Origin of the sequence: Peribacillus muralis, assembly GCF_001645685.2 — a bacterium.
Lineage (GTDB): Bacteria > Bacillota > Bacilli > Bacillales > DSM-1321 > Peribacillus > Peribacillus muralis_A.
Window position 1 is genome coordinate 1568772 of sequence record NZ_CP017080.1, and the last position, 115343, is coordinate 1684114.

113 protein-coding genes and 1 pseudogene (2 of these 114 cut by a window edge) are annotated in these 115343 nt (G+C 43.2%); 112 read left to right on the forward strand and 2 right to left on the reverse strand.

The window, feature by feature from the left end:
- The 17 genes from ABE28_RS07570 to pyrE all read left to right on the forward strand — a co-directional run.
- A protein-coding gene (locus ABE28_RS07570) for a cell division protein SepF (RefSeq protein WP_064461781.1) crosses the window boundary here: on the forward strand, positions 1–30 show its final stretch. It extends 432 nt beyond the left edge of the window; only the last 30 of its 462 coding nucleotides appear in the window; its start codon lies off the left edge, out of view; its stop codon occupies positions 28–30.
- A 6-nt stretch (positions 31–36) separates the two neighbouring features.
- Positions 37–303, forward strand: coding sequence for a YggT family protein (locus ABE28_RS07575; RefSeq protein ID WP_064461783.1), 267 nt, complete (start codon positions 37–39; stop codon positions 301–303).
- Positions 304–403: 100 nt separating this feature from the next.
- Positions 404–1177 carry a YlmH family RNA-binding protein gene (locus tag ABE28_RS07580; RefSeq protein WP_064461785.1) on the forward strand — a complete coding sequence of 258 codons (774 nt, stop codon included), beginning with the start codon at positions 404–406 and terminating at the stop codon, positions 1175–1177.
- An 85-nt stretch (positions 1178–1262) separates the two neighbouring features.
- The gene (locus ABE28_RS07585; RefSeq protein ID WP_061144556.1) at positions 1263–1778 is read left to right on the forward strand and encodes a DivIVA domain-containing protein; all 516 of its coding nucleotides are present in this window, start codon (positions 1263–1265) and stop codon (positions 1776–1778) included.
- A gap of 393 nt (positions 1779–2171) precedes the next feature.
- The gene (gene ileS, locus ABE28_RS07590) at positions 2172–4940 is read left to right on the forward strand and encodes an isoleucine--tRNA ligase (protein ID WP_064461787.1); all 2769 of its coding nucleotides are present in this window, start codon (positions 2172–2174) and stop codon (positions 4938–4940) included.
- Positions 4941–5482: 542 nt separating this feature from the next.
- A complete protein-coding gene (lspA, locus tag ABE28_RS07595) occupies positions 5483–5953 on the forward strand; it encodes a signal peptidase II (protein ID WP_064461788.1) in 471 nt (156 codons plus the stop codon).
- Complete coding sequence (locus ABE28_RS07600) at positions 5946–6863, forward strand: RluA family pseudouridine synthase (protein ID WP_064461790.1); 918 nt, start codon at positions 5946–5948, stop codon at positions 6861–6863. The genes lspA and ABE28_RS07600 overlap by 8 nt, the downstream gene beginning before the upstream one ends.
- A 191-nt stretch (positions 6864–7054) precedes the next feature.
- The gene (pyrR, locus tag ABE28_RS07605) at positions 7055–7600 is read left to right on the forward strand and encodes a bifunctional pyr operon transcriptional regulator/uracil phosphoribosyltransferase PyrR (protein WP_064461792.1); all 546 of its coding nucleotides are present in this window, start codon (positions 7055–7057) and stop codon (positions 7598–7600) included.
- A 170-nt stretch (positions 7601–7770) separates the two neighbouring features.
- Positions 7771–9060, forward strand: a complete 1290-nt coding sequence (locus ABE28_RS07610; protein ID WP_064461794.1) for a solute carrier family 23 protein — start codon at positions 7771–7773, stop codon at positions 9058–9060.
- 198 nt (positions 9061–9258) lie between these two features.
- Positions 9259–10194, forward strand: a complete 936-nt coding sequence (locus ABE28_RS07615) for an aspartate carbamoyltransferase catalytic subunit (protein WP_064461945.1) — start codon at positions 9259–9261, stop codon at positions 10192–10194.
- On the forward strand, positions 10157–11440 hold the full coding sequence (locus ABE28_RS07620) for a dihydroorotase (RefSeq protein ID WP_064461802.1): 1284 nt from the start codon (positions 10157–10159) through the stop codon (positions 11438–11440). The genes ABE28_RS07615 and ABE28_RS07620 overlap by 38 nt, the downstream gene beginning before the upstream one ends.
- Complete coding sequence (locus tag ABE28_RS07625; protein ID WP_064461803.1) at positions 11440–12546, forward strand: carbamoyl phosphate synthase small subunit; 1107 nt, start codon at positions 11440–11442, stop codon at positions 12544–12546. Before ABE28_RS07620 ends, ABE28_RS07625 begins: the two co-directional genes overlap by 1 nt.
- Positions 12525–15731 (forward strand): carbamoyl-phosphate synthase large subunit, encoded by a 3207-nt coding sequence (carB, locus tag ABE28_RS07630; RefSeq protein WP_064461804.1) that lies wholly within the window; start codon positions 12525–12527, stop codon positions 15729–15731. Before ABE28_RS07625 ends, carB begins: the two co-directional genes overlap by 22 nt.
- Positions 15728–16507 (forward strand): dihydroorotate dehydrogenase electron transfer subunit, encoded by a 780-nt coding sequence (locus tag ABE28_RS07635; protein ID WP_064461805.1) that lies wholly within the window; start codon positions 15728–15730, stop codon positions 16505–16507. Before carB ends, ABE28_RS07635 begins: the two co-directional genes overlap by 4 nt.
- On the forward strand, positions 16504–17445 hold the full coding sequence (locus tag ABE28_RS07640) for a dihydroorotate dehydrogenase (protein ID WP_064461806.1): 942 nt from the start codon (positions 16504–16506) through the stop codon (positions 17443–17445). The genes ABE28_RS07635 and ABE28_RS07640 overlap by 4 nt, the downstream gene beginning before the upstream one ends.
- A complete protein-coding gene (gene pyrF, locus ABE28_RS07645) occupies positions 17417–18133 on the forward strand; it encodes an orotidine-5'-phosphate decarboxylase (RefSeq protein WP_064461807.1) in 717 nt (238 codons plus the stop codon). The genes ABE28_RS07640 and pyrF overlap by 29 nt, the downstream gene beginning before the upstream one ends.
- Positions 18127–18762: an orotate phosphoribosyltransferase gene (pyrE, locus tag ABE28_RS07650; RefSeq protein ID WP_064461808.1), complete on the forward strand. Its 636-nt coding sequence runs from the start codon at positions 18127–18129 to the stop codon at positions 18760–18762. The genes pyrF and pyrE overlap by 7 nt, the downstream gene beginning before the upstream one ends.
- A 47-nt stretch (positions 18763–18809) precedes the next feature.
- On the opposite strand, the gene ABE28_RS07655 is transcribed toward pyrE, so the two are convergent.
- Entirely contained in the window at positions 18810–20531 is a 1722-nt protein-coding gene (locus ABE28_RS07655) for an Rqc2 family fibronectin-binding protein (protein WP_064461809.1), read from the reverse strand.
- 383 nt (positions 20532–20914) lie between these two features.
- On the opposite strand from ABE28_RS07655, the gene ABE28_RS07660 reads away from it, so the two are divergent.
- The 17 genes from ABE28_RS07660 to spoVM all read left to right on the forward strand — a co-directional run bounded on the left by ABE28_RS07660 (position 20915) and on the right by spoVM (position 38896).
- On the forward strand, positions 20915–23593 hold the full coding sequence (locus ABE28_RS07660; protein WP_064461810.1) for a calcium-translocating P-type ATPase, SERCA-type: 2679 nt from the start codon (positions 20915–20917) through the stop codon (positions 23591–23593).
- A gap of 154 nt (positions 23594–23747) precedes the next feature.
- On the forward strand, positions 23748–24623 hold the full coding sequence (locus tag ABE28_RS07665; RefSeq protein WP_064461811.1) for a YicC/YloC family endoribonuclease: 876 nt from the start codon (positions 23748–23750) through the stop codon (positions 24621–24623).
- Positions 24624–24676: 53 nt separating this feature from the next.
- A complete protein-coding gene (remA, locus tag ABE28_RS07670; RefSeq protein ID WP_057913464.1) occupies positions 24677–24940 on the forward strand; it encodes an extracellular matrix/biofilm regulator RemA in 264 nt (87 codons plus the stop codon).
- 10 nt (positions 24941–24950) lie between these two features.
- Positions 24951–25565: a guanylate kinase gene (gmk, locus tag ABE28_RS07675; protein WP_064461812.1), complete on the forward strand. Its 615-nt coding sequence runs from the start codon at positions 24951–24953 to the stop codon at positions 25563–25565.
- Positions 25566–25568: 3 nt separating this feature from the next.
- Positions 25569–25775 carry a DNA-directed RNA polymerase subunit omega gene (gene rpoZ, locus ABE28_RS07680; protein WP_064461813.1) on the forward strand — a complete coding sequence of 69 codons (207 nt, stop codon included), beginning with the start codon at positions 25569–25571 and terminating at the stop codon, positions 25773–25775.
- A 236-nt stretch (positions 25776–26011) separates the two neighbouring features.
- Entirely contained in the window at positions 26012–27214 is a 1203-nt protein-coding gene (gene coaBC, locus ABE28_RS07685; RefSeq protein WP_064461814.1) for a bifunctional phosphopantothenoylcysteine decarboxylase/phosphopantothenate--cysteine ligase CoaBC, read from the forward strand.
- Positions 27215–27220: 6 nt separating this feature from the next.
- Positions 27221–29632: a primosomal protein N' gene (gene priA, locus ABE28_RS07690; RefSeq protein ID WP_064461815.1), complete on the forward strand. Its 2412-nt coding sequence runs from the start codon at positions 27221–27223 to the stop codon at positions 29630–29632.
- A 97-nt stretch (positions 29633–29729) separates the two neighbouring features.
- Positions 29730–30215 (forward strand): peptide deformylase, encoded by a 486-nt coding sequence (gene def, locus ABE28_RS07695; protein ID WP_064461816.1) that lies wholly within the window; start codon positions 29730–29732, stop codon positions 30213–30215.
- The gene (gene fmt, locus ABE28_RS07700; RefSeq protein WP_064461817.1) at positions 30212–31171 is read left to right on the forward strand and encodes a methionyl-tRNA formyltransferase; all 960 of its coding nucleotides are present in this window, start codon (positions 30212–30214) and stop codon (positions 31169–31171) included. The genes def and fmt overlap by 4 nt, the downstream gene beginning before the upstream one ends.
- A complete protein-coding gene (gene rsmB / locus ABE28_RS07705) occupies positions 31158–32510 on the forward strand; it encodes a 16S rRNA (cytosine(967)-C(5))-methyltransferase RsmB (protein ID WP_064461818.1) in 1353 nt (450 codons plus the stop codon). The genes fmt and rsmB overlap by 14 nt, the downstream gene beginning before the upstream one ends.
- On the forward strand, positions 32510–33604 hold the full coding sequence (gene rlmN, locus ABE28_RS07710) for a dual-specificity RNA methyltransferase RlmN (RefSeq protein ID WP_064461819.1): 1095 nt from the start codon (positions 32510–32512) through the stop codon (positions 33602–33604). The genes rsmB and rlmN overlap by 1 nt, the downstream gene beginning before the upstream one ends.
- A 4-nt stretch (positions 33605–33608) precedes the next feature.
- A complete protein-coding gene (locus ABE28_RS07715; RefSeq protein ID WP_064461820.1) occupies positions 33609–34358 on the forward strand; it encodes a Stp1/IreP family PP2C-type Ser/Thr phosphatase in 750 nt (249 codons plus the stop codon).
- A 5-nt stretch (positions 34359–34363) separates the two neighbouring features.
- The gene (gene pknB / locus ABE28_RS07720) at positions 34364–36388 is read left to right on the forward strand and encodes a Stk1 family PASTA domain-containing Ser/Thr kinase (protein WP_064461821.1); all 2025 of its coding nucleotides are present in this window, start codon (positions 34364–34366) and stop codon (positions 36386–36388) included.
- A gap of 23 nt (positions 36389–36411) precedes the next feature.
- The gene (gene rsgA, locus ABE28_RS07725) at positions 36412–37293 is read left to right on the forward strand and encodes a ribosome small subunit-dependent GTPase A (RefSeq protein ID WP_064461822.1); all 882 of its coding nucleotides are present in this window, start codon (positions 36412–36414) and stop codon (positions 37291–37293) included.
- 1 nt (position 37294) lies between these two features.
- Entirely contained in the window at positions 37295–37942 is a 648-nt protein-coding gene (rpe, locus tag ABE28_RS07730; RefSeq protein WP_064461823.1) for a ribulose-phosphate 3-epimerase, read from the forward strand.
- A gap of 100 nt (positions 37943–38042) precedes the next feature.
- Complete coding sequence (locus tag ABE28_RS07735) at positions 38043–38696, forward strand: thiamine diphosphokinase (RefSeq protein WP_064461824.1); 654 nt, start codon at positions 38043–38045, stop codon at positions 38694–38696.
- Positions 38697–38815: 119 nt separating this feature from the next.
- Positions 38816–38896 (forward strand): stage V sporulation protein SpoVM, encoded by an 81-nt coding sequence (spoVM, locus tag ABE28_RS07740; protein WP_034313769.1) that lies wholly within the window; start codon positions 38816–38818, stop codon positions 38894–38896.
- Positions 38897–39086: 190 nt separating this feature from the next.
- On the opposite strand, the gene rpmB is transcribed toward spoVM, so the two are convergent.
- On the reverse strand, positions 39087–39275 hold the full coding sequence (rpmB, locus tag ABE28_RS07745; RefSeq protein ID WP_034313767.1) for a 50S ribosomal protein L28: 189 nt from the start codon (positions 39273–39275) through the stop codon (positions 39087–39089).
- A gap of 253 nt (positions 39276–39528) precedes the next feature.
- On the opposite strand from rpmB, the gene ABE28_RS07750 reads away from it, so the two are divergent.
- From ABE28_RS07750 to ABE28_RS08135, 78 genes and pseudogenes are all read left to right on the forward strand, one after another.
- Positions 39529–39891 (forward strand): Asp23/Gls24 family envelope stress response protein, encoded by a 363-nt coding sequence (locus tag ABE28_RS07750; RefSeq protein ID WP_061144584.1) that lies wholly within the window; start codon positions 39529–39531, stop codon positions 39889–39891.
- An 18-nt stretch (positions 39892–39909) separates the two neighbouring features.
- Positions 39910–41580 (forward strand): DAK2 domain-containing protein, encoded by a 1671-nt coding sequence (locus ABE28_RS07755; protein WP_064461825.1) that lies wholly within the window; start codon positions 39910–39912, stop codon positions 41578–41580.
- Positions 41581–41927: 347 nt separating this feature from the next.
- Positions 41928–42590: an L-serine ammonia-lyase, iron-sulfur-dependent subunit beta gene (gene sdaAB / locus ABE28_RS07760; protein ID WP_064461826.1), complete on the forward strand. Its 663-nt coding sequence runs from the start codon at positions 41928–41930 to the stop codon at positions 42588–42590.
- 40 nt (positions 42591–42630) lie between these two features.
- Positions 42631–43515: an L-serine ammonia-lyase, iron-sulfur-dependent, subunit alpha gene (gene sdaAA, locus ABE28_RS07765; RefSeq protein WP_064461827.1), complete on the forward strand. Its 885-nt coding sequence runs from the start codon at positions 42631–42633 to the stop codon at positions 43513–43515.
- Positions 43512–45563, forward strand: coding sequence for an ATP-dependent DNA helicase RecG (gene recG / locus ABE28_RS07770; protein WP_064461828.1), 2052 nt, complete (start codon positions 43512–43514; stop codon positions 45561–45563). The genes sdaAA and recG overlap by 4 nt, the downstream gene beginning before the upstream one ends.
- Before the next feature lie 117 nt (positions 45564–45680).
- Positions 45681–46238 carry a transcription factor FapR gene (gene fapR / locus ABE28_RS07775; protein ID WP_064461829.1) on the forward strand — a complete coding sequence of 186 codons (558 nt, stop codon included), beginning with the start codon at positions 45681–45683 and terminating at the stop codon, positions 46236–46238.
- Positions 46239–46262: 24 nt separating this feature from the next.
- A complete protein-coding gene (gene plsX / locus ABE28_RS07780) occupies positions 46263–47252 on the forward strand; it encodes a phosphate acyltransferase PlsX (protein WP_064461830.1) in 990 nt (329 codons plus the stop codon).
- 24 nt (positions 47253–47276) lie between these two features.
- Positions 47277–48224 carry an ACP S-malonyltransferase gene (gene fabD, locus ABE28_RS07785; RefSeq protein ID WP_064461831.1) on the forward strand — a complete coding sequence of 316 codons (948 nt, stop codon included), beginning with the start codon at positions 47277–47279 and terminating at the stop codon, positions 48222–48224.
- Complete coding sequence (fabG, locus tag ABE28_RS07790) at positions 48221–48964, forward strand: 3-oxoacyl-[acyl-carrier-protein] reductase (protein ID WP_064461832.1); 744 nt, start codon at positions 48221–48223, stop codon at positions 48962–48964. Before fabD ends, fabG begins: the two co-directional genes overlap by 4 nt.
- Before the next feature lie 57 nt (positions 48965–49021).
- Positions 49022–49255 carry an acyl carrier protein gene (locus ABE28_RS07795; protein WP_034313729.1) on the forward strand — a complete coding sequence of 78 codons (234 nt, stop codon included), beginning with the start codon at positions 49022–49024 and terminating at the stop codon, positions 49253–49255.
- A gap of 266 nt (positions 49256–49521) precedes the next feature.
- On the forward strand, positions 49522–50262 hold the full coding sequence (gene rnc / locus ABE28_RS07800) for a ribonuclease III (protein WP_064461946.1): 741 nt from the start codon (positions 49522–49524) through the stop codon (positions 50260–50262).
- 24 nt (positions 50263–50286) lie between these two features.
- Positions 50287–53850, forward strand: a complete 3564-nt coding sequence (smc, locus tag ABE28_RS07805; RefSeq protein WP_064461833.1) for a chromosome segregation protein SMC — start codon at positions 50287–50289, stop codon at positions 53848–53850.
- Between the two features lie 26 nt (positions 53851–53876).
- Positions 53877–54902: a signal recognition particle-docking protein FtsY gene (ftsY, locus tag ABE28_RS07810; protein ID WP_064461834.1), complete on the forward strand. Its 1026-nt coding sequence runs from the start codon at positions 53877–53879 to the stop codon at positions 54900–54902.
- A gap of 202 nt (positions 54903–55104) precedes the next feature.
- Positions 55105–55528: pseudogene (locus tag ABE28_RS07815) on the forward strand (GNAT family N-acetyltransferase).
- A gap of 398 nt (positions 55529–55926) precedes the next feature.
- A complete protein-coding gene (locus tag ABE28_RS07820) occupies positions 55927–56259 on the forward strand; it encodes a putative DNA-binding protein (protein WP_064461835.1) in 333 nt (110 codons plus the stop codon).
- 11 nt (positions 56260–56270) lie between these two features.
- Entirely contained in the window at positions 56271–57611 is a 1341-nt protein-coding gene (ffh, locus tag ABE28_RS07825; protein WP_064461836.1) for a signal recognition particle protein, read from the forward strand.
- Between the two features lie 154 nt (positions 57612–57765).
- Entirely contained in the window at positions 57766–58038 is a 273-nt protein-coding gene (gene rpsP / locus ABE28_RS07830) for a 30S ribosomal protein S16 (protein WP_053345299.1), read from the forward strand.
- Between the two features lie 13 nt (positions 58039–58051).
- Positions 58052–58282 carry a KH domain-containing protein gene (locus tag ABE28_RS07835; RefSeq protein WP_064461947.1) on the forward strand — a complete coding sequence of 77 codons (231 nt, stop codon included), beginning with the start codon at positions 58052–58054 and terminating at the stop codon, positions 58280–58282.
- A 223-nt stretch (positions 58283–58505) separates the two neighbouring features.
- The gene (locus ABE28_RS07840; RefSeq protein ID WP_061144599.1) at positions 58506–58892 is read left to right on the forward strand and encodes a YlqD family protein; all 387 of its coding nucleotides are present in this window, start codon (positions 58506–58508) and stop codon (positions 58890–58892) included.
- A gap of 10 nt (positions 58893–58902) precedes the next feature.
- On the forward strand, positions 58903–59421 hold the full coding sequence (rimM, locus tag ABE28_RS07845; RefSeq protein WP_064461837.1) for a ribosome maturation factor RimM: 519 nt from the start codon (positions 58903–58905) through the stop codon (positions 59419–59421).
- Positions 59421–60155: a tRNA (guanosine(37)-N1)-methyltransferase TrmD gene (gene trmD, locus ABE28_RS07850; RefSeq protein ID WP_064461838.1), complete on the forward strand. Its 735-nt coding sequence runs from the start codon at positions 59421–59423 to the stop codon at positions 60153–60155. The genes rimM and trmD overlap by 1 nt, the downstream gene beginning before the upstream one ends.
- Positions 60156–60284: 129 nt before the next feature.
- Entirely contained in the window at positions 60285–60632 is a 348-nt protein-coding gene (gene rplS / locus ABE28_RS07855) for a 50S ribosomal protein L19 (RefSeq protein ID WP_064461839.1), read from the forward strand.
- A gap of 221 nt (positions 60633–60853) precedes the next feature.
- Positions 60854–61414 (forward strand): signal peptidase I, encoded by a 561-nt coding sequence (lepB, locus tag ABE28_RS07860; protein WP_064461840.1) that lies wholly within the window; start codon positions 60854–60856, stop codon positions 61412–61414.
- Positions 61415–61431: 17 nt separating this feature from the next.
- A complete protein-coding gene (gene ylqF, locus ABE28_RS07865; protein ID WP_064461841.1) occupies positions 61432–62304 on the forward strand; it encodes a ribosome biogenesis GTPase YlqF in 873 nt (290 codons plus the stop codon).
- A 181-nt stretch (positions 62305–62485) separates the two neighbouring features.
- The gene (locus ABE28_RS07870) at positions 62486–63271 is read left to right on the forward strand and encodes a ribonuclease HII (protein ID WP_064461842.1); all 786 of its coding nucleotides are present in this window, start codon (positions 62486–62488) and stop codon (positions 63269–63271) included.
- Between the two features lie 13 nt (positions 63272–63284).
- Positions 63285–65207 (forward strand): hypothetical protein, encoded by a 1923-nt coding sequence (locus ABE28_RS07875; protein ID WP_064461843.1) that lies wholly within the window; start codon positions 63285–63287, stop codon positions 65205–65207.
- Entirely contained in the window at positions 65204–65485 is a 282-nt protein-coding gene (locus ABE28_RS07880; protein WP_064461844.1) for an EscU/YscU/HrcU family type III secretion system export apparatus switch protein, read from the forward strand. The genes ABE28_RS07875 and ABE28_RS07880 overlap by 4 nt, the downstream gene beginning before the upstream one ends.
- A gap of 500 nt (positions 65486–65985) precedes the next feature.
- Entirely contained in the window at positions 65986–67146 is a 1161-nt protein-coding gene (gene sucC / locus ABE28_RS07885) for an ADP-forming succinate--CoA ligase subunit beta (RefSeq protein ID WP_064461845.1), read from the forward strand.
- An 18-nt stretch (positions 67147–67164) separates the two neighbouring features.
- Complete coding sequence (sucD, locus tag ABE28_RS07890) at positions 67165–68067, forward strand: succinate--CoA ligase subunit alpha (RefSeq protein ID WP_064461846.1); 903 nt, start codon at positions 67165–67167, stop codon at positions 68065–68067.
- A 113-nt stretch (positions 68068–68180) separates the two neighbouring features.
- A complete protein-coding gene (dprA, locus tag ABE28_RS07895; protein ID WP_064461847.1) occupies positions 68181–69062 on the forward strand; it encodes a DNA-processing protein DprA in 882 nt (293 codons plus the stop codon).
- A 251-nt stretch (positions 69063–69313) separates the two neighbouring features.
- Complete coding sequence (topA, locus tag ABE28_RS07900; protein WP_064461848.1) at positions 69314–71389, forward strand: type I DNA topoisomerase; 2076 nt, start codon at positions 69314–69316, stop codon at positions 71387–71389.
- A 424-nt stretch (positions 71390–71813) separates the two neighbouring features.
- On the forward strand, positions 71814–73121 hold the full coding sequence (trmFO, locus tag ABE28_RS07905) for an FADH(2)-oxidizing methylenetetrahydrofolate--tRNA-(uracil(54)-C(5))-methyltransferase TrmFO (protein WP_064461849.1): 1308 nt from the start codon (positions 71814–71816) through the stop codon (positions 73119–73121).
- A 59-nt stretch (positions 73122–73180) separates the two neighbouring features.
- On the forward strand, positions 73181–74083 hold the full coding sequence (gene xerC / locus ABE28_RS07910; protein ID WP_064461850.1) for a tyrosine recombinase XerC: 903 nt from the start codon (positions 73181–73183) through the stop codon (positions 74081–74083).
- Positions 74084–74103: 20 nt separating this feature from the next.
- A complete protein-coding gene (gene hslV, locus ABE28_RS07915; RefSeq protein WP_064461851.1) occupies positions 74104–74631 on the forward strand; it encodes an HslVU peptidase proteolytic subunit in 528 nt (175 codons plus the stop codon).
- Between the two features lie 12 nt (positions 74632–74643).
- Positions 74644–76053 carry an ATP-dependent protease ATPase subunit HslU gene (gene hslU / locus ABE28_RS07920; protein WP_064461852.1) on the forward strand — a complete coding sequence of 470 codons (1410 nt, stop codon included), beginning with the start codon at positions 74644–74646 and terminating at the stop codon, positions 76051–76053.
- Positions 76054–76157: 104 nt separating this feature from the next.
- Positions 76158–76937: a GTP-sensing pleiotropic transcriptional regulator CodY gene (codY, locus tag ABE28_RS07925; protein WP_057913419.1), complete on the forward strand. Its 780-nt coding sequence runs from the start codon at positions 76158–76160 to the stop codon at positions 76935–76937.
- Between the two features lie 808 nt (positions 76938–77745).
- Entirely contained in the window at positions 77746–78141 is a 396-nt protein-coding gene (gene flgB / locus ABE28_RS07930) for a flagellar basal body rod protein FlgB (protein WP_064461853.1), read from the forward strand.
- A complete protein-coding gene (gene flgC, locus ABE28_RS07935) occupies positions 78141–78599 on the forward strand; it encodes a flagellar basal body rod protein FlgC (protein ID WP_064461854.1) in 459 nt (152 codons plus the stop codon). The genes flgB and flgC overlap by 1 nt, the downstream gene beginning before the upstream one ends.
- 22 nt (positions 78600–78621) lie before the next feature.
- Positions 78622–78930 carry a flagellar hook-basal body complex protein FliE gene (fliE, locus tag ABE28_RS07940; protein ID WP_064461855.1) on the forward strand — a complete coding sequence of 103 codons (309 nt, stop codon included), beginning with the start codon at positions 78622–78624 and terminating at the stop codon, positions 78928–78930.
- A 95-nt stretch (positions 78931–79025) separates the two neighbouring features.
- Entirely contained in the window at positions 79026–80624 is a 1599-nt protein-coding gene (gene fliF / locus ABE28_RS07945; RefSeq protein WP_064461856.1) for a flagellar basal-body MS-ring/collar protein FliF, read from the forward strand.
- Between the two features lie 38 nt (positions 80625–80662).
- Positions 80663–81655, forward strand: a complete 993-nt coding sequence (gene fliG / locus ABE28_RS07950) for a flagellar motor switch protein FliG (protein ID WP_167353389.1) — start codon at positions 80663–80665, stop codon at positions 81653–81655.
- Positions 81648–82412, forward strand: coding sequence for a flagellar assembly protein FliH (gene fliH, locus ABE28_RS07955; RefSeq protein WP_064461858.1), 765 nt, complete (start codon positions 81648–81650; stop codon positions 82410–82412). The genes fliG and fliH overlap by 8 nt, the downstream gene beginning before the upstream one ends.
- A gap of 2 nt (positions 82413–82414) precedes the next feature.
- On the forward strand, positions 82415–83740 hold the full coding sequence (gene fliI / locus ABE28_RS07960; RefSeq protein WP_064461859.1) for a flagellar protein export ATPase FliI: 1326 nt from the start codon (positions 82415–82417) through the stop codon (positions 83738–83740).
- Entirely contained in the window at positions 83737–84180 is a 444-nt protein-coding gene (gene fliJ / locus ABE28_RS07965; RefSeq protein WP_064461860.1) for a flagellar export protein FliJ, read from the forward strand. The genes fliI and fliJ overlap by 4 nt, the downstream gene beginning before the upstream one ends.
- Before the next feature lie 8 nt (positions 84181–84188).
- On the forward strand, positions 84189–84818 hold the full coding sequence (locus tag ABE28_RS07970; protein ID WP_083231992.1) for a MotE family protein: 630 nt from the start codon (positions 84189–84191) through the stop codon (positions 84816–84818).
- Positions 84819–84834: 16 nt separating this feature from the next.
- On the forward strand, positions 84835–86145 hold the full coding sequence (locus ABE28_RS07975; RefSeq protein WP_064461861.1) for a flagellar hook-length control protein FliK: 1311 nt from the start codon (positions 84835–84837) through the stop codon (positions 86143–86145).
- An 8-nt stretch (positions 86146–86153) separates the two neighbouring features.
- Complete coding sequence (gene flgD / locus ABE28_RS07980) at positions 86154–86789, forward strand: flagellar hook assembly protein FlgD (protein WP_064461862.1); 636 nt, start codon at positions 86154–86156, stop codon at positions 86787–86789.
- A 12-nt stretch (positions 86790–86801) separates the two neighbouring features.
- Positions 86802–87185, forward strand: coding sequence for a TIGR02530 family flagellar biosynthesis protein (locus ABE28_RS07985; protein ID WP_064461863.1), 384 nt, complete (start codon positions 86802–86804; stop codon positions 87183–87185).
- 84 nt (positions 87186–87269) lie between these two features.
- The gene (locus ABE28_RS07990) at positions 87270–88535 is read left to right on the forward strand and encodes a flagellar hook protein FlgE (protein WP_064461864.1); all 1266 of its coding nucleotides are present in this window, start codon (positions 87270–87272) and stop codon (positions 88533–88535) included.
- 28 nt (positions 88536–88563) lie between these two features.
- On the forward strand, positions 88564–88800 hold the full coding sequence (locus tag ABE28_RS07995) for a flagellar FlbD family protein (protein WP_373921321.1): 237 nt from the start codon (positions 88564–88566) through the stop codon (positions 88798–88800).
- Positions 88797–89225 (forward strand): flagellar basal body-associated protein FliL, encoded by a 429-nt coding sequence (gene fliL, locus ABE28_RS08000; RefSeq protein WP_064461865.1) that lies wholly within the window; start codon positions 88797–88799, stop codon positions 89223–89225. The genes ABE28_RS07995 and fliL overlap by 4 nt, the downstream gene beginning before the upstream one ends.
- Positions 89226–89277: 52 nt before the next feature.
- Positions 89278–90276: a flagellar motor switch protein FliM gene (gene fliM, locus ABE28_RS08005; protein WP_064461866.1), complete on the forward strand. Its 999-nt coding sequence runs from the start codon at positions 89278–89280 to the stop codon at positions 90274–90276.
- Complete coding sequence (gene fliY, locus ABE28_RS08010) at positions 90266–91480, forward strand: flagellar motor switch phosphatase FliY (RefSeq protein WP_064461867.1); 1215 nt, start codon at positions 90266–90268, stop codon at positions 91478–91480. The genes fliM and fliY overlap by 11 nt, the downstream gene beginning before the upstream one ends.
- 18 nt (positions 91481–91498) lie before the next feature.
- On the forward strand, positions 91499–91861 hold the full coding sequence (locus tag ABE28_RS08015; RefSeq protein ID WP_064461868.1) for a chemotaxis protein CheY: 363 nt from the start codon (positions 91499–91501) through the stop codon (positions 91859–91861).
- Positions 91862–91876: 15 nt separating this feature from the next.
- The gene (locus tag ABE28_RS08020; protein WP_257390739.1) at positions 91877–92533 is read left to right on the forward strand and encodes a flagellar biosynthetic protein FliO; all 657 of its coding nucleotides are present in this window, start codon (positions 91877–91879) and stop codon (positions 92531–92533) included.
- Positions 92530–93195, forward strand: a complete 666-nt coding sequence (gene fliP / locus ABE28_RS08025; RefSeq protein WP_064461870.1) for a flagellar type III secretion system pore protein FliP — start codon at positions 92530–92532, stop codon at positions 93193–93195. Before ABE28_RS08020 ends, fliP begins: the two co-directional genes overlap by 4 nt.
- A 12-nt stretch (positions 93196–93207) precedes the next feature.
- Entirely contained in the window at positions 93208–93477 is a 270-nt protein-coding gene (gene fliQ / locus ABE28_RS08030) for a flagellar biosynthesis protein FliQ (protein ID WP_064461871.1), read from the forward strand.
- 3 nt (positions 93478–93480) lie between these two features.
- A complete protein-coding gene (gene fliR / locus ABE28_RS08035) occupies positions 93481–94257 on the forward strand; it encodes a flagellar biosynthetic protein FliR (protein WP_064461872.1) in 777 nt (258 codons plus the stop codon).
- Position 94258: 1 nt separating this feature from the next.
- Positions 94259–95341 (forward strand): flagellar biosynthesis protein FlhB, encoded by a 1083-nt coding sequence (gene flhB, locus ABE28_RS08040; RefSeq protein WP_064461873.1) that lies wholly within the window; start codon positions 94259–94261, stop codon positions 95339–95341.
- A gap of 38 nt (positions 95342–95379) precedes the next feature.
- Positions 95380–97416 (forward strand): flagellar biosynthesis protein FlhA, encoded by a 2037-nt coding sequence (flhA, locus tag ABE28_RS08045; RefSeq protein WP_064461874.1) that lies wholly within the window; start codon positions 95380–95382, stop codon positions 97414–97416.
- Positions 97417–97418: 2 nt separating this feature from the next.
- Entirely contained in the window at positions 97419–98567 is a 1149-nt protein-coding gene (gene flhF, locus ABE28_RS08050; protein ID WP_306807337.1) for a flagellar biosynthesis GTPase FlhF, read from the forward strand.
- Complete coding sequence (locus ABE28_RS08055; protein WP_064461876.1) at positions 98551–99417, forward strand: MinD/ParA family protein; 867 nt, start codon at positions 98551–98553, stop codon at positions 99415–99417. Before flhF ends, ABE28_RS08055 begins: the two co-directional genes overlap by 17 nt.
- 10 nt (positions 99418–99427) lie before the next feature.
- Positions 99428–100525 carry a protein-glutamate methylesterase/protein-glutamine glutaminase gene (locus ABE28_RS08060; protein WP_064461950.1) on the forward strand — a complete coding sequence of 366 codons (1098 nt, stop codon included), beginning with the start codon at positions 99428–99430 and terminating at the stop codon, positions 100523–100525.
- 20 nt (positions 100526–100545) lie between these two features.
- Positions 100546–102597, forward strand: a complete 2052-nt coding sequence (locus ABE28_RS08065) for a chemotaxis protein CheA (protein WP_064461877.1) — start codon at positions 100546–100548, stop codon at positions 102595–102597.
- Positions 102598–102707: 110 nt separating this feature from the next.
- A complete protein-coding gene (locus ABE28_RS08070) occupies positions 102708–103163 on the forward strand; it encodes a chemotaxis protein CheW (protein WP_064461878.1) in 456 nt (151 codons plus the stop codon).
- A 4-nt stretch (positions 103164–103167) separates the two neighbouring features.
- Positions 103168–103806, forward strand: a complete 639-nt coding sequence (locus tag ABE28_RS08075) for a chemotaxis protein CheC (protein WP_064461879.1) — start codon at positions 103168–103170, stop codon at positions 103804–103806.
- Positions 103799–104302 (forward strand): chemotaxis protein CheD, encoded by a 504-nt coding sequence (locus tag ABE28_RS08080; RefSeq protein WP_064461880.1) that lies wholly within the window; start codon positions 103799–103801, stop codon positions 104300–104302. Before ABE28_RS08075 ends, ABE28_RS08080 begins: the two co-directional genes overlap by 8 nt.
- A 115-nt stretch (positions 104303–104417) precedes the next feature.
- Positions 104418–105173 carry a FliA/WhiG family RNA polymerase sigma factor gene (locus ABE28_RS08085; protein ID WP_064461881.1) on the forward strand — a complete coding sequence of 252 codons (756 nt, stop codon included), beginning with the start codon at positions 104418–104420 and terminating at the stop codon, positions 105171–105173.
- 242 nt (positions 105174–105415) lie between these two features.
- Positions 105416–106051 carry a hypothetical protein gene (locus tag ABE28_RS08090; RefSeq protein WP_064461882.1) on the forward strand — a complete coding sequence of 212 codons (636 nt, stop codon included), beginning with the start codon at positions 105416–105418 and terminating at the stop codon, positions 106049–106051.
- A gap of 152 nt (positions 106052–106203) precedes the next feature.
- Positions 106204–106917, forward strand: coding sequence for a 30S ribosomal protein S2 (gene rpsB, locus ABE28_RS08095; protein WP_057913389.1), 714 nt, complete (start codon positions 106204–106206; stop codon positions 106915–106917).
- A gap of 236 nt (positions 106918–107153) precedes the next feature.
- Positions 107154–108038, forward strand: coding sequence for a translation elongation factor Ts (gene tsf / locus ABE28_RS08100; RefSeq protein ID WP_064461883.1), 885 nt, complete (start codon positions 107154–107156; stop codon positions 108036–108038).
- A gap of 116 nt (positions 108039–108154) precedes the next feature.
- Positions 108155–108877, forward strand: coding sequence for a UMP kinase (pyrH, locus tag ABE28_RS08105; protein ID WP_061144645.1), 723 nt, complete (start codon positions 108155–108157; stop codon positions 108875–108877).
- Between the two features lie 3 nt (positions 108878–108880).
- Positions 108881–109438 carry a ribosome recycling factor gene (gene frr / locus ABE28_RS08110; protein WP_061144646.1) on the forward strand — a complete coding sequence of 186 codons (558 nt, stop codon included), beginning with the start codon at positions 108881–108883 and terminating at the stop codon, positions 109436–109438.
- Positions 109439–109832: 394 nt separating this feature from the next.
- On the forward strand, positions 109833–110606 hold the full coding sequence (locus ABE28_RS08115) for an undecaprenyl pyrophosphate synthase (protein WP_064461884.1): 774 nt from the start codon (positions 109833–109835) through the stop codon (positions 110604–110606).
- A 25-nt stretch (positions 110607–110631) separates the two neighbouring features.
- Positions 110632–111423, forward strand: coding sequence for a phosphatidate cytidylyltransferase (locus tag ABE28_RS08120; protein ID WP_064461951.1), 792 nt, complete (start codon positions 110632–110634; stop codon positions 111421–111423).
- 41 nt (positions 111424–111464) lie between these two features.
- Positions 111465–112625, forward strand: a complete 1161-nt coding sequence (dxr, locus tag ABE28_RS08125; protein ID WP_064461885.1) for a 1-deoxy-D-xylulose-5-phosphate reductoisomerase — start codon at positions 111465–111467, stop codon at positions 112623–112625.
- 7 nt (positions 112626–112632) lie between these two features.
- The gene (rseP, locus tag ABE28_RS08130) at positions 112633–113901 is read left to right on the forward strand and encodes an RIP metalloprotease RseP (protein WP_064461886.1); all 1269 of its coding nucleotides are present in this window, start codon (positions 112633–112635) and stop codon (positions 113899–113901) included.
- 247 nt (positions 113902–114148) lie between these two features.
- On the forward strand, positions 114149–115343 hold the 5' portion of the coding sequence (locus ABE28_RS08135) for a proline--tRNA ligase (protein WP_064461887.1). 506 nt of this gene lie beyond the right edge of the window; only the first 1195 of its 1701 coding nucleotides appear in the window; its start codon is at positions 114149–114151; its stop codon lies beyond the right edge, outside the window.

Below are 115343 nucleotides of genomic sequence, written 5' to 3' on the forward strand. Positions count from 1 at the left end.
GATGAGGAGTATGAAGAAGCGAGGTGGTAATGATTAATGGGTTTAGTGCTTCAAGTTTTATATTATTTAATTGAAATTTATTCGATGGCATTAATCGGATACATATTGATGTCATGGTTTCCGAATGCAAGGGAAACATCCATCGGTCAATTCCTGGAGAAGATTTGTGAACCATATTTGGAGCCGTTCAGAAGGTTCATACCACCACTTGGCATGATTGATCTTTCACCGCTTGTGGCCCTTCTGGTGCTTAACTTCGCCAGTGGTTATGGCATTAATTACCTTCAGATGCTGGTACGTTAACAAAAAACGGCAAAGACCAAACTGCACAGCTGAAAGCCCTTCACTGTGTAGTGGGTACGAAGGAATAAAGATTTGATAACTAAGGAGCATTTATACAATCATGAGTATTTATCAGCATTTCAGGCCGGAGGAGAAAGAGTTCATCGACCAGGCAATCAATTGGATCGATCAGGTAAAGGATTCTTACGCTCCGAAATTAACTGATTTTCTTGACCCGCGACAGCAGGAAATCCTAACTTCCTTATTAGGGAATGATTCGGAGGCCAAACTGCAATTCAACGGCGGAAGCGATTTCGTTGAGCGAAAACGTGTGCTCATTTACCCTGATTATTACTCTCCTGAACCATCGGATTTCAATATCTCCTTATACGATATTTCCTATCCAAAAAAATTTGTAACGCTTGAACATAGGCAAATACTTGGAACCTTGATGTCACTTGGGGTAAAACGTGAAAAATTCGGCGATATAATCGTGACTGAGGAGTGTATTCAATTTGTTGCTGCCGAGGAGATGGAAGCATACCTAACAGGGAATCTAGAAAAGATAGGTAAAGCTTCCGTTTCCATCAAACGGCTACCGATCGGGAATATCATCCAAGTTCAAGAAAAATGGGAAGAACAAATAACCACCGTCAGTTCCCTAAGGCTAGATAGTGTGCTTTCTGCCGTACTGAACATGTCACGTCAAAAAACGCAAGCCTTGATAACATCAGGTAAGGTGAAGGTCAATTTCAAGCAAACTGAAAATGTTTCTGATGAATGCCGCGAGGGCGATACGTTATCGATAAGAGGCTTTGGCAGATGCAAAATAATGTCGATAGATGGAAAAACCAAGAAGAATAAGTGGAGAATCACGTTAGGCCGACAAAAATAATTCAAAATTAAGCAGGATTTATACATTTATTGTCGAATATAGAGTTTTAATATGTTAGAGTAGAAACCGTTCTGGAGGTGCCGTAATGCCCTTAACCCCGATAGATATACATAACAAGGAATTTAATAAAGTATTTCGAGGGTATGATGAAGATGAAGTAAATGAGTTTCTCGACCAGGTCATTAAAGACTATGAACTGATTTTGAGGGAGAAAAAAGAACTTGAAGATAAATTGAACGAGACTTATGATCGTTTAGGCCATTTTACGACAATCGAGGGTACACTGAATAAGTCGATTATTGTCGCACAAGAAGCAGCTGAGGAATTAAGGCGCAATGCCCAAAAAGAAGCAAAGCTGATCATAAAGGAAGCAGAGAAAAATGCAGATCGGATCGTCAATGAGTCACTTGTGAAGGCAAGGAAAATAGCAATGGATATCGAGGATTTGAAAAAACAATCCAAAGTATTCCGCACCCGTTTTAAAATGCTTGTCGGTGCACAGTTGGATTTGTTGGACAATGATGATTGGGACCATCTTCTTGATTACGAAGTGGATGCGACTGAAATAGAATTAAATGAGAGAGTGGAAGAGGAAATTTAAACGATTCCTTGACTTTCAACACTTTTTTCGCATATAATTTTTTAACAATACAATTCATGATGACAATAGACGATGACAGGGAAAGTAAATTCTTCACATACTTATTAATAGCGACCGGGGGTGGTGAAAGCCCGGAATAAGCGAAGATATCGAAGATCACCCTCGAGTTCTGAATTGAACCTGCTTTTGCAGTAGTAGATGATGCGTTTCATTCACGTTACGAATGCTCGAGAGGTTGGATCCACTTTGTGAATCCTTCTAGCTAGGGTGGTACCGCGGGAAGCAAAGCTTTCTCGTCCCTTTATTTAGGGATGAGAGGGCTTTTTATTTTGCCCCTATACCTGTTTCTTTAGTTCCCATGAATTTGTGTATAGACGGATGGAGGATGTTATTATGGAATACAAAGATACCTTATTGATGCCAAAAACAGAATTTCCAATGCGCGGCAATTTACCAAAACGTGAGCCGGAGATCCAAGAGAAATGGAAAGAAATGAATATCTATAAAAAAGTGCAGGAACAAACGGCTGGACGCCCTTTATTCATTTTACACGATGGCCCGCCATACGCTAACGGTGATATCCACATGGGGCATGCGATGAATAAGGTTTTAAAAGATTTCATTGTTCGCTTTAAATCGATGAGCGGTTTTCAAGCACCATATGTACCAGGCTGGGATACGCACGGTCTTCCAATCGAAACGGCATTGACAAAAAAAGGCGTAAAGCGGAAAGAAATGAGCGTAGCTGAATTCAGGAAGCTTTGTGAAGAATATGCTTATGTCCAGATTGATAATCAACGCGAGCAGTTCAAAAGGATTGGGGTACGCGGGGATTGGGATAACCCTTACATCACATTAAAGCCTGAATATGAAGCCCAGCAAATCAAGGTCTTCGGTGATATGGCGAAAAAAGGCTATATTTATAAAGGGAAAAAACCTGTATACTGGTCTCCTTCCAGTGAATCAGCTCTTGCGGAAGCTGAAATTGAATATCAAGACAAACGTTCTGCGTCTATCTATGTTGCTTTTGAGGTAACGGATGGTAAAGGTGTAATCGACGAAGGCGTCAAAATCATCATTTGGACCACAACTCCTTGGACGATTCCCGCTAACCTAGGTATCTCTCTGCATCCGCAATTAAATTACGTCGTAGTGGCTGTCGAAAATGAAAAATTCTTAATTGCTGAAGCGCTTCTTGAGTCAGTTAAGGAAACACTAGGCTGGGATAACCCGTCCATCGTCAAAACGGTAAAAGGGAGCGAGTTGGACCGTGCGGTTGCCAAACACCCTCTTTATGATCGCGAATCTTTAGTGATGCTTGGTGAGCACGTTACGACCGAAGCTGGAACGGGCTGTGTTCATACTGCTCCAGGACATGGTGAAGATGACTTTATCGTCGGACAAAAATACGGCTTGGATGTACTTTGCCCTGTCGATGAAAAAGGAGTCATGACTGAGGAGGCAGGTGAATTTGCCGGATTATTCTATGATCAAGCGAATAAACCAATTACGGAGAAATTAGCCGAGGCTGGCGCGTTATTAAACTTGACGTTCATCACTCATTCTTATCCACATGACTGGCGTACGAAGAAACCGACGATTTTCCGTGCAACGGCACAATGGTTCGCGTCCATCAAAGACTTCCGCAGTGAACTTCTGGAGGCCATCGAAGAAACGAAGTGGGTTCCTGCTTGGGGCGAAACACGGCTATTCAATATGGTCCGTGACCGCGGAGATTGGTGTATCTCCCGTCAACGTGCATGGGGCGTACCGATTCCAGTCCTTTATGCTGAAAATGGCGAGCCGATCATCACGGATGAAACGATCAACCATATTTCAAACTTATTCCGTGAACACGGATCGAATATCTGGTTTGAACGGGAAGCGAAAGATTTACTTCCGGATGGATATACTCATGAAGGCAGCCCAAATGGCACCTTCACGAAAGAAACGGATATCATGGATGTATGGTTCGACTCGGGCTCATCTCATCAAGCTGTACTTGAAGAAAGAGAAGACCTGCAGCGTCCTGCAGATCTTTATTTAGAAGGTTCCGATCAATATCGTGGCTGGTTTAACTCTTCACTTTCAACGAGTGTTGCCGTAACCGGGAAAGCACCATATAAAGGCGTATTGAGCCACGGGTTCGCTTTGGATGGCGAAGGCCGCAAAATGAGTAAGTCGATCGGGAACGTCGTGTTGCCATCAAAGGTGATGAATCAGCTTGGTGCAGATATATTACGCCTTTGGGTCGCATCGGTCGATTACCAATCAGATGTCAGGGTTTCAGATCCTATCTTAAAACAAGTCTCTGAAGTGTATCGCAAAATCCGTAATACATTCCGCTTCCTATTAGGAAACTTGGATGGGTTCAATCCGGAAACCGACAAAGTGGCAATCCAAGAATTACCAGAAGTCGACCGATATATGTTGGTTAAATTGAATAAGCTGATCACCCAGTCCAAATTAAGTTATGAAAATTATGAGTTTGCGACAATTTATAATATGGTCAATAACTTCTGCACACAGGATTTAAGTTCGTTTTATCTTGATTATGCGAAAGACATTTTATATTGTGAAGCACCAAACGGGAAAGAACGTAAGGCCATTCAAACGGTCCTATACGAATCATTGGTAAGCTTGACTAAATTGGTTTCGCCAATCCTTTCGCATACGGCTGATGAAGTATGGGCATTCATTCCTGGTGTAACGGAAGAAAGTGTTCAATTGACATTGATGCCTGAAGAAATTTCCGTTGATGATGCACAAGCCATCGAAGAGAAATGGACGTCATTCATGAACGTCCGTGACAACGTACTAAAAGCATTGGAAGAAGCGCGTAACCAGAAGATCATCGGAAAATCGCTGAACGCAAAAGTGAAGGTATACGTGAATGAAGAAACTAAAAACCTGCTTGATAGCATCAAGGAGAGTTTTGAACAATTATTCATCGTATCTGAATTTGAACTTGCTGGGGATGTGTCAAATGCGCCAGCGGAAGCGGTTAAACTTGAGGACATCGCAATCGCCGTTACGAAAGCCGAAGGTGAAACATGTGAGCGTTGCTGGAATGTTTCAAAACAAGTGGGTCAAGTGGAGGAACATCCAACATTATGCCCGCGCTGTGCAACAGTAGTGAAAGAACATTATGTAAATCAATGATTGAAGAAGTGATGTCCCTCCTTTTATAAAGGAGGGGGCAGCTTATCTACAAAAAGGTTTCGAAATGATCACATTTCGAAACCTTTTTGATTTTCATCGAATGTTAAAACAGGCAACTCTCATTCCAGGTTTATGGTATATATAGTCTTGTTGGAGAAAGAAATGAGCCTTATTTTCTTTTCGAGAACGTGTATAGGGTAAAGTCGGTACAAACTCATTTTTAAGGCTGTTTTCGTATACCGTACAGGCTCATGAAAATGCTGGCAATAAGATTCGTTTACGTTTGAAAGCTGAGTGAAAAGGAACGGAAGACAAAACTCTTACAGGGGATTGGAACGGTCTAAGTATAAACCTCCAACTGTGGAAGAACTCCATTATTATCGACTTTGTCTGCATTTTGATCGCTCTTTATATGCATGGTCTTTTTTTATCTGATCTTTTAACGAGATATTGCCAGGCAATTATACTTTTCGCATTAGTCATTATTTCTAGTTTATGCTACAATTCAAAAGTGAAGATTTGATTAGTTTGGGGGAAAAAATGTGTTTTATTATTTAATTGCCCTTTTGGTCATTGCTCTCGATCAGCTGACAAAATGGATGATTGTGAAAAAAATGGAGTACGGAGAAAGCATTGAAATTATTGAAAACCTTCTATATATTACCTCGCATCGTAATCGTGGGGCAGCATGGGGAATTCTACAAGGACAAATGTGGTTTTTCTACATCATCACCATCGCTGTCATTATTGGACTTGTCTATTATATTCAGAAAATGGCAAAGCAAAGCCGTTTGCTTGGAGTGGCCCTTGGCCTCATGCTAGGTGGTGCAATCGGAAACTTCATCGATCGGATCGCTCGCCAGGAAGTAGTGGATTTCGTTCATACCTATATTTTCAGCTACAGTTTTCCGGTATTCAATGTTGCCGATGCTTCGCTTTCAATTGGAGTCGGACTGCTCGTGATTCATATGTTATTAGAAGAAAAAAACGCTAAGGAGAAAGATAATGGATAAAAGGTTATACAGCATTGATGAAACACTAAAAGGTGTCAGGATTGATAAGGCACTGTCGACTTTGAATGAGGAATGGTCGCGTACCCAAGTCCAGCAATGGATCAAAGATGATCATGTATTAGTGAATGGCTTGGCTATAAAAACGAATTATAAGTCAATTCCTGGCGATACGATCGAAGTGACGATTCCCGAACTTGAGGAATTGGATGCAGTGGCAGAGGAAATGGATTTGGATATCTATTATGAAGATGCAGATGTGCTTGTGGTTAATAAACCGAGCGGAATGGTTGTCCACCCAGCACCTGGCCATATATCAGGCACGCTTGTGAATGGTTTGATGGCTCACTGTAAAGACCTATCCGGAATTAACGGCGTGATGCGTCCCGGAATCGTCCATCGAATCGACAAAGATACATCTGGTCTATTGATGGTTGCCAAAAACGACATGGCACACGAAAAACTTGTCCAGCAGCTTGTCGACAAGACGGTTACCCGTAAGTATCAAGCAATAGTCCATGGTGTGATCCCTCATGATTTTGGAACGATCGATGCACCGATCGGCAGGGATAAAAAGGATCGTCAAAGCATGACCGTGACGGATTCGAATTCCAAAAGTGCCGTTACACATTTCCGGGTAATCGAACGTTTCAATGCTTTCACTTTGGTGGAATGCCAACTTGAAACAGGAAGGACCCATCAAATCCGCGTTCACATGAAATACATTGGCTTCCCGCTCGCAGGGGATCCTAAATATGGACCGAAGAAGACCTTGAAGCTGGATGGACAAGCGTTGCACGCCGGCCTTCTAGGTTTCATCCACCCCCGTACCAATGAGTATATCGAATTCGAAGCCCCGATTCCGGAAGAGTTCGAACAGCTAATTGAACAGTTACGCAGAAGTAAGGATTGACAAACCCTTATTTATGATATATTATAATAACAACTTAACGAGAACCTTTAACACAGTTCAGAGAGACTGAGAAGGAAACGGATACACGAGTGGGATGACTATGCCTACGTCGTTAAAAATCCTCATGCCTTCTTGGCATGAGGATTTTTTGTTGAAGGAACCTATCAGGAAAAAGGACCGAGGTGGCCGAGATGTTGAATGAGAAAGCGATAGTACTTGATGAACAGGCCATTGGCAGAGCACTGACGAGAATTGCCCATGAGATTATTGAGAAAAACAAGGGGATTGAAGATTGCGTATTAATCGGGATTCGCACACGCGGGATTTTCCTTGCCGATCGACTGGCCAGACGCATCAATCAAATAGAAGGTAAGACAATCCAACTCGGTGAACTTGATATTACACTATATCGCGATGACCTTTCCAAAAAAACGAATGACGGCGATCCAGTTGTAAATGGATCCGACATTCCAGTCAATATCAGCGACAAGAAAGTGATTTTGGTAGATGATGTCCTTTTCACGGGCAGGACGGTCAGAGCGGCAATGGATGCTTTGGTGGATCTGGGAAGGCCTTCGCAAGTCCAGCTCGCAGTATTGGTTGACCGAGGGCATAGGGAACTTCCGATACGGGCCGATTTCGTCGGGAAAAACGTTCCTACATCACAGTCCGAGAAAATAACCGTAACACTGACAGAAGTGGATGAAGTAGATCAAGTCACTATATTAGAAAAATAAACAAGCTGAAAATTTCATAGAACCCTTTTAAAGACAGTCCAGAGAGGCTGGCAAAGGGGAGTCAATCGGGAAGTGTGTGCCTATCTATGGGCTGGCACGCCCGTGAAACCCTCTTTGTCTAGACAAAGAGGGTTTTTGCCGTTTTGATGCATCATGAGGAGGACACTTAAATGGAAGAAGTTAAAAGGGACATCGTACTTGATGTCGAGGATGTGCCAAAGGTTGGTCAATGGATTACATTAAGCATCCAGCATTTGTTCGCCATGTTCGGCGCAACGGTGCTCGTGCCATTCCTAGTGGGCTTAAGCCCTGCGGTGGCGCTGGTTTCAAGCGGATTGGGAACACTATCCTACCTATTGATAACCAAGGGGAAAATTCCTGCTTATCTTGGCTCATCCTTCGCCTTCATTACGCCCATCATTGCGGCAAAGGCGTTAGGCGGACCTGAAGCAGCCATGATTGGCTGTTTTGCAGCAGGATTGATATACGGGATGGTAGCCTTGATCATCCAAAAAGTCGGCTTGCGCTGGTTAATGAATTTACTTCCTCCTGTTGTGGTAGGTCCGGTCATTATCGTAATTGGGCTAAGCCTCGCCGGAACGGCCGTGAACATGGCCATGTATGATCCGCAAAAAAAATATAGCGTCACATATATAATCATAGCGCTAATCACTTTAGCGGTAACCATCATCTGTAACATATTCTTTAAGGGCTTCCTTAATTTGATCCCAATATTAATGGGAATTATAGTGGGCTACGGGTGCTCGGCTATTGCGGGAATAATAGATTACTCACCAATACAGAAAGCCAAATGGTTTCAAATGCCTGATTTCATGGTCCCATATGTCACCTATACTCCGACCTTCTCATGGGAAGTCATTGCAATCATGGTGCCGGTTGCCATCGTCACTTTATCGGAGCATATCGGACATCAGATGGTTTTAAGTAAGGTAGTCGGGAGAAACTTTTTGGAAAAGCCAGGCTTGCATCGCTCGATCCTAGGGGATGGAGCCGGTATCATGATAGGCTCCTTCATTGGAGGACCGCCGCTGACATCTTATGGTGAAAATATCGGGGTCCTGACAATGACGAAGGCATACAGCGTGTATATCATCGGCGGGGCAGCTGTGGCTGCGATCATCTTTGGCTTCAACGGCAAGATTTCAGCGGTCATAAGCTCGATACCTACAGCGGTGATGGGCGGCATTTCAATCTTGCTCTTTGGGATCATCGCTTCTAGCGGGCTGAGGATGCTGGTTGATAATAAGGTTGATTTTGACAAAAAAAGAAACCTGATGATCGCATCTGTCATTCTCGTGTTGGGGATCGGGGGAGCGTTCGTGCAACTATCGGAAACGGTATCGCTTTCCGGAATGGCACTTTCGGCAATTGTAGGAATCCTTCTTAACCAGATCTTACCTGACCGGGAAAAAATATCAGAGGATATCTTTGGAAAATAAGAAAAACTGAATTTAAATAAATCACCTTTTAAAAGAAGTCCAGAGAGGCTTAAAAGGGTGTTGTGTAAAGATGAAGAGAACGGGATTAAGCTTGTAACCAGTCCTTTTGCTCACGCGTCTTTATGACCTACACCCTGTCCTTAAAAGGCGGGGTGTTTTTTCATGCCTCGCATCACGATTGTGAAAGGAGCAGGATTGATGAAAAAATTATTCACGATGAATGAATTGACTGTAACAGAAATCGAAGGGATTCTGGATGAAGCAGAGGGATTTGCCAATGGATCATGCTGGAACCCTAAACTGCAGACCATGGTTGCCAATCTTTTCTTTGAGCCGAGTACGCGTACCAAATCAAGCTTCGAAATGGCTGAAAGGAAACTGGGCTTGGATGTCATTCCTTTTGATGCTGGCACTTCATCCGTTTTAAAAGGAGAGACCTTGTATGACACAGTCAAAACGCTTGAGGCAATAGGCGTCAAGGCTTTGATCATCCGCCATGAGCAGGACAATTATTTTGAAGAATTGAAAGGGAAAGTCAAAATTCCGATAATCAATGCCGGCGATGGATGCGGTAATCATCCGACACAGTCATTACTGGACTTATTGACGATAAAACAAGAGTTTAATAGTTTCAAAGGTCTGAAGATTGCAATAATCGGCGACGTGAGGCATAGCCGGGTCGCCAAATCGAATGCTGAAGCATTAACGCGTTTAGGGGCGGAGGTCGTATTCTCAGGTCCGCCTGAATGGTTTGACAGAGACAACGGTTTGGGACGTTATCAGGATATTGATGAAGCGATGGTGACTTCGGATGTCGTGATGCTGCTCAGGATCCAGCATGAAAGGCATAGTGAAAATTACGACCACGCAAATGGGGACTATCTGGAACGTTTCGGCCTGACGAAGAAACGTGAAAAAAATATGAAACAGGGCGCTATAATCATGCACCCTGCACCAATAAACCGCGGTGTTGAAATTGACAGCGACTTAGTCGAATGCAGCCGTTCAAGAATTTTTAAGCAAATGGAAAATGGCGTATTCATTAGAATGGCCGTATTGAAAAATGTGCTCGAACAATCCGAAGGGGGAATGAACCATGAAAACTGTCATAAAAAATGGAGTATTGCTAGATAATCAAAATTCATTCAAAAAAACGGACATCGAAATGGAAGGAAAGGTCATCACGAAAATAGGCGAGGACTTGGCAACGGAAAATTGTAACGTAGTGGATGCAAAAGGATTGCTTATTACAGCTGGCTTCATTGACCTGCATGTCCATTTACGTGAGCCGGGCGGTGAACATAAGGAAACGATCGAAAGCGGTACGCTTGCAGCGGCAAGGGGCGGTTTCACAACGGTAGCTGCGATGCCCAATACAAGGCCGGTTCCGGATACAGTGGAACACTTAGAAGAGCTTAATCGGAAAATCGACGAAACGGCACATGTACGGGTCCTTCCTTATGCATCCATCACGATAAGGGAAGCGGGCAAAGAACTGACTGATTTTTCTTCATTGAAGCAAACGGGTGCTTTCGCCTTTACGGACGATGGTGTAGGGATTCAAGAAGCGGGAATGATGCTTGAAGCAATGAAGCGGGCTGCCGCCCAAGATATGGCGATTGTCGCTCATTGTGAAGATAATAGCTTGATCAATAAAGGATCCGTCCATGAAGGGAGATTCTCTAAAGAGCAGGGAATCAATGGAATACCGTCTGTATGCGAGGCTGTACATATCGCCAGGGATATTCTCCTTGCGGAAGCGGCGGACTGTCATTACCATGTTTGCCACATATCGACGAAGGAATCGGTCAGAACCGTACGCGATGCCAAACGCGCTGGCATTCGGGTGACAGCCGAGGTTACGCCGCATCACTTATTATTGTGTGAAGATGATATACCAGGGCTTGATGCTAACTATAAAATGAACCCGCCATTAAGAGGGCGTGAAGATCGGGACGCGTTGATTGAAGGGCTGCTTGATGGCACCATCGATTTCATTGCAACGGATCATGCCCCACATGGAGCTGAGGAAAAAGCACAAGGAATGCAGCTGGCTCCTTTTGGAATAGTAGGGTTGGAAACAGCCTTTCCGCTGCTATATACCGAATTGGTCAAGAAGGAAGTCCTGACATTAAAGCAACTGGTCGATTTCCTGACAATCAAACCATCTGAAAGCTTCTCTCTTCCATATGGGGAACTGAAGGAAGGCGCCATTGCCGATATCGTGCTCATCGACTTGGAGGCCGTTCAAGAAATTAATGCAGAAGAATTTGCATCAAAAGGGAAAAATACACCTTTCAATGAAAAGAGCTGCTATGGCTGGCCGGTCATGACGATTTCGGAAGGTAAAATAGCTTGGGAAAAAGGACGTGTTCATTGATGAAAAGACAACTAATTTTAGAAGACGGAACGATTTTCCTTGGGGAAGCATTCGGCGGGGACGTAGAAAGAATAGGCGAGGTCGTTTTTAATACAGGGATGACAGGATATCAGGAAATTCTATCCGATCCATCATATTGTGGCCAAATCGTCACACTAACGTATCCATTGATCGGAAACTACGGGATTAACCGGGATGACTTCGAATCGATCGACCCGGCTATCGCTGGGTTTGTCGTTAAAGAAACGGCAGATCTTCCTTCCAACTGGCGCAGCCAATCATCTCTTGATGAATATTTGAAAATGAAGAACATACCTGGAATAAGCGGAATCGATACGAGGAAGCTGACAAGGATCATCAGGAAATCAGGTGCCCTGAAAGGCGCGATCTGCAACATCAATAAAGATGCCGAAGACATTGTTTCACAGCTGAAAGCAACGGTGAGTCCGACCAATCAGGTGAAGCAGGTTTCAACGAAAGCACCGTATTCAAGTCCAGGCAGAGGTCCCCGGGTCGTTCTAGTTGACTATGGAATGAAACATGGAATATTGCGTGAGCTGACGAAGCGCGGCTGTGATGTAGTGGTCGTTCCTTATAACGTGACGGCTGAGGAAGTGCTGCAATATCATCCGGATGGAGTGATGCTTTCTAACGGTCCTGGAGATCCGAAAAGCGTGCATGAGACGCTTGAGATGATTCGCATCATCCAAACGAAAGTGCCGTTATTCGGAATCTGTTTAGGGCATCAGCTATTCGCCCTTGCTAATGGAGCAGATACGGAAAAATTAAAATTCGGCCACAGGGGTTCCAATCATCCTGTGAAAGACCTTCGCACAGGGAAGGTATCGATCACTTCCCAAAATCACGGTTATACGGTCGAAGAGCTTTCCGTCGGGCAGACGGAACTTATCGTGACACATACAGCGTTGAATGACGGTACGATTGAAGGACTTCGCCATAAGCAGTACCCGGCCTTCACCGTACAATATCATCCTGAAGCATCACCGGGTCCGGAAGACGCCAACTACTTATTCAACGAATTTTTACAGATGATTGAAACTGCAACTACCAAGGGGGAATTAACATGCCAAAACGCACAGATATAAAAAGCATCCTAGTAATTGGTTCCGGTCCGATTGTCATCGGACAGGCTGCCGAGTTCGATTACGCTGGAACTCAAGCATGTATCGCCTTAAAAGAAGAAGGCTACCGGGTAATCCTTATCAACTCGAACCCCGCTACAATCATGACAGACAGTGAAATGGCTGATGCGGTATATATTGAACCGATCACTTTGGAATTTGTCAGCAAAATCATTCGTAAAGAGCGTCCAGATGCCCTTCTACCTACACTTGGCGGACAGACTGGGCTGAATATGGCCGTTGAATTGGCCGATTCAGGAATCCTGGAAGAATGCAATGTGCAAATCCTTGGGACGAAACTTTCCGCCATCCAGCAGGCGGAAGACCGTGACCTTTTCCGAACGCTTATGAATGACCTTGGCGAGCCTGTTCCTGACAGCGACATCATTCATAATCTGGATGAGGCTTATACATTCGTGGAACGGGTCGGTTATCCGGTCATCGTCCGCCCTGCCTTCACGCTTGGCGGAACAGGCGGCGGGATTTGTGATGACGAGGAGCAGCTGATCGAAATCGTTGAGGGCGGTCTGAAAAGCAGTCCCGTTCACCAGTGCCTGCTCGAGAAAAGCATTGCCGGTTTCAAAGAAGTGGAATATGAAGTGATGCGTGATTCCAACGATAATGCCATTGTCGTATGTAATATGGAGAACTTCGATCCGGTGGGTGTCCATACCGGGGATTCGATCGTTGCGGCACCAAGCCAAACATTAAGTGACAGAGAGTATCAAATGCTCAGAAATACATCCTTGAAAATTATCCGTGCCTTGAAAATTGAAGGAGGTTGCAATGTACAGCTAGCTTTGGATCCTGATAGCTACCAATACTACGTCATTGAAGTGAACCCGAGGGTTAGCCGTTCGTCAGCACTTGCTTCAAAGGCAACTGGATATCCGATTGCCAAGCTTGCAGCAAAAATAGCGGTTGGTTTGACGCTTGATGAGATGATGAACCCGGTCACAGGCAAAACTTATGCGAGCTTCGAACCGGCACTTGACTATGTCGTAACGAAAATCCCACGCTGGCCATTCGATAAGTTCGAAAGTGCGAATCGCAGGCTCGGTACCCAAATGAAGGCGACGGGAGAAGTCATGGCAATCGGCCGTACATTCGAAGAATCGATCATGAAAGCTGTACGCTCCCTTGAAGCAGGCATATACCATCTGGAGTTGAATGACGAGTTTGAGGACGAAAAAATAGAGAAACGGATACGCAAAGCGGGGGATGAGCGGTTATTCTATATCGGTGAAGCTCTAAGAAGGGGGAAAACGATCGAAACCATTCACGAATGGAGCCAAATCGATTTATTCTTCCTCCATAAGTTGAAAAAGATCATTGACTTTGAAACGGAGCTTAAACGGCATTCCTTTAATTGTGATGTTTTGCAAAAGGCTAAAGAACTAGGTTTTTCTGACAAAACGATTGCAGAAATATGGGAAGTTGCCGAAATGGAAGTCTATGAGTATCGGAAACAACAAGGAATCATCCCTGTTTATAAAATGGTTGATACTTGTGCGGCGGAATTTGAATCGGAAACACCATATTTTTACGGAACATACGAAGATGAAAATGAATCCATCGTCACAGACAAGAAAAGTGTCATTGTCCTGGGGTCTGGCCCGATTCGGATTGGGCAAGGGGTAGAGTTTGATTATGCCACCGTACATTCGGTCTGGGCAATCAAGGAAGCAGGATATGAAGCGATCATCATCAACAATAATCCGGAGACCGTTTCGACGGATTTCAGTATCTCCGACAAGCTTTATTTCGAACCTTTGACACTTGAAGATGTCATGCATGTCATCGACTTGGAAAAACCGGAAGGGGTCATTGTCCAGTTTGGCGGACAGACAGCGATAAACCTTGCAGATGGACTCGTGGAAAGGGGTGTCAAAATCCTTGGCACTTCATTGGAAGATTTGGATAGGGCGGAAAATCGCAATAAATTCGAAAAGGCCCTGAAGGATTTGGACATTCCGCAGCCAAAGGGCAAAACCGCTACATCTGTAGAAGAAGCGATCGTCATTGCAGATGATATTGGTTACCCGGTATTAGTAAGGCCATCGTATGTTCTTGGAGGAAGAGCGATGGAAATCGTCTATAAACAAGAAGAATTGCTGCATTACATGAAAAATGCCGTAAAAATAAATCCAGATCATCCGGTTCTGATTGACCGTTACTTGACGGGGAAGGAAGTGGAAGTTGACGGGATATCCGATGGGAAAACGGTCGTCATACCAGGGATCATGGAGCATATCGAACGCGCTGGCGTCCATTCTGGTGATTCGATCGCCGTCTATCCACCCCAAAATTTAACGGACAAACAAAAAGAAGTGATCATCGACTATACGACGAGATTGGCAAAAGGGTTGAATATAATTGGACTCTTGAATATTCAATATGTCATAAGCAATGAAGAAGTGTATGTTATTGAAGTGAATCCACGTTCAAGCAGAACGGTTCCATTCTTGAGTAAGATTACGAATGTGCCGATGGCTAACTTAGCGACGAAGGCCATTCTGGGCCATTCGCTTGAAAGCCAAGGCCATCAATCCGGATTAGTGGCAGAACAAACCGGGGTGTATGTGAAAGTTCCAGTCTTTTCCTTTGCGAAATTAAGGGGTGTGGATATTTCTCTCGGACCTGAAATGAAATCGACCGGTGAAGTGATGGGTAAAGATAGTACACTTGAAAAAGCTTTATATAAAGGGCTGGTAGCTTCCGGCTTCAAAATTAAAGGTCATGGTTCGGTCTTATTGACGATATCGGATAAGGATAAACAAGAAGCACTTCTTTTGGCAAGACGGTTCCATAATATCGGTTTCAAGTTGATCGCCACGAGCGGAACTGCGGCCCTATTGAAGCAAGCGGGAATCCCGAATTCGATCGTTGGTAAAATCGGTGAAGAAGGCAGGAATCTATTGGATGTCATCAGGAACGGGGAAGCGCAATTCGTCATAAATACTTTGACAAAAGGAAAGCAACCTGAACGTGATGGGTTTAGGATCCGTCGTGAATCGGTTGAAAATGGCGTGACATGCTTAACGTCACTCGATACGGCTGAAGCGATTTTGAGAGTGATAGAATCCATGACCTTCTCTGCCGAAGCAATGGGGAAAATGGAAAAAAGTCGTGAGGTGAGCTATATATGATCAAGAAGGAAAGAATGAAGGTGTTAACTCATAAAGAGCTTGCCCCCTCCATATTTGAACTTACTCTACAAGGCGAATTGGTTTCGGAAATGAACCAGCCTGGCCAGTTTGTCCAAGTCAAGACAACAGAAGGAGCTGAGCCTTTGCTACGACGCCCGATTTCCATTTCTTCTTATGACACCAGTGATAAACGGTTCACGATGATATACCGGGCAGAAGGGAAAGGTACGACCCTGTTATCGCAACGAAAACAGGCTGAAGCGGTCGATATCCTTGGTCCCTTAGGCAATGGGTTTCCCGTTCATGAAGCGAAAGAGGGGGAAACGGCGTTATTGGTTGGTGGCGGGATTGGTGTCCCGCCCCTATACCAGCTATCACAGATGCTGGTCGCTAATGGGGTGAAGGTCATACATGTATTGGGCTTCCAAACGAAGTCAGCCATCTTTTACGAAAAAGAGTTTAGTGAATTAGGTGATACGTATATTGCTACAGTGGATGGTTCATATGGGACAGAAGGCTTTGTGACGACTGTGATTGACAACCTGGAGCAAGATTTTGCAACGATCTTCTCATGCGGGCCGACGCCGATGTTAAAAGCGTTGGAAGCGGGCTATCGCGAGAAAAAGCTTTACCTGTCCCTTGAGGAAAGGATGGGCTGCGGCATCGGCGCCTGCTTTGCCTGTGTGTGTCATACAGGAGATGATCCGGATGGTTTCAGTTACAAAAAGGTATGCAGTGATGGACCCGTGTTCCGGGCAGGAGAGGTGGTTTTATGAGCAGACTTTCAGTTGAGTTACCCGGCTTGCATTTGAAAAATCCGGTCATGCCGGCCTCCGGCTGTTTTGGATTCGGCCGTGAATATAGCCAGTTTTTCGATTTGGATGTTCTAGGGGCCATCATGATTAAAGCGACGACACCAGAGCCTAGATTCGGGAATCCGACTCCGCGTGTTGCGGAAACCTCTTCAGGCATGCTGAACGCTATCGGCCTGCAAAATCCAGGCCTGGAGAAGGTAATCAGTGACGAGCTGGCTTGGCTAGGCACGTATGATGTACCGATCATCGCTAACGTTGCCGGTTCACAAATAACGGACTATGTTAAGGTCGCCCGTGAAATAAGTAAGTGTGGGAATGTCAAGGCACTCGAATTGAATATTTCCTGTCCGAATGTAAAAGAAGGGGGCATCGCTTTCGGGACGGTACCGGAAGTTGCCAAAGAAGTCACAAGGGCAGTCAAGGAAGTATCTTCGGTGCCTGTATACGTGAAGCTTTCACCGAATGTCAGTGATATCGTGGAAATGGCCAAGGCGGTTGAACAAGGCGGTGCCGATGGGCTGACAATGATCAATACATTGGTAGGCATGCGATTGAATTTGAAAACGGGCAAGCCGATCCTATCGAACCGGACGGGGGGACTATCAGGTCCTGCAATCAAACCGGTTGCCCTCAGGATGATCTATGAGGTGAGCCAGCAAGTGTCGATTCCGATAATCGGAATGGGCGGAATCGCAACAGCAGAAGATGTCATCGAGTTTTTCTATGCTGGTGCCAGTGCAGTTGCTGTCGGGACAGCCAACTTCGTCGATCCCTTTGTATGCCCGACGATCATTGATGAATTGCCGAAATTGCTGGATGAGCTCGGATATGACCATATTTCACAATGTATCGGAAGGAGTTGGAAGCAGAATGAAGCAGTCGTTAATTATCGCCCTTGATTTTCCTGATGTCATTCAGACGGAACGATTCCTGAGTCAGTTCCCGTCGGAAAAACTGGCACTAAAAGTAGGGATGGAACTATTTTATCAAAATGGACCATCGATCATTTCCTCCATAAAGGAACGGGGTCACGATGTGTTTCTGGATTTGAAACTACATGACATTCCAAATACGGTCAAAATGGCTATGGCAGGTTTGGCAACATTAGGTGCTGATATGGTCAATGTACATGCAGCGGGCGGTCAAAAGATGATGGAAGCAGCCATGGAGGGTCTCGATAAGGGAACGCCTGCAGGGAAAGAACGTCCGTTATGCATAGCGGTTACTCAACTGACAAGCACTTCCGAGGAACAAATGAACAAGGAACAAAACATCTCGGGATCACTTACGGATTCTGTCCTCCATTATGCAAAGCTTACTCAACAGGCAGGCTTGGATGGCGTTGTGTGTTCCACTCATGAAGTGAAGGACATCCATCATCGCATCGGCCGGAAATTTCTGACTGTCACACCAGGAATCCGCAGTGCAGGCGGCAACGTACATGACCAAACCAGAATTGCCACGCCTGAGCAGGCAAGGAGCTTTGGGGCGGATGCCATCGTCGTAGGGAGAGCGATAACGGCGTCGAAGGATCCATTAAAAGCGTATTTAGATATGAAAGCAGCTTGGGAGGGAATATCATGTTAAACGAAACGATTGCAGAACATCTATTGGAAATAAAAGCAGTATACCTGCAGCCGAATGACCCATTCACCTGGGCATCGGGAATTCAGTCACCGATTTATTGTGACAACCGCTTAACCCTTTCTTACCCAGAGGTACGCACGGAAATCGCGGAAGGCTTAAAGGAATTGATTGAAAAGCATTTCCCTGAAGCCGAGCTGATTGCCGGAACTGCTACTGCCGGCATTCCTCATGCAGCTTGGGTCAGTGACAAATTAAATGCCCCGATGTGCTATGTTCGCTCTAAAGCGAAGGAGCATGGAAAGGGCAACCAAATCGAAGGCAGAGCCGTTCCAGGACAAAAAGTGGTGGTTGTGGAAGATTTGATTTCAACCGGAGGCAGTGTTATTACGGCTGTTGATGCGCTTAAAGAGGCGGGATGTGAAGTTCTTGGAGTGGTTTCGATCTTTACTTACGAATTGGAAAAGGGAAAAGAAAAGTTCAGTGCTGAAGGCATCACAAACCATTCCTTGAGTGACTACTCGACTTTAATCAAGGTCGCTAATGAAAAAGGCTACATCACGGCAGAAGAATTGGAAAAGCTGAAAAAATGGCGCGAGAATCCGGCGGATACAGCCTGGATATCGGCATGAAAATGGAGGTGACCCAAACATATAGATTGGGCCACCTCCATTTTTTTTTACGCCTTTACCGCTTCCTTTAAACGAATGACGGTATCGGCATCCGGAGTAATGTATACCGTTTGCTGCTGGTCATAGATGACGAAGCCGGGCTTGGAGCCATTCGGCTTCTTTACATGGCGGACTTGAGTGAAGTCAACCGGAACAGAGCTCGATTGTTTGGCTTTACTGAAGAAAGCTGCCAATACGGCTGCCTCTTTTATCGTTTCTTCGCTCGGTGTTTCATTTCGGATCACAACATGAGATCCAGGGATGTCTTTCGTATGAAGCCAAATTTCATCCCGGCGTGCAAATTTATTCGTTAAATAGTCATTTTGTTTATTATTCTTTCCGACAAAAATGAGATCCCCATCGGTAGCGTGATAGGTTTCGAGCTGTGGTTTGGCATTGGCAGGTTTTTTCATGCCTTTTTTCTTTTTTTGACGGATATAGCCTTCTTCCTGAAGCTCTTCGCGAATTTCCTCTATATCCCGGGGCGAAGCTGATTGAAGCTGCTGGTGCAATGCTTCGAAATAGGATAATTCCAATTTCGTCTTTTCGATTTGTTCTAAAACCACACCGACCGCATTTTTGGACTTTTGGTATTTGGAGAAGTACTTTTGTGCATTATCGGATGGGTTTTTTAACGGGTCAAGCGGAATTGTAATCGTGCCTTGCCCCTCATCATAATAATTGACGACTTCAATCTCCTTCATGCCTTTTTTCATTTGATATAAATTAGCGGTGAGCAGCTCACCGAACAATTGATACTGTTCCCCGCGTTCCGTATCTTTTAACGTTCGCTCGAGCTTCCCGATTTTTTTTGAATTCTTTTCGATTTCGTTGGAAATGAAACGTTCTACATCCTGGCTCTTCTGCTTAACCCGATCTCGTTCGGCTTTACCGAAGTAATATCTGTCGAGCATCTCGCTTAATGAAGGGAACGTACGCTGTGTTTCACCTAGGTGTTTAAGTGGAAGCATATAAAAAACTTCTTTATTTCCGTCCCGTTTGATCGTCGCAGTATATCTATGTTCCGAGATTTCTTCGATTAACCCCGAAAATGCTGCAGGAAGTGTAGTACTGTTTGCCAAGCCGGCCCGGTAGACGGCTTCCTTGGCGGCTAAAGGGGAAATTCCTGAAAAGCTAGCAACAAGCTGTCGGTCGAGCTTTCCTGCATTGAAGTCTAAATTCTTCCTGATATCTTCTTCGGTGGCCTTGAACGGATTGACCTTCTCCTGGGCAGGCGGCACTTTATACTCCTGTCCGGGCAATATGGCCCGGTAACTGTTCACGGCATAGGATACATGCTTAATGCTGTCCAATATCATGTTTCGTTCTTTATCGACCAGCACAATGTTGCTGTGGCGCCCCATGATTTCAATGATTAATTGCTTTTGTGAGACGTCCCCAAGCTCATTGCGGCCCTTCACTTCTAATATGATCATCCGATCGAGTTCATATTGGTAAATATCTTCAATGGTATAGCCTTCGAGATGCTTTCTAAGAAGCATACAGAACATGGGTGCCTCTTTTGGATTTTCATAACTTTCTTCCGTCAATTGTACCCGGGAATAACTTGGATGGGCTGATAATAGGAGTTTATGATTCTTACCCCCTGCACGAACCACCAATATCACTTCGTTTTTGTATGGTTGATGTACCTTGTTGATTCGTCCGCCTTTTAATATGGAGGCGATTTCCTCGGTCATCGCTTTTGTAAATAATCCATCGAATGACATTCTATTTTTACTTCCTTTACATAAGATTTTCTATGATGCTCCATTCTTCAAGACCAGATAAACATGGCTTGGGAGTGGTCCACGGATGCTTCATTTATAAGATTACTGGAAATGCGGTATTAGGATATTCAATGAAGGCGAGTCTAATGTGCCCTGTTATCCCAGCAAGGTTTTCCCAGCGTTTTTTAAGTTGGGCCTTTCTTCTTTTCGCAATTCTGTTTAATTATAGCATTATTTTGGACGAGTCTGAATAATCATGGAAGAAGAGCAGGTTGTTTTATGTATCGATAAGCGGGCAGGTGTTGGATGAGTAAAGCAAAGCGCCTGTTTAAGATGTATACAGGGGCCTATTTCATTCTACTCAAAGGGATGTGTGATACTTGATGGAGTTCAAGGAAATGAATAATCAAGAAATGGAAAAAGCGCTTCAAACAAACGTTACACACGGTTTGGACGATGATGAAGTAAAGGACAGGCTGCATAAGCATGGGTTCAACGAATTGAAGGAAGGTGAAAAGCAGTCAGCCATACTTTTATTCTTTGCACAATTTAAAGATTTCATGGTCATCGTTTTACTTGCCGCTACTTTAGTATCCGGGATATTGGGTGAATATATTGATGCGATTGCCATCATGGCGATTGTTTTTTTAAATGGATTACTCGGTTTTTTTCAAGAACGAAAGGCTGAAAAATCTTTAGATGCTCTAAAGGAAATGGCAGCACCACAAGTGAATGTACTTCGCGATGGCCGTTGGTTGAAAGTTCCTTCAAGAGAGGTGGTAGTGGGTGATATCCTGAAATTTTCAAGCGGAGACAGGATTGGAGCCGATCTGCGGATCGTCGATCATTCCAGCCTTGAAATCGAAGAATCGGCACTTACAGGCGAGTCACTTCCAGCCGTTAAATGCTCCGAACCATTGATGAATGAGTTCGAAGGCATTGGTGATCAGGAAAACATGGCCTTTATGGGTACGATGGTCACAAGAGGGAACGGGATAGGCATGGTCATCGCTACGGGAATGAATACGGCGATGGGTAAGATTGCCGACTTGCTTCAGACAGCAGAAACAAAAGAGACACCTCTTCAGCGTCGGCTGGAGCAGTTAGGAAAAATTTTAATCGTCACTGCCTTGATTTTGACGATCATTGTCGTGTTGACTGGTGTCATTCAAGGGCATGACCTTTATACGATGTTTTTAGCCGGAGTCTCCCTTGCCGTTGCCGCGATACCGGAAGGCTTGCCTGCAATCGTGACTGTAGCCTTGTCCTTGGGCGTTCAGCGCATGATCAAACAAAAAGCGATTGTCCGCAAGCTGCCTGCTGTTGAAACGCTTGGGTGCGCTACAGTAATTTGCTCGGATAAGACGGGAACGCTTACGCAAAACAAAATGACGGTTACGAAGGTTTGGAGTGGAGGGAAGACATGGGATATCAGCGGGACTGGATATAATCCGGTCGGCGAATTTTCCTTAAGAGGAGTTTCGGTTGCACCGAAAAATCATAATGCCCTGCTTCAGATCATTACGTTCGGGATGCTCTGTAACAAAGCCGAGTTAAATCAAAAGGGAAAACAGCATGTACTGGACGGCGATCCGACAGAAGGGGCCATGTTGGTGGCCGCGATGAAAGCAGGCTTGACGAGGGATCACCTCTTTAAGAGGTTTACCATCGTAAAGGAGTTTCCCTTCGATTCTAGCCGTAAAATGATGAGTGTGATCGTGAAGGATGATAAAGAGAATCATTTCGTCATCGTAAAAGGAGCCCCTGATGTACTGATTGCCCAGTGCGATACGATTCTGTGGGAAGACAGATCTGAAATGTTGAATCGTGAAAGCAAGGAAAGGGTACAGCAGGACATGAATGAACTTGCTTCACAGGCACTCCGGATGATTGCTGTCGGTTATAAACCTCTTCCAAAAGGAACGATTCTGCTTCATGAAACGGAAGCTGAGCGCAATTTGACCTTCATGGGACTTCAAGGCATGATCGATCCACCACGTCCGGAGGTGAAGCAGGCGGTCAAGGAATGCCGGGATGCAGGAATTAAAACCGTCATGATTACTGGCGACCATGTCATAACCGCAAAAGCAATCGCTAAAGAGCTTGGGATTTTAAAAGGAAAAGATCTTGTGCTTGAAGGTCGGCAGTTAGCTGATATGGACGTAGGGGAACTTGAAGAAATAGTTGAGAGTGTTTCGGTATTTGCCCGTGTTTCCCCTGAGCATAAGTTAAAAATCGTTAAGGCGCTCCAAAATAAAGGACATGTCGTAGCGATGACCGGAGATGGCGTCAATGATGCACCGGCAATAAAATCAGCTGATATTGGCATATCCATGGGCATAACCGGGACGGATGTTGCCAAGGAAGCTTCTTCCTTGATATTGGTGGATGATAATTTTGCAACGATCAAATCGGCGATTAATGAAGGGCGGAATATATATGAAAACATCAGGAAGTTCATCCGCTATCTGCTTGCCTCCAATGTCGGGGAGATTTTGGTCATGTTTTTTGCGATGTTGTGTGCCTTGCCGCTGCCGTTGATTCCAATTCAAATCCTATTCGTGAATCTAGTTACGGACGGACTTCCTGCCATGGCATTGGGACTTGATTCTGCGGAAGATGACGTGATGAAACGAAATCCGCGAAATGCGAAAGAAGGCGTTTTTGGCAGAGGGCTTGGCTGGAAAATCATCTCGCGTGGTTTTCTGATAGGTTTATCAACTCTGATCGCCTTTTATGTCGTGTATCGGGCAAACCCGGAAAACCTCGCCTATGCACAAACGATCGCGTTCGCTACTTTGGTTCTAGCTCAGCTCATACATGTTTTTGATTGCCGAAGCGAACGGTCGATCTTCTCAAGAAACCCGTTCGGTAATCTTTATCTCGTAGGAGCGGTCCTGTCTTCGCTGTTATTGATGCTTGCAGTCATGTATGTGCAGCCATTGCAAACGATATTCCATACCGTCCCTATTTCAGGAAGGGATTGGCTTTTGGTGATAGGAATGTCTTCCATCCCAACTTTTTTACTGGCAGGAACCTTTTTAGCAAGAAAAGCACAATGAGATATGATATAATCTTTAAGGTGGTAGAGTCTTGCTCTATTGCCTTTTTATTTTTGTAGTCTTTTATTTGTAAGCAAAACTGATGATGCAGCAGCTGATATATATTCAACGTTAGCGCCAAATTACTACAATAAGCTTGATTGGAAGTGGAACCATGGTTACCAGTATGACGGGCTATGGAAGAGATGAAGCGGGAAACGGACAGGTCAATGTCTTTGCCGAAATTAAGACGGTCAATCATCGTTTTTGTGAACATACGATTAGAATGCCGCGACAGCTTTTGGTTTTGGAAGAAAAAGTGAAGAAAAAGGCGAATCAATACATAAGAAGAGGACGGGTGGAAATCTTCATTACAGTCGAGGGTGAAAGCCTTGTTACAAAAAAGGTGAAGGTCGATTGGGACCTTGCCGATCAGTATGTAGGCTTGATGACTGAAGTCAAGGACAAATACAAGCTGGAAAGTTCCATTACTTTACAGGATATCCTCCAGCTTGAATCGATTTTCATGACGGAAGAAGTGCCGGCAGTTCCTCGCGATCTGGAAGCCTTATTATTGAAGTCTGTTTCGGGGGCATTGGAGAATCTCAAGAAAATGCGGGCCCACGAAGGTCAGGAATTGGCTCTGGACATGATCAACCAGCTTAATAGGTTTGGTGAGGTCGTAGCAGGCGTCAAAAACCATGCGCCTTCAGTCGTCGAGAAATATAAAACCCGGATGGAAATCAAACTAGCCGAGTTAACGGATGGACAGATTGAGGATAGCCGGATTGTAACGGAAGCGGCCATTTTCGCTGATAAATGTGACATAAATGAGGAACTGACAAGGCTTGATAGCCATGTCCAGCAATTTTCGGCAACGCTTAGTCAGAATGAACCGATCGGGAGGAAACTGGACTTCCTCGTCCAGGAAATGAATAGGGAAGTCAATACGATCGGCTCAAAGGCTAATGATTCTTTAATCACCAGAGAAGTGGTGGAAATGAAAAGCCTGCTTGAAAAATTAAAGGAACAGGTTCAAAATATCGAGTAGCCGGTTTATGATGAACGTAAAAAGGTGACAATGAATATGAATGGGGGACAAAAATGTCAATCAAGCTCATTAATATTGGATTTGGGAATATCGTATCCGCAAACCGGATCGTATCCATCGTGAGCCCTGAATCGGCTCCGATAAAAAGGATCATCCAAGATGCCCGAGATCGCGGATCCTTAATAGATGCTACATACGGTAGAAGAACTAGGGCCGTTATAATTACAGACAGCGACCATGTCATCTTATCAGCCGTTCAACCGGAAACGGTTGCTGCACGGCTTCAAGATAAAGATGACAGCGTAGAAGAGGGGTAACTGAAACAATATGAGAGAAAAAGGATTATTAATCGTTTTGTCCGGTCCGTCCGGTGTTGGTAAGGGTACAGTAAGGAAGGCAATTTTTTCCCAGCCTGGAACAGCTTTTGAATATTCCATTTCGATGACGACTAGGCTCCCTCGCCAAGGTGAGGTGGATGGAGTGGATTATTTCTTTAAAAAACGCGAGGAATTCGAAGCGTTGATAGAAGAAGGCAAACTCCTTGAGTATGCAGAGTTCGTCGGAAATTATTATGGAACGCCAGTGGATTATGTTCGTGAAACGATCGATTCCGGAAAAGATGTTTTTCTGGAGATTGAAGTTCAAGGAGCAAAACAGGTCCGCGAGAAGTTCCCTGAAGGACTTTTCATTTTCCTTGCCCCTCCAAGCTTGACCGAGCTCGAAAGCCGGATCGTCACACGCGGCACGGAGACGGAGGAAGCGATAAAAGGGCGGATGAAAGTGGCGAAGGAAGAGATAGAACTTATGGATCTATATGATTATGTCGTGGAAAATGATCATGTGGATGCAGCATGTGCTAGAATTAATGCAATAGTGATTGCCGAGCATTGCCGTCGGGAACGAGTTGCTATTTTATATAAAAAAATGTTGGAGGCGGAATAAACTATGTTATATCCATCAATTGATTCCCTATTATTGAAAATCGATTCTAAATACTCGCTTGTATCTGTAGCAGCTAAACGTGCACGGGAAATGCAAATAAAAGATAATTGCCTTATCGCCAAACCGGTTTCACATAAATCAGTAGGCCGTGCCCTTGAAGAAATTCATTCCGGAAAATTGACCTACGATAATTCCTACGAAGAAAACTAAGCGAGAACACATAAGCTTGACCTATCGGGCCTGACACCCAAAAGCAAACAGGATGCGTTACATTTTTGAAAGTTGCTTCCTTCCTGCGGCCAAGGTGTCAGGCCTGTTTGTTTTGATTTTTCAAAAAATAAAGCATGATGGGAAAAACCCCATATTAATAGCGCATATCAAATGATTTTTCAACTGTTTTCCTTCATAATTAAGAAATCTAGAATGTATAGTTAGGGGAAATTTGCATGCTTATCGAAAAAAAAGTACTTCTTTGCGTCACTGGCGGTATTGCTGTTTATAAGGCTGCTGCCCTGACCAGTAAATTAACACAGGAAGGTGCGCATGTAAAAGTGATCATGAGTGAATCGGCACGTCAATTCGTGACACCGCTGACATTTCAAGCGCTTTCGAGGAATGATGTGTATACAGATACATTTGATGAAAAGGATTCTTCTGTGATTGCCCACATTGACTTGGCTGATTGGGCTGATATAATCCTTGTGGCTCCGGCAACTGCGAATGTCATTGGCAAGGTGGCCAACGGAATCGCCGATGATATGATCACGACCACGCTGCTGGCCACGGAAGCCCCCGTTTGGGTTGCGCCAGCCATGAATGTGCATATGTATGCCCATCCCGCGGTTCAGAAAAACATGGAGACACTTCGTACGTTCGGCTATCAATTCATTGAACCTGGGGAAGGGTATTTGGCCTGCGGGTATGTAGGAAAAGGGCGGCTGGAGGAACCGGAAACGATCGTGGAGCATCTAAAGAGTCATTTTGCCGAAAAGAAGCCACAGCTTCTTAAAGGAAAGAAAGTCTTGATAACCGCGGGTCCTACTCGCGAAGCAATCGATCCGGTACGTTTCGTCACCAATCATTCCAGCGGAAAGATGGGCTATGCTTTAGCTGAGCAGGCTATTGAACTCGGTGCAGAAGTGACATTGATAACCGGACCCGTGAATTTGACCCCGCCTCTGAATGCACACGTCATACCTGTGGAATCGGCAGCAGATATGCATGGTGCCGTTCTCAGTCAGTTCGATTCAAGTGATGTCGTCATCATGACAGCGGCCGTGGCTGACTATAAACCGAAGTTTTACCATGTTCAGAAGATGAAAAAGCAGCCCGGTGAAAATGTCATTCAATTTGAACGGACCAAGGATATCCTTAAAGAACTCGGTGAGAATAAAACGCATCAGCTGCTGGTAGGCTTTGCTGCTGAAACGAACAATGTCGAAGAATACGCAAGAGGGAAATTAGAGAAGAAGAATGCAGATATGATCGTTGCCAATAACGTAACCGTCGCAGGAGCAGGCTTTGGGACGGACACGAATATCGTGACCATTTACAATAAAGATGGAAGTGCAATCGAGCTTCCCAAAATGAGTAAAGCGGATATAGCTAAAAGCATCCTGGCAGAAGTATCCCGCAAGCAAAAGGAATGATGTGTTATGGATATTGCTTCCGTGATCGTGGATGTACCCGCCAAACAAACCGATCGTGAATTCGATTACCGCATACCGGAAAAGTGGAAACAAGTCATCATGCCTGGGATGCGGGTCATCGTGCCATTCGGTCCAAGAATGGTTCAAGGGTTCGTCACTGGTTTAAAAGGCAATAGTGATTTTTCGAAATTGCGATATATAAAAGAGCCAATGGATTTGGAGCCGATCCTTAATGATGAATTGCTTCAGCTGGCGAACTGGCTGACCAAAGAGGCCATGTGCTTTAAAATCTCAGCACTCCAAGCGATGCTCCCGGCAGCGATGAAAGCAAAGTATGAAAAGGTGATCAATGTCATCGAAGATAAAAAGGATCGACTTCCGCCAATCATTCAAACACTTTTCGGGAGAGGGCATTCCTTATCCTGGAAAGAGGTGATTGAAGGAGAGCATGCGTCCCTTATTCAAAAAGAACTCCAACATGGCAATCTGGAGCTCGTATATAATGTGAAAAACCGCCTTAATAAGAAAACGGTTCGCGTCATTCAAGCGTTGCTTTCAAGCGACGAATTGAAAGAGATGGCGTCAAGCCTTTCCGCTCAGGCAAAAAAACAACAGGAACTCCTTCAATACTTTATGGAACATCATGAGCCGATTCCGCTAAAAGAGCTGCTTGAGGTGACAAATACATCGAGCAGTACCGTCAAATCCCTTGTGTCTAAAGGGGCTTTGACGGAACTGGATCAAGAAATATATCGCGACCCTTATGAGAATCGAGTGTTCGAACAATCCAATCCCTTTACTCTTACAGACGAACAAGCTGCTGCCTTAGCACCTATCCAAGAGAAAATACATCATGATGAACATGATGTTTTCCTTTTATATGGTGTGACTGGGAGCGGGAAAACGGAAGTGTATTTGCAGGCAATCGCCTCTGTTATCGAAAAGGGAGAAGAAGCCATCATGATGGTTCCGGAAATATCCTTGACACCGCAAACGGTGAAAAGATTTAAGGAACGCTTCGGTGAGCAGGTCGCTGTCATGCACAGTGGTTTATCCGTTGGAGAAAAATATGATGAATGGCGAAAAATTCACCGCAAAGAAGTGAAAGTGGTCGTGGGTGCGCGTTCAGCCGTATTTGCCCCTTTTGAAAACCTGGGACTGGTCATCATCGATGAAGAGCATGAAGCGAGCTATAAACAAGAAGAAACGCCAAGGTACCATGCCAGGGATGTTGCCATTGAACGGGCAAAATCATATAAATGCCCAGTTATCCTTGGCAGCGCAACCCCGACACTTGAATCGTTTGCACGTGCCAAGAAGGACGTCTATAAGCTATTGACACTTAGCCGAAGGATGAATGAAAATCCATTGCCTGCGGTGGATATTGTTGATATGAGGGAAGAACTGAGGACCGGAAATCGTTCGATGTTTTCGGAACTGCTGTTCAGCAAGTTGAAAGATCGGCTTGAAAAAGGACAGCAGACGGTTTTGATGCTGAACAAACGGGGACATTCTTCCTTTGTGATGTGCCGAAGCTGCGGATTGGTCATCAATTGTCCTAATTGTGACATTTCACTCACCTATCATCGCTTTAATGATATAATGAAATGCCATTATTGCGGATTCGAGGAGGGGATGCCTTCTGTTTGCCCGGAATGTGAAAGTGAGCATATACGATTCTTCGGTACCGGCACTCAAAAGGTTGAAGAAGAGCTGACAAAAATCCTCCCGGAGGCGCGGGTCATCCGGATGGACGTTGACACGACGAGTAAAAAGGGCTCACATGAGCGGCTGCTCAATGCCTTTGGTGAAGGAAAGGCTGATATATTACTTGGTACACAAATGATTGCCAAGGGACTTGATTTTCCCAACATCACCCTTGTTGGTGTCCTTTCTGCTGATACGATGCTTCATCTGCCTGATTTTCGCTCTTCGGAAAAGACATTTCAGCTGCTGACCCAGGTCAGCGGCAGGGCAGGACGTCATCAGCTTCCGGGAGAAGTGGTGATTCAAACCTATACACCAGAGCATTACAGCATCGAGCTTTCTGCCCTGCAGGATTATGATGCCTTTTATGAACGGGAGATGGATCTCCGCAGGAAAAGTCATTATCCACCTTATTATTATGTTGTCCTTATCACGGTTTCTCATGAAGACTTGATGAAAACAGTAAGTGTTACGGAAAAAATTACTAATTATTTAAGTTCGCGGTTGAATCGGGACTCTATCGTCCTGGGTCCAGTCGCTTCACCGATCAGCCGAATCAACAATAGATATCGATATCAATGTCTGATAAAATACAAACGAGAGCCGGACCTTAATCGACATTTACGAACGCTTTTAGAGCATTACCAAAAAGAAACGGCCCAAAATCATCTGCAGATTTCAATTGATTTGAATCCACAGATCATGATGTGATGGTTTAAGAGTAAGATGCTTACCGCGAGCTGTTACGAGCTTGCGTTTTTATATAATGGAGTGCTGTTTTTTCTAATTTAGGAGGGTACCTTGAATTTTGGCTATTTTACCGATTGTTTTGTTTCCTGAAAAAATTTTACAACAAAAATGTGATAAAGTAACAAGTTTTGATAAAAAATTGGCAAAGCTGTTAAATAACATGTATGAAACGATGGTGGAAGCGGATGGGGTTGGGCTGGCTGCACCTCAGGTTGGCGTAAAAAAGCAAGTGGCCGTCGTTGAAATAGAAGAAGGGTCAGGTCACCTTGAACTGATCAATCCAGAGGTGCTGGAAATGGAAGGCGAGCAGACTGGTGTGGAGGGATGCCTGAGCTTTCCGAGCTTATATGGTGAAGTGTCCCGTCCTTACAGCATTAAAGTGAGGGCACAAGACAGAAAAGGAAGCTTTTTCGAGATAGAGGCGGAGGATTTCCTCGCAAGAGCACTTCTGCATGAGATCGATCATTTGCAAGGGGTTTTATTTACAAGTAAAGTTTCGCGCTATATTTCAGAAGAAGAGTTAGAAGGGTATGAAGAAGAATGACAAAAATTATCTTTATGGGTACACCGGATTTCTCAGTGCCGGTATTGAAAAGGATCATTGACGAAGGGTTTGAAGTGATTGCAGTCGTTACCCAACCGGATCGTCCCGTTGGCCGTAAAAAGGTACTGACCCCCCCGCCAGTTAAAGTAGAAGCGGAAAAACAGGGGATTCCCGTTTATCAGCCTGAAAAAATCCGTGAAAAAGAAGAACTTGAAAAGATCATCGCTTTAGGTGCTGACCTTGTGGTGACCGCAGCCTTTGGACAAATCCTCCCGAATGAATTGCTGGAAGCCCCTAAATACGGATGCATTAATGTCCATGCCTCCTTGCTTCCTGAACTTCGTGGCGGTGCACCCATTCATTATTCGATATTGCAGGGAAAAGAAAAAACGGGAATCACCATCATGTATATGGCAGAAAAATTGGATGCCGGAGATATATTGACTCAAGCCGAAGTTGCCATTGCGGAAGAAGACAATGTAGGAACACTTCATGACAAGTTAAGCAAGTTAGGTTCTGATTTGCTTGCGGAAACTTTGCCGAAGCTTATCAATGGTGAGTTAAAGCCAATCAAGCAAGATGAGGACAAAGCAACATTCGCTCCTAATATAAAACGGTCGGAGGAAAAAATCGACTGGTCGAAAACAGGTGGAAATATCTATAACCAAGTACGCGGGCTGAATCCATGGCCAGTTGCCTATACAACTTTAAACGGGTCGGTCATGAAAATTTGGCAGGCCAGTAAGGTTGAACACGGCAATCAGGAAGCGCCGGGTACGATTATAGAAGTGCAAAATGACGGGTTCATCGTTTCGACAGGCAATGAAACGGCGATACTGATTACAATGCTACAGCCTTCAGGGAAGAAAAAAATGCCGGCGAAAGATTACTTGCGCGGAGCCGGTTCGTTCATTAAAGCAGGCATGAAGTTAGGAGAACAGAATGAAGCAAACTAAAAAGGGAGTACGTGACATTGCTCTTGATATATTGGAATCTGTAGAGAAAAACCAATCCTACAGTAACCTCTTACTAAACAACTTGATCAAAAAGCATCAATTATCCGCTGTGGACAGCGGTTTGCTTACGGAGATAAGCTACGGAACGATACAGCGTAAAATGACTTTGGATTACTTTTTGAGCCCTTATATTAAACAACCTAAAAAGACGCAAAGCTGGGTCATCAATTTGCTTAGGCTATCCGTTTATCAAATGGTTTATTTAGATAAGGTGCCGGATCATGCGATCATTTTCGAGGCAGTTGAAATTTCCAAAAAACGTGGTCATAAAGGTACATCTTCCATGGTCAATGGCGTGCTTCGAAACATCCAGAGAAATGGTGTTCCTTCCCTTGACGCCATCAAGGATGATCTCGAAAGGCTCTCCATCGAAGTAAGTCATCCAGTTTGGTTGATCAAACGCTGGGTGGAGCAATTTGGTTATGAAAAAACCAAGGAAATGTGTGAAGTGAATTTAACGGCCCCATTGCAGACGGGACGTGTCAATTTAAAGAAGATATCCCGCAGTGAATTAATGAGCATATTAAGGGAAGAGGGATATGACGTCGAGGCAAGTGAAGTCGTCCCCGAAGCCATCGTTAGCTATAGAGGCAATCTTGCTCATTCAGAAAGTTATAAATTAGGGTACTTATCGATTCAGGACGAAAGCTCGATGCTTGTTGCGCATGCATTGGGGGCAAATGATAATGATGCTGTACTCGATTGTTGTGCTGCTCCTGGAGGGAAAACGACACATATTGCAGAAGGTTTAACGACTGGACAAGTATATGCGCTTGATCTTCATGAACATAAAGTAAAGCTCATTAAAGAACAGGCAGAGCGTCTAAAATTGAGAAACAACATCAAGACTATGGCACTTGATAGCAGAAAAGTGCAAGAACACTTCAATAAGGAAGGGTTTGACCGGGTCTTGATCGATGCGCCATGTTCAGGCTTGGGAGTCATGCGCCGGAAGCCCGATGTAAAGTACACAAAAACAAAAGATGATATACTGAAACTCTCAAGCATACAAAAGCAATTATTGGAAGCTGCTGCACCGCTAGTAAAGCAAGGCGGACGGTTAGTATATAGTACATGCACGGTGGATATGGAAGAAAATGACAGGGTGGCATTGGCATTTTTGAATGAACACCCGGATTTCGAGAGCGACCCATCGCTGTCCGAAAGAATGCCCGAAAGCGTTCAGCCGTTCATCGAGGGCCATACGCTACAAGTTTTTCCGCAATATTTTAGCAGTGACGGATTCTTTATTGCGAGTTTTAGAAAGAAGGTGCTGTAATGGCAGAAATAACTAAATCATCCAGAGTAAGAAAAGACACAACACCAGAAAAACCATCCATCTATTCATTAGAGCTTCACCAAATCAAAGATTGGATCATTCAAAATGGCGAGAAGGCTTTCCGGGCCGAACAAGTTTACGATTGGCTTTATAAAAAGCGCGTCTCAAGTTTTGAAGATATGTCCAACCTATCGAAATCCTTACGAGATAAGCTGGAAACACATTTTACATTCACTACGTTGAAAACGCTGATTCAGCAAACATCGAATGATGGCACGATGAAGTTTTTATTTGAACTTCATGATGGCTATTCAATTGAAACGGTGCTGATGCGCCATGAATATGGAAACTCCATTTGCGTGACAACACAGGTTGGTTGTAGAATTGGTTGTACCTTCTGTGCATCGACACTGGGCGGCTTAAAGCGGAATCTTGAAGCTGGTGAAATAGTTGCCCAAGTCGTTAAAGTCCAGCAAGCACTTGACGAAGTGGAAGAACGTGTAAGCTCTGTCGTCATCATGGGAATTGGTGAGCCGTTTGATAACTACGATAATATGATGTCATTCTTGAAGAATATAAATCATGAAAAAGGCTTGAACATCGGGGCCCGTCATATTACCGTTTCAACAAGCGGAATCATTCCCAAAATCTATAAATTTGCTGAAGAAAGCATGCAAATCAACTTTGCGGTTTCGCTGCATGCACCCAACACGGAGTTAAGAAGTAAATTGATGCCGATCAACAAGGCCTACAAACTTCCGGACTTGATCGAAGCCATCAAATACTATACAGAAAAAACAGGGCGCCGTGTAAGTTTTGAATATGGTTTATTCGGCGGCGAAAATGATACAGTCGAACACGCCGAAGAATTAGCCAATTTAATAAGTGGGATAAAATGCCATGTTAATTTAATTCCGGTGAACTATGTACCGGAACGCAACTATGTACGTACACCTCGGGATCAAATTTTTGAGTTTGAAAAAACATTGAAAAAGCGCGGTATCAATGTAACGATCCGAAGGGAACAAGGCAGTGATATCGACGCAGCCTGCGGCCAGCTTCGGGCCAAGGAGCGCAAAGAAGAGACGAGGTGACCCTATGAGGGCGATATTTAAAACAGACCGTGGAAGGGTCCGCCAGCATAATGAAGATAATGGCGGAATCTTTAAAAACTCGGAAGGCGTCCGCCTTGCCATCGTTGCCGATGGCATGGGCGGCCACCGTGCCGGGGATGTAGCAAGTGCGATGACGATAGACCTTATGAAAAAGGGCTGGGAGGAATCCAGCGGAATTGAAACGGCCAATGATGCCGAGGAGTGGCTAAAACAGCAAATCTTCTTGGTCAATCATTCGCTATTCGAATATGCCGAGGCACATACGGAATGTAAGGGAATGGGAACTACCGTTGTTGCTGCTATTTGTACTGACAAGTTCGCGACCATTGCCAATATTGGGGACAGTCGATGTTATTTGTATAATGAGAGTGGCTTTAAGCAGGTTACGGAGGATCATTCACTCGTTAACGAGCTGGTCCGATCAGGGCAGATTTCGAAGGAAGATGCCGAGAACCATCCACGAAAAAATGTTTTATTACGAGCCTTGGGGACAGAAATGCAAGTTGAAATGGATATCACGACGGTCATATTCGAAGAAAGTGATTTATTGTTGCTTTGTTCGGATGGCTTAACGAACAAAGTGAGTGAAGTGGAGCTTGAAGAAACGGTTATAAATGGGCAGTCTCTTGAAGAAAAGGCAAATTCATTAATAGATAAGGCCAATCACTACGGTGGGGAAGACAACATCACCCTTGTGCTTGTTCAATTTACTGATGAAAGCGAAAGCAGGTGAATTGAATGCTGATTGGCAGAAGAATCAACGGCCGTTATAAACTGATCGAAATGGTCGGTGGCGGCGGTATGGCGAACGTCTACCTTGCAAGGGATATGATCTTGGATAGGGATGTTGCATTGAAAATCCTTCGCATGGACTTCAACAATGACGAAGAATTCATCAAGCGCTTCAACCGGGAAGCTCAATCGGCAACCAGTTTGGCCCATCCCAATATCGTAAGCATTTATGACGTTGGTGAAGAAGATGCCATCTATTATATCGTCATGGAATATGTGGACGGTTTCACCCTTAAGCAATACATACAAAAATATTATCCGATTCCAGTCGAAAAAGCCTTGGATATCATGAAGCAAATAACGGCAGCGATTTCCCATGCCCACCATAACGGGATCATCCATCGTGACATCAAGCCACAGAACATACTGATCGATAAAGAAGGAACCGTCAAGATTACGGACTTTGGAATTGCCTTGGCCTTGAGTGCAACCAACATCACTCAGACGAACGCCGTTTTGGGCTCCGTCCATTACTTATCACCGGAGCAGGCAAGGGGCGGAATGGCCAATAAGAAATCGGACATTTATTCGCTTGGCATCGTCATGTTTGAATTGCTGACGGGTAGATTGCCTTTTTCGGGTGAATCTGCCGTGTCGATAGCACTTAAACATTTACAATCGGAAACTCCTTCACCAAAACGCTGGAATCCTGAAATACCGCAGAGTGTAGAAAATATTATTTTGAGGGCGACAGCGAAAGATTCATATTACCGGTATGAGAGTGTAGATTCAATGGAAGATGACATTCGAACGTCACTCAATCCTGAGCGTTCGAATGAGCAGCCCTTCATGATACCGGAAGACCATGATGCAACGAAAGCAATACCCGTCATTACGGATGATCAGCTTTCGAGCATTGATGAAACGATCATAAGAGGACCGGAAAAAAATACGGTAGTTCATGCAGACGATGGTGGAGATGACTCAGTAGAAGTCATGAAAGTGAACAAAAAACAAAAGAAACAGAAAAAACAAAAAATGAAGTCTAAACAAAAGGATAAAAAACGAAGGAGAATGCCAGCCATTTTGGTGTCCATCTTTTTAGTCCTTGCACTGCTTGCCGTCTTATCCGTCACTATAGGACCTTCCCTTTTCGGCTCGAAGGAAGTGACGATCCCTGACCTTAAAGGGAAAGATTTGGATGATGCCATTACTGATTTACTTAACTTGGATTTGGTCGTCGGAGATACGATCGAAATTGAGGACGATGAGGTTGAAGCGGGGCTGGTGATCAAAACCAATCCGAAGGAAGGGAAAACCGTCAAGGCGGGGGCGAAAGTCGATATTTATCAAAGTGCCGGAAAAGAAACGATTTCGCTGTCCAACTATGAAGGCCGAAATTACTCGGATGTTAAATCTCTGGTGGAGAATATGGGTTTCAAAAACACGATCGTCACCTATAAGTATGATGATAGCGATCCCGGTACCATCATAGATCAGACGCCATCCAGTGCCACTGAAATCGTTCCATCCGAAACGGAACTTGAATTGACGGTCAGCAAGGGGGAAGATTTATTGAGCTTGAAAAATCTCAAGGGGTTCAATGAAGCTGGCCTAAATGATTATGCCAATGAAAGTGGGTTGAAGATCGATTCTGAAGAAGAGGTCTATGATGATTCCGTCGAGAAGGGACTGGTCATTTCCCAGTCGCCTGAACCGGGTACAAGGGTCGAAAAAGGCAGTACGGTGAAAGTTGTCGTCTCAAAAGGGAAAGAAGAGATCCCTCCCAAGACCGTAACGGAGGAGATCAAGATTGAATATGATCCAGTTGCTCCTGGCAAAGCGCAAAAGGTGCAGATTTTTATTGAAGATATCAACAATAGCATGACAGAGCCTAAAGAATCATTCTTTATCGTGGAAGATGCCAAGCGAACGATCGTATTGACGGTTTCGCCGGATAAGAAAGCAGGCTACAAGGTCATGAGGGACAACCAGGTCATCATCGACAAAGCCGTCTCTTATCCCGACTAAATATATTAATTAGGAGTGTGGCTATGCCCGAAGGAAAAATTATTAAAGCACTAAGCGGATTTTATTATGTGCTTGATGGGGAAGAAGTTTTTCAATGCCGCGGACGGGGCGTTTTCAGGAAAAATAAGGTAACTCCGCTTGTTGGCGATTATGTAGTGTTCCAAGCGGAAAACAAAACGGATGGGACCGTTACCGAAATAAAACCGCGAAAGAATGAATTGATACGTCCGCAAATCTCAAATGTAGATCAAGCCATCCTCGTCTTTTCGGCAGTTGAACCTGACTTCAGTCCAGCGCTGCTTGACCGTTTTCTCGTACTTATCGAAGATAACGAAATCGAGCCCATTATCGTCGTGACGAAACTGGACTTGGTCACTCCCGAAAACCGAACGAAATTGACCCAGTACATCAATGATTATCGAAAACTTGGGTATACCGTATTGGAAACATCTTCGGTTACCACAGGAGGCATTGAAGAACTGGTTCCTTATCTAGAAGGGAAGACGAGTGTATTTGCCGGTCAGTCAGGAGTCGGGAAATCGTCTTTACTGAATGCAATCAATCCTGAACTGGCTTTGAAGACTGATGACATTTCCTCACATCTGGGACGGGGTAAGCATACTACGCGTCATGTCGAATTGATTCATATCGGCTCTGGCCTTGTCGCGGATACACCTGGTTTCAGTTCGCTTGAATTCATGGAGATGGAACCTGAACGGTTATCCTATTGCTTCCCCGAAATGCATGAGCATGGAGAGGACTGTAAGTTCAGGGCATGTTTGCACGATAAAGAACCGAAATGTGCCGTGAAGGAAGCGGTGGGATCCGGGGAAATCCCGGAATATCGCTATGAGCATTATATGCAATTCTTGGAAGAAATAAGAGATAGAAAGCCGAGGTATTGAAATGGTTAAAATTGCACCTTCGATTTTATCAGCTAACTTTGCAAAATTGGGAGAGGAAATACTGGATGTGGAAAGAGGCGGGGCTGATTTCATCCATGTGGATGTCATGGATGGGCAGTTCGTGCCCAATATTACCATCGGACCATTAATAGTCGAAGCCATTCGACCTGTGACAAAGCTGCCGCTTGATGTCCACTTAATGATCGAACAACCTGACCGTTATATCGAGGCGTTCGCAAATGCGGGAGCCGATTATATTACGGTGCATGTTGAGGCCTGCACACATCTGCACCGCACAATCCAGTTAATTAAATCCTATGGTGTCAAGGCAGGAGTGGTGCTTAACCCAGCCACGCCAGCGTCCGTGCTCCAGCCTATAATCGAAGATATTGATATGGTGCTGTTGATGACGGTTAATCCAGGCTTTGGCGGGCAAAAGTTCATCACATCCGTCTTGCCAAAAATCGCTGAAGTGAAGGCGATGGCAGTCCGCGATAATCAGGATCTGGAAATAGAGGTTGATGGCGGAGTCAATGAAGAAACAGCTAAACTTTGTATCGAACAAGGGGCGACGGTCCTGGTGGCCGGGTCAGCAATTTATAATCAGGAAGATCGACGTGAAGCAATTCAAAAGATTCGGGGAAATTGATTCAAAGCCGACATTATCGAATATATGATAATGATCGGCTTTTTTTAACAGTCTTCATAAAGAAATCTCGTATATCATATACGTATAAAGGATGATAATCATGATCATTAGTATAATGGCTGGCGGTCCGGAATCGTTATGGCCGGATTTGGAAAGGTATAGGGAAATGACTGATCTTTGGGTCGGAGTTGATAGGGGAGTATGGGCCTTGCTTGACAATGGAATCAAACCTAAATGTGGCTTTGGGGATTTCGATTCGGTCTCGGAAGAAGAATACAAGGTAATTGTCCGAAGGCTTCAGCAAGTAAACTTATATTCATCTGAAAAGGATGAAACCGATCTGGAAATCGCTTTTAAATGGGCATTAGATCAAAAACCGTGTGAAATTCACATTCTTGGCGCCACCGGGGGCAGAATGGATCATTTTCTTGGCAATATCCAACTGCTCCAGAAGGAAAGCATCCTTCCAAATCATGCCGATATGGATATATACATAGTCGACCGACAAAACATTTTCACAGTCAAGACAGCAGGTTCTTATGAGGTTGCTGCGCTGGAAGATAAGAAGTACATATCATTCCTTCCGGTCACATCGGAAGTCACTGGCATCACGCTGAAGGGCTTCAAATATCCATTGAGCGATCGCTGCTTGGAGCTAGGTTCGACTCTCTGTATCAGCAATGAACTAATTTCCGAATCTGGGAATGTTTCATTTAAGGAGGGCATATTAATGATGATAAGAAGCAGAGATTAAAATTCATGCTTAAGGCAGATTCGGATATAATTACAAATCCTATATCCGCTAAAAAGCTTATGTGTAATAGAAAAATTCCACTTCATCTTTAACTGTGGGATGCAAAGAGGAGGGGCATGATGAAATTTTATACGATTAAATTGCCAAAAGTTCTGGGCAGTTTGGTAAGGGCTATGCTCGGAGCGTTTAAAAAGGGCTGATACTTATTCCACATGACACCTCTCGAATACAGGGAGGTGTTATTTTTCGGGTTTTCAGAGGATAATGAATGTGCCGGCCATCGGTTAATGGGTGATGATTTTCTAGATGCTGATATACTAGCGATCAACCATCCCCATTAAATTGTCAGCCAATTCAAGTAAAAAGGCATCCTTAGAGGATGCCGTAACATTATACGCGTTCTACTTTGCCCGATTTAAGAGCTCTTGCAGAAACGTATACACGTTTAGGTTTACCGTCAACTAAAATACGTACTTTTTGAAGGTTAGCGCCCCATGTACGCTTGCTAGCGTTCATTGCGTGAGAGCGGCTGTTACCAGAACGAGTTCTTCTTCCAGTGATTACACATTTACGTGCCATGTTAAATTCCCTCCTAACTACACCAAGCTTAAGTTTTCACAGTCATCTTAAGTCTTTGTAAAATACTTTAATAATTTATCATACCTACCGTGAGAATGCAATACTTCAGTTAATTACTTTCAAGAAAAAAACCTTGACATACATACTATAAAATTGAATTATATTAAGTACCGTAAGACATTTACTTTTAAAACCTTAGACATTATAGTAAAATGTCTTTAGTTGATTTGATTTTTTGGGAGGGAAAAGAGAAATGTCTATTGAACTACAAACGAAATATGGACAAATTGATATCTCTAATGATGTTATCGCTACTGTAGCAGGCGGAGCAGCAGTGGATTGCTACGGAATTATAGGAATGGCTTCCAAAAAACAATTTAAAGATGGCATTGCTGAAATTTTAAGAAAAGAAAACTTTACTAAGGGTGTAATAGTCCGTCAAGAAGAGGAAGAAGTTCATATCGATATGTATATTATCGTAAGCTATGGAACAAAAATCTCGGAAGTTGCGCATAATGTGCAATCAAAGGTAAAGTACACTCTGAACAAAACTGTAGGATTAGCAGTCGATTCCGTTAACATTTTTGTCCAGGGAGTTCGTGTGACGAACCCTTAAGTATAGGAGGAAAGTTTAGTGTCAATTACAAGTTTGAATGGAAAGCGCTTTGCAGAAATGATCATTCAAGGTGCCAATCATTTAGCGGCTAATGCTCAAATGGTTGATGCGTTGAATGTTTTCCCTGTCCCAGATGGAGATACTGGAACAAATATGAATTTATCGATGACTTCCGGAGCCAAGGAAGTGCAAAATAACGTCCAGGACCACATCGGAAAAGTGGGCACATCCCTTTCAAGAGGATTGCTTATGGGCGCTCGCGGCAATTCTGGAGTTATCCTTTCACAGTTGTTCCGCGGCTTTGCAAAAGCGATCGAACATAAATCTGAAATAAATAGTGAAGAATTCGCACAAGCTTTTGAAGCAGGCGTACAAACAGCTTACAAAGCTGTCATGAAACCTGTCGAAGGAACAATTTTGACGGTTGCCAAAGATGCAGCCAAGCAAGCGGTTACATCCGCTGCCAGGCATCGGGACCTCATTCAGGTAATGGAGGAAATCGTAACGGAGGCCAATGCCTCACTGAAACGCACACCGGATCTCCTTCCAGTCTTGAAAGAAGTGGGAGTCGTTGACAGCGGCGGACAAGGCTTGGTATTTGTATATGAAGGCTTCCTTGCTGAGTTGAAAGGTGAAGCCCTTCCAGTCCGTTCTGAACATGGCCCTAGCATGGATGACATGGTCAGTGCCGAACATCACATGAACGTTCAAGGGCATATGAGCACGGAGGATATCGTGTTTGGCTACTGCACGGAATTCATGGTCCGTCTAGAAAGCGACAAGCTGGCTAATAAATCATTTGATGAGGATAAATTCCGAAATGATTTAAGTGAATACGGAGATTCATTATTAGTCATTTCAGATGATGAAGTCGTCAAAGTACATATTCATTCTGAACAGCCTGGGGAATGTCTCAATTATGGACAGCGATACGGCAGTTTAATCAAAATGAAAATCGATAATATGCGCGAACAGCATACTGCGATTGTTGGTGAAACGCACACTCCGCTTCAAACGAAACCGGCAACAAAAGATAAATACGGAGTGGTGTCCGTTGCTATGGGTGCGGGCATCAGTGAATTGTTCAAAAGCATTGGCGCTAAGTCGGTAATCGAGGGCGGACAAACGATGAATCCTAGCACGGAAGATATCGTTAAAGCTGTCGAGGAGGCAAATGCCGAGCATGTCATCATCTTGCCTAACAATAAAAATATCATTATGGCTGCCAATCAGGCAGCAGATGTACTTGGTGATCATGTGACGGTCGTTCCTACAAAAACGGTACCACAGGGAATGGCTGCCTTGTTGGCATTCAATCCATCACTTGATGCTTCCGAGAATGAAAAAGCGATGAGTGAAGCCCTTGCACACGTGAAAACGGGCCAAATCACATATGCTGTACGTGATACCAACATTGATGGTCTTTCCATCGAGACTGGGGATTTCATGGGCATAGCTGAAGGAACCATCAAAGTGAAGGATAAAGACAAGGCGCAAGCGGCAAAAGAACTTCTTTCCGAGATGATTGACGATGATGCTGAAATCCTGACGATTTTATATGGAGAAGACGCCAATGCAGAAGAAGTTGAAAATATCGTTGCTTATTGCAAGGAGAATTTCGAAGGCGTTGAAGTGGAAGTCCATAATGGAAAACAACCTTTGTATTCCTTCATTTTTTCAATTGAATAAATAAGACGTCATGTAGATGAAGGCATAGATTTGATGTTCCTCTATTCTTATGATCATGAATGAATAAAAGGCAAGAAACTGCATATGTCATTAGGCTATGCAGTTTTATTTTTTGGCTGTTATCTCATTATTTGTCGCTGTTCACCCCTCAAATGCTCGCCTATCCACTACTCCGCTCCAATCAAGCGTAAATCGGTTTTATAAAAAACACCAATAATACGAAAAGAACCTCATTTTTTTAATGAGACATATGAACAGCCAGGTTGGAGTTACGGTGAATTTGACGTTATTATTAATCTAACACCTTTCCATTCCCTTGATTTCAATAGCTGAAGGAGGAGCAATGCATGAAATTCAGAAGTGTATTCGATATAATAGGTCCTGTTATGATTGGCCCCTCTAGTTCCCATACAGCCGGTGCTGCAAGAATCGGAAGGGTGGCCAGGAATTTATTTGACCGTGAACCTAAATGGGCACATATTTCGTTTTATGGTTCGTTCGCCAAAACCTATAAAGGGCATGGAACGGATGTAGCCATTGTCGGAGGCTTACTTGATTTTGATACATTTGACGAGAGAATTAAAGAATCGTTGGAAATAGCCCGCAAAAAGAAAATGAAAATTACTTTTCGGGAAGAAGAGGCCGTACCTGAACATCCCAATACAGCAAAAATATTAGTGGGGGATGATGATGGTGAACTTGAACTCGTCGGTATATCGATTGGCGGGGGAAAAATTGAAATTGTCGAATTAAATGGGTTTAAATTAAGGCTTTCGGGTCACAACCCTGCCATACTAGTCGTTCACGATGACAGATTTGGGGCGATTGCCAGTGTTTCCAACATTTTGGCTAAGCATCAAATCAATATAGGCCAGATGGAAGTTTCCCGTAAGGGAAAGGGGAAAATGGCGCTGATGACGATTGAAGTGGATCAAAACCTTGAGGATCGAGTCATTGATGAAATTGCAGCGCTCCCCGACATCACTCAAGTAGCTAGGATTGTTGATTGAAGGCAATCGAATCGTTTCCACTTAGGAAGGAGAAGATAGCATGTTTCGAAATGTTGCAGAGTTGATAGAATTAGCTGAAGCAAAGCAGAAAAGAATATCAACATTGATGATAGAACAGGAAATGGAAGTAACGGGCAGAAGTCGTGAACAAATCATCCACCAGATGGGAGTCAACCTGGATGTAATGGAACAGGCTGTTGAAAAGGGCCTCCAAGGTGTACAGTCCGTTTCAGGACTTACAGGCGGTGACGCAGTCCTGCTTCAGAATTACATTAAATCCGGAAATTTCCTATCCGGCGAATTGTTGTTGGATGCGGTGAGCAAAGCAGTGGCAACAAACGAAGTGAACGCGGCCATGGGAACCATTTGCGCGACACCCACTGCCGGATCTGCTGGGGTGGTGCCGGGAACCCTTTTTGCTTTGCAGAACAAATTAAAACCGAATCGTGAACAGAAAATCGCGTTCTTATTCACTGCAGGGGCGTTCGGTTTTGTTGTAGCGAACAACGCTTCAATTTCTGGAGCCGCGGGGGGCTGTCAGGCAGAGGTCGGGTCAGCTGCAGGAATGGCAGCGGCAGCAATCGTGGAAATGGCGGGGGGAACACCTGCGCAAAGTGCTGAAGCTATGGCCATCACGTTAAAGAATATGCTTGGTCTTGTGTGTGACCCTGTAGCTGGGCTTGTGGAGGTGCCTTGTGTGAAACGGAATGCGATGGGGGCGGCCAATGCAATGGTTGCAGCTGATATGGCGTTGGCGGGGATTACAAGCCGTATACCATGTGATGAAGTGATTGATGCAATGTACAAAATCGGGCAAACGATGCCATCGGCTCTTAGGGAAACTGCACAAGGAGGATTAGCGGCTACACCAACTGGACGGGAGTTGGAAGCGAAAATTTTTGGCCTGCCGCTCAATAAAAAGTGAACTCCACCATATTTGAACCGATAACGGCAGTGAAAGGGATTGGCAACGAAACGGCGGCAGCCTTGGAGGAAATGGAGATTCATACCGTCAAGAATCTCCTTGAACACCTTCCCTATCGTTATGAAGATTACCGCTTGAGGGACTTAGAGACGGTAGAACATGAAGAACGCGTTACCGTCGAAGGAAAGATTCATACCATCCCGACATTAGGTTACTTTGGAAAGAAAAAGTCGAGGCTGACCATTAAATTATTGAGCGGGAGATATTTAATAAATGTCATCTTTTTTAATCAACCCTATTTGAAGCCGAAACTTACGATAGGGGAAACCATAACGGTAACCGGAAAATGGGATCGTCATCGCCAAACCATTACTGGCTCAGAATGTCATATTGGCAATCACAGCCGCGAGAAAGAGTTTGAACCTGTTTATTCCGTCAAGGGAAGTATTACCGTAAAAGGCTTGCGCCGTTTCATCTCCAATGCATTTTCTCAGTATGGATCCATGATTGAAGAGAATTTACCTCCGCAATTACTGGCTACATACAAGCTGATGCCGCGTAAAGATGCTCTTCGTATGATGCATTTCCCTTTTTCTGCTGATGATATCAAGAAGGCGCGGCGCCGCTTTGTATATGAGGAATTTTTAATGTTTCAACTAAAAATGCAGGCATTGCGTAAAGTGCAGCGGGAGCAGTCAAAAGGAATTGGTCAGGAATTTGACGGGAAGTCAGTGGAAGCCTTCGTAGGAACGCTTCCTTTCCCTTTAACACATGCTCAAAATCGTGTTGTCGAGGAAATCTTGAATGATATGAAATCTCCTTATCGGATGAATCGCCTTCTTCAAGGTGACGTTGGATCAGGAAAAACGGTCGTGGCTGCCATCTGCCTCAAGGCAACGATTACAGCTGGTTTCCAAGGTGCACTCATGGTCCCGACTGAAATCCTGGCTGAGCAGCATACGCAATCATTGAAGGCCATGCTTGAGCCGACTGGAGTGAAGGTGGCATTATTGACTAGTTCAGTGAAGGGCAAAAAGCGTCGGGAGCTATTGGAAATGCTTGAATCCGGTGAGATTGACCTTTTGATCGGAACGCATGCTTTGATACAGGATGAAGTGAATTTTCGAAACCTCGGTCTTGTCATCACGGATGAACAACATCGTTTTGGGGTCGAGCAGCGTCGGATCCTCCGTGAAAAAGGTGCCAATCCAGATGTTCTATTCATGACGGCAACACCCATACCCCGTACGCTCGCGATTACCGTTTTTGGTGAAATGGACGTTTCGACGATAGATGAAATGCCGGCTGGACGCAAGGCGATAGAAACGTATTGGGCTAAACATCAAATGCTTGATCGTATATTGACTTTTGTTGAAAAGGAACTTAAAAAAGGACGGCAGGCTTACGTCATCTGTCCATTGATCGAGGAATCGGAAAAGCTCGATTCTTTGCAAAATGTCTTGGATGTCCATGCCATGCTGACACAGTACTTTGCCAATCGGTATAAAGTGGGGCTCATGCATGGGCGCCTTCCCGCTGATGAAAAAGACGAGGTCATGCAGGAGTTCAGTGTAAACATTGCGCAAATCCTCGTCTCTACGACCGTTGTAGAGGTTGGAGTGAATGTTCCTAATGCAACGGTAATGGTCATATATGATGCGGAGCGTTTTGGTCTGTCCCAGCTGCATCAGTTACGGGGAAGGGTAGGACGGGGAAGCGATCAGTCCTTTTGCATTCTCCTGGCAGATCCGAAAACGGAGGTCGGTAAAGAACGGATGAAAATCATGACAGAAACAAATGATGGCTTTGTCCTCTCAGAGAAAGATTTGGAACTTCGCGGCCCAGGCGATTTCTTTGGCAAAAAGCAAAGCGGCCTGCCGGAGTTCAAAGTAGCTGACATGGTCCATGACTACAGGACCTTGGAAGTGGCTCGCGAGGATGCCGCAAAATTGATTGCTTCCCAAAGCTTTTGGCATTCCGGGGAATATGCACCGTTACGCGACTATTTAGAGGGTACAGGGGTGTTTACGGGAGAAAAACTGGATTAAAATAATGAAAATCGATTAGCAGATTGCGAGAATTTCCACAATATCTTGCAATCTGTTTTTAAAATATATATACTACTATTAGTACCTAGTCATAATACTACGGATGGTGACCTTCAAATGCGAAGAAACAAGAAGGAACGCCAGCAATTATTAATCGAAACGATTAAACAGAATCCTTTTGTAACGGATGAGGAGCTGGCTGAAAAATATTCGGTGAGCGTCCAGACAATTAGGCTTGATCGGCTTGAATTATCGATACCGGAACTGCGTGAACGCATTAAGAACGTGGCCGAGAAAAAATTCAGTGACGAAATCAGGGCTTTGCCTTTGGATGAAATCATCGGGGAAGTAATTGATCTCAATTTAGATGACAATGCCATTTCGATTTTGGATATAAAAAAAGAGCATGTCTTCAAACGGAACGGAATTGCCAGGGGGCATCACCTTTTTGCCCAAGCAAATTCATTGGCGGTAGCGGTCATGAATGATGAATTGGCATTGACTGCAAAGGCATCCATTTCCTTTACTCGTTCCGTAAAGGAAAATGAAAGAGTGGTAGCTAAAGCGAAGGTTAAAAGCGTGGACCATACCAATGATCGATCAGTGGTGGAGGTCAGAAGCTACGTAGGTAATGAGCTGGTTTTTAAAGGCGAGTTCGAAATGTATCGCTCTTAACTTTCTAGTAAAGGATGAAAGAACATGAAAATAACAATAGATGCAATGGGTGGTGATCACGCCCCTAAAGCACAGGTTTTAGGAGCGATGAAAGCTGTCGAGGCTTTTTCCGATGTGGAAATCAGCTTGGTCGGGAATGAAGCCGAGATCAACCAGCACTTGACCAAACATGGCCGGATAAAGGTCGTACATACTGAAGATAAAATATTGAGTACCGATGAGCCTGTTCGCGCGGTTCGCCGCAAGAAAAGTGCCTCGATGGTATTGGCCGCACAACAGGTGGCAGATGGTGAAGCGGATGCATGCATTTCGTCAGGCAATACAGGAGCGCTTATGGCTGCTGGTTTGTTTGTGGTCGGAAGAATTGATGGCATCGAACGTCCTGCACTGGCACCGACACTGCCGACAATCGATGGAAAAGGATTTGTCCTTCTTGATGTGGGTGCTAATTCCGATGCGAAACCGGAGCATCTGCTGCAATTCGCGATAATGGGATCTGTTTATGCCCAAAAAGTGCGGGGGATTGATAGACCTCGGGTCGGGCTTTTGAATATCGGAACAGAAGAAAAAAAGGGGAATGAATTGACCAAGCATGCTTTTTCATTGCTGCAGCAGTCATCTGAAATCACCTTTATTGGGAATGTTGAGGCTCGAGACCTTCTAAATGGACCTGCTGATGTCGTCGTGACGGATGGATTCACGGGAAATATGGTGTTGAAGACGCTGGAAGGTACGGCTATGAGCGTCTTCACCATGCTGAAGACGGCTTTGACTAGCAACTTGAAGAGCAAGTTGGCTGCAGCGATGGTGAAGCCGGAATTAAAGGTCATTAAAAACCAAATGGATTATTCGGAGTATGGCGGCGCTGGATTATTCGGCCTGAGGGCTCCTGTCATCAAGGCGCACGGATCTTCAGATGCCAACGCCATCTATAATGCCATACGCCAGACTCGCGATATGGTTGGTCATGATGTCATCCCGACCATTGCCAAGACGATAGAAAAACAACAATAAATCATAGAGGCAGGGGAGTAACAGATGGGTAAAATTGCTTTTGTCTTTCCAGGACAAGGTTCACAGTCAATTGGAATGGGGCTTAGCTTGTATCAGGAAAACGAGCGTGCTCAGCAAATTTTTCGTACAGCGGATGAAAAACTGGATTTACCGCTTTCCGAACTTATCTTTAATGGTACACAGCAGGAATTGACGGTAACCTACAATGCACAGCCAGCTTTATTGACAACAAGTTATGCGCTAGTCAGCGCTTTGGAAGAAGCGGGGATCAAAGCGGATTATACAGCAGGCCATAGTTTGGGTGAATATACGGCATTGGTGGCATCAGGTGCCATCTCTTTTGAAGACGCCGTCTATACCGTCCGTAAGCGTGGGGAGTTCATGGAAGCGGCTGTTCCGAATGGTCAAGGCTCAATGGCAGCAATACTTGGCATGGACCGTGAAGCCTTGGCTGAAGTGACTTCAGAAATAACAGCAGCAGGCGACTCCGTTCAATTGGCCAATATTAATTGCCCAGGACAAATCGTCATTTCCGGCACAGCCGAGGGAGTTAAACTGGCAAGTGCAAAGGCGAAGGAGAATGGGGCGAAAAGGGCACTTCCCCTTGAAGTGAGCGGACCTTTCCATTCGGAATTGATGAAACCAGCTGCAGAGAAATTACAGGGTATCCTTGATGAAGTGGTCATCAAACAAGCAGAAATCCCCGTCATTTCAAATGTAACGTCCAAGCCGATCACTGAACCAGATGAAATTAAAGTGAAATTAATCGAACAGCTGTATTCCCCAGTCCTTTGGGAGGACAGCGTCAGAACCCTGCTAGAGCTGGGCGTGGATACATTCATAGAGGTAGGCCCGGGGAAGGTATTGGGCGGATTAATCAAGAAAATTGACCGTTCCGTGCAAATCCACTCCGTTTCCGATCTAGAAACCCTGACGAAAACAGTCGAAACTCTGAAGGAGGTACAAGCATGATCCTTAAAGGTAAAAAGGCACTCGTAACAGGAGCCTCAAGGGGCATTGGCAGGGAAGTGGCGCTAGAACTTGCCCTTCAGGGAGCGGATATAGCCATCAATTATTCCGGCAGTGAGGCGAAAGCAAATGAAGTGGTTGATGAAATCAAGGCCTTGGGCCGTGAAGCATTCGCCATCCAATGTGATGTCGCCAATGGTGAATCAGTGACAAACATGATCAAAGAGGTCGTCGAACGGTTCGGCCGCGTGGATATCTTAGTAAACAATGCGGGTATAACACGAGATAACTTATTGATGCGCATGAAAGAAGAAGAATGGGATGCAGTGATCAATACGAATCTTAAAGGCGTGTTCCTTTGTACAAAAGCGGTCACGAGGCAAATGATGAAGCAGCGCAGCGGCAGGATCATCAACATGGCTTCGATTGTCGGCGTTAGCGGTAATGCAGGGCAGGCCAATTATGTTGCGGCGAAGGCTGGTGTAATCGGCCTGACCAAAACTACTGCGAAGGAACTTGCTTCAAGAGGGATCACGGTAAATGCGATTGCTCCCGGCTTCATTTCAACCGATATGACTGGGGAATTGCCTGAAGATGTCCAAAAAGCGATGCTGGACCAAATTCCGCTGGCTCGTTTCGGTGACCCTAAAGAAGTTGCTTCTGTCGCATCTTTCCTTGCTTCAGATGCCAGCAAATATATGACTGGACAAACTCTTCATGTAGATGGCGGCATGGTTATGTAAGTTTTCTTTGATTTTTTTCGAATTTAATTTATAATGTCTTGAGGGGAGGTGAACAAATTGGCAGATGTATTAGAAAGAGTAACGAAAATCGTTGTGGATCGTTTGAACGTGGAAGAATCAGAAGTGAAACTTGAAGCTTCTTTCAAAGAAGATCTTGGAGCCGATTCCCTAGATGTAGTTGAACTAGTTATGGAATTCGAAGACGAGTTCGATATGGAAATTTCGGACGACGACGCTGAAAAAATCGCCACAGTAGGTGATGCTGTGAATTACATACAAAGCACTATGTAATGAATGGTCATTTGACTAAAAGCTCCGTTTTTAAACGGGGCTTTCTCTTGTAATGAAAGAAATTCAAACAAAGCAGTGGAGATAAGGGAATGATGACGGGTTAAAGCAAGCATCTTTCTGTCTGATAGTGGCTGACGGTTAGTTTTCTTTAAGCGGATTATCATGTATGATGATACATAGGAAAGCTTGACAGGAATTCCTGCCAGGTTTCTTTTTATATATTGGAAAAATATGCTTTTTTGAACCGTTGTGGAGGGTTTTGTGTGATACGTAGGAACGGAAATAATCGTAAGCCATCAATCAAGGATAATAAATTTAAACAGTTGCAAGAAAGTCTTGGTTTTCATTTTCAGGATGAAAACTTATTGAAACAAGCTTTTACCCATTCATCTTATGTGAATGAGCATCGCCGTAAGCCTTATGAAGATAATGAAAGGCTTGAATTCTTGGGAGACGCTGTACTGGAACTGACCATCTCTAAATATTTGTATGAAAAATACCCGATGATGAGCGAGGGAGAACTGACCAAATTAAGGGCAGCTATAGTATGTGAGCCTTCGCTTGTTGCTTTTGCCAATAGACTTTCCTACGGGGAATATGTATTACTCGGAAAAGGGGAGGAAATGACAGGCGGAAGGGAACGGCCTGCAATGCTAGCGGATGTTTTCGAAGCGTATATCGGGGCGTTATACCTTGACCAGGGATTGGAGTCGGTTGTGAAGTTTTTGAACAATGTTGTGTTTCCGAAGATAGACGAGGGTGCTTTTTCTCATGTGATGGATTATAAAAGCCAGCTTCAAGAGCTGATTCAGCGTGATGCTATCGGTGTCCTGCAATATAAAATCCTGCAGGAGAAAGGGCCGGCCCATAACCGGGAGTTTGTTTCCACCGTCTCTTTGAACGGGGAGGAACTGGGTTCTGGTATTGGAAAGTCCAAGAAAGAAGCGGAGCAGCATGCAGCCGAGCATGCATTGATCGTTTTAAAAGAAAAAAAATCAACAAGATAGTTGAACAGTAGAGGAGGAAAGGTCATGTTCCTCAAACGCTTGGACGTTGTAGGATTTAAATCTTTCGCAGAAAAGATATCGATTGATTTCGTACCTGGTGTCACGGCAGTGGTTGGACCGAACGGAAGCGGTAAAAGTAATGTGACCGATGCAGTCCGATGGGTACTTGGAGAGCAGTCTGCGAAATCGCTTCGTGGCGCAAAAATGGAAGATATCATTTTTTCGGGAAGTGACACAAGGAAAGCGTTGAATTTTGCAGAAGTATCCTTGACCCTTGATAACGAGACCAATTCCCTGCCGATAGACTTTCATGAAGTCAGTGTGACAAGGCGGGTATATCGATCGGGAGAAAGTGAATTTTTCATAAATAATCAAGGATGCCGCTTGAAAGATATCATAGATTTGTTCATGGATTCCGGCCTTGGCCGTGAAGCATTTTCGATCATCAGCCAAGGAAAAGTCGAAGAAATCCTAAGCAGCAAGGCAGAAGAAAGACGGGTCATCTTTGAAGAAGCAGCCGGTGTCCTCAAATATAAAACAAGAAAACGAAAAGCGGAATCGAAGCTGACGGAAACACAAGATAACTTGAATCGCGTCCATGATATCCTCCATGAATTGGAGGGACAGGTTGAACCGTTAAAAATCCAATCCTCCCTTGCCAAGGAATTTTTGGAGAAAAAAGACGAGCTTGAACAAATCGAAGTTGCTTTGACCGTGTTTGAAATCGAAGAACTTTATGGGAAATGGGAAAAGCTGTCTCATGATTTAGAAAAGCATAACGAAATGGAGCAGCAAATGGCAGGGCAGCTTCATGATCGGGAAGCGCATCTCAAAAAGCTTCGGGATAATCTGGCCACGCTCGAGATTTCGATCAATGAGCTGCAGGAAATTCTCCTGAATGCCAGTGAGGAACTTGAAAAGCTTGAAGGCCGTAAAGAAGTATTGAAGGAACGGAAAAAGAATGCTGCCCAAAACAAGTCACAGCTTGAAAAAGCGATCGTGGAAGGGGAGACTATTGTCGAGCGTCTCTCTGTCCAGCAGCAAAGCGAAATGGAAATCCTCCATTCGTTGAATTCTGAAGTGAAGGGCATCCAGGAAATCTTACATGAAAAACAAAAGAGCCTGGGGCTCTTCAATAGCGATATCGAAGCCATGATTGAAGCGAAAAAAAGTGATTATATTGAGTGGCTGAACAAGCAGGCAACGGCAAAAAACGAAAAACAGTATTTGCTTCAGCAGCTCACACAGCAGGAGCATAAAAACGCAAAACTGGATATGGAAAATGAAAAGTTCCTAACTGAAAGAATGGATATCACCGCAAAAAAAATGGAATATTCCGCTCGGATGGACGATGTGACCAAGCAGCTTGAAGAGCATATCTCGGTTTTCAGAAATCAGCAGAACAAATTGGATGCGGCAAAAGATATGTATCAAAAGCAAGAAACCACTCTTTATAAAGCCTATCAATTCCTTCAACAGGCAAAGTCTCGTAAGGAGCTTCTTGAAGAAATGGAAGAAGACTATGCAGGCTTTTTCCAAGGTGTTAAAGAGGTTTTAAAAGCGAAAGAAACGCTTAAAGGCATTGAGGGCGCAGTCGCAGAATTGATTAAGGTTCCAAAGGAATATGAAACCGCCATCGAGACGGCCCTGGGCGGAGCGATGCAGCATGTGGTCGTCGAACGCGAAGAGCATGCACGCGTTGCGATCTCCTTCTTGAAGAAAAATAGGTTTGGACGTGCGACGTTCTTGCCGTTATCTGTCATTAAGGCAAGGGAGATTCCATCAAGTCAATTATCGATGCTGAAAAGCCATGCAGCATTTGTCGGGACAGGCTCCTCATTGATCCAATATGAAGCTAGGCATGCAGCGATTGCAGAGAACCTGTTAGGAACGGTCATCATCACCACTGATTTAAAGGGAGCGAACGATCTGGCAAAAATGATGCAGCATCGCTTTCGCTTCGTAACGCTTGAAGGCGATATCGTCAATCCAGGCGGTTCGATGACTGGTGGGGCGTTAAAGCAAAAGACGACATCGTTGCTTTCGAGGAAAACCGAATTGGAAGAACTCCACCAAAAACTTTCCGCAATGGAAGCAAAAACGAATCAGCTGGAAAAGCAGGTCAAACAGCTTAAAGTGGATGTCGGTGTTCAAGAGCAAACGCTTGAACAAACGAGGAAAACGGGGGAGAATCTTCGATTACAGGAGCAAACCTTGAAGGGTGAGTTGCGTGAAGTAGAATTGCAGGAAAGAAACGTGAACGATCGGCTTCACCTTTATGACTTGGATAAAAACTCCTATATGGAAGAACAACAGCAAAAAACGGCAAGATTAGAAGAGTTGGAAGAGCTTTTGACGTCGTGCAAAACGGAAATCGAAGCGCTTGATCGGCTGATTTTGGACATGACAGAACAAAAGCAATCTCAGCAATCCTCTAAAGAAAGCCTTGCTGAAGAAACGAATGAATTAAAGGTAACATTGGCCTCAATGCGCGTACAGCTGCAAAACCAAAAAGAGAAGATGGAACGCATTGATTCCGACCTTGAAAAGGAAACAAGCAGGCTTGCCGAGAATAAGGATGACCTGGGGCTTCTGACAAATGAAATGACGGATAGCTCAAGCGGTGAAGAGACGCTTGAAGATATGGCTCAGCAGAAATTGCACGATAAAAATGAGGCCATTGATGGAATTGCCATCAATAAACAAGAAAAAAATGAGCTTCTGTCACAAATTGAAACGCTTGAATTGACCTTGAAAGAAGAAAATAGGGTTTATAAAGGCGTTATTGAAGTAATAAAGGATGAAGAAGTGAAATTGACCCGACTGGATATGGAACTCGAAAACCGTCTCGACCATTTAAGGGAAGAGTATACGCTATCCTATGAAGGGGCTAAAGAACAATATCCATTGATGCTGCCTGTGGAAGAAGCCCGCAAAAAAGTGAAGCTCATAAAGCTTGCGATCGAGGAATTGGGAACGGTCAATCTAGGTGCGATCGAGGAATACGCTCGTGTAGCTGAACGCTATGAATTCCTGCTCAGTCAAAAGGATGACCTTCAACAGGCGAAAGATACATTATTCCAAGTCATAGACGAGATGGATGATGAGATGAAGCGACGTTTTTCCGATACCTTCTATTCGATCCGAGAGCAGTTCGAACAAGTGTTCAAGGCTCTATTTGGAGGCGGAAGAGCAGAGCTGAAGCTGACGAATCCCGATGATCTGCTTCATACAGGGGTAGATATCATTGCACAGCCACCAGGTAAAAAGCTGCAGAACTTAAGCCTACTATCTGGGGGAGAACGAGCATTGACGGCAATAGCCTTATTATTCTCCATTTTAAAAGTGAGGCCGGTGCCATTTTGTATCCTTGATGAAGTCGAGGCTGCGCTTGATGAGGCGAATGTCGTCCGGTTCAGCCAATTCTTAAGGAAGTTCAGTAGGGAAACACAGTTTATCGTCATCACTCACCGGAAAGGTACGATGGAGGAAGCGGATGTCCTCTACGGGATTACGATGCAAGAGTCAGGTGTATCCAAGCTTGTTTCAGTACGGATGGAAGAATCGGAAAACTTTATCGAAGTGTGAATTCATGAATGAGGGGAAGTGGGACAATGAGTTTTTTTAAAAAGCTAAAAGAGAAGTTTACGGCCCAGGAAGAGAAAGAAAAAGAAGTTGAAGTACAAGTACAAGAAATCTCCATAGGGGAAAAATTTAAGCAAGGTTTGTCAAAGACGAGGAATTCCTTTACTGGAAGAGTCAATGAGCTTGTTGCCCGTTATCGGAAAGTGGATGAGGACTTTTTTGAAGAACTGGAAGAAATCCTGATTCAGGCTGACGTCGGCTTTGATACCGTGATGGAATTGATCGATCAATTAAAAACGGAGGTCAAGCTTCGCAATATTTCCGATACAAGGGAAGTGCAATCCGTCATTTCAGAAAAGCTTGTTGATATTTACCAAGGTGATGAAGGTGATTCTTCTGGCCTGAACATCCAAGAAGAAGGCTTGACGGTCATTTTGTTTGTCGGCGTGAATGGAGTAGGTAAAACGACGACAATCGGAAAACTTGCTCATAAGTTCAAGACTGAAGGTAAATCGGTAGTACTGGCAGCGGGGGATACTTTCCGTGCTGGCGCGATTGAACAGCTTGAAGTATGGGGAGAACGCGTCGGTGTCAGTGTAATCAAACAAGGTGAAGGTTCAGATCCTGCTGCGGTCATGTTCGATGCCGTTCAGGCTGCCAAGGCAAGAAAAGCGGATATCTTGATCTGTGATACTGCCGGACGCTTACAGAATAAAGTGAATTTAATGAAGGAATTGGAAAAAGTGAAACGCGTAATAGAACGCGAAGTACCTGGTGCACCTCATGAGGTGCTCCTTGCCCTTGATGCAACGACTGGACAAAATGCCTTGATTCAGGCTAAGACATTCAAAGAAGCAACGAATGTCTCGGGAATTGTTTTAACAAAGCTTGACGGTACGGCTAAAGGCGGAATTGTTTTGGCGATTCGCAATGAATTGGCCATTCCCGTTAAATTCGTCGGGCTTGGCGAAAAAATGGACGATCTTCAGGAATTTGATGCCGAAAAATATGTTTACGGCCTTTTTGCTGATATCATTGATAAAGAAGAGCTTTAATTATACGTTTTTAAACCGGAAGAAGTATTTTCTTCCGGTTTTTTGACATGGCTGTAGTTCAAGTAAGATCCATTGAAGTAAAATGTCCGGCTCCGAATTAGCCAAAACCCTTTATGACCATTAAATCAGATTGCCGGGTAAGAGGATTAAATAAAGGGACAATGAAGTCAACATGGACACAGTAAGAATGGGAGGAAATAAATTGAGGAAATATGAAATTGAAAAGAATGCACCTACATTGGAAGAATATAAATATTTGTGTGATTCTGTGGGATGGACCGATTATATGAATTTTGAAGTGGCGGAAACATCACTTAGGAACTCCATCCACTGTGTTACAGTCAAAGTCCAAAATCATATTGTCGGCATGGGTAGAATTGTTGGTGATGGGGCCATCTATTTCTATATTCAAGATATTATGGTTCATCCAGACCATCAAAAAAAACGGTATAGGAAAGGAAATCATGAATCATTTGGTTGAATATTTGGATACCCATGCGCCAGATAAGTCATTTATTGGTTTGTTTGCTTCACGAGGAAAAGAAAATTTCTATGAAAAATATCATTTTAAAAATTATTCTCCCAATATGACGGGGATGTTTACTGTAATTGAAAAAAGTGGTTAAATAATAAGCTTACAAATTGACAGTTATCCTAGAAAAGCGTTTTTACAGTCCATATGGGTGCTCCTGATTGGAATGGTTGATCACAGGACCTTATGTTGCTATATCGGAGGCTTTTTATCGTTTGTCAGTGAAAAAAGAAGAAATGGAATGTGCCCGAAAGTGAAGATCATCCAGCGCCACGTATCAATGGGTGACAGTTGCTTGTATCACAAATAATTGGCAGCATTCTTCGTTTTATAGTCCAAAGCTAGACTTGAAACGTCACCTTGAAGCAAGAAAAAGAAAAAAATAATGCCTCTAAACAAGTGGTAAGGAGTTTTGCTTGACATCAAATAAACAAGACGATACAATATAAACTTGTAAAGGGTTTTCACTTAACAGCAGGGAGGCTTGCTAAGATGCTTGAAAAGACAACGCGGATCAACTATTTGTATGACTTTTATCAATCGTTGTTAACAGAGAAGCAGCAGAGCTATATGTCCCTCTACTATCTGGATGATTACTCTCTTGGGGAGATTGCCGATGAATACGAAGTGAGTAGGCAGGCAGTCTATGATAATATAAAAAGAACAGAAGCGATGCTTGAGGAATATGAAGCAAAGCTATTGTTATTTCAAAAATTTCAAGAGCGTAACCAATGGATTGCTAATTTGAAGGCACTCATTGAAAAGGATTCCTTTTCTAAGGAGAAGCTGCTTGATGCAATCACAACGCTTGAGAAGTTGGATTAGGAGGCGGCAATATGGCATTTGAAGGATTGGCCGACCGACTGCAGAGCACGATGCAAAAGATTCGCGGAAAAGGGAAGGTCAACGAAGCAGACGTTAAAGAAATGATGCGTGAAGTTCGATTGGCCCTGCTTGAAGCGGACGTTAACTTTAAAGTCGTGAAGGAATTTGTAAAGCGTGTAAGTGAACGTTCGGTAGGTCAGGAAGTGCTGAAAAGCTTAACCCCCGGTCAACAGGTAATTAAAGTAGTTAAGGAAGAATTGACGGAGCTGATGGGCGGCGAACAGAGCAAGATTGCCGTTGCCTCGAAGCCACCGACCGTCATTATGATGGTTGGTCTTCAAGGGGCTGGTAAAACGACGACCACCGGAAAGCTTGCCAATCTTCTTAGAAAGAAATACAACCGCAAGCCATTGCTCGTTGCGGCTGATATTTACCGTCCGGCGGCGATTAAGCAGCTTGAAACACTTGGCAAACAATTAAGCATGCCCGTTTTTTCCCTTGGTGACCAAATCAGTCCTGTAGAAATAGCGAAACAGGCGATTGCAAAAGCGAAGGAAGAGCACCATGATTATGTCTTGATCGATACCGCAGGCCGTCTTCATGTTGATGAAAACTTGATGGGCGAACTGAAGGATATCAAAGAACTGACAAAACCGGATGAAATCTTCTTGGTTGTCGATGCAATGACGGGGCAGGATGCGGTCAATGTAGCCCAAAGCTTCAATGACCAGCTCGGCCTGACGGGAGTTGTATTGACGAAACTCGATGGGGATACACGAGGCGGTGCGGCACTTTCGATTCGTTCAGTCACGAACACGCCGATTAAATTCGTCGGTATGGGAGAAAAACTGGATGCGCTTGAAGCATTTCATCCAGAACGGATGGCGTCAAGGATTCTTGGCATGGGTGATGTATTGACCCTTATCGAAAAGGCACAGGCCAATGTTGATGAAGAAAAAGCGAAAGAATTAGAGAAAAAGATGCGTACAGCGACTTTTACCTTCGATGATTTCCTTGAACAGCTTGGTCAGGTGCGAAATATGGGACCGCTTGATGATATTCTGAAAATGATTCCTGGGGCGAACAAAATGAAAGGGATGGACAATCTTCAAATCGATGACAAACAGATCGGTCATGTTGAGGCCATCATCCGTTCCATGACGACCCATGAAAAGGAACATCCAGAAACCATGAATGCATCCCGCAAAAAACGGATTGCCAAAGGCAGCGGCAGATCGATTCAAGAAGTGAACCGTTTATTGAAGCAATTCGAAGAAATGAAAAAAATGATGAAACAGGTCACGAACATGCAAAAAGGAAAGAAAAAGGGATTCAAATTCCCGTTCATGTAATGGTTTATTTCAGGTTGAACTGAAGCGATGATGCAGGCTGAAGCCATGCATTTCAACACTTTTTTCACCTGTTAAGAAAAAAACCTTTACAAACATACAAGACATTTGATATCATACTATCTTGTGTGAAACTATTCGGAGGTGCTTATTTAAAATGGCAGTAAAAATTCGCTTAAAACGTATGGGAGCTAAAAAATCTCCTTTCTATCGTATTGTAGTTGCAGATTCTCGTTCACCACGTGACGGACGTTACATTGAAGTAGTAGGAACTTATAACCCGGTGACTCAACCAGCTAAAGTTGATATCAACGAAGAGCTTGCTCTTAAATGGTTACAAGATGGAGCTAAACCATCAGATACAGTTCGTAACTTATTCTCAACACAAGGCATCATGGAAAAATTCCATGTTGCAAAAAACAGCAAGTAATCGACGCTAGTTGATGAAAGCATTAATTGAAACGATTGTTTCAGCACTTGTGGATTTTCCCGAAGAGGTCAACGTGACCTCCAAGGAAGAGTCCGACCGGATTGTTTATATCCTCTCCGTTCATAAAGAGGACATGGGCAAGATCATCGGCAAGCAAGGGCGTGTTGCTAAGGCGATTCGGACTGTGGTATATGCAGCAGGATCTTCACAGCAGAAGAAAATCTATTTGGAAATTTCCGAATAAGGAGGGCTAATACCCCTCCTTTTTTTGTATCTCAAGAAATTGAAATCCAGGCTCACATCGCTTCTGAATATGGTTTCTTGTTAAACTTTACGCCTTTTTAAGACGCATCTTTTATCGATTTACGTTATACTTAAGAGAATGGCCCCCATTTTTCAAAAAGGTTACCCCATCATACATATTTTTTGAAGGAAATAAGAAATCATAGATAATAGGAGGTGCTGGAATGAAAATTCTCCAAAATGTAATCGTTAACCAAGTATTAACGGAATCCAGCAAGAGTCAGCTCCTCGAGAATTACAAATCAAAACGACTTCAGCTTCAAAAAGAGAGTGAACAACTCCGATTTGAACTGAAAAAGCTTGAAAAAACAAGAAATCTCCAGCCTGCCAGCCTGCGTGCCCATTTCGAAAAGGAAATAAATCAGAGGCAGGAAAAAATTAAACTGCTTGAATTTCAAATGGAACAGCTGGAAATCCTTCCTGCTGGAAGCGAATTGAAGGAGCGGGAAGTTCAAAGTATCATTGATGTGGAAATCGGGGCAGATTGGGACGAAATTATGGCAACGAAGACTATTGTCATTAAAGATGGGATCGTCTCGGAAATTCGTTAGAGGTGAAGTAATGGAAAACTGGTTTAATGTAGGTAAAATTGTCAACACTCATGGTTTATTAGGAGAGGTCCGAGTCATCTCTTCGACAGACTTTCCTGAAGAACGCTACAAAGTGGGAAATACCCTGTATTTATTTAGGGATACGGAGAAGAAGCCTTTGCCGCTTGTCATCAGGTCGCACCGCACCCACAAAAACTTTAATCTATTGACGTTTGAGAACTATTATAACGTGGGTCAGGTAGAGGCTTTCAAAAACGGCGTCCTTAAGGTCAAGGAAGCACAGCTCGGTCCATTGGACGAAGGCGAGTTCTACTTCCATGAAATCATCGGCTGTTCCGTATTCACGGATGGGGGCAGTGAAATTGGGGAAATCATTGAGGTGCTTACGCCGGGTGCCAATGACGTTTGGGTCATTAAGAAAGCTGGCAGTAAGGATATTTTGATTCCGTATATCGATCAAATTGTCAAAGAAGTGGACATATCCGCCAAAAAGGTCATCATTACGCCGATGGAAGGACTTCTAGACTGATGAAAATCGATGTACTCTCGCTTTTTCCAGAAATGTTCGAAGGTGTGTTCGGCTCGTCGATATTAAAAAAGGCTGCAGAAAAGCAGGCTGTCAGTTATAAGGTGACCAATTTCCGGGATTATGCAGATAATAAGCATTCGACAGTGGATGATTACCCCTACGGCGGCGGTGCCGGGATGGTATTGAAGGCACAACCGATTTTTGATGCCGTGGAAGCTCTTAAAGGTCAAGCTGAACAAAACCCCCGGGTAGTCCTGCTTTGTCCCCAGGGAGAGCGTTATTCGCAGAAAAAAGCCGAAGAGCTCGCTAAAGAAGAACACCTCATTTTCATTTGTGGTCATTATGAAGGGTATGATGAGCGAATTCGCGAGCATGTCGTAACGGATGAAATATCCATAGGCGACTTTGTGCTTACAGGCGGGGAATTGGGCGCAATGGTCATTATTGATAGCGTGGTCCGCTTGCTGCCCGGTGTTCTAGGGAATGTAGACTCCCCGATTCTTGATTCCTACTCTTCTGGTTTGTTGGAGCATCCCCATTATACTAGACCTGCAGACTTCAGGGGAATGAAAGTGCCCGATCCGCTCATATCCGGAAATCACAAAAAAATCGATGAATGGCGGATGAAGGAATCACTGCGCAGAACATGGATGAGGCGTCCCGATTTGCTCGAGATTTATGAACTTACGGAAATCGAGAAAAAATTATTGTCCGAGATTCAAAAAGAAGACTAACCCTATTGCATCGAAGCTTAGAGTATGTTAGGATAAACCTTGTGACTTGGGCGAAATGCTCAGTCTTATAACGATGTTCCGCTGCAAACATTCAGTATTTGCAAGAGCGTCCAGGAGGAGTTGGAAACGATGCAAAATATTATTAACGAAATTACAAAAGAACAACTTCGCACAGATCTTCCATCATTCAGACCTGGTGACACAGTACGTGTACACGTAAAGGTTATTGAAGGAACTCGCGAACGTATCCAGTTGTTTGAAGGCGTTGTAATCAAACGTCGTGGCGGCGGAGTTAGTGAAACTTTCACAGTGCGTAAGATCTCTTACGGCGTTGGAGTTGAACGTGCTTTCCCTGTTCACACACCAAAAATTGCAAAACTAGAAGTTATCCGTCACGGTAAAGTACGTCGTGCGAAACTTTATTACCTACGCGAACTTCGTGGTAAAAAAGCACGTATTAAAGAAATTCGTCGTTAATCCTTCGGATATCTGTATACGGGTTTACCATGATCCACATAAGGTGAATAACCAAACAGTATCATGCAAAAAGGGAGCTTGTTCATCAGGCTCCCTTTTTGCACTTGACGAAACTCATGAATGCTCATGGTGAGTGATGCTCCATAGGGAATCCTGCTCGCTATAGCGTCCGCGACATGTTAAAATGGTTGTTGATATGCATTCTAAAAGGGTGGGTAAGGATGGCGAAAAAGAAAAATGAATTGTGGGAGTGGACAAAGGCGGTCATAATCGCGGTCATAGCTGCGACACTGATTCGGTATTTCCTCCTGGCACCTATTGTCGTGGATGGTAATTCCATGATGCCGACATTGAAGGATACGGACCGCATGATCATTAACAAAATCTCCTATTCGATTGGTGAACCGAAAAGATTCGACATTATCGTGTTTCATGCTCCAGAAGGCAAGGATTACATAAAGAGGGTCATTGGATTGCCGGGAGAAAAGGTGGAATATAGAAACGATACACTTTACGTGAATGGAAAAGCTTACGCTGAGCCGTATTTGGATGAAAATAAAAAGAAATTGATTGATGGCGGAGCACTGACGGAGCCATTTACATTAAGTGAGGTCATAGGCCGGAAAACGGTTCCCAAGGACCATCTATTCGTCTTGGGCGATAACCGCCGGCTCAGTAAGGACAGTCGCTATGATAGTGTGGGCGTCGTTCCTTACGATAAAGTGTTAGGAAAAACTAAATTAGTTTATTGGCCAATCGAAGACTTTCGATTGGCTGAATAGTAGGAAGGTTGATTCCATTGACAATACAGTGGTTCCCTGGCCATATGGCCAAAGCGAGACGGGAAGTAACGGAGAAATTAAAACTGATCGACATCATTTTCGAACTAGTGGATGCTAGGATTCCGGCATCATCAAGAAATCCAATGATCGATGAAATCATACAGCATAAACCGAGGGTCATCCTTTTGAATAAAGCGGATATGGCGGATCCGGCAAAAACGAATATGTGGCTGGATTATTATAAATCACAAGGAAAAACGGCCATTGCGATTAACTCTCAGGCAGGTAATGGATTGAACCAGATTACGGCTGCCGCAAAAAAACTATTAAAAGAGAAATATGACCGGATGGAGTCGAGAGGAATAAAACCGCGGGCGATCCGTGCGATGATCGTGGGAATTCCGAACGTTGGGAAATCCACGTTAATCAATCGACTCGCTAAAAAGAACATTGCCAAAACAGGGAATACACCCGGTGTCACCAAGGCACAGCAATGGATAAAAGTGGGCAAGGAATTGGAGCTGCTGGACACGCCGGGTATCCTCTGGCCTAAATTCGAGGATCAGGAAGTGGGCTTGAAGCTTGCGTTGACAGGAGCGATCAAGGATACGATTCTAAACTTGCACGAAGTCTCCTTATACGGACTCCGTTTCTTGGAAAAGGAATATCCGGATAGGATGAAATCACGCTATAACCTTGATGTAATTCCTCAAGAAACGCTCGAACTCTTCGATGCGGTCGGGAAGTTCAGAGGCTGTCTGGCATCTGGGGGCTTCATTGATTATGATAAAACCGCGGAGTTGGTCGTGCGTGAAATCCGCTCGGAAAAGATGGGTCCGCTTACGTTTGAGGTACCTGCGGACTATGAAGAAGATATCATTACGGAATAACCTGTCGTCCAGCTTGGAAAGGCTGGCTGATTTTTAAAGACAGTCAAATGAAAATGGCGGTTGTACGGAGCTGGAGTTGGAGATCAAAAATTTTTTGATGTCTCCTTTCCGCTCCGTATTTTTGTTTTAACTGTAAACAGGAAGCAAGACTGCCGATAATGAAGATGATGGGTGATTATTGATGAAAACTGCAATGAGCATAAAAGAAATATCAACAAAGTTAAAGACAATCAAAAGTCCGGAAGATTTATTTTTGAAAGAATGCTTGGAGGACGGCCGAAAAGGAGTGGTCGACTTAGTGAGCAAATGGCAAAGGCGACATGAAAAAGAGCAACAGGAAAAGAATGCGTTCATGGAAATGACCGAGTTTGAACGGCAACTTCGAAAACAGGGTTTTTCCATACTCGCCGGTATCGATGAAGTGGGAAGAGGACCGCTGGCAGGACCGGTTGTGACGAGTGCTGTCATCTTGCCTGAATCCTTTTATTTGCCAGGCCTGAATGATTCCAAAAAGATATCGGAATCGAAACGGGAACTATTTTATGAAATGATTTATAAGGAAGCCCTGTCCATCGGGGTCGGTATTGTACATAGCGATGTAATCGATGAAATCAATATATATCAAGCTACGAAAAAGGCAATGATTGCAGCTGTAAACGATCTCTCGGACCTTCCGGATCATTTGCTGATCGATGCGATGGAACTGGATCTACCATTACCGCAGCTTTCACTCATAAAAGGGGACGCAAGAAGCATTTCCATCTCGGCCGCCTCCATTATCGCGAAAGTGACCCGTGATCGGATGATGAAGGATTATGGGGAGAAATATCCGGAATATGGTTTCGAAAAGCACATGGGCTACGGAACAAGTCAACATTTGGAGGCGTTGGACAAGAACGGGCTAACACCGTGGCACCGACGGAGTTTTGCACCAGTCAAGGCAATCGCTGCACGAATGAATGATTAAGGGAGGATGAGTGATGCAATCCATAACAAGCGGTCAGCCCGCATCTTCACCAATAGAAATGCAAGGAGCTGCTAGTTTGAAAAATGGGCAAATCCTTTTTGGAAAAGTGAATAAGGTATTTCCTAATCGGATGGCCGAGGTGCAGATTGGCGATCAAAAGATGATTGCGACGCTCGATATCCCGCTTCGCACAGGGGAAAGGTATTGGTTTCAAGTACAGCAGCAAAATGAGGGGAAGCTAGTGTTAAAAGCTTTGGAGATGCCCGATGTGAATTATTCCAATTTAAAGGGAGCAGCTGCACAATTGAGCACTCACCTTGGCATGAATTCCGACCCTTCTGCAGCCAAGCTTGCTGAATACTTCCTTAAAAACCGTCTTCCAATTACGAAGGAAACCTTTCAGTCCGCTTTGCAATGGTTAAAAGGTGCGGATTCCCTTGAAGCTGGTCTACCCATTCTAAAAACAATGTTTGTTCAGCAATTACCGATAGTGAAAGAGGTGTTTGATGCATTATTGGCACAGGTCAAGGGTGAACCTTTCCACAAAATGCTGACTTCCCTCCAGCAGCAATTACAGGCGGCGGGCTCGAAAACGGAAACATCTGTCAAGTTAATGGCGGTATTGGACTCCTTGCATGTTGCAAGAAAGAGTCTAATTCAACAGACCGGTTTGCAGCAATTTGTGGCGAAATGGCTCGATTCCGATTCTGCCCCCGAAATGAAATCAGGTGCTTTTTCCCTGCTCCAAAAGACAGGATTCATCCCAGAGAGAATGACGGAAGCTTTCTTTTTGGACGACTTAATGGATGGAGCCAAGACAAGGAGCGGATTTCCTGACAATCCAATGCTCGATAAATTGCACCAAGGCTTGCAAGTGCTGTCAACTGCCAAGAGTGGGGCGTTAAGTGAATTAGGAAAGGTTGAAATTACATTACAGCGATTAATGAACGATCTTGACCATGTTGGGACAAAAATGACAGCTGATGACCAGTTGTTCCTGAAGAAAGAGAATTCGCCTGAAAAAATATCTCCGCTTTCCCTTCGTTTACTTGAGGATGTTTTTACTGGAGCGACAGCTGGAAGAAAAGCGATAGGTGCCAATATGGCAATGGATGACCTTCTGGGCTATTTGAATGGAGATAAGAAACAAGTAGTCGAAGCGAAGGGCAAGGCAGCTGATATGATTCTGCAGTCGCTTAAACAGCATCCTGAGGCCCTGTCCATAAAGGATAACGAGAAACAGGTTTTGACTCATGTTTTAAAAGCCGAATATCAATCCGTCGATTTTACAAATGGGTCATCTGTTGCCATTCAGCTTAAAGAGTGGACCAAATTACTTGGCCTTCAGCTGGAACATGTACTTATCAATCAATCTGGAGCCGATATGGCGGAAAACTCGCGCGATTTAGAGACACTAAAGCCGCTATTGCTAAAACTGTTGAATGAGCAAGCTCCGGCACCGATCAAGGAAATGGCAGAACAGATCCTGAATCGGATCACGGCACAGCAAATCCTTTCACAGGAAAATGGGCCGGTGCAGAATTTGCTCCTTACACTTCCGCTTAATCTGGGACATGCGCAAACGGATTTAACACTGCAATGGAGCGGAAGGAAAACGAAAGATGGCAAAATAGATCCTGATTACTGTAGGGTCTTGTTTTATTTAGAGTTAGAAGGCATAAAAGAGACGGTCATCGACATGCAGGTGCAAAACAGGGTCATAAATGTGACGGTCATCAATGAGCAAGTGGCACACATGGAAGAGGCAGCCAAACAATATTTGGACCTGCTGAGAGGGAATTTGGAAAAGATGGAGTACAGATTGTCCGGTGTATCCTTTGTTAACCCGAAGCATGAAAGAAATGGCCTCAAAGGGCCGAAGTCCGTTCCTTTTTCAGAAGGCGGTTCATATAGTGGAGTGGATATTCGAATATGAAAAATGATAAACGAAAACAAGCGATTGCCTTAAAATATGATCAAAAGAAATCGAACGCCCCTGTCATCTTGGCGAAAGGAAAAGGGAAAACGGCGGAAAATATTCTAGAAAAGGCCATGAAACTGAATATTCCCGTTCAAAATGACGAGTCGCTTGCTGCGCTCTTAGGTCAATTGGATATAAATCAGACGATTCCTGAAGAATTATATGGTGCTGTAGCGGAGGTATTTGCCTTCATTTACAAAGCGGACAGGGATATGCAGCAGCAGGACATTTGACGATCCTTTTAGTGCTTTTTCGTGATTCATGTTGGTTTATGTAGAATTTTAGGGAAATTACCAAAAGAATTTCATTATACTGAAAAAATATTAATTGATTAGCAAAAGGAAAAAGACCTGACTTTTTCCTTTTGCTTTTTTAATAGGATTAAAATGGAAAAGTCTGTTTTTTTAGAAAAAACTATAATTTTTCAAAAAATAATAATAGATTAATATTCAGGAAAAGGCTTTCATGGTGCGTTTCATTGTAAAATTACTTCTATAATTTCCTTTTACTAGAATAGAAAAAAAAGCTGCCAGATAAATAAAAATTATTTGAAAAAAGTAGATTGACGCAATGATTATTACCATTTTATTGAAAAAAATAGAAGTATATTATTATAATTTTTTTCAAAAAAAACGAAAGAAAATTATGCACGAAGCAGAATTTTGTTGTACTATGTAAGAGAAAACACGCATTAAATCTCAAGGTTGTTTTTAGTAGATAAGGAGGATGGGAAATGAATATCCATGAGTATCAAGGGAAAGAGATTTTGCGACAATACGGGGTATCCGTTCCAAATGGCCGGGTTGCCTTTACTGTCGATGAAGCAGTCGAAGCAGCTAAGGAGTTAGGTACGGAAGTTGTTGTCGTCAAAGCTCAAATTCATGCGGGCGGCCGCGGAAAAGCTGGTGGAGTTAAGGTAGCGAAAAACCTTGACGAAGCACGTACATATGCACAAGAAATTCTTGGCAAAACGCTGGTGACCCATCAAACTGGTCCTGCAGGCAAGGAAGTTAAGCGTTTACTTATTGAAGAAGGCTGCGACATTTCGAAAGAATATTATATCGGTCTGGTTTTGGACCGTGCTACCAATAGTGTCGTCTTGATGGCTTCTGAAGAAGGCGGAACGGAAATAGAAGAAGTGGCTGAAAAGACACCGGAGAAAATTTTCAAAGAAGTAATTGATCCGGTTGTCGGTCTGACGGGCTTCCAAGCGCGCAGAATCGCTTTCAATATCAATATCCCGGCGAAACTTATAAATAAAGCTTCCAAGCTTATGGTGAACTTATATACAGCTTTCGTTGAAAAAGATTGTTCAATTGCTGAAATCAATCCGTTAGTCGTAACGGGTGATGGCAATGTCATGGCACTCGATGCCAAATTGAACTTCGATGATAATGCAATTTACCGCCACAAGGACATCGCCGAATTCCGTGATTTGGATGAAGAGGATCCGAAGGAGATTGAAGCATCGAAACATGGCCTTAGTTACATATCGCTTGACGGTAATATCGGATGCATGGTGAATGGTGCTGGGCTTGCGATGGCAACGATGGACATCATTAAGCATTATATGGGAGATCCGGCAAACTTCCTTGACGTGGGCGGCGGCGCCACAGAGGAAAAAGTAAAAGAGGCTTTCAAAATCATCCTGTCCGATCAAAATGTTAAGGGCATATTCGTTAACATTTTCGGCGGAATCATGAAATGTGACATCATCGCAGCTGGCGTCGTAGCTGCTGCTAAAGAGCTTGGACTTGATGTTCCTTTGGTTGTTCGTCTTGAAGGAACGAATGTGGATCTTGGTAAAAAGATCCTTAAAGAGTCAGGTTTGAACATCACGGCTGCTGAATCAATGGCAGATGGAGCACAAAAAATAGTATCACTTGTAGGATAATAGGCAGGGGGGAACATAATGAGCGTTTATATTAATAAAGATACGAAAGTGATCGTTCAGGGAATCACTGGTTCAACAGCATTATTTCATACAAAACAAATGTTGGAATACGGCACGAAAATCGTTGGCGGCGTCACTCCAGGTAAAGGTGGAACGGAAGCGGAAGGGGTACCTGTATTCAATACAGTTTCCGAAGCCGTCACTGAAACCGGAGCGAATGCATCGGTAATATACGTTCCTGCTCCATTTGCAGCAGATGCGATTATGGAAGCCGTTGACGCAGAGCTTGATCTTGTCATTTGCATAACAGAACATATTCCAGTTCTGGATATGGTCAAAGTGAAGCGATATATGGAGGGCAAAAAGACCCGCTTGATCGGGCCAAACTGTCCGGGTGTCATCACGCCTGAAGAATGCAAGATTGGTATCATGCCAGGTTACATCCATAAAAAAGGCCATGTAGGCGTAGTTTCCCGATCTGGAACCTTGACATATGAAGCCGTTCATCAATTATCGCAGGAGGGCGTAGGACAATCGACTGCTGTCGGTATCGGTGGAGATCCCGTTAACGGAACGGATTTCATTGATGTACTGAAAGCATTCAACGAGGACCCGGAAACACATGCAGTGATCATGATCGGAGAGATCGGGGGCACGGCAGAGGAAGAAGCAGCTCTTTGGGTGAAAGAAAATATGACGAAGCCAGTTGTTGGTTTCATTGGCGGGCGTACGGCTCCAGCCGGTAAACGCATGGGACACGCTGGTGCCATTATCTCCGGTGGGAAAGGTACGGCTGATGAGAAAATCCGCGTTATGAACGAATGTGGAATTAAAGTTGCCGAGACTCCATCCGTAATGGGCGAAACATTGATTTCCGTCCTGAAAGAGCAAGGCATTTACGAAACTTGTAAAACACATTAATGTATGCTGGCCGACCTTTATTTAGGGGTCGGCCTTTATCTCCCTTCTTTTTTTATAATCCGGCTTTCACCGCAATCAACCTCTTTAAAAATAAACGACAAGGGGCGCTTTCATTGAATAGAATAGAAAAGTTGATTCACCTCCATCATTGCCGTGGTGCAGGATGGAAAACGATCCAAACAATCATGTCGAATGATCCATCTCTTACTTCCCTCTTTACAACCAGCCGCAATGAATGGGTAAAATTGCTCCCTATACCTTCCAATAAGCTTAACCTCTTTCTCGAAGATTTACATTCTCTCAATACACTAGATAAGCTCAAGAAATATGAAGATAGCCATATTCATTGTATAACGATCCTTGATGAGGATTATCCTTTTTTACTGAAGCAAATATACGATCCCCCTTGGGTTCTTTATTATAAGGGCAATAAGAAGCTTTTAGGGAGGAGGAATACGCTAGGTGTCGTTGGGACGCGTAAGCCCACCTCGTACGGACTGAAGGCCTTACAAACGATTTTATTCCCCCTTGCACAGAAAAAATATGTCATCATCAGTGGTGTTGCGGCGGGAATCGATTCAAGGGCGCATGAAATCACGTTAAATGCGGACGGGGATACGGTCGGAATCTTGGGAGGTGGGCTTATGCAAATATACCCAAAGTCAAACATTCCTCTTGCTGAGAAAATTATTGATAAAGGGGTACTCATTTCTGAAACCCCACCGGAAATGAGAGCGGAACCATGGATGTTCCCGCTTAGGAATCGAATCATCAGTGGATTATCACAAGGAGTGTTCATTGTTGAGGCAAAAGAAAAAAGCGGTTCCCTTATTACGGCCCAAGCTGCTTTGGAACAGGGGCGGGAAGTATTTGCGCTTCCAGGTAATGTAACTAGTCCGGAATCCCTTGGGACTAATCAATTGATTTCCGATGGAGCCAAACTTGTTTTAAGTTCTAAACAGATCGAGGAAGAATTTTTTCGCAATATAATATAGAAGATAGGCGGTAAACCATCAGGTGAATTAGTAAAATAAGGTGATTTTAAGCTGTATGGGTTGAAATATTAGACAAAAGGGTTGAAAATATTGTAAAACTGTTATAAGTTTTGCAAATGGAATCTCTTAACAAAATGGTAAGCATTATCTAAGTCAATCCCCTTTGAAAAGTATTGGGGTGTTGACAAATGATTTTTGAATGATTAATAATAGTGAAGATTTATATTACCTCTTTGAGGAGGATTTATTGGATGTCAGAATATTTAGTGATTGTGGAATCGCCTGCTAAGGCGAAAACGATAGAACGTTACTTGGGAAAAAAATATAAAGTAAAGGCTTCCATGGGGCATGTACGAGATTTGCCGAAAAGCCAAATGGGCGTCGATGTTGAACATGAATATGAACCTAAATATATAACGATCCGTGGCAAAGGCCCGGTTTTAAAAGAATTGAAAACCGCTGCAAAAAAAGCGAAAAAAATATATCTCGCAGCTGACCCCGACAGAGAGGGTGAAGCCATTGCTTGGCATTTGGCTCACAGTCTCGATGTCGACATTAATTCCGATTGCCGCGTGGTATTCAATGAGATCACGAAAGAGGCGATCAAAGAATCATTTAAATCACCGAGACCAATCAACATGAAATTGGTTGATGCACAACAGGCTAGAAGGATTTTGGATCGCTTGGTCGGATACAATATCAGTCCGCTGTTATGGAAAAAAGTGAAAAAAGGCTTAAGTGCTGGACGGGTCCAATCGGTTGCTGTAAGGATGATCATCGACCGGGAGAAAGAAATCAAAGATTTTAACCCGGAAGAATATTGGACAATCAAGGCGGATTTCGTGAAAGGAAAAGAACAATTTGAAGGTTCCTTTTTCAGTCTTGGCGGAGAGCGGAAAGAATTGAACACCGAAGAGGACGTCAAAAAAGTCCTCGCTTCTTTAAACGGCAGCGAATTCACGATTGGGGCGGTTGCTAAAAAGGAAAGGAAACGTAATCCGGCAGCGCCTTTTACGACTTCTTCCCTTCAACAAGAGGCGGCCCGTAAGTTGAATTTCCGAGCGAAGAAAACGATGATGCTTGCCCAGCAGCTTTATGAAGGTATCGAGCTTGGAAAGGAAGGGACAGTTGGTTTAATCACTTATATGAGAACGGACTCGACCCGAATTTCCGATATCGCTAAACAGGAAGCCCATACCTTCATCCAAAATAGTTATGGGAAGGATTATGTTCAGGCCGAGCAGCGCAAAGAGAAAAAACAGACCAATGCCCAAGACGCGCATGAAGCCGTTCGCCCAACCAGCACATTACGGGAACCGAATATAGTCAAGGAGTACTTGTCCAGAGATCAATTCCGTCTATATAAACTAATCTGGGAACGGTTCGTTTCGAGCCAGATGTCTTCGGCCGTCATGGATACAATGAGCATTGACCTTCATAATGGCGATGTTATTTTCAGGGCCAATGGTTCCAAAATTAAGTTCCCGGGTTTCATGAAGGTATATGTGGAAGGTTCGGATGACTCTGTGGAAGAAAAGGAGAATGCCCTTCCAGATGTGAAAAAAGGCGATCAGCTCTTTTCAAAAGATGTCGAGCCAAAGCAGCATTTCACACAGCCGCCTCCCCGCTATACTGAAGCCCGGCTAGTCAAAACCTTAGAGGAGCTCGGTATAGGTCGGCCTTCAACATATGCACCTACCTTGGATACGATTCAAAAACGGGGCTATGTTACCTTGGATAATAAACGATTCATCCCGACGGAGCTAGGTGAAATTGTCCTTGAATTGATTCGTGAATTCTTCCCTGATATACTTGATGCCGAGTTCACGGCCAAGATGGAGCAGGAGTTCGATAGCGTAGAAGAAGGCAGTGTCGAATGGATTAAGGTAATTGATGAATTTTATAGAGAATTTGCGATCCATTTGGCAAAAGCAGAAGTCGAAATGGAGAAAATCGAGATTAAAGATGAGCCAGCTGGAGAAGATTGCACGGAATGTGGCCATGAAATGGTCTTTAAAATGGGGCGCTACGGGAAGTTCATGGCATGCAGTAATTTCCCGGATTGCCGTAACACTAAACCAATCGTTAAAGAGATCGGTGTGAAATGCCCTAAATGTAAAGAAGGAAACATCATCGAACGGAAGAGTAAAAAACGCCGCATATTTTACGGTTGTGACACCTACCCTGGATGTGACTTCATTTCTTGGGATAAGCCCCTTCCCCGTAGCTGTCCGAAATGTGAGGGCACACTTGTTGAGAAAAAACTCAAAAAAGGTGTTCAGGTCCAGTGCATGGATTGTGATTTCAAAGAAACGCCCCAAGCGTAGAGTTAATCAAGATGGTCCTTTTTACCTGCGTCAGGAAGAAAACTTAATATATAAACCGACTCGGCATATGCCGAGTTTCTTTATGTTTCTCGAAGTATGGTATCATGGTAACGGACACATATACTTCCCAAGAAGAAAATGGATGGAACATGAAACTTTTTTATTTGGGCCATGTGATGTAAAATTCAGTGGACAAGTGTATTCCTTTAAAGATATAATTCCTCTTTGCGCCAAGTTATCCGTTTAGGAAAAAAGGGTTTGCAAGTGGAATGCCTTATCAAAGGCGTATGATTTATAATATCAGTGGGAGTAGGTATTTCTAAGTATAAATACATAGATATCGTTAAAAGTGAAACGTTTTGGGAATGTAATTTTAATGATAAATAATCCTGTCTTATCATATCTATACATGGAGGTTCGGAAAATGAAAGAAACAAAAGTAAGTGTAATCGGTGCGGGGCTTGCAGGAAGCGAAGCGGCTTGGCAGTTAGCAAAAAGAGGAATTAAAGTGGATTTATACGAAATGCGTCCGGTAAAACAAACGCCAGCTCATCATACCGATAAATTCGCCGAACTTGTTTGTTCCAACTCACTTCGGGCAAATACGTTAACAAATGCAGTCGGAGTATTAAAAGAAGAAATGCGAATGCTTGATTCGGTCATCATGTCCGCAGCAGATGCCTGTGCCGTACCTGCCGGAGGTGCACTGGCTGTCGATCGCCATGAATTTGCCGGTCTGGTAACGGAACGAGTGAAGAATCACCCGAATGTAACGGTCATTAATGAAGAGATGACAAAGATTCCTGATGGCCCTACCATCATTGCGACAGGTCCGCTTACAAGTCAGTCTCTATCTGACAGTTTAAAGCAAATCATGGATGAAGAATATTTGTATTTCTATGATGCTGCCGCTCCCATTCTTGAAAAGGACAGCATCGACATGGATAAGGTATATTTAAAATCCCGCTATGATAAAGGGGAAGCCGCTTATTTGAATTGTCCGATGACGGAGGAAGAATTTGATCGTTTTTATGAGGCGTTGATTTCTGCCGAAACGGTCCCACTTAAAGAATTCGAAAAAGAAATCTTTTTTGAAGGATGTATGCCGATTGAAGTGATGGCGTCGCGTGGGAAGAAAACGATGTTATTCGGTCCATTGAAGCCAGTTGGGTTAGAAGATCCCAAAACAGGTAAACGACCTTACGCAGTTGTTCAATTGCGCCAAGATGATGCAGCGGGTACTCTTTACAATATTGTTGGTTTTCAGACACATTTAAAATGGGGCCCGCAAAAAGAAGTATTACGGCTCATACCAGGATTGGAAAATGCGGAAATTGTCCGTTACGGAGTTATGCATCGTAACACTTTCATCAATTCACCTAACGTTCTGAAGCCTACGTACCAATTTAAAAATCGGGATGATTTATTCTTTGCAGGTCAGATGACTGGTGTAGAGGGCTATGTCGAATCCGCCGCATCAGGGTTGATAGCTGGGATAAATGCAGCAAGAATCGTTCAAGGCCTGGAACCTGCCGTGTTCCCGGCTGAGACGACAATGGGAAGCATGGCAAGGTACATAACATCGACAAACGGAAAGAGCTTTCAGCCGATGAATGCCAACTTTGGACTGCTTCCAGACCTTGAAGTGAGGATCAAATCCAAAAAAGAACGGAACGAAACGCACGCTAAGCGAGCTTTGGACACAATTCAGAACTTTGTGAAAAATTTGTAAAATATTTGCCTGCCGTTTTAAAGTATGATACTATTTATTAGCCTTTGCGAGGTGTTTCCATGATGAATCAAAAAAAGGCATTATCATCCTTCATCGAATATTTACAAATTGAAAAAAACAGTTCACATTACACCATTGAAAACTACAAACGTGATATTCTCGAATTTTTCCTGTTTCTTAATGAACAGGGAATTACGGATATCACCTCTGTTGAATATTTTGATGTCCGGTTATTTTTAACGAGTTTATATGAGAAAAAACTTTCTAAGCGCACTGTAGCAAGGAAAACATCTTGCTTGCGGAGTTTTTATAAATTCTTATTACGTGAAGGCGATGTGAAGGATAATCCTTTTTCTCTTGTTTCTTTACCTAAAAAGGATCAAAAACTGCCACGATTTCTTTATGAGAAGGAAATGGAATTGTTGTTTTCTTCTTTAAAGAAAGATTCACCGATAGGAAAAAGGAACAATGCTTTACTGGAATTACTGTATGCGACTGGCATTCGGGTAAGTGAATGCTGTGAGATTAAGCTGCAGGATATCGATCTGTCCCTTGGTACAGCATTGGTGCATGGGAAAGGGAAAAAAGATCGCTACGTTCCGGTTGGTAAATATGCTCTGGAAGCGATAGAGTTATACATACGTACAGCCAGGATGGAAATGACTTCGTCTGACGCCAAGGCGCATGTTTATTTATTCGTTAATTTTCGTGGAGACCCTCTGACACCTAGGGGAGTTCGCTATATATTGAATGAATTGATTAAAAAGTCAGCCGCGGAGGGAAGTCTTCATCCCCATATGCTTAGGCATTCCTTTGCAACCCATCTTTTGAATAATGGGGCAGATATTCGTACCGTTCAGGAATTGCTTGGTCATTCCAAAATTTCATCGACGCAAGTGTATACGCATGTTACAAAAGACCAATTAAAAAAAGTCTATAATGCAACACATCCACGGGCTTAAATGTTGAAAGGGGACACTTTATGACAACGATATTTGCAGTGCATCATAAAGGTGAATGCGCCATGTCCGGTGATGGGCAGGTTACTTTAGGAAATTCAGTAGTGATGAAGCATACGGCAAGAAAGGTCAGGAAAATCTTCAATGGTAATGTCCTTGCAGGTTTCGCAGGTTCAGTTGCAGATGCATTCACCTTATTTGAGATGTTCGAAGCAAAGCTTGAAGAGTATAATGGCAATCTTCAGCGGGCAGCCGTAGAAATGGCAAAGCAATGGAGAAGTGACAATGTATTGAGAAAGCTGGAAGCCATGCTTGTCGTCATGAATAAGGACCATTTGCTGCTCGTTTCCGGTACGGGGGAAGTCATAGAACCTGATGATGGGATTCTCGCCATCGGATCAGGAGGCAATTATGCACTTGCTGCCGGCAGGGCATTGATACGATTTTCCAGTGAGGATTTATCTGCAAAGGAAATTGCCCAATCATCTTTACAAATTGCAGCGGAAATTTGTGTGTTTACGAATACGAACATAATCGTGGAAGAGTTGTAAGGAGGAGCGCAAATGTCAAATAAAGCTAATTTAACACCGAGGCAAATCGTTGAAAAACTGGATCAGTATATCGTGGGGCAACGTGATGCGAAACGGGCAGTGGCAGTGGCTCTGCGCAATCGCTACCGACGCTCCCTTCTCTCGGATCAACTTCGTGATGAAGTCGTTCCGAAAAACATATTAATGATTGGACCGACAGGCGTCGGGAAAACAGAAATAGCTCGGAGAATGGCTAAATTGGTAGGTGCTCCTTTTGTAAAAGTTGAAGCAACGAAATTTACGGAAGTCGGATATGTCGGCCGGGATGTAGAATCCATGGTCCGTGATTTGGTAGAGACTTCCGTACGCCTCGTGAAGGAAGAGAAGATGGCAAGCGTAAAAGAACGTGCTGAAGAAAATGCCAACCGCCGTTTAATTGAGTTATTGGCGCCATCTGCGAAAAAACAGAGTAATTTCAAAAACCCTCTTGAAGTCTTTTTTGGTGGCAATAACAATCAAGATGTACAGGACACGGAAGAAAATTCCGAAGATTTGAGTTTGCAGGAAAAAAGAAAAATCGTTGCTGCAAAGCTGGCTAATGGTGAGTTGGAAAGTGAAATGATCACGGTTGAAGTGGAAGAACAGTCTGCTTCAATGTTTGATATGCTCCAAGGTTCGGGAATGGAACAAATGGGGATGAATATGCAAGATGCTTTGGGCAGCTTGATGCCGAAAAAAAGTAAAAAGCGCAAATTGAAAGTAAGTGAAGCAAGAATCGTTTTAACAAATGAAGAAGCGGGCAAATTGATTGATATGGATGATGTCACTTCAGAAGCCGTTTACGGTGCTGAGCAAAATGGGATCATCTTTATCGATGAAATCGATAAAATTGCCAGCAAGCAGTCTGGCAGTTCTTCAGCGGATGTCTCAAGAGAAGGTGTGCAAAGGGATATATTGCCTATTGTAGAAGGTTCGACGGTCGTGACGAAGTATGGTTCAGTTAAGACGGATCATGTTCTTTTCATTGCGGCAGGCGCCTTCCATATTGCAAAACCATCCGATCTTATTCCTGAACTGCAGGGGAGATTTCCAATCCGTGTGGAATTGAACAAACTGACTGTTGATGACTTTGTGCGAATTCTCCATGAACCAGATAATGCTTTATTAAAACAATATGTTGCTTTGTTGGAAACTGAAGGTATAGAAATTGAATTTTCTGACGATGCTGTTCGTAAGATAGCTGAAGTGGCCTTCGAGGTAAATCAAAATACAGACAATATTGGTGCAAGAAGGCTTCATACCATTTTAGAACGGCTGCTTGAAGACTTGTCGTTTGAAGCTCCCGAAATCACGATGGAGAAGATCACGATTACACCACAATATGTCGAAGGAAAGCTAGGTACTATCGCCAGGAACAAAGATTTAAGCCAGTTTATCCTTTAAGAACGGAATAATGGCAAAAATTTGCCGATGTAATGAACAAACAATTACGGAAATACAACTTCATAGTTATGTGAACCATGGTATTTTTAGGAGGAACAAATCAAATGAATTTATTAGCAAAAACAAGAAAAATTAATGCAATGCTCCAAAAGGCAGCAGGTAAAGCCGTTAACTTTAAAGAAATGGCAGAAAGCTTAAGTGAAGTTATCGAAGCGAATGTATTCGTTGTCAGCCGCCGCGGTAAATTACTGGGAATAGCTGTAAGTCAACAAATTGAAAATGAACGCATGTACAAGATGTTGGAAGATAAACAATTCCCTGAGGTGTACACAAACAACTTGTTCAATATTCCTGAAACATCTTCCAATCTTGATATTGAGAGCGAATATACTGCTTTCCCAGTGGAAAACAAAGAGCTTTTCAAAACAGGATTAACAACAATCGTACCAATCATGGGTGGAGGAGAGCGTTTAGGAACATTGGTTCTTGCCCGTTTACAGGAAAAATTTCATGATGACGATTTAATTTTGGCTGAATATGGTGCGACTGTAGTCGGAATGGAAATCCTTCGTGAGAAATCAGAAGAGATTGAAGAGGAAGCTCGTAGCAAGGCTGTCGTTCAAATGGCCATTTCCTCGTTATCTTATAGTGAATTGGAAGCTATCGAGCACATCTTCGAAGAGCTAAAAGGAAATGAAGGTCTGCTTGTTGCATCCAAAATCGCAGACCGCGTGGGTATCACTCGTTCCGTTATCGTTAATGCACTAAGGAAATTGGAAAGTGCAGGGGTCATTGAATCACGTTCCCTTGGAATGAAGGGTACTTATATCAAAGTACTGAACGATAAATTCCTACTGGAATTAGAAAAACTAAAAAATAATTAATATCAAAAAGGCAGTCCCTGCAAATGGGCTGCCTCAGAAAGTAGGCGAACTCGATGAAGACCGAGTTCGCCTACTTTTTTTGTGTGCATGATTTACCTGTCTCGATGCAATCCATTTAAGTTTAACCCTTTAGTGAGAATACCATTTGCCTACAGTCCTTTAACAAAAGAGGTATTTCGTATTATATTGCGTTGAGGATGATGTGATAATAGGTGTGTTTTCTATATTGAACAGTTAAATTCTTCTTGAAAAGGGTAATTATATTATTATAACTATTTAACTAACGGGATAATCGATGAGTGGTTTTTTGGGAATTTCCTTCGAAGGAGAGTCGTTTTTCTGCAGCTGTCAAATTTGTCGAATGGATGTTCAACTTGGGGAAATTGATTTTTTTAAAAAACTGAATATATGTAAAACTTTAGTTTTTTTGACAAAGTCCTTACTAATAAAAGGATTGAATGAGTGAAATGGAAAAAATTACTTTAAATAAATTATAAAATTAGTTCTAAAGTATCAGGTATATGGATACGTTTTTCGATATGATAAATAAGCTAATAGAAGTAAAATATGGTTAAAATGTAGAATACCCTAACAAAATGTAATATACCGTAATATTAACCCTTTAATAATACTAATAATATCGTCAAATTTGAGCAATTTGTGACATTTTTCGACTATAATAGGTCTAAAGTCTGTGAAATGTTTATAGACATAGTTATGTTGTTTCTTTAAAATTAAAACTCTAAATGAATTGGATTAATTTAATAAAAAAGAAATTTTTTGTTATAAAAAGAAAGAGGTTAATGATATGGAACTATTTTCAAATACCTTTCGATCACTTGAGAATGCTCTTAATTATGCTAACACAAAACAAAAGGTCATTTCACAGAACATGGCAAATTCGGATACACCTAACTATAAAGCTAAAGACGTCGAAAAAACACACTCCTTTAAAGCGGAGCTCGATTCTTCATTAAAGTCATATCGCACAGATGCAAGGCATTTCGCCTTTGACTCTGAAGGCGGTCAGGCATCAACAATCGTGACAAAGAAAAATGTTCAATATAACAATAACGGCAACAGTGTCGATGTTGATAAGGAAATGACGGATCTTGCCGCCAATCAAATTTATTACAATGCCGTATCCGACAGGATATCAGGGAAGTTTCAATCATTGGAAAATGTAATTAAAGGAGGTAAGTGATGGGGATTTTCCAAAGTATGAATATGACCGGATCGAGCCTCACCAGTCAGAGGTTGAGGATGGATGTGATTTCTGCAAATATGGCTAATGCGGAAACGACCAGAGGCGAATATGATGCGGAAACGAAAACATGGAAGCCTTACACAAGAAAAGCGGTCGTGCTGCAAAGCAAGGAAGAGGGATTTTCCAGTTTCCTGAATGCTGCATTCCAAAAAACAAGCGGGGTGGGCAGTGGTGTCAAGGTGACGGAAATCGTAAAAGATAAAACCCCCTTTAAACTGGATTATAATCCGGATCACCCAGATGCCAATGAAGATGGGTACGTTGAAATGCCAAATGTGGACCCACTGAGGGAAATGGTGGATTTAATGAGCGTCACGCGCACATACGAGGCAAATGTGACCGTATTGAATGCATCAAAGGGAATGATGATGAAAGCATTGGAAATAGGTAAATAAACAATGAATGGAGAATGTTGATATGGAGGGAATTTCGCTTTCGCCTGTCGGCAATGCCGGTAATGTATTGAAAAAGGAACAAACCAAGATTAATACACCATACGAAGCACAGCAAAATTTTGCGACCGTATTAAAAGAGTCAATGAATAAAGTCAACGAGACACAAGTGGCATCAGATGACCTGACGACCAGGCTGGCGAATGGAGAAGATGTCGAGCTCCATTCGGTGATGATAGCTTCACAAAAAGCCAGCATTACGATGCAGGCTACATTAGAGGTTCGGAATAAGGTGGTTGAAGCCTACCAGGAAATGATGAGAATGAGTATTTAGCATTCATTTAGAAAACCTCATTTTTTATAGGGAAAAAATGACCGGGGGGATATGCATCCCCCATCATAAATTCAAAGACTGACCGGGGGATTTAAATGAATGATGCACTTATGAATGTGAAAAATAAAATAACTGCTTACTGGGCGAGCCGGAGCAAAAAACAAAAAATGATGATGGTTGGTTCCGTCGCTTTAATGATCATCATCATTGCGGCTGCGTCCATCTTAACCACGCGCACGACGCTGGTACCCTTGTATTCCAATTTAACTCCTTCGGAAACGGGGAGCATCAAAGAGAACTTGGACAGCCAAGGAATCAAAAACGAAATTACGGAAAATGGTACGACGATAAAAGTTCCTGAAGAAAGCGTGGATACACTAAAAGTGGAATTGGCGGCGGAAGGGATTCCGGATTCGGGAAATATCGATTATTCCTTTTTTAGCCAAAGTGCTGGTATCGGGATGACCGAAAATGAATTCAATGTCATTAAATTGGACTCGATGCAAACGGAACTGGCCAGTTTAATAAAGAAAATTGATGGGGTAGAGGATGCAAGCGTGATGATCACCCTTCCTGATAAAGGTGTGTTTGTAAGTGATGCAGCCGGAGAAGCGTCGGCATCCATTGTGCTGAATACAAAACCGGGATATAAATTTGAAGAAAACCAAATCAATTCGCTTTATCATCTTGTCTCAAAAAGTGTCCCGAACCTACCTACAGATAATATCGTCATCATGAACCAAGATTTTCAGTACTATGATCTTGAAAATGAAAATTCTTCTTTTGCGTCGGCATTTGCTTCTCAAAACGAAATAAAGAAAGAAATAGAACGAGATATTCAAAGGCAAGTGCAAAATATGCTCGGGACGATAATGGGCCAAGATAAAGTGGTCGTTTCCGTCACGACAGATATCGATTTCACTCAAGAAAACAGGGAAGAGAATTTAGTAGAACCTGTCGATAAAGAAAACATGGCAGGAATCGAGATTTCTGCGCAAAGGATTAATGAATCGTATAGCGGGGATGCAGCGGCTGCTGGCGGCGTTCCGCAAAGTGAGGATTCTTCAGATTCATTGACATCCTACTCTTCAGGCGATAGCGGATCTGGTGATTATGAAAAAGTGGATGAAAAGATAAATAGTGAAGTGAACCGGATCAAGAAGGAAATAGTGGGAAGTCCATATAAGGTGAAGGACTTGGGCATACAGGTCATGGTCGAGCCTCCGAAGGCAAATGACCCCAATTCCTTATCGCAACAGAGTGTGGATGATATTACCCAAATCCTTGGGACGATAATACGAACGACAATCGAGAAAAAAGCTGAAGGGGAAGAGCTGACTGACGAAGAACTTACGAATAAAATAGCGATTTCCGTTCAACCGTTTAATGGGAAAATGAAATTGCCGAAAGAGGAAGCAAGTTCGTCATTGCCGATTTGGGCTTACATCGTTGGCGGAGTGCTAATACTTGTCATTACCATTCTCTTAATCTTATTCTTCCGTTCGCGCAGGCAATCCGAAATGGAAGAGGAATACGTGGTTGAAGAAGAAGAAGAAGTCGTATTCGATGTTCCGGATTTAAACAAGGAAAAAGAAACGGAAGCATCTTTAAAAAGAAAACAACTAGAGAAACTGGCAAAAGAAAAGCCGGATGAATTTGCAAAATTATTAAGAAGCTGGATAGCGGAAGATTAGGAGGCTGGGCAAGTGACAGACAGAAAAAAAAGGCCGGATTGACCGGCAAACAGAAAGCCGCCATCCTTCTTATTTCTTTAGGGCCGGATGTTTCAGCATCCGTATATAAGCATCTATCTGAAGAGGAAATTGAGAGATTGACCCTTGAAATTTCGGGAGTTAGAAAAGTGGACTCCAATGAGAAAGAGGAGATCCTTGATGAATTCCACAACATTGCATTAGCTCAGGATTACATTTCCCAAGGCGGCATAGGGTATGCGAAGCAGGTGCTTGAAAAGGCATTAGGATCGGATCAGGCAGCGGCCATCATTAACCGGCTGACATCTTCCTTACAAGTTCGCCCATTCGATTTTGCAAGAAAGGCAGATCCTGGCCAAATCTTGAATTTCATCCAGAATGAACATCCGCAGACCATCGCATTGATTTTGTCGTACCTAGATCCAGCACAAGCTGGCCAGATTTTGTCTGAGCTCCCGCAAGAGGTACAGGCCGATATTGCGAGAAGGATTGCTTTAATGGATAGCACCTCTCCGGAGATCATCAATGAAGTGGAGCAAATACTCGAAAGGAAACTATCTGCGACCGTGACTCAAGATTATACGCAGACAGGCGGAGTTGAGGCGGTTGTCGATGTATTGAATGGGGTGGATCGCTCAACGGAACGAACCATCTTGGATGCACTCGAAATTCAAGATCCCGAACTTGCCGAGGAAATCAAGAAACGGATGTTTGTTTTTGAAGATATTGTGACCCTTGATGGCAGAGCGATCCAGCGTGTAGTCAGGGAATCCGAAAACGAGGACGTCAAACTTTCCCTTAAAGTGGCAAGCGATGAAGTGAAGGAAATCGTATTCCGAAATATGTCAAAACGGATGGTCGAAACGTTCCAGGAAGAAATGGAATATATGGGACCTGTACGTTTGCGTGATGTTGAAGAAGCACAATCAAGAATCGTTGCCGTCATTCGCCGTCTGGAGGAAACTGGAGAAATCGTGATTGCCCGTGGCGGAGGGGATGATATCATTGTCTAGGATCATAAAATCCCAGCAGGCACAACGAGAGGAAAGTAAGAAAATTACGATAAAGGTTCGTCCTTTTGATTTTTTTCAACAGGGAAATGAAGATACGGGGAATGACATTCACCATTTTCCATCGGATGAGTTTATTAATCATGCCAAACAGGAAGCTGAAGTGATAATTTTGGAGGCTCAGCAAGAAGCGAGAGCGATTGCTGCCGAAATCCAAAAGGAGCGCGAGAACTGGGATAATCAAGAAAAACCGATGTATATCGAGCAAGCCCAAAAAGAAGGCTATCAGCAAGGTGTAGAAGATGGCATCCAAAAGGGCTATAACGAAATTGCTGGTGAGATCGTCTTTGCAAAAGAAGTGGTGGAATCCTCCAAAAAAGACTATCGGCAGCATATCGAATCATCGGAAACCGTAATTTTGGACCTTGCCTTGAAGGTGGCGGCGACAATTATCGGGATCGAGATAGAAAAAGACGATGCGCCTTTTTTATCGATCGTCAAGAAGGCGATCAAAGAGGTGAGGGATTATCGGGAAGTGCAATTGCATATTCATCCTATTCGCTATCAATCGATTCTTACTCATAAGGAAGAGCTGCTTGCAATCTTTCCAAAGGATACGGAATTGTATATCTTTCCTGACGATGAGCTTGATGAAAACAGCTGTATTATCGAATCCGAAAATGGAAGGATCGATGCCAGCGTCGATAGTCAGCTAGAGGTAATCAAAACGAAACTAACTGAATTGCTGGAAGGGGAATAAAGATGAAAGCTAGGGATCTATTGCCCTTGGTCGACGAAGTCGATCCATTCAAGCATTATGGACGGGTCAAACGGGTCGTAGGGCTCATGATAGAATCTCAAGGTCCTGAAAGCTCTGTAGGTGATGTTTGTTATATATACACGGGTATACAAAAAAAGAAAAATCGCATTTTGGCAGAAGTTGTCGGATTTCGTGATGAGATGGTCATTTTAATGCCATTTACGGCAGTTAGTGATATATCACCAGGGTGCATCGTTGAAGGAAGCGGACGAAGCCTCGAGATAAAGGTAGGCAGCGGATTAATCGGAAAGGTGGTCGATCCATTGGGGCAGCCAATTGATGAATCCCTGCTTCCAAAAGGGCTCGCTACGGTTCCGGTTGATCAAGATCCGCCTAATCCAATGAAACGGCCTCCCATACATGAACCGATAGACGTAGGGGTCCGCGTGATTGATAGTTTATTAACAGTCGGAAAAGGACAACGTGTTGGTATCTTTGCAGGGAGCGGAGTTGGGAAAAGTACATTGCTCGGCATGGTGGCAAGGAATACGACGGCTGATTTGAACGTAATCGGCCTTGTCGGGGAACGTGGTCGTGAAGTTCGTGAATTCATCGAAAAGGATCTTGGGCCAGAAGGACTAGCCCGGTCAATCGTTGTTGTCGCGACGTCTGATCAGCCGGCATTGATGAGGATAAAAGGGGCATTAACGGCAACGGCAATTGCCGAATACTTCCGTGACAAAGGGTTGAACGTAATGCTGATGATGGACTCGGTCACAAGGGTGGCGATGGCGCAGAGGGAAATTGGACTTGCTATTGGCGAACCGCCGACGACAAAGGGGTATACGCCATCCGTTTTCGCCATCCTGCCTAGACTTTTGGAAAGAACGGGGACGAATCAATTAGGAACGATTACAGCTTTTTATACAGTACTCGTCGATGGTGATGACATGAATGAGCCGATTGCCGATGCAGTGAGGGGGATTTTGGATGGTCACTTCATACTTGACCGTAATCTAGCCAATAAAGGACAGTTCCCAGCTCTCAACATCTTGAAGAGTATTAGTCGGGTCATGAATAATATTGTTCATGAAAGGCATAAGAAATCCGCAGAAAAATTACGTGCCAACCTTTCGACTTATATGGAGTCGGAAGATTTGATCAATATAGGCGCTTATAAAAGAGGATCCTCAAAACAAATTGATGACTCGATTGCTTGCTATCCGGAAATCATATCTTTCTTAAAGCAGGGGACTCATGAAAAAGCTGCCAAGGATGATAGCATCAACGCCCTTATTGAATTGATGGAGAAAGGTGATCAGTCATGATTTATCAATATAAATTCGAGAAGATCCTGACCATTAAAGAAAAAGAAAAAAATGATGCACTTGCTAAATATAATGCTTCTTTAAAAAAATTTGAAGAAGTGGCAGAGAAATTATATCGACTCTTAAAGAAAAAAGAAGAGTTGCTTGAGTTCCAGCAGGAAAAGCTGCGAAACGGATTATCGATTCAGGAGATTCGGCATCATCAATTATTCATGGATAACCTGGAAATACTGTTGAGCCATTGCCAACAGGAAGTGATTGAATCGAGATATAAGATGAATGTTCAGCAGGATGCATTAATGGCAAGAAATATTGAGGTGAAAAAGTACGAAAAAATGAAAGAAAATGATTTTCTTAAATTCCTGGATGTCATAAAGGAAGCTGAGAATAAACAAATGGATGAAATATCAATCCGTCAATTCTTAAGCAAAGGGCGTTAGGTGATAGAATGCGTAAAAAAAGCGAAACTAATGGAATGGAAGAATTGGAAGAAAGCAAGATAAGTAAGTTTCAATGGTTTCTTGTCATTTTCATTCCTTTAATCTTTGCTGTAACTGTAGCATTGATCGTATTAACAGTTGCAGGGGTCAATGTGGCGGAAAAGGCCAAGGATATGTCCGCAAAAATTCCCTTCATTACTTCGGATAAGAAGGATGAAGATCGAGGAAATGAAGCCCGGAATGATGAGAAAGTCTCCATCAAGCTGGAAAAGCTAGAAACGGAAATTGTAAACAAGCAAAAAGAGATAGACAAGCTTGAAGGTATCATCGATACACGTGACAAGTCCATTGAAAAGGCAGAAGCGGAAAAGCAGCAGCTTCAAATGGAAATGAACCAACTCAAGGAAAGCCAAACCGGTAAAGATAAGGCGTTCAAGGATATCATCCGAACATACGAAACGATGGCGCCTAAAAAATCTGCACCGATCATTACGGAAATGAATGACCAAGACGCACTGGGAATTCTCTCAAGCATGAAGGCAGCCACATTAGCCAAGGTGTTGGAGAACATGTCAACAGCAGATGCTGCAAGGTTAACGAAGAAGCTTGCTGAACAAAGCACGCAGGAGGAAAGATGAAGGAGGTGAATGATGGATGAATTCAGCGATCAATTCTTTTCTCCCTTCTGTATCCGCAGGTTTAAACGTATCGCCAAAGCCAAACCAGCCACTTGATTCCGGTTTTGGCTCAGTGCTTCAATCTGCTGTAGGGTCTGGAGCGTCCCTAACATCCGAAAAACAGCCACTTGACGTCCCTGAGGAAAGATTGTCCGCATTAAGGGAATTGCTTGATTTTTTGAAAAGCGGCCCGTTGATGGGCGAAGAGGATGAAGCAGTTGTTGCAGGAAATACAAAAGAAGAGATAAGCAATCAACTTTTACAGGTTCTAAAAAAGGTAACCGGAAACGCTGAAAATAGCCTTTCCGAATTCCTTGCCAGCATAGAGGAGCTGGATTCAGGACAAGAGCAGGAAGACTTGGACATGAATTCACAAACCGTGATTCCGGCCGATGTCATGGAACTATATACACTTCTAAAAAAAGTCTCGGAGTTCAGTGAAGCAGAATGGCAAAATCTGCCGATGCCTGGAGGAGCGAATTTATTGAAACTGGTGAAAATCCAGGATCTCCTATCAGAGAATAAAGATATGACACAAGATGAAGCGGTCATCCAGAAGCAAATGAAAAACCTTCTTGAAGGAATAACGGGAAGGCTTGAGAAATGGCTGTCCAATCAGAAAAAAACAAATCCAGAACCTGATCAAACCAACTTTTTGGGGACAGCGCGATATAACCAAGGCGCCATCCTGAAAAGCGCATTCTTACCAATAACAGCAAGTGAGAAGATAAGTAAGGAAGCTATAACCAATAACGGCGTGGCGTTAAAAACTGTCGATGGCGGCAATTTACAAGGCTCAGCTATTCCTCTGATCATGACAAAGCTGGAACAATTTGTACTGACTGCTTCAAAAGGGGGGCAAAATGTCAGTCAAGAAGAATTCGTTAAGCAATTCGGAAATATTTTGGGCAAGGCTAATTTCAATGCTCATAACGGTGTAAATAAACTGTTGATTCGATTGAACCCCGAACATCTTGGAACACTTAGAATCGAGTTGATTCAAAAGGACGGTTTGTTGTCTGCTAGGATTTTGGCCACTACGGCACAGGCAAAGGATATGCTCGAGAAGCAGATTCATGGATTAAAGCAAGCCTTCAGCGGGCAAAACATCCAAATTGAAAAAATTGAAATATCCCAAGCCATCACTGCTTTCAATTCAGAGAAATTCTTGCAGAAGGATGCGGATGAACGGCATCAGCAACAAGAGCCTAAGGAAGAAAGCAAAGATGAGACGGAAAGCGAATTTACAGGCTCCCTTGCTGAAGCTCTGCTAAATATGGAAGTGTAGGTGAAAATATGACGACCATAGATACATCCCTTTTATTATCGAATAATCAACAAGATAAAAGAAACACGGGCGACGCATTAGGAAAAGATGATTTTTTGAAATTACTGCTCACCCAGCTGCAAAACCAAGATCCTTCAAGTCCAATGGACAATACGGAATTCATTGCCCAGATGGCGACTTTTTCATCACTCGAACAGATGATGAATTTGGGAACCAAAATGGATGAAATCATCGGAATCAATCAACAGAATAGTTTAATGAACTATAACTCGTTCGTTGGAAAAGAAGTCACATGGCATAAATTGGATGAGAGTGATGATAACCTTGCGATAGAAGAAGGAAAGGGTATCGTCAAATCGATTCAATATAAGGGTGAGAATGTATATTTCATCTTGGAGGATGGTACAAAACTTACACCAGCCAATATTTCGGCCATGGAACAATCAAGCGCCACATCGAATAGCCTAACTGCGGCCAGTGAGTTAATCGGTAAACGTGTTAGCTGGAAGGATGAAAAAAATGGCGACTCGTCAGCCATCGTTGTCTCGGTATCCATGAATAAGGGCAAACTGCAAATTGAAGTCGATGATGAAAGCAAAACCAAGCTATCCTACGAGCAGCTGCTTGAAATTGCTAAACCATAAAGGGGCGGGAGAATGAATAAACTTGGTTTTCAAGCAAATCCCGCTCACGTGTTGTCACAACCAAAGTTACCCTTACGCCAAAAGCCGATAATCCAACAAGGATTTCAGCACCATTTTCAAGCTGCCGTTTCCCCTACTGAAAAATTGACCATAAGTAAACATGCGCAAATGCGGATGAATGAAAGAAATATCCAAATAGCGCCGCAAACGTGGGGAAAAATAGAAGGCAAAGCAAATGAAGCGAAAAAAATGGGCGTGACCGAATCTCTTATCATTACAGATAATGCAGCGCTCATAATAAGTACGAAAAACAACAAAGTCATTACGGTCATGGACAGGGATGAAGCGTCATCGCAAATTTTCACGAACATTAATGGAACCATCATTTTGGATTAATAGATTGATAGGCCGGACCTACTATAGGAAGCCTGGACTGTGGATTGACGGAAGCAGTCGCAAAAAAGAAAGGGGAGCTTTTAAATGCTTCGTTCAATGTATTCTGGAATAAGCGGATTAAAAAACTTACAAACAAAATTGGATGTAATCGGCAATAACGTCGCCAATGTCAATACTTACGGTTTCAAAAAAAGCCGTGTGACATTCAGCGATGCGATGAATCAAACGATATCCGGTGCAAGCGCAGCTACACCCAATCGGGGGGGGACTAACTCCAAACAAATAGGATTGGGCTCCACGATCGCTACGATTGATACGATCCATACTCAATCAAGCCTACAAACGACCGGTCGGGATCTTGACTTGGGGATATCTGGCGATGGCTATTTCGTGGTCAAGCAAGGCGATGCACTTTCCTATACACGGGCAGGGAATTTTTATTTGGATGATAATGGTACTCTTGTAAACGCGAATGGGTTGAAAGTACAAGCTTACAAAGTTGATGAAAACGGAAAACGCTCACAAACGATTGGAGATGTCGCTGTTAACGTCAATGCAATTTTACCTGCAGTAACCACTACGAAAATTTCAGTAAGTGAAAATCTTGCTGCTGATGCCATAGACGGTTCCGTATTCAGCCAGCAAATTAAAGTGGTGGATGCAAAGGGAAAAGAACAAACGGCCACAATATATTTCCAGAAGGCGAGCAATAATAAATGGAACGTCTTTGATGCAGAGCCTGCGGCACTTGGGGATACATCAGGCACTAGTCCAAAACCGTTCACTTCGTTGAATTTCGACGCGAATGGCCAGCTCGTGGCCGCTGACAAAAACCAGCCAAACAAAACGATTAACATAACAAGCGGCAAAGAGGATGACACGAATACACCAGCTGATGAAAGCGTACAAAAGGCTCAATTGGATTTTGATTTCTCAAAGCTCACCCAAATGAAAGGATCTACTACTGCATTAGTCAATCCTAATGGTAATAAAGAAGGAAAACTGGAAAGTTTCAATATTGGTGCAGCAGGGGAAGTGAACGGCGTTTATTCGAACGGCCTGATCACTACTTTGGGCCAGCTGGCGGTTGCCAAATTTTCCAATTCTTCAGGCTTGACGAAAACTGGCGGTAATACTTTTCAGGAATCAATCAATTCAGGCACAGCGAACATCAATATCCCAGGTGAGGGACGCGGCGTGATTGCTTCAGGTTCTTTGGAAATGTCCAATGTCGATCTATCCGAAGAGTTCACTGAAATGATCGTTGCCCAACGCGGTTTTCAATCGAATTCCAGGATCATCACGACATCGGATGAAATTTTACAAGAGTTAGTTAATTTAAAAAGATAGGTTAAGGGAGGGAGGAGCCAGGTGCTTATTGCTCTGGCTCCTAAATATCATTATCAAAGTTACAAGACTCAATGGAAAATGCTTTCACATCAATGCATTGTACATAGACACAGTCGAATCATTGCCTGATACGACCATCACCTTTACAAATAACAAAAAAATCGTGGTACTTGAGAAGGAAGAGGAAATGGTCGAAGCTATCATACAATTTTATCGTACCGTAAATATTCTCGGATTCAGGAATGATGTGGAGGAAGGAACATGAAAAAAAATCTAATGACTATTATGCTGATTATACTTGTGGCCATAACTCTTGTTGGTGTCATTGCAATGGTGGTAGTGACAAAATTATCTGAGCCCACATCTGCTGAAGCTAAACCTAGCATTGACGAAATAGTCAAATCATCTGTTGAAATTCCCGAAATCACAACGAATCTTGACGGCAATGATTATATCAAAATCTCATTTATGGTCCAAACGGAAAATAAAAAGGCAAAAGAAGAGTTGGAAAAAAGAAGTTTTCAGATGAAAAATATCATCATTACCGAACTGTCCGAAATGAAAGCGGAAGAACTAACCGGTAAAAAAGGTAAAGAAAAATTACAAAATGTATTAAAGGATAGAATGAATGAATTAATGGAAGAAGGAAAAGTTGAAAAGGTTTATATAACCTCCTCGATTCTTCAATAACAACATCCTTGCTTCATTAAAAAAGAAGGGGAAGCTTTGGAGGTGAATGTTAATGTCCGGGGAAATATTATCGCAAAATGAAATCGATGCTTTGCTATCGGCCATTTCCACCGGTGAAATGGATGCAGACGATTTAAAGAAGGAAGAACTGGAAAAAAGAGTGAAAGTGTATGACTTCAAAAGGGCACTCCGGTTTTCAAAGGATCAAATCAGGAGCCTGACCAGGATACATGAAAACTTTGCAAGATTGCTGACCACGTACTTTTCGGCACAACTAAGGACGTATGTTCAAATATCCGTTGCTTCAGCAGATCAAATCCCGTATGAAGAGTTTATCCGTTCCATTCCCAAAATGACGATCCTGAATGTGTTTGAGGTGCCCCCTTTGGATGGCCGTATCATTCTTGAGGTCAACCCGAATATCGCGTATTCCATGATGGATCGAGTGTTGGGAGGGCGGGGCATAAGCGTGAATAAAGTGGATAGTTTAACGGAAATAGAAACGAGAATCATGTCTAATTTATTCGAAAAGGCTTTTGATAATTTGCAGGAGGCATGGGGGACGATTGTAGAAATTGAACCGGTGATGACAGAGTTCGAGGTGAATCCGCAATTCCTTCAATTGGTTTCGCCCAATGATACGGTAGTGGTCATTTCATTGAATACACAAATTGGCGAAACGAGCGGGATGATCAACGTATGCATTCCTCATGTCGTCCTGGAGCCGATCATACCGAAGTTATCAGCTCATTATTGGATGGAAAATGCACAAAAGGAAAAAATCCCTGAGGAAATCATGATCTTAGAAAAGAGGATCAGAAGTGCAGACCTTCCGATTGTTTCTGAGCTTGGTTCTACCGATATCACCATCCAGGATTTTTTGCTATTGGATGTTGGTGATGTGATCGACTTAAACAAGGCAATCGAGGAACCTTTGACGATTAAAGTCGGCGGAATCCCTAAATATAGAGGCCAGCCAGGAAAAGTAGGTAAAAAGCACGCCATCCAGATTCTTGATATTTTGAAAGGGGGAGACGAAGATGGTAAGTGATGAAATGCTTTCGCAAGACGAGATAGATGCCCTTTTAAAAGGTACAAGTGACATGGAAGATGAGGTGAGCCCTCTTTCGATTGACGAGTATTTATCGATGATGGAACTGGACGCTCTCGGTGAAATTGGTAACATTTCTTTCGGAAGTTCGGCCACGGCCTTATCGACTTTGTTGAATCAGAAAGTGGATATCACAACACCGACGGTAACCTTGATAGAAAGGGGACAGATTGCAGAAGAATTCCCGCATCCGTATGTAGCGATACAAGTGCAATATACGGAAGGTTTTTCAGGCATTAATATGTTGGTCATCAAACAAAGCGATGCGGCTATCATTGCCGATTTAATGCTTGGCGGTGATGGGCTTAATCCTTCAGACATGCTGGGGGAAATTCAGTTGAGTGCTGTGCAGGAAGCGATGAACCAAATGATGGGCTCTGCGGCGACATCAATGTCGACCATTTTCAGTAAAAAGGTCGATATTTCCCCGCCAAGCATAGACCTGCTTAATTTCTTGAATGGTGAAGGTGAAAATGCTATACCGAATGAAGATTTGTTTGCAAAAATCTCATTCCGCCTTCGTGTCGGTACATTAATCGATTCCAGCATTATGCAGCTGCTGCCTTTGGATTTCGCTAAAGGGTTAGTCTCTGAACTATTGAATGGGACAAACGAAGAGGTCGAAATGCAGACGGAAAACGTAGTAAACGAACCTTTGGCACACAATCCAGTGCCTGAGCCTGAACGTGTCCAGAATACCGGAATGAATCAGCCACCGGCAAATGACGCTTATCTGCATGGTGGCTATCAGACGCAGCCTGCAAGTCAAAGCCCGAATGTTCCGCAACACTTTGGGGCATCACCGGCGCCATCAGGCCCACCGGTGAATGTGCAGCCTGCCAGTTTCACTAGTTTCCAGCCCTATCAGCTTCAAGAGTCTGAATCGAAAAATCTTAGCATGCTGATGGATATCCCGCTGCAAGTAACGGTGGAACTTGGAAGAACGAAGCGATCTGTAAAGGATATTTTGGAGCTATCCTCTGGTTCAATCATCGAATTGGACAAATTGGCAGGAGAGCCAGTCGACATCCTCGTAAACAGTCGCTTGATAGCAAAAGGTGAAGTGGTAGTGATCGATGAAAACTTTGGGGTCCGTGTAACGGATATCATGAGTCAAAGTGAACGATTAAATAAAATCAGATAAATTTGGGGGAAGAGAATAATGGCTAATAGAATTTTAATTGTGGACGATGCAGCATTTATGAGAATGATGATTAAGGATATCCTGTCTAAAAATGGTTTCGAAATTGTTGGAGAAGCAGCAGATGGTGCACAAGCGGTGGACAAGTATAAAGAAACCCATCCCGATCTTGTAACGATGGATATCACCATGCCGGAGATGGATGGCATTACGGCGTTAAAGGAAATTAAAAAGGTCAATCCCCAAGCCAAGGTCATTATGTGTTCGGCAATGGGGCAACAGGCCATGGTCATCGATGCAATCCAGGCTGGAGCGAAAGACTTCATCGTGAAGCCCTTCCAGGCAGACCGGGTATTGGAAGCTATAAATAAAGCCTTAAGTTAAGAGGGTGTCTTCATATTGTTTTCTATTAAAAAATGGCTTCAAGTCTCATTGATGATAGCAATATTCTTCACTGGAGCCATACAGGCCCATGCGGAAGCAATTGATAAAACGGTGAAGGATGCCTATAAACAGCCGGATGACAAAGCGGATAAAGCTGAATCAAAAGACTTGGAATCTACCAATCAAGCTTCTGATCCTGACAAAGTGGGAATAACCGTTTGGGAATTTCTCAGGATGATATTTGCAACCATTTTTGTGGTGGCCCTTCTTTATATATTGTTAAAGTTCATCAATAAAAAAAATAAATCATACCAAAAGGCAAATTCAGTAGAGAGTCTGGGCGGTACGAGCCTTGGTGCAAACCGTTCCGTCCAGCTCGTTAAAGTGGGCGGAAGAATATTGGTGATCGGGGTGGGCGAAAATATCCAGCTCCTGAAAGAAATTGATGATCCTTCGGAATATGAACAGCTTCTGAAAGACCATAACGATAAGCTCGATCAAATGCTGCAGCCAAGTGCCCTTGCAATGAAGCTGAAAAATAAGTGGTTGAAGAAAAGTGAATCGGAGCCGGCCAGTTTCTCTTCCGAGTTCAAAAGTCAGCTCGATCGAATGTCCGTCAACAGGAAAAAGCTGTTTAAAGAGCTTGATAGGAAAGGGAGAGACGATGAATGAATGAGTTCATGGAGTTTTTTAATAACAGCGATCCCACCAATGTCTCCACTTCCGTCAAGCTTGTTCTGCTAATGACCGTTTTATCGCTGGCACCCAGCATCTTGATCCTGATGACGTGTTTCACCAGAATCATCATTGTATTGAGCTTTGTGAGAACATCATTAGCTACACAGCAGATGCCGCCAAATCAAGTGCTGGTCGGACTGGCTCTTTTCATGACATTCTTCATCATGGCACCAACATTTCAGGAAGTGAATGAGAAGGCACTAACTCCATTATTTAATGAAGAAATTGATTTGGAAGAAGCATATGTGCAGGCCTCGATCCCTTTTAAGGAGTTCATGAGTGCACATACAAGACAAAAGGATTTGGCATTGTTTTTGGACTATGCGAAGGTGGAAAAGCCAGAAACGATACAGGATATTCCTTTGACTGCATTTGTACCAGCGTTTGCAATCAGTGAAATCAAAACGGCCTTTCAAATTGGCTTTATGATTTTCATTCCATTCTTGGTTATCGATATGGTCGTAGCAAGCGTCTTGATGTCAATGGGGATGATGATGCTGCCACCAGTCATGATTTCCCTGCCATTTAAGATTCTCCTTTTCATTCTAGTCGATGGATGGTATTTGGTTGTGAAGTCATTATTACAGAGTTTTTAAGCGGGTGAAAAAATGAATGCAGAGTTTGTTATTGATGTAGCAGAAAAAGGGATTTATATGGTATTGATCATCGCTGGCCCATTGATGGTGATAGCTCTCGTTGTAGGGCTTTTAGTAAGCATTTTTCAGGCGACTACACAGATCCAGGAACAGACCTTGGCATTCGTTCCGAAAATCGTGGCTGTCCTGCTGGGACTCATTTTACTGGCACCATGGATGCTGAGCCACTTATTATCATATGCAAATGAAATTTTCGGAAACCTGAATCGATTTGTAGGGTAGGGCATGGAAGAATTATTTCCGCACTTTCCTGCCTTTTTATTAATCGTGGTCAGGGTCACCACATTTTTTGTGGCAATGCCGATTTTTTCGTATCGCTCCATACCGGTACAGCACCGTTTGGGGCTTGGAATCTTCCTTGCCTGGATCATGTACTATACCATTGATGCTCCCATCCTGGAATTGGATGTAACATTTTATTTGTTGGTCATTAAGGAAGCGCTAGTAGGCCTATTCATTGGATTTGCTGCCTATATGATTTTATCGGCCGTTCAAGTGGCTGGGGGATTGATCGATTTTCAAATGGGTTTCTCAATAGCCAACGTCATCGATCCCCAAACTGGGGCTCAAAGTCCGTTGATGGGCCAATACCTTTATACGATAGCTTTATTATTCCTATTGAGTACTAATGGTCATCATTTACTTTTGGATGGAATCTTTTATAGCTATCAATTCATACCAATGGATCAATTGTTTGTTCCATTCGGAGATCATAGAATGATCGAATACTTGGCTAAAGCGTTCGGAAAAGCGTTCATGATTGCCTTTCAAATGTCGATACCAGTCGTGGGAAGTATCTTTTTAGTGGATGTAACCCTAGGAATCCTTGCAAGGACGGTTCCCCAATTGAATGTATTCGTTGTCGGTATCCCAGTCAAAATCATAGCGGGCTTGGCGGTTATTGTTTTAGTGATGGGAATGATGATGACGGTTGTCACCCAACTCTTCAATTTCTTGCTTGTGACGATGCGTCATCTCATGCAGCTGATCGGAGGCATATGATTTGGATAAATTTCAGCTGGATTTACAGTTCTTCGCAGGTGAGAAGACTGAAAAGGCGACACCAAAAAAACGCCAGGATTCGAAGAAAAAAGGACAGGTGGCAAAGAGTCAGGATGTTAATACATCCGTTAATTTGATTGCTGTATTTGCGGTGCTATTGATTATGGGGCCTTATATGTACAGCCATCTCCTCGCCATCATGAAAGATTACCTGCAACACTTTACCGTGGATGGCTTCACGGAAGGAACTGTCCAGATTATCATGATCGAAGTATTGAAGGAAATGGGCCTAGTCCTTGGACCCGTTTTTGCAGCGGCGGTAGTGGCTGGCATATTGGCTAATGTCATGCAGATTGGATTTATGTTTTCAACGGAATCGATTCAGTTTAAGCTTGAAAAATTGGATCCCATTAAAGGTTTTAAACGAATTTTTTCCATGAGGGCCATTGTTGAATTGTTGAAATCGATACTTAAAATAACCTTTGTTGGCTTTGTTGCCTTTTATGTACTTTGGCAACGTATGGACGAAATTATGATCTTATCACAGATTTCTGTGGAAGAAGCGATGGCAACGCTGGCGGATATAACGATCAAAGTAGGATTTTATGCTGCCGTGGCTTTATTGTTCATTGCTCTATTGGACTATTTGTATCAAAAATATGACTTTGAAAAAAACATCCGGATGTCCAAGCAGGATATTAAGGATGAATATAAAAATTCCGAAGGGGACCCGCTCATCAAATCCAAGATCAAGCAAAAGCAAAGGCAAATGGCTGCTCAAAGAATGATGCAGGAAATCCCGAATGCCGACGTCGTCATCACTAACCCGACACATTTTGCCATTGCTTTGAAATATGATGAAGATAAAGCGGAGGCTCCGTTTGTAGTGGCAAAAGGCGTCGATTTTGTTGCTCAGAAAATTAAATTCATTGCCAAAGAAAATGATGTAATCATGGTGGAAAATCGCCCTTTGGCAAGGTCTTTATATGATCAGGCAGAATTGGGTCAGGCGATACCCGAAGAGTTCTTTAAGGCGGTTGCTGAAATACTGGCCTTTGTATATAAAACCAAAGGTAAGCTGTAAAGAAGTAACAAGCAACCTGTTAGTTAGGAGAGAAAAACATGCGAGCAAGAGATTTAGTTGTTATATCGAGCGTCATCATGATTGTTGCCATGTTGGTCATTCCATTGCCGACATGGTTGTTAAGTATTTTACTCCTTTTAAACATCTCTCTTGCGCTGCTGGTTCTATTGACAACGATGAATATGAAAGAACCCCTTGAATTCTCAATCTTCCCTTCGCTGCTCCTTTTACTGACATTATTCAGGCTGGGGTTGAATGTTTCCACGACACGTGCCATTTTGACCTATGGAGATGCTGGAGGCGTTGTAGAAACCTTTGGGTCGTTCGTAGTCGGAGGCAATGTACTTGTAGGATTAGTTGTATTCATCATTTTGGTCATCATCAATTTCATCGTCATCACGAAAGGCTCGGAACGCGTCTCGGAGGTTGCTGCCAGGTTTACGCTGGATGCGATGCCAGGGAAACAGATGGCCATTGACGCGGATTTGAATGCAGGGATGATCTCCGAAACGGAAGCTCGTGCCCGAAGGGACAAGATAAGTAACGAGGCAGACTTTTATGGCTCGATGGATGGTGCGAGTAAGTTTGTTAAAGGGGATGCAATTGCTGGGATCATCATTGTCATCATTAACTTGATTTTTGGGATGGTCATCGGCGTCATGCAATTGGATATGAGTTTTGCGGAATCTGCCACACATTTTTCCATGTTATCCGTTGGTGATGGAATCGTCAGTCAGGTGCCAGCCTTATTAATTTCCACAGCTACAGGAATAGTCGTTACCAGGGCAGCCTCGAATGGCAATCTTGGTGCGGATATTGTCGAACAGCTATTTCAATTTCCGAAAATGCTTTACCTGACGGCAGCGACCATATTCCTGCTAGGATTATTCACTCCCATTTCCGACTTATTTACTTTGCCGATCGCAGCTTTATTAGTTATTGGCGGTTATACCATTTCAAGGATACCGAAGCAGGACGAAAGTGAAATTCAGGAGATGGAAGAAGTGCTGGAAACGGATGAAATGAAAAGTCCGGAAAGTGTCGTTAACCTGTTAAGTGTTGACCCGATCGAATTCGAGTTTGGATATGGACTGATTCCTCTTGCAGATGCCAATCAAGGGGGAGACCTGCTGGATCGTGTCGTCATGATCCGCAGACAGCTTGCCATTGAATTGGGACTCGTCATTCCCGTAGTCAGGATACGGGATAACATTCAGTTGAATCCAAATGAGTATCGTTTGAAAATTAAGGGAAGTGTCATGGCAAAAGGGGAATTGCTGCTTAACCATTTCTTGGCCATGAGTCCGGGGATGGAGGATGATTCGATAGAAGGGATCGATACGATCGAACCTTCCTTTGGCTTACCTGCCAAATGGATCACGGATGATATGAAGGAACACGCCGAGATGATGGGGTATACAGTCGTTGACCCTCCGAGTGTAGTTTCCACACACTTGACGGAAGTCATAAAGGCCAATGCTCAGGATCTGCTGGGCCGGCAGGAAACGAAGCAATTGATCGATCACCTCCGTGAATCTTCACCAATCCTTGTAGAGGAAGTCACACCTAACCCATTATCGATAGGTGATGTGCAAAAAGTGTTGGCGAAGCTATTGAAGGAAAAGGTGTCGATAAGGAATCTACCGATCATTTTCGAAACACTTGCTGATTATGGAAAACTATCCACTGACACGGATTTACTTACTGAATATGTGAGGCAGAATTTAGCAAGGCAAATTACAAATTCCTTTATTAACGATGAGAATAAAATTAAAGTGATAACCTTATCGGGGAAAGTGGAAAAAAACATCGCTGATGGAGTTCAGCAAACTGAACATGGTAACTATTTATCACTTGATCCAACCATATCGCAATCCATATTGGAGGCAATTGCAGCCAAATTGGAGGAACTGACATTAATGGATCACCAACCGATCTTACTCTGTTCCCCGGCAGTGCGCATGTATGCCCGCCAATTAATTGAACGTTATTTTCCCAATGTACCGGTTCTTTCTTATAATGAACTCGAATCCAACGTAGAAGTACAAAGTGTAGGGGTGGTGAATATCGATTGAAGGTGAAGAAATATTTGGCCCCATCAATGACCGAGGCGATGAAGCGAATTAGGGTGGAGCTAGGAAGTGAGGCGGTCATCTTAAGCTCAAAAGCTGTATATAAAGGCGGTTTCCTAGGTTTATTCAAGAAGAGGAATATAGAAGTCATTGCGGCGATCGACCCAGTTTCCGCTCCTCTTCAAACGGTAACCAAGCAAAAAAAGAAGAAGCTACCTTCCGTTCCGCAACTGGAAAGTCAAGTGCCTTATGCTGATGAATCCGGGGGAAATGCCGAGTTATTAAAAGAAATAGAAGGTTTGAAAGACATGATCAATCGGATACAAATCAATTCGTCAGATCGAAAATATCCAGAGTTACTTCAGAAGCCTTCTGATTACTTAACCGAGCAGGAAGTCGATCCATCACTGCGGTCAAAAATCATGGATGAATTACTTGAAAAATGGTTCGCGTCCAAACAAAGATCGACAGTTGAAGAAGTACAAGGCTGGTTGGAAGAATCGATGCTGGCGATTTTGGATCAGGTTGAGAATGGAAAACCAGGGCTGCAGAAGAAATATATCAATATTGTTGGACCGACAGGGGTGGGCAAAACAACGACTCTTGCTAAGGTAGCTGCAGAAACCATGTTGAAGCATGATTTAAAGGTAGCTTTCATTACGACGGACACGTACAGGATTGCGGCTATAGATCAGCTTAAGACGTATGCGAAGATTTTAAACGTACCGATCGAAGTGGCTTATAATTTGGAAGATTTCAAACGGGCTACAGAACGTTTCTCCCATTATGATTATGTTTTCATAGATACAGCCGGGAGGAATTTCCGCAATCCGCAGTATGTCAAAGATCTAAATGATATCATTCATTTTACGGAAGAGATGGAAACCTATTTAGTGTTGTCCTTAACTTCCAAGCAAAAAGATATGGAAGATATTTATCGTCAGTTTGCAGCCATACCGATAAAACAGGTGATATTTACGAAAGCGGATGAAACTTCCACTTTCGGTGCCATCTTTAATTTCATATACACGCATAAATTGGGAGCTGCTTATATAACGAATGGACAAAATGTACCGGATGACATGGAAATTGCTACATCATCTCAGCTATTGAAAATGGCTCTTGAGGCAAAAAAATATGAAAGATCAAGCTGAGAACTTACGAAGAAGATTGGAAGCACGCCAAAATCAAAAAATGGCAAGAACCATTGCCGTTTTAAGTGGCAAGGGCGGTGTTGGCAAGTCAAACTTTTCTTTGAATTTTTCGATTGCCTTATCCAAAATGGGAAAAAGGGTATTGTTGTTCGATATGGATATCGGCATGGGGAATATAGATATATTGATCGGGGGGCACTCCCCCTACAATATTATCGATTTCTTTGAAAATGGCCGTAGTCTGGAGGAAATCATTACTGCAGGTTCTGGGGATATTTCAATCATCACTGGCGGAACGGGCCTGATGAATCTCTTTTCACTTGATGAAGGGAAGTACGCGCGTTTTAATGAAGAATTCAGTTCACTGATGGCGAACTACGATTATATATTATTTGATATGGGTGCGGGCATCACTCATGATTCGATGAAATTCCTTTTATGTGTCGATGAATTAGTCGTTATTACCACACCAGAGCCGACTTCCATAACGGATGCATACTCAGCAATGAAATATATTCATTCCATTAAAAAAGAGATTCCGTGTTTCCTAGTTTGCAACAGGGTTTTCACAAATAAGGAAGGGAAAGATACCATTAAGCGGCTGCAAAATGCCTTCAAGAAATTTTTGGATCTTGAAACGGTTGGACTAGGTTATTTACCAGACGACAGAATCGTTTCAAAAGCCGTTTCCGAACAAATGCCCTTTATCCTTTTCGATTCTGAAGCTGATGTATCCAAAGCCATGGTGGACATTGCGACGAGATATGCCAATCATTCGTTTGGGGAAAAATTGACTTTGCCCAAAAGCCATTTCCTCAGAAATATGAAGAGATATTTTCTTGGAAAGTAGGTCTCATTACATGGATAAAGTAAAAGTATTGATAGTGGATGATTCTGCGTTCATGAGAAAGTTAATTTCAGAGTTTTTAGGGGAAGAGAGTGACATAGAGGTCATCGGAACTGCGAGAAACGGAAAAGACGCGTTAGAAAAAATCAAGGCTTTAAAACCCGATGTCGTGACCATGGATGTGGAGATGCCGGTTATGGACGGTCTGCAAGCTTTGAACTTGATCATGAATGTATGTCCAACCCCCGTGGTCATGTTATCAAGCACAACGAAGGTAGGTACGGATAATACATTTGCTGCCATGAGCAGTGGCGCCTTTGATTTTGTGGCTAAGCCTTCCGGTGCGATTTCGCTGGATTTACATAAAATCAAAAAGGAGCTTCATGAAAAAGTTATGGCAGCAAGTCGGGCAAATGTTCACAAATTACGAAAAAATGCTCTGAATATAGAAAAAAGCCCTTTAGCTTGGGGGAAACATAGTAAAATAGAATTAGATGTACCGCTTAAAAAACGAAAAAGCGAAAGAAATTGGTCCAATGGAAATGATAAGGTGATTATCATTGGCACATCCACAGGAGGACCGAGAGCCTTACAGACTGTCTTGACAGGTCTTCCCGGCGATATCGATGCGCCCATTCTTGTAGTCCAGCATATGCCACCCGGTTTCACCCATTCTTTGGCTGCCCGCCTAAATTCATTATGTGAGATACACGTGAAGGAAGCTGAAGAAGGGGACCTGATCCAAAAGGGTATAGCCTACATCGCTCCAGGTGGTTTTCACTTGAAAGTGAGAAAAGCTGCAATGAATTGGATTGTTCATTTAGATAAATCGGAATTGCGTAATGGACACCGGCCGTCTGTGGATGTGCTCTTTGAATCGGTAAGCGAAATGGATGAATATGCGAAGATAGCGGTTATCATGACCGGAATGGGAATGGATGGGTCGAATGGGCTTAAGAGGCTTAAACAAAGAGGCTTTTCAAAAGCGATAGCTGAATCACAGGAGACATCGATCGTGTTTGGTATGCCGAAGGCGGCAATCAATACGAATTTAATAGATAGCATAGAGGACGTAGAAAAAATAGCTAAAGCGATAAAGGGCTATTTCTAACTCGTGGGGGTGGAGATTATATGGATATGAATCAGTATCTAGAGGTATTTATAGAAGAAAGCAAAGAACATCTGCAAACAGCAAGCGAACAGTTGCTGGTACTTGAGAAGAACCCGGAAGACCTCTCGATTGTAAACGAAATCTTTCGTTCCGCCCATACCCTGAAAGGGATGTCCGCAACTATGGGGTATGAGGATTTGGCTAATTTAACCCATAAAATGGAGAATGTTTTGGATGCGATCCGCAACAGCCAAATTACGCTTACTCCTGAAGTATTTGATGTGATATTTTTAGCCGTAGATGATCTGGAAGCGATGGTCATGTCCATTGCAGAAGGTGGAGATGGAAAAAGAGATGTATCAAAGGTTGTCCATCAGCTGGATTTGATTGAAAAAGGAGAATCACCGATCTCAACCTCGGCTGTAGAAGTTGCTGCTACTTCTGCCGTTCTTGATACGGAAGAAATGATTGAGGGGGAGTATGATGAATTCGAATGGACCGTTCTTCAGCAGTCCAAAGAGCAAGGATTCAACAGCTTTGAAATTACAATTGCATTGCGTGCAGACTGTCTGTTAAAAGCTGCCCGGGTGTTCATGGTTTTTGAAGTACTTGAAAAATCCGGTGAAGTCATCAAATCCCAACCACCTGTCGAACTTCTGGAAGAAGAGCAGTTCGATCAGCAATTCACGGTAACGATGATAACCAAAGAGTCAAGTGAAGAGCTAAAGAATGAAATCATGAAGGTTTCAGAAGTGGATAACGTCGTAATGCATACCCTTGATCTTGAAGGGGTGCGGCATGCGGTCAACGTAAAAGAGGATCAAATTGCTGGAATGGATAACGAGGAACAAACGGCAGATAATGCAATTATGCTTTCAAGCGATGTTAAAGAAAAGAAAAAACAGCCTTCCGTTAAACCTGCATCAAGCAAGACAATCCGGGTGAACATTGAACGTCTTGATATATTAATGAATTTATTCGAGGAGCTTGTAATCGATCGAGGCAGGCTGGATCAAATTTCTAATGATTTGGACAATCAGGAGCTGCATGAAACAGTGGAAAGGATGTCCCGTATAACAAGCGATTTACAAACAATCGTTTTGAATATGCGGATGGTGCCTGTGGAGACGGTATTCAATCGCTTTCCAAAAATGGTCCGCCAATTAGCGAGGGATTTAAACAAGAAAGTTGAATTGGAAATAACGGGAGCGGAAACCGAGCTTGATCGCACCGTCATCGATGAAATTGGCGATCCGCTCGTTCATTTATTAAGAAATGCCATGGATCATGGAATTGAAACACCTGAAGAACGTCTGGCGAAAGGAAAGACCGAAGAAGGGAAAATCCATTTAAAAGCGTATCACAGCGGAAATCATGTATTCATCGAAATCGATGATGATGGGGCAGGCATTAATAAAGAGCGAGTTTTGAACAAGGCGCTTTCCAATGGAATTGTAACGAGGGAAACGGCAGGCACTTTAACAGACAAGCAAATCTATGAATTGATATTCGCCTCTGGCTTCTCGACAGCTGAAACCATTTCGGATGTATCAGGACGAGGAGTGGGACTGGATGTAGTGAAAAATACGATCGAGTCTTTGGGCGGCTCTGTCACAATTGATTCAAAAGAGGACGAAGGGTCGATTTTCCTTATTCAGCTTCCCCTTACATTGTCGATTATTTCAGTGATGCTGGTTGCCATCCAAAATGAAAAATATGCAATACCGCTTTCTTCCATTATAGAGACCGCGATCATAAAAAAAGAAGATATATTGAACGCCCATAATCAACAAGTAATAGACTTCAGAGGCAAAGTGCTTCCGCTTCTATTCCTTAAAGATATTTTTGAAGTGCCGATTAGTCAGGCTGAGGAAGAGTTCCTCTCAGTGGTCATTGTAAGGAAGGGCGACAAATTAGCAGGATTGGTCGTAGATTCATTTATCGGGCAGCTTGAGGTGGTCTTGAAATCACTCGGGAATTATTTGACAAGTGCCTTTGCAATATCGGGAGCAACGATTCTTGGTGATGGCCAAGTAGCTTTAATCATAGATTGCAACACATTGATTCATTGATTGATGCGGCCAGGCAGGGAAATGGGATACTGGCTTTGGCATGTTGCATTCAGGATATCGGCAAGCTGTCAACTTGCACACTTGAATTTTTTTAAAGAGGAGGGTAATGGATGTCGCAGGAAATGAAAGTGATCGTATTCAAAATTAAAGATAAAGAGTATGCCATTCCAGTTGATAAGGTCAGTGGAATTGAAAAGCTTTTGCATATTACGAGAGTTCCGAAGGCAGTCCGGTTCGTTAAGGGCGTAATAAATTTAAGGGGCGTCATCACGCCGATTATTGATTTGAGGGTGCGCTTTGGGTTCGAAGAGGTGGAGTATGATGATTCTACGAGGATCATCATCGTCATTCTCGATGATATGGAAGTGGGGTTGATAGTGGACTCTGCCAATGATGTTCTGGATATTCCAGTGAATAGTATTGAACCGCAGCCTGAAGTGGTTGGTCATTTGGCTTCTGAATACATAAGCGGAGTGGCAAAGATTGACAAACGGCTGCTCGTGTTAATTAATTTGGAAAATGCTTTAAGTCTAGAAGTGACTGAAAATATATTAAAAGAAGGATAATGATATGTCATTCATTGAAAAAATCAGTCCTCTCCAACTTGATATTCTGAAGGAAATTGGCAATATAGGTGCAGGGAATGCAGCAACTTCGCTTTCGGCCATCCTGAATAGGAAAATTGATATGAATGTTCCTACAGCCCGAATCGTATCCTTCGATGAAATGATGGAAATCGCAGGCGGCGCCGATCACGTCGTCGCCAGCGTTTTCCTTAGGATAGAAGGTGATGTTTCCGGGAGTATGTTTTTTGTTCTTTCACTTCCAGTAGCTCAATACTTGATTCGGGAGATGGCCGGTGATTCAGCCTTTTCAATAGAAAGCACACCACATGCCGAGCTGGCGCTTTCCTGCCTGCAGGAATTGGGGAATATTCTATCCGGATCTTATCTTTCATCTTTAGCTGATTTCACACAACTGAATATATTTCCTTCCGTACCGGCATTGAGCATTGATATGGTAGGAGCAACAATTAGTTATGGGTTATTGGAATTATCACAGGAAAGTGACGCAGTGATAGTCATCGATACGGTCCTTGTAAAAGATCAACTAATAGGAGATTCCATTGACGGTCATTTCTTTTTATTACCTGACCCGGAATTTTTTGAAATCATTTTCGCCGCTTTAGGGTTGACTGCTGATGACTGAATTATTAAAGGTCGAGGTCGTTAAAGTGGGGATAGCGGATATGAAGATTGTAAAGCCTCCATGCTCGATCCGTACGTCAGGCCTGGGGTCATGCGTGGGCGTTGTCGTTTATGACGAGAAAAAAGCGGTTGCGGGTTTAGTCCACGTGATGCTGCCAGATTCTTCACTGACTAAGACGGGTCAAATCAATGTAGCTAAATTTGCAGATACTGGGGTCAGGGAATTAGTACAGTGCTTGGTTAAAGAAGGTGCGAGAATACCTTTTTTAAAAGCGAAGCTCGCTGGAGGGGCACAAATGTTTCAGTTTGCCTCCGGTGGGGATTTAATGAGAATCGGGCCGAGGAATGTAGAGGCCGTTCGGAAAGAGTTAGCTCATTTGCACATTCAAATCGTCTCCGAAGATGTAGGTGGAAATAGCGGAAGAACGATCGAATTCAATTTGAAAGATTGTTTATTGAATATCAGGACCGTCAATAAGGGAACGAAAAATATTTAGCCCTTTGTAAAGAATGCAAAAAAAATCTTAAAAAAACTTGCAGGAAAAACATTGCTGCATCAGGGGCCTGGAGGCTGTTTGGAGCACAAAATGCATAATGTAAGGAGGATGTCCAATGTCTCATCTGACCATCGAAGAAGAACAGGTATGTTGGAAAAATTGGGTTGATTGCAGAGACCCGCACGCTGGCGACATTTTGGTAAAGAAATACATTCCGCTTGTTTCCTATCATGTTCAACGCATTTCAGTTAGTCTTCCTAAAAATGTGAGCAGGGATGATATCAGGAGTCTCGGTATGATGGGGTTATTCGACGCCCTGGAACGATTTGATACGAAGCGTGACCTGAAGTTCGACACATATGCTTCATTTAGAATTCGCGGTGCTATTTTAGATGGATTAAGAAAAGAGGATTGGCTTCCACGAAGTGCAAGGGATAAAGCCAAAAAAATAGAGTCATCCATAGAAAAGCTAGAGCAAAAATACATGAGGAACCTTTCTCCAAGCGAAATTGCAGCAGAATTGAACATACCTGAAGAAGATGTATATGCGGCAATACAGGGGAATTTCTTTGCAAATGTACTATCCATGGATGACCAAGAGCAGGATGATAAAGAAAGTAAGAATTTTTATATCAAGGATGAAAAAGCCGATTTGCCAGAGGAACATGTGCTACGTGAGGAACTGTACGTGGAGTTGGCAAAGGTCATTGAAACGCTTAATGAAAAGGAACAGCTGGTTTTACAGCTTTTTTATAAGGAGGAATTGACTTTGACCGAAATAGGGCAAGTAATGAGTCTCTCCACTTCACGAATTTCCCAGATCCACTCAAAAGCGATTTACAAATTAAGGAACGCAATGAAAGAGCAATAAAATCATCCTTGATTTGTGAGTGACAGGAGAAATTGGAAGCGACACCTTTATCAATGGTCGTTCCAAAATCACAGAATGTTCGAACTTACCGGATTCTGACGGCAAGGTAATGGGCATTGAAAAATCCTTATTGGCTCGCCCGCCACGGTACCACAATTGGGTCCATACTGAAGGGGCTACACACTAAAGGAAAAAACAACAGGGAAAACAGTCCTGTCCACATGGGATAATTAGGAGGCAGCATGCTAGTATTTTTTATGTTTCTGTTGTTTGTATTGAATATATGCTCCATTTTTGCCATCATCATTTTATATCTTCGCCAAAATCGTCTAGGCAAGCTGGAAAAAGATCAAAAAGCCATCATAAGTGAAATGGAGCAGCTTATGTCTGGTTACTTAATGGAAATGCAGGAAGATAGCGAAGCCTTAATCAAGGCATTCACGGAGCCGGCTGCCATGAGCGAACAACCTGTTCCAAAAGAACGAGACGGGCTATCGAAAGAACCAGCCGGAGAGAAAGAAGCTAAGCAAGAGCAAGCTTTTTCGGAAGAGTATAACGCGGAACATTGGGCCTCCACTAAAAGGCAGGCTCTCGACGCCTACAAAAACATGCCTGCAAATCATGAGGACAAGCTCTTGCCGCTAAAGGTCGAGGACAAAGTGGAGCTTTCGTCGGCAGCTCATACCACAACAACTGAAGGGAAGCAGGCTGTTAAGGGCTTTCCCGATTTTTTAAAGTCCTCTTTACAGGAACCATCACTGAATGAACAAGTGGATGCATTGGTGGCTCAAGGTCATTCTTTAGAAGAAATTGCCAAAAAACTAGGGAAAGGCCAGACGGAAATAGAACTATTACTGAAGTTTCGCAAGAATAGATAAATATTACTTGATTGTGAAGAGTCATTATGATATATTATGAAATGGTGTTAATACACACGCCCCGTGATTCTTGCAGCTGGTGCTGTTTCGACAGTTTCTGCATGAAAATGATCGGTGCGGAGGAAAAACAAAACCATTTAGGAGGAACTAAAATGTCAGTCATTTCTATGAAACAATTGCTTGAAGCTGGTGTGCATTTCGGACACCAAACACGTCGCTGGAACCCAAAAATGAAGAAATATATCTTCACTGAGCGTAACGGCATCTACATCATCGACCTTCAAAAAACAGTTAAAAAGGTTGAAGAAGCTTATAACTTCGTGAAAGAACTAGCTGCTAACGGCGGTACTGTTCTTTTCGTCGGTACTAAAAAACAAGCTCAAGAATCCGTTAAAGAAGAAGCTATCCGTTCTGGTATGTACTATGTAAACCAACGCTGGTTAGGTGGAACTTTAACAAACTTTGAAACAATCCAAAAACGTATTGCTCGTCTTAAAGATATCGAAAAAATGGAAGCAAACGGAACTTTCGAAGTACTTCCGAAAAAAGAAGTTATCCAACTTAAAAAAGAATGGGATCGCTTAGAGAAATTCTTGGGCGGTATTAAAGATATGAAGACTCTTCCAGATGCGATCTTCGTTATCGACCCTCGCAAAGAGCGTATTGCTGTTGCGGAAGCACACAAATTACACATTCCACTTGTAGGTATCGTTGATACAAACTGTGATCCGGATGAAATCGATGTAGTTATTCCTGCGAATGACGATGCAATCCGTGCTGTTAAATTATTAACAGGTAAAATGGCAGATGCTATCTTAGAAGCTAAACAAGGTGAAGAAACAGCAACTGAAACAACAACTGCTTAATAAGCTAAAAAGGTTGCTTATTCAGTAAGAAAAAGGTGATAAGAGGATAATGCCTTTTATCCCTTTTTTTTGCACTAAATAAGCATACATAAATCACCACGCCAATGTAGATAAGGCAGGTTGATTTTTAAGGGCTTCTGCCGAGTTTCGTTATTTTCTCTGATGATAACGGTATTTTCTGGCAAAAACGGGTAAGAATTGAATAAACTGCATTTAATTTGAGGAGGATATATATTATGGCAATCACTGCACAATTAGTTAAAGAATTGCGTGAAAAAACTGGTGCCGGCATGATGGATTGTAAAAAGGCGCTTGTACAAACGGAAGGCGATATGGAAAAAGCGATCGATTTCCTACGTGAAAAAGGAATTGCAAAAGCTGCCAATAAAGGAGATCGCATTGCTGCTGAAGGATTGACATCAATCGTTGTTGATGGAAACGAAGCTGTAATTCTTGAAGTGAACTCAGAAACTGATTTCGTTGCGAAAAACGAAGGTTTCCAAACTCTTGTTAAAGAATTGGCTGCATTCCTTCTTGCCAACAAACCTGAAAGCGTTGAAGTGGCTTTAGAGCAAACAATGGAAAACGGAGCGAAAGTTGCAGATCACATCAATGCTGCAGTTGCTAAAATCGGGGAAAAATTAACTCTTCGCCGTTTCCAAGTTGTTACGAAAACAGATAGCGATGCATTCGGTGCATACCTTCACATGGGTGGACGTATCAGCGTACTAACCGTTGTTGAAGGAACGACTGACGAAGATGCAGCCAAAGGCGTTTCCATGCATATCGCTGCTCTTAACCCAAAATATATCTCTCGTGACCAAGTCGATGCTAGTGAATTAGATCGCGAGCGCGAAGTTCTTACACAGCAAGCACTTAATGAAGGCAAACCAGAAAAAATCGTAGCAAAAATGGTTGAAGGACGCATCAACAAATACTACGAAGAAATTTGTGTGAATGAACAAGCTTTCGTTAAAAACCCAGATCAAAAAGTGGGACAATTCGTTGAATCAAAAGGCGGAAAAATCCTATCATTCGTTCGTTATGAAGTAGGGGAAGGTCTTGAAAAACGTCAAGAAAACTTTGCTGAAGAAGTAATGAACCAAGTTAAAAAAGACTAATTGCAAAATGAAAATAGGGAACACTCTTGTGTTCCCTATTTTTTAAAACTTTTAAGCATCATTGAACCATGAACCATGATGAACAATTGAATAAGATTACATAGTTGGAGGGTGTCATGAGTAACGCTAAATATAAACGTGTTGTATTAAAACTCAGTGGAGAAGCATTAGCTGGTGAAGAAGGATTTGGAATTAATCCTGCTGTAATTAAATCTATTGCTGAACAAGTCAAGGAAGTGGCAGAGCTTGACGTGGAAGTGGCTGTAGTTGTAGGCGGCGGAAACATATGGCGTGGCAAGATAGGCAGCGAAATGGGCATGGATCGGGCCAACGCCGATTATATGGGGATGCTGGCGACTGTCATGAACTCTTTGGCTCTACAAGACAGCCTTGATCAACTTGGGATTGAAACACGAGTGCAGACTTCGATTGAGATGCGGCAGGTTGCAGAACCATACATTAGACGCCGTGCAATCAGGCATCTGGAAAAAAAGAGAGTCGTGATTTTTGCTGCTGGTACAGGCAATCCTTATTTTTCAACGGATACTACCGCCGCTCTGCGTGCTGCTGAAATTGAAGCTGATGTCATCCTGATGGCGAAGAATAATGTGGATGGCGTATACAATGCCGATCCTGTTAAGGATAAAAATGCGGTGAAATATGACCAACTTTCCTACCTTGATGTTATAAAAGAAGGCTTGGAAGTAATGGATTCGACTGCTTCCTCACTATGCATGGACAACGATATTCCACTGATTGTCTTCTCGATCATGGAAAAAGGTAATATAAAACGGGCCGTTTTAGGCGAAACGCTTGGAACAATAGTTAGGGGGAAATAAAAGATGCCGAAACAAGTCATTTCAAATGCGAAAACGAAAATGGAAAAAGCCATTGGAGCGTACACACGTGAATTAGCCAGCATCCGTGCGGGCAGGGCAAATGCCTCATTGCTTGATAGGATTTCGATTGATTATTACGGTTCTCAAACACCAGTCAACCAGGTGGCAGGGATTTCTGTTCCTGAAGCTAGACTATTGGTGATTCAACCTTATGATAAGACGGTTCTAGGTGAAATCGAAAAAGCGATTTTGAAATCAGACCTTGGCTTAAATCCTTCAAATGATGGATCGATCATCAGGATAGCGATTCCGGCATTAACGGAAGAGCGCAGAAAAGAGCTTGTAAAAGTGGTCAAGAAAGAAGCGGAAGAAGCAAAAATTGCCATCCGTAACGTGCGCCGCGATGCTAATGATGATCTGAAGAAGCTTGAAAAAAATGGTGAAATCACGGAAGATGATTTACGGGGATATGCTGATGACATTCAAAAGATGACAGATGGCAATATCACTAAAATCGATGAGATCACTAAAGATAAAGAAAAAGAAATTTTGGAAGTATAATTTTCACCAAAAGAATTGATTGAATGAAGAGGGCCCAATCCTTACTGATCATGTCTTTGTTCTAACATATAGGTGTGCTTAAAAGAGAAAACTGTTATAATAAGGTTTCTCCGTTAATGTGTACCCTTTAAGTTAGGATGTTGCATAGTGATGGTGGAGGTGGCCCTTTTTTGCATTTTTCACGTAAATACGAACCGCTGATAGAAAAAAACTTGACATGATTTCTCCCTTTCTGGCTTATAATGAATAAATAATTTTTATAATAATAATATGAGAACCAGATTTTTTTTGATATTATAATATAGATTCTTTTATAAAAAAAGCTTGATATACATAGCGCGCGAATATTTTGCCTTTGTAGAGAGATAAGTACAACCTGATGGGGGACTAACATATGTATTCACTATGGAAGCGTTTCGTTAAAAAAGATGCTTCTTCCGAGGTAACAAATAGGATTCAGCATATTAAGCAGTTTGATGTTCCTCAACATATCGCCATCATTATGGATGGAAATGGCCGTTGGGCGAAAAAACGTGCACTGCCGCGGGTAGCCGGTCATCATGAAGGAATGAAAACTGTTCGTAAAATTACGAAAGTAGCAAATAAATTAGGAGTCAAGACTCTAACCGTCTATGCGTTTTCGACGGAAAACTGGAAACGTCCGAAAAGTGAAGTCGACTTTTTGATGAAACTTCCCCAGGAATTTCTTGGGACCTTTTTGCCTGAGCTCATTTCAGAAAATGTAAGGGTGGAAACCATTGGTGACTTGTCGTTACTTCCCTCGCACACTCAAAATGCCGTTATACGGGCAATGGAAGATACGAAGGATAATGATGGGATGATCCTGAATTTCGCCTTGAACTATGGTAGCCGCGGGGAGATTGTCTCTGCAGTGAATAGCATTATTGAAGATGCTAAGAATGGTATAATAAAGGATGGTATAACTGAACAAATGTTATCAAGCTACTTGATGACCAAGCATTTGTCAGACCCTGATTTACTGATCCGCACGAGCGGTGAAATTCGTTTGAGCAATTTCATGCTATGGCAGGCTGCTTACACTGAGTTATGGTTTACAGAGGTGTTATGGCCTGATTTTAGTGAGGAGCATTTATTGCAGGCGGTCGAGGAGTATCAAAAGCGTTCACGAAGATTCGGTGGCGTTTAACGTAGAAGGTGAGGAAAATGGAATAATGAAACAACGAATTATTACTGCGGTCGTAGTTGCCGCTATCTTCATTCCACTGGTTATTTTAGGGGAGATCCCCTTTTTACTGACGGTTTATCTATTGGCATCCATCGGTTTGTTCGAACTGATGAAAATGAAAAATTTGCGTGTGTTTTCATTTGAAGGGATTCTTTCGCAGATTTTATTATGGGTGCTTTTATTACCTGAACAATATGGCACTTTTTTAGCGGACATTGATTATGATAAAGTGCAAATCTTCTTAATCGGGGTTTTGCTGCTGTTATTGTATACCGTCGTTTCAAAAAACCGAGTTACTTTCGATGTTGCAGGTTTTTTAGTGCTTTCCATCCTTTACTTGGGAGTGGGCTTTTACTATTTATTTGAAACGCGGGACTCATTGGGTCTGATTTACATATTGCTAACCCTATTTACGATTTGGGCAACGGATTCCGGAGCCTACTTCATTGGTAAGGCCATAGGGAAAAGAAAGCTTTGGCCAGAAATAAGTCCAAATAAGACGGTGGAAGGATTCATCGGCGGATTATTTTCAGCGATGATAGTCGGTGTGCTCTTTTATGCCTTCTCCAGTCTGGACTATACATTATTTCAATTATTGGTGATATCATTGATCATTGGGGTTTTTGGCCAATTGGGGGACCTTGTCCAATCGGCGTATAAACGCCATTACGGAGTGAAGGACTCAGGTAAGCTTCTTCCCGGGCATGGCGGGATATTGGACAGGCTGGATAGTTTGATATTCATTTTACCGATTTTGCATTTATTGCATGTTTTATAATATAAATATAGGCAAGCGTTAGGAATTAGGAGATGAATAATTTGAAAAATATCAGCCTTTTGGGCGCAACAGGGTCGATTGGTCAGCAAACAGCTGATGTGGTAAGAGCCCATCCTGAGCAATTCAAAATCGTGGCGCTTTCTGCTGGAAAGAATATAGATTTGGTGAGGGCTTATATCGTTGAGTTCGAACCGAAATTGGTTTCGGTTCAGACGGAAGAAGATTATCACATATTAAAAAATGAATTCTCTAGCCGTAAAGATATGGAGTTCATGTATGGGGATGACGGATTGACTGCAGTTGCTGTATACGATGAAGCGACGATCTTGGTCAATGCCGTCATTGGAAGCGTTGGTCTCCATCCGACACTCCAAGCGATAAGGGCTAAAAAGGATATTGCCATCGCCAACAAGGAGACTTTGGTGACGGCAGGACATCTAGTCATGAGTGAGGCGAAAAAGTCAGGAGTAAGATTGCTTCCTGTAGATAGTGAGCATTCGGCAATTTTTCAGGCTCTACAGGGTGAAAACGATAAAAATATTGAACGTCTGGTCATTACTGCTTCAGGCGGCAGCTTTCGCGATAGAACCAGGGAAGAATTGAAAGGGGTAACGGTGGAAGAGGCATTGAGCCATCCGAATTGGTCGATGGGAGCGAAAATCACGATTGATTCAGCCTCGATGATGAATAAGGGGTTGGAAGTGATTGAGGCACACTGGCTATTCGATCTTCCATACGATAAAATTGATGTACTGCTACATAAGGAGAGCATCATCCATTCCATGGTTGAATTTCATGACTCCAGCGTGATTGCCCAATTGGGATCCCCGGATATGCGGGTACCGATTCAATATGCCTTAACTTATCCGGACAGGATGCCGCTTACGGGACGTAAACGCCTGAATTTGGCCGAAGCTGGAAAACTGCATTTTAATGATATGGATTTCACTAGATATCCTTGTTTGCAATTCGCCTATAATGCAGGTAAAATGGGCGGAACGATGACAACCGTGTTGAATGCAGCCAATGAAGCGGCGGTTGCTGCATTTTTATCCGGAAAGATATCATTCCTTGAAATTGAGACGCTAATTGAAAAAGCGCTAAATCGGCATTCCGTCATAGCTCTTCCAGATTTGGAAACGATATCCGAAGTGGATATGATGACAAGGAAATATATAGAATCTATAGTGAAAGATAGGTGATTGGAACATGCAGACTTTAGAAACGATTATTGCGTTCATCATCATTTTTGGCGCTCTTGTATTTTTCCATGAGCTTGGACATTTAGTGTTTGCAAAGCGAGCCGGAATTTTATGCCGTGAGTTCGCGATCGGCTTTGGACCAAAAGTATTCACGTATAAAAAGCAGGAAACCGTTTATACAATTCGATTGCTCCCTCTGGGCGGGTATGTGCGCATGGCTGGGGAGGACGCAGAAAATATAGAACTGAAGCCCGGCTATCGCGTGGGATTAATGTTTGATCAAGAAGAGAATGTTACAAAAATCATCATGAACAACAAAGACAAGTATCCTGATATTCGTCTTGTGGAAGTCGAAGTGATCGACCTTGATCATAAACTAATCCTGACGGGTTATGAAGAGGGCGAGGAAGATGCATTAAAGACGTTTGCCATTCATAAAGAAGCGGTAATCGTCGAGAATGGTGTGGAAAACCAGATTGCCCCATACGAAAGGCAGTTTGGGTCGAAATCGCTCGGCCATCGCTTCCTTACGATTTTAGCTGGACCAGCGATGAACTTTGTTTTGGCCTTTGTCATTTTTGTATTGATCGGTTTATTCCAGGGAGTCGTCGTTGATGAAGCGAAGCTTGGTGAACTGACTCCGGAAGGTTCGGCTGTAAATGCCGGGCTAAAGTCCGGGGATGTCATTCAATCCATTGAAGGAGCGGAAGTCTCTTCTTGGGAAGATGTTCAGGAAAGCATCCAAAAAAATCCTGGGCAGGAAATCGAGTTTGTCGTTGATAGGGACGGAAAAACATTCGAAGTACCGGTCGTTCCTCAAGAAGTCGAAAGGGAAGGCAAGAAAATCGGGATTATCGGTGTTTATCCTCCAGTTGAAAAAGCCCCGATCAAAGCAATCCAATACGGTTTTACCGAAACGTATTTCTGGACTAAACAAATTTTCATCATCCTTGGGGACCTTGTAACTGGCGGGTTTACGATTGACAGCCTTTCTGGTCCTGTAGGAATTTACAAATCGACTGAAGAAGTGGCGAAGCAAGGTATCTTCACGTTGATGAAATGGGCAGGATTGCTCAGTATTAACCTGGGAATCATGAACTTGCTTCCACTCCCGGCATTGGATGGGGGCAGACTGTTATTTTTTGTCGTCGAATTCTTAAGAGGCAAACCGATTGACCGACAAAAAGAAGGAATGGTTCACTTCATCGGCTTTGCACTGCTGATGCTATTGATGATCGTCGTTACATGGAATGACATCCAGCGGTTCTTCTTGTAAGTCACGAATGAATAAAGTGAAACAGCCAACAGAGTTTTCTGTTGGCTGTTTCTTATCTTGTAGTTTTTTAGCTGTTTTAGGGAAATAGTTTGTTTTCTAGCGAAATCGTCAGTATAATCGAGAATGAGTTTAGTAAATAAGCTTTAAAGAAAACGCAGAATTTTTTTGTGATTTGACCCGATGATGCCATGGTTCGCTATACTATGGTCATGGATTAATTTTAAGGAATTTTTGAAGAGGTGCAGATATGAAACAAAGTATGACGTTGATCCCTACATTAAGAGAAGTGCCTGCAGATGCTGAAATCAAGAGTCATCAGCTGTTATTGCGTGCAGGATTTATGCGACAGAACTCAAGCGGGGTTTATAGCTTCATGCCGCTTGGAAAAAGAGTGCTCCAAAAGGTTGAAGCGATTGTTCGGGAAGAGATGGAGAATGCTGGTGCGGTTGAACTATTGATGCCGGCTTTACAACAAGCTGAATTTTGGCAGGAATCAGGACGCTGGTATACGTATGGCCCGGAGTTGATGCGCCTTAAGGACCGCAACAACCGTGAATTTGCCCTTGGTGCAACACACGAAGAAGTGATAACGAGCCTGGTTCGTGATGAGGTTAAATCTTACAAACGCCTTCCATTAACGGTTTACCAAATCCAAACGAAATTCCGTGATGAAAAAAGACCTCGTTTCGGGTTGCTGCGCGGACGTGAGTTCATCATGAAGGACGCTTATTCTTTCCATGCAAATCAAGAAAGCCTTGATGCGGTTTATACAAAAATATATGCAGCATATTCAAATATATTTAGCCGTTGCGGTCTTGATTTCCGTGCGGTCATTGCCGATTCTGGGGCTATGGGCGGGAAGGATACCCATGAATTCATGGTCCTCTCGGAAATTGGCGAGGATACTATCGCATATTCCAACATTTCCGATTATGCAGCGAATATTGAGATGGCACCGGTAAGTGTGAAATATGAAAAAAGCGCAGAGGAACAACGTGAATTGGGAAAAATTCATACTCCTGGTCAAAAATCGATTGAAGAAGTGGCTTCATTCTTAAATGAAGATACAGATAAATTAATCAAATCATTATTGTTCAAAGTGGACGAGAAGCATGTGTTAGTATTGGTGCGTGGGGACCATGATGTCAATGATATAAAATTAAAGAATTTCTATAACGCTTCAGTCGTTGAATTGGCCGATCCTAACGAAACGAAAGAAGTTTTGGGCTGTACGATAGGATCGCTTGGACCAATCAATGTCGCTTCTGAAGTGGAAGTAATCGCGGATGTTGCCATTGAAGCAATGGTGAATGGAATCTGTGGAGCAAATGAAGAGGATCACCATTATGCAAACGTAAATCCAGATCGTGATTTTAACGTGGCCAATTATATCGATCTCCGCTTCATTCAAGAGGGTGACCCATCACCGGATGGAGAAGGCG

Bases quoted from the DNA above. Each gene is read 5' to 3' on its own strand.
- ABE28_RS07575 (WP_064461783.1), top strand. From the start codon at position 37: ATGGGTTTAGTGCTTCAAGTTTTATATTATTTAATTGAAATTTATTCG.
- ABE28_RS07580 (WP_064461785.1), top strand. From the start codon at position 404: ATGAGTATTTATCAGCATTTCAGGCCGGAGGAGAAAGAGTTCATCGAC.
- ABE28_RS07585 (WP_061144556.1), top strand. From the start codon at position 1,263: ATGCCCTTAACCCCGATAGATATACATAACAAGGAATTTAATAAAGTA.
- ileS (WP_064461787.1), top strand. From the start codon at position 2,172: ATGGAATACAAAGATACCTTATTGATGCCAAAAACAGAATTTCCAATG.
- ABE28_RS07600 (WP_064461790.1), top strand. From the start codon at position 5,946: ATGGATAAAAGGTTATACAGCATTGATGAAACACTAAAAGGTGTCAGG.
- pyrR (WP_064461792.1), top strand. From the start codon at position 7,055: ATGTTGAATGAGAAAGCGATAGTACTTGATGAACAGGCCATTGGCAGA.
- ABE28_RS07610 (WP_064461794.1), top strand. From the start codon at position 7,771: ATGGAAGAAGTTAAAAGGGACATCGTACTTGATGTCGAGGATGTGCCA.
- ABE28_RS07615 (WP_064461945.1), top strand. From the start codon at position 9,259: ATGAAAAAATTATTCACGATGAATGAATTGACTGTAACAGAAATCGAA.
- ABE28_RS07620 (WP_064461802.1), top strand. From the start codon at position 10,157: ATGAAAACTGTCATAAAAAATGGAGTATTGCTAGATAATCAAAATTCA.
- ABE28_RS07625 (WP_064461803.1), top strand. From the start codon at position 11,440: ATGAAAAGACAACTAATTTTAGAAGACGGAACGATTTTCCTTGGGGAA.
- carB (WP_064461804.1), top strand. From the start codon at position 12,525: ATGCCAAAACGCACAGATATAAAAAGCATCCTAGTAATTGGTTCCGGT.
- ABE28_RS07635 (WP_064461805.1), top strand. From the start codon at position 15,728: ATGATCAAGAAGGAAAGAATGAAGGTGTTAACTCATAAAGAGCTTGCC.
- ABE28_RS07640 (WP_064461806.1), top strand. From the start codon at position 16,504: ATGAGCAGACTTTCAGTTGAGTTACCCGGCTTGCATTTGAAAAATCCG.
- pyrF (WP_064461807.1), top strand. From the start codon at position 17,417: ATGAAGCAGTCGTTAATTATCGCCCTTGATTTTCCTGATGTCATTCAG.
- pyrE (WP_064461808.1), top strand. From the start codon at position 18,127: ATGTTAAACGAAACGATTGCAGAACATCTATTGGAAATAAAAGCAGTA.
- ABE28_RS07655 (WP_064461809.1), bottom strand. From the start codon at position 20,531: ATGTCATTCGATGGATTATTTACAAAAGCGATGACCGAGGAAATCGCC.
- ABE28_RS07660 (WP_064461810.1), top strand. From the start codon at position 20,915: ATGGAGTTCAAGGAAATGAATAATCAAGAAATGGAAAAAGCGCTTCAA.
- ABE28_RS07665 (WP_064461811.1), top strand. From the start codon at position 23,748: ATGGTTACCAGTATGACGGGCTATGGAAGAGATGAAGCGGGAAACGGA.
- remA (WP_057913464.1), top strand. From the start codon at position 24,677: ATGTCAATCAAGCTCATTAATATTGGATTTGGGAATATCGTATCCGCA.
- gmk (WP_064461812.1), top strand. From the start codon at position 24,951: ATGAGAGAAAAAGGATTATTAATCGTTTTGTCCGGTCCGTCCGGTGTT.
- rpoZ (WP_064461813.1), top strand. From the start codon at position 25,569: ATGTTATATCCATCAATTGATTCCCTATTATTGAAAATCGATTCTAAA.
- coaBC (WP_064461814.1), top strand. From the start codon at position 26,012: ATGCTTATCGAAAAAAAAGTACTTCTTTGCGTCACTGGCGGTATTGCT.
- priA (WP_064461815.1), top strand. From the start codon at position 27,221: ATGGATATTGCTTCCGTGATCGTGGATGTACCCGCCAAACAAACCGAT.
- fmt (WP_064461817.1), top strand. From the start codon at position 30,212: ATGACAAAAATTATCTTTATGGGTACACCGGATTTCTCAGTGCCGGTA.
- rsmB (WP_064461818.1), top strand. From the start codon at position 31,158: ATGAAGCAAACTAAAAAGGGAGTACGTGACATTGCTCTTGATATATTG.
- rlmN (WP_064461819.1), top strand. From the start codon at position 32,510: ATGGCAGAAATAACTAAATCATCCAGAGTAAGAAAAGACACAACACCA.
- ABE28_RS07715 (WP_064461820.1), top strand. From the start codon at position 33,609: ATGAGGGCGATATTTAAAACAGACCGTGGAAGGGTCCGCCAGCATAAT.
- pknB (WP_064461821.1), top strand. From the start codon at position 34,364: ATGCTGATTGGCAGAAGAATCAACGGCCGTTATAAACTGATCGAAATG.
- rsgA (WP_064461822.1), top strand. From the start codon at position 36,412: ATGCCCGAAGGAAAAATTATTAAAGCACTAAGCGGATTTTATTATGTG.
- rpe (WP_064461823.1), top strand. From the start codon at position 37,295: ATGGTTAAAATTGCACCTTCGATTTTATCAGCTAACTTTGCAAAATTG.
- ABE28_RS07735 (WP_064461824.1), top strand. From the start codon at position 38,043: ATGATCATTAGTATAATGGCTGGCGGTCCGGAATCGTTATGGCCGGAT.
- spoVM (WP_034313769.1), top strand. From the start codon at position 38,816: ATGAAATTTTATACGATTAAATTGCCAAAAGTTCTGGGCAGTTTGGTA.
- rpmB (WP_034313767.1), bottom strand. From the start codon at position 39,275: ATGGCACGTAAATGTGTAATCACTGGAAGAAGAACTCGTTCTGGTAAC.
- ABE28_RS07750 (WP_061144584.1), top strand. From the start codon at position 39,529: ATGTCTATTGAACTACAAACGAAATATGGACAAATTGATATCTCTAAT.
- sdaAB (WP_064461826.1), top strand. From the start codon at position 41,928: ATGAAATTCAGAAGTGTATTCGATATAATAGGTCCTGTTATGATTGGC.
- sdaAA (WP_064461827.1), top strand. From the start codon at position 42,631: ATGTTTCGAAATGTTGCAGAGTTGATAGAATTAGCTGAAGCAAAGCAG.
- fapR (WP_064461829.1), top strand. From the start codon at position 45,681: ATGCGAAGAAACAAGAAGGAACGCCAGCAATTATTAATCGAAACGATT.
- plsX (WP_064461830.1), top strand. From the start codon at position 46,263: ATGAAAATAACAATAGATGCAATGGGTGGTGATCACGCCCCTAAAGCA.
- fabD (WP_064461831.1), top strand. From the start codon at position 47,277: ATGGGTAAAATTGCTTTTGTCTTTCCAGGACAAGGTTCACAGTCAATT.
- fabG (WP_064461832.1), top strand. From the start codon at position 48,221: ATGATCCTTAAAGGTAAAAAGGCACTCGTAACAGGAGCCTCAAGGGGC.
- smc (WP_064461833.1), top strand. From the start codon at position 50,287: ATGTTCCTCAAACGCTTGGACGTTGTAGGATTTAAATCTTTCGCAGAA.
- ftsY (WP_064461834.1), top strand. From the start codon at position 53,877: ATGAGTTTTTTTAAAAAGCTAAAAGAGAAGTTTACGGCCCAGGAAGAG.
- ABE28_RS07820 (WP_064461835.1), top strand. From the start codon at position 55,927: ATGCTTGAAAAGACAACGCGGATCAACTATTTGTATGACTTTTATCAA.
- ffh (WP_064461836.1), top strand. From the start codon at position 56,271: ATGGCATTTGAAGGATTGGCCGACCGACTGCAGAGCACGATGCAAAAG.
- rpsP (WP_053345299.1), top strand. From the start codon at position 57,766: ATGGCAGTAAAAATTCGCTTAAAACGTATGGGAGCTAAAAAATCTCCT.
- ABE28_RS07835 (WP_064461947.1), top strand. From the start codon at position 58,052: ATGAAAGCATTAATTGAAACGATTGTTTCAGCACTTGTGGATTTTCCC.
- ABE28_RS07840 (WP_061144599.1), top strand. From the start codon at position 58,506: ATGAAAATTCTCCAAAATGTAATCGTTAACCAAGTATTAACGGAATCC.
- rimM (WP_064461837.1), top strand. From the start codon at position 58,903: ATGGAAAACTGGTTTAATGTAGGTAAAATTGTCAACACTCATGGTTTA.
- trmD (WP_064461838.1), top strand. From the start codon at position 59,421: ATGAAAATCGATGTACTCTCGCTTTTTCCAGAAATGTTCGAAGGTGTG.
- rplS (WP_064461839.1), top strand. From the start codon at position 60,285: ATGCAAAATATTATTAACGAAATTACAAAAGAACAACTTCGCACAGAT.
- lepB (WP_064461840.1), top strand. From the start codon at position 60,854: ATGGCGAAAAAGAAAAATGAATTGTGGGAGTGGACAAAGGCGGTCATA.
- ABE28_RS07870 (WP_064461842.1), top strand. From the start codon at position 62,486: ATGAAAACTGCAATGAGCATAAAAGAAATATCAACAAAGTTAAAGACA.
- ABE28_RS07875 (WP_064461843.1), top strand. From the start codon at position 63,285: ATGCAATCCATAACAAGCGGTCAGCCCGCATCTTCACCAATAGAAATG.
- ABE28_RS07880 (WP_064461844.1), top strand. From the start codon at position 65,204: ATGAAAAATGATAAACGAAAACAAGCGATTGCCTTAAAATATGATCAA.
- sucC (WP_064461845.1), top strand. From the start codon at position 65,986: ATGAATATCCATGAGTATCAAGGGAAAGAGATTTTGCGACAATACGGG.
- sucD (WP_064461846.1), top strand. From the start codon at position 67,165: ATGAGCGTTTATATTAATAAAGATACGAAAGTGATCGTTCAGGGAATC.
- topA (WP_064461848.1), top strand. From the start codon at position 69,314: ATGTCAGAATATTTAGTGATTGTGGAATCGCCTGCTAAGGCGAAAACG.
- trmFO (WP_064461849.1), top strand. From the start codon at position 71,814: ATGAAAGAAACAAAAGTAAGTGTAATCGGTGCGGGGCTTGCAGGAAGC.
- xerC (WP_064461850.1), top strand. From the start codon at position 73,181: ATGATGAATCAAAAAAAGGCATTATCATCCTTCATCGAATATTTACAA.
- hslV (WP_064461851.1), top strand. From the start codon at position 74,104: ATGACAACGATATTTGCAGTGCATCATAAAGGTGAATGCGCCATGTCC.
- hslU (WP_064461852.1), top strand. From the start codon at position 74,644: ATGTCAAATAAAGCTAATTTAACACCGAGGCAAATCGTTGAAAAACTG.
- codY (WP_057913419.1), top strand. From the start codon at position 76,158: ATGAATTTATTAGCAAAAACAAGAAAAATTAATGCAATGCTCCAAAAG.
- flgB (WP_064461853.1), top strand. From the start codon at position 77,746: ATGGAACTATTTTCAAATACCTTTCGATCACTTGAGAATGCTCTTAAT.
- flgC (WP_064461854.1), top strand. From the start codon at position 78,141: ATGGGGATTTTCCAAAGTATGAATATGACCGGATCGAGCCTCACCAGT.
- fliE (WP_064461855.1), top strand. From the start codon at position 78,622: ATGGAGGGAATTTCGCTTTCGCCTGTCGGCAATGCCGGTAATGTATTG.
- fliF (WP_064461856.1), top strand. From the start codon at position 79,026: ATGAATGATGCACTTATGAATGTGAAAAATAAAATAACTGCTTACTGG.
- fliI (WP_064461859.1), top strand. From the start codon at position 82,415: ATGAAAGCTAGGGATCTATTGCCCTTGGTCGACGAAGTCGATCCATTC.
- fliJ (WP_064461860.1), top strand. From the start codon at position 83,737: ATGATTTATCAATATAAATTCGAGAAGATCCTGACCATTAAAGAAAAA.
- ABE28_RS07970 (WP_083231992.1), top strand. From the start codon at position 84,189: ATGCGTAAAAAAAGCGAAACTAATGGAATGGAAGAATTGGAAGAAAGC.
- ABE28_RS07975 (WP_064461861.1), top strand. From the start codon at position 84,835: ATGAATTCAGCGATCAATTCTTTTCTCCCTTCTGTATCCGCAGGTTTA.
- flgD (WP_064461862.1), top strand. From the start codon at position 86,154: ATGACGACCATAGATACATCCCTTTTATTATCGAATAATCAACAAGAT.
- ABE28_RS07985 (WP_064461863.1), top strand. From the start codon at position 86,802: ATGAATAAACTTGGTTTTCAAGCAAATCCCGCTCACGTGTTGTCACAA.
- ABE28_RS07990 (WP_064461864.1), top strand. From the start codon at position 87,270: ATGCTTCGTTCAATGTATTCTGGAATAAGCGGATTAAAAAACTTACAA.
- fliL (WP_064461865.1), top strand. From the start codon at position 88,797: ATGAAAAAAAATCTAATGACTATTATGCTGATTATACTTGTGGCCATA.
- fliM (WP_064461866.1), top strand. From the start codon at position 89,278: ATGTCCGGGGAAATATTATCGCAAAATGAAATCGATGCTTTGCTATCG.
- fliY (WP_064461867.1), top strand. From the start codon at position 90,266: ATGGTAAGTGATGAAATGCTTTCGCAAGACGAGATAGATGCCCTTTTA.
- ABE28_RS08015 (WP_064461868.1), top strand. From the start codon at position 91,499: ATGGCTAATAGAATTTTAATTGTGGACGATGCAGCATTTATGAGAATG.
- fliP (WP_064461870.1), top strand. From the start codon at position 92,530: ATGAATGAGTTCATGGAGTTTTTTAATAACAGCGATCCCACCAATGTC.
- fliQ (WP_064461871.1), top strand. From the start codon at position 93,208: ATGAATGCAGAGTTTGTTATTGATGTAGCAGAAAAAGGGATTTATATG.
- fliR (WP_064461872.1), top strand. From the start codon at position 93,481: ATGGAAGAATTATTTCCGCACTTTCCTGCCTTTTTATTAATCGTGGTC.
- flhA (WP_064461874.1), top strand. From the start codon at position 95,380: ATGCGAGCAAGAGATTTAGTTGTTATATCGAGCGTCATCATGATTGTT.
- ABE28_RS08055 (WP_064461876.1), top strand. From the start codon at position 98,551: ATGAAAGATCAAGCTGAGAACTTACGAAGAAGATTGGAAGCACGCCAA.
- ABE28_RS08060 (WP_064461950.1), top strand. From the start codon at position 99,428: ATGGATAAAGTAAAAGTATTGATAGTGGATGATTCTGCGTTCATGAGA.
- ABE28_RS08065 (WP_064461877.1), top strand. From the start codon at position 100,546: ATGGATATGAATCAGTATCTAGAGGTATTTATAGAAGAAAGCAAAGAA.
- ABE28_RS08070 (WP_064461878.1), top strand. From the start codon at position 102,708: ATGTCGCAGGAAATGAAAGTGATCGTATTCAAAATTAAAGATAAAGAG.
- ABE28_RS08075 (WP_064461879.1), top strand. From the start codon at position 103,168: ATGTCATTCATTGAAAAAATCAGTCCTCTCCAACTTGATATTCTGAAG.
- ABE28_RS08080 (WP_064461880.1), top strand. From the start codon at position 103,799: ATGACTGAATTATTAAAGGTCGAGGTCGTTAAAGTGGGGATAGCGGAT.
- ABE28_RS08085 (WP_064461881.1), top strand. From the start codon at position 104,418: ATGTCTCATCTGACCATCGAAGAAGAACAGGTATGTTGGAAAAATTGG.
- ABE28_RS08090 (WP_064461882.1), top strand. From the start codon at position 105,416: ATGCTAGTATTTTTTATGTTTCTGTTGTTTGTATTGAATATATGCTCC.
- rpsB (WP_057913389.1), top strand. From the start codon at position 106,204: ATGTCAGTCATTTCTATGAAACAATTGCTTGAAGCTGGTGTGCATTTC.
- tsf (WP_064461883.1), top strand. From the start codon at position 107,154: ATGGCAATCACTGCACAATTAGTTAAAGAATTGCGTGAAAAAACTGGT.
- pyrH (WP_061144645.1), top strand. From the start codon at position 108,155: ATGAGTAACGCTAAATATAAACGTGTTGTATTAAAACTCAGTGGAGAA.
- frr (WP_061144646.1), top strand. From the start codon at position 108,881: ATGCCGAAACAAGTCATTTCAAATGCGAAAACGAAAATGGAAAAAGCC.
- ABE28_RS08115 (WP_064461884.1), top strand. From the start codon at position 109,833: ATGTATTCACTATGGAAGCGTTTCGTTAAAAAAGATGCTTCTTCCGAG.
- ABE28_RS08120 (WP_064461951.1), top strand. From the start codon at position 110,632: ATGAAACAACGAATTATTACTGCGGTCGTAGTTGCCGCTATCTTCATT.
- rseP (WP_064461886.1), top strand. From the start codon at position 112,633: ATGCAGACTTTAGAAACGATTATTGCGTTCATCATCATTTTTGGCGCT.